Below are 115,343 nucleotides of genomic sequence, written 5' to 3' on the forward strand. Positions count from 1 at the left end.
ATCGACGCTAGCGAGGACACAATCGCCGCCACCAAGGCTGCGAAGATAATACCTTTAAGGCCAACAGGCATTAGCGTCATTAGACTTGGGTATGCTTGGTCCGGTTTAGCTAGGTCTGGCACAATTAGCACTGCTGCAATCCCTGGCAATACCACAATTAGCGGCATTAGCAGTTTTAGGAAAGCCGCAAACGCAATACCTTTTTGCGCTTCTTGAACGCTCTTTGCCGCCAACGTGCGCTGAATGATGTACTGGTTAAAGCCCCAATACGACAGGTTCATGATCCACATACCGCCAATCAATACAGAAATGCCTGGCAAGTCCATATAGTGTGGGTTGTCTTCTGACAAAATCATGTCGAATTTCTCAGGGAGCTTGTTAGTAAGGTCAACAAAACCTTGGATGGCCCCATTGCCGTCGCTGATTAGGTTTAACGCCGTATACGACAGGAACAAGCCACCAATAACCAACAGCACGACTTGAATAATGTCGGTGAGTGCTACCGCTTTCAAACCGCCGTAAAGTGAATAGGTTAACGAGAAAAGGCCTAAGAACATCATGCCGTAAACCATATCAACACCCGCGATGGTATTGATGGCCAATGCACCTAACCACAGCACAGCAGTTAGGTTCACAAAAACATAAACACCTAGCCAGAATATTGCCATTACCTTGCGCACGCGATGATCATATCGCTGCTCAAGAAATTGAGGCATGGTGTAAATTTTATGCTTAAGAAAGATAGGTAAGAAGAACTTGCCGACGATAAGCAGCGTAATGGCGGCCATCCACTCATAAGACGCAATGGCAAGCCCTAACTGGTAACCTGACCCCGACATGCCGATGATTTGTTCGGCAGAGATATTGGCAGCGATGAGTGATGCGCCAATTGCCCACCATGGCAAGCTTGAGCCCGCTAGAAAGTAATCATTTGTGTCTTTTTGATGACCCTGCTTTTCGCGAGAAACCCACCACGCAATTGTGACAAGCGCGACGACGTATACCACGAACAACGTGATATCTATTGATGCTAATTTCATAGTTTTTCCCAAAGTTCTTATTTTGGGTGCGGCGATTGTTATGCAGGGTACACAGGTGAAAAATTGTTTTTATTATTATATTGGTTGTTGCCACACCAGTGTCACGTTATTAAAACGCGTTTCGCTAAGCACAATAAGTCATAAATGGGTGAAAAACTCACCGTTAAACTTATCGCGTTATTGCGGGTAGTATTAGTATCACACTTTGTTTACTTTTTTTAACTAGAAATGTGCACTTTTTGTAAAAAAAAAGCCGCAACCAATGGATGCGGCTTAAGGGACACAAACAATTCTAAAGAATAGGATTGTTTAGAAAGGGGAGAGGTTTGTGCATAAAGGCTGTATTTAAATCGATAATTAGGCAAACGCGCCTTGTGTAGCCGTACACACATAAATATCAGCACTGTACCCTGTTTCATCAGCGTACTTGTCGGCCACGACTTGCTTCACCGCTTCAACTTTGTCGGTAGGTACAAGAGCCACTACGCAGCCGCCGAATCCACCGCCAGTCATGCGAACACCACCCGATTTACCCAGCACTTCACCAATGATCTCAACCAAGTAATCGATTGGGCGAACGGTAATTTCAAAGTCGTCACGCATGGAGATGTGAGATTGCGCCATGGCTTCACTAACCGTTTCGATGTCGCCAGCTTTTAATGCTTGGCTTGCTGCCAGTGTTCTAGCGTTTTCGGTAACAATATGCTTCGCGCGGCGATAAACCACCTCTGGCATATGTGCTTTAGCGCCTTCTAGCATTGCCATAGTTGCTTCGCGTAACGATGACACACCCAATAACGACGCGCCTTGTTCACACTGCTGACGACGCAAGTTGTATTCACTGTCAACCAAACCACGTTTAACATTCGAATTGATGATAACGATTTGATGCGAGTCTGGTAGTGGTGAATGCTCAATGGCTAGCGACTGGCAATCAAGCAGCATTGCCATGCCTTCATTACCCATAGCAGAGATTAACTGATCCATAATTCCGCATGAGCAGCCTACGAACGTATTCTCGGCTTTCTGCCCTAACAGTGCAGCCTGTACGCCATCGAGGGGCAACTCATACAGCGCGCTTAACGCTCTTAATATAGCCACTTCAAAAGATGCCGAAGAGCTTAACCCAGCGCCTTGTGGCACATTGCCCGTAACCAATAAGTTAGCGCCGCCAAAATCTGGCATGGCCTCTTTAAGTACTTTCACTACGCCGCGAACATAGTTTGCCCACCCTTGTTCTTCGTCATAGTTAATGTCTGACAACGAAAACTGGTTTTGCTGATTTTCGTAATCCATCGCGGTAACCACGATGTCATTATCTGCGCGCTTTGTTGCCGCAACCCACGTTCCAAAGTTGATTGCAGCCGGAAATACGAACCCTTCGTTATAATCGGTGTGCTCACCAATAATGTTCACTCGACCCGGCGCATGTGCGATTAACGCTGGCGCCTCGCCGTAGTGCGTTTCAAAATTAGAAGAAAGTACTTGATTATCCATTCGCATTCTCACGTTTCTTATAGTGCACTGTGGATAGTGCTTTTAATCTGTCTGCCGCTTGTTCAGGGGTCAAATCTCGCTGTGCCTCTGCCATCATTTCGTACCCGACCATAAACTTGCGTACACTTGCTGAGCGCAGAAGTGGTGGGAAGAAATGCGCATGTAGCGTCCATTCAGGGTGCGCTTCACTATCAAATGGGGCACTGTGCCATCCCATAGAGTATGGGAAAGACGTTTCAAATAAGTTGTCGTACTTCGCTGTAATTTCGCCAATGATCTTAGCAAGAGATAGCGACTGAGAATCCGAGAGCATGTGCATAGATTGCACGTCAAATCTCGGTAACAGTAGCGTCTCAAAAGGCCAAGCGGCCCAGTATGGTACAACTACAACCCAATCATCATTTTGACACACGACTCGCTCTTGCTTCGCGACCTCTTGCTCGGCATAGTCCAACAACATAGACGTGCCGTTTTCACCAAAGTATTGCTGTAGCTGCACGACTTTTTTCGCTGGGTCGGTAGGCACATGCTGCTGCGCCCATACTTGACCATGAGGGTGAGGATTTGAACACCCCATCATCGAGCCTTTGTTTTCAAAAACTTGTACCCAGCGATAGGTTTCACCAAGTTCAGCGGTTTGTGCTTTCCACGTGTTGACTACGTCTACGCGTTCTTCATCGGAAAGCTCAGGTAATGTTTTGCTGTGATCAGGGGAAAAACAAATAACACGACTGCAGCCTTGCTCAGTTTCGAACTGAAACAGCCCCTTTTTCTCACTGGCTTGCTCTGTATCTTGCTTAAGGGCGGCAAAATCGTTTTGAAAAACAAACGTACCTTTGTAGTCAGGGTTAACTTCACCATTCACGCGGGTGTTTGTTGGACATAAATAACACGTAGAGTCGTAAGATGGCTTTTGTTCGTTGTTTGGCTCTTCTGAGGCTCCCTGCCAAGGGCGCTTCGCTCTGTGAGGCGACACTAACACCCACTCACCCAACAAAGGGTTGTAACGGCGATGTGGATCGTTGGTAGGGTCGAAAGGGGTTCCCATAATCACTCTCTCTGAATTAGCCTGCTACGCTCTAATGCGCAACATCAAATAGGGTTAAACGTTTACCCTGATAATGATATAGCAAGCTTCTACGTTTATCAATTGCGTAACAAAGAAAATTAATTGTTAAATTGATAACAAATAATTTTCTTTTGTCACTACATAACGATTTCTATGCGCTGAACTTGTATCGCATACTTGCTTTGAAGGTATCCCCGGGTTTTACGAAACAGTTTGGAAACTCGGGCTTATTGGGTGCATCCGGGAAATGCTGTGGTTCTAAGCACAAGGCACCAAGCTGATCGTCGGTTTTCAACCCGCCAGTATAAAACTGCAAACCCGGCAAGTTAGTAAATAACGACATAGCAATACCAGTATCAAGTGCCTGTACGGTTGCTTGTGGGGTATGCTCAGGCGTATCACGGAGTACATAGTTGTGGTCGTAGCCTCCCACCCTATCAAATAATGGATGGGAATCAGATTGCTCTGCCCTTTCTTTTATTGCTGTAGGTTTCGTGAAATCAAAGGGAGTATTGGCAACTTCGACCAGTTTTCCAGTTGGCAGCAAGGTGCTATCTGCGTCCGTGACTTTGTCAGCATCTATATGTAGCAATGTATTGCCCACTTGAGGGTCGTTGCTCAACGTGAAGTAAGCATGCTGCGTGAAACTAAGCGGGGTTTCTTTATCTGTATTTGCGGTGACCACAAGAGATAACTCGTTGTTTTGATCAAGGGAATAGCATGCCTCTACATTAACAGTACCGGGAAAGCCGCCTTCCCCATCGGGACTAGTTAAGGTAAATGTTACAGCCACACTGTCCGCCGTCTCTTGGATGCTTGCCGCCCAAACCTTCTTATGAAACCCGGCTAGACCGCCGTGTAGATTATGTTCACCGCCATTTTTATCTAAGGTGTACTCTGTTCCATTTAACGCAAACGAGCCATGTCCAATTCGGTTTGCGTAACGTCCTACGATCGCACCGCGATAGCTCGGGTCATCTATATAGTCTTGTAGAGTCTCGAAAGTTTGGACACAACTTACCGATTCACCTTCTGCATTCGGGAAGTGAATTTCTTTAATAATTCCACCGTAGTTAAGCAAGGTAACTGACATGCCGTTGTCGTTAGTTAACGTAAAGGCGTTTATAACTTCGCCTTCAACTTCACCAAATGCAGATACATTTATTTTCATAACAAAATTTTTACCTTAAGACGTGCTTAGTAAACTGACGCGTTCCAACCTACCACACATTTTTTATACATTAATGAATAATGCAATCTTTCAGAATGCCTAGGAGGTTATACGTTTTCCATTCTTTTTTACAGCGGTTTGATTAACAATCATAGAAGGTAAAACCACTTAGGTAATCTAACGCTCTTCATCTCTCTAATGCATCTCAGCCCCGTGAAAGACACCTTAAGCTAAGCATTAGAATTTTATCTTTTTTTGTAAATATAATGTACGCTATGGCAATCAGGTCAATCGACACTCCACGCAATAAAACGAAGTTTGAAAGAAAATGGCAACAATAAAAGATATCGCCCAAGCCGCTGGCGTTTCATTAGCGACCGTATCAAGAGTTATTAATAATGGTCCTAAAGTGGGCAATGATACTCGCAAGCGTGTCAAAAAAATCATGGAAGAAATGGGTTATCGTCCCAACGCTAATGCGCGGGCACTTGTAACCAAACGTAGCGCATCTTTAGGCGTTGTCATTGCTGAGCTCCACGACCCATTTTTCGCTATGTTAGCCCACGGTGTGGAGTCCATTACCCGCAAAAATAACGTTCAAATTTTATTAAGTGCCGGCTCTATTGAAAAAGAGACTGAACTTCGCGCTATTGAAACACTGCTAGAGCATCGAGTAGAAGCCATGGTAGTGCACAGCAAAGCACTTGATGACGAGACCCTGATCGGTTTTGCAAACCAAGTTCCAGGCTTTGTATTAATTAACCGCTATATACCAGAGATAGCAAATCGTTGTGTATGGCTTGATAACGTAACCGGTGGTCGCCTTATGGCGGAATATGCCATCAACCAAGGCCATGAACATGTCGCGGTGATAAGCAGTCAGTATCGCATAGACGATCCTAATCATCGCCTCGAAGGGATTAGAAACGCAGTTAACAATGCGAATTTAAGCTTGCCTGAAAGCATGATTGAGTATGCTACGCCCGATCAGGAAGGTGGTGAACTGGCAATGCAAAACTTGCTTGCTACTGGTGCAAAATTCACTGCTGTTTTGGCTTATAACGATGCTATGGCATCTGGTGCTATGACCATGCTGCAGGATCATGGTATTTCAGTTCCAGAACAAGTTTCTGTGATGGGGTACGATGATGTGCTGTTAGCAAAGTACTGTCGTCCTAAATTAACGACTCTGCGTTATCCGGTAGAAATGATGGCAGCAAAAGCGGCGGAACTTGCATTGAAGTATGCATCGGGAAGCAAACCAGAAGATGGGCTTACCTTTAAATATACTCCTACAGTAGTAAAACGAGATTCAATGGTTAGGGTTTAGCTGTTCGTTTTCCCTTCAGAAATTAATAGACCAAAAAAATACCCGCCTATGGCGGGTATTTTATTTAATCACTTACAAGCCAGTTTGATGGATGATTAATCGTAATTCGATGTATAGTTGAGCAACTGTGTTCTAAAAATTTCATGACACGAAACTATTGACAAAAATACCCGCTTGATCGTTTTGCCTCGAACTTTTATCCCCAAAGAGCAAAATTGCCTGATCCTGCACAGCTTTACGATCAAAAAAGATTAAGATCGAGCACAGTTGCTCTACAGCGCTTGATTTAACTGACGTTTCGTGATCCGACCAGAAAGTAATGAAAAGATCGTGATCTGTTGTTCTATATGGCTATTAACAGACTTACCAACAAGGTTTTCCACTACTTATCCACAACGAGTAAGGTTTCTATTACTTAGTGAATCTTGCTAAAAACTGTTTGTACTCTTGTATGGCATAGTCACTTTTTAGCGTTGCGTTGTGCGTCGCACCAGGAATGACCGAAATATACTTTTCGCTACTTGATGCATCTTCTAATAGCTGCTGACTTATCGGGTAAGGCGTTATTTTGTCTTCCTCACCCACCACTAGCCATAGCGGTCCTTCATAGTGACGCAAGATTGGGGCTATTTGCATACTATGAACTTCATCGTGAAGCTTCATGTTTGTGAATGAATTAGAGAAGCCTGGCACCATGTTGGCAATTAAATCAGAGATGTTATTGAAAGCGCCGTCTAATACTAAAGCGTCTATCTTTCTATTTGCAGCAACATAGCTTGCGAAATAGCTGCCTATACCTCGGCCGTGAACGATAGTGGGAATTGAGGCGTCAAACGCACTTGCTACATAGTCAAACTGGGTTAACGCATCTTGTTTAATAGCGTTAATACTTAAGTCCTTCGCTTTATCACTGGCTCCTACTCCCTGATAATCGAGCCACAATATATTAGCGGGCAACTTACCCAGTCTATGAATAACGCTGTTGTTTTCGCTTACAGGCATACGATTGTCTGCAAAGAAAACAATGTTAACAATAGGGTCAGGGTAAGAAACAGCAACGCCTCTCAAAGTTAACCCAGCTTCATTTTTAACTTCAACACGGGTTATGCCCGCTGAGGTTTTGTCTTTTTGAATTGCCGCGTGTAGCTTCGTAGTATCAAGGGGCTTTTGCTGAGTATCTTGATAAAAGAAGGCCGAAGGGGACACGTTAATTGCGCACCCAATAAGTGACACACTTGCAACTACACTGATTACCGCGTTTTTTAAGCTCATCATTAAAGAACTGTCCGTGTTGAATGGTTATGGCGAAATTTTTATTCAGGTTACATAGGTGTAATGGTTGTGTCGCTGATCAAAAACTCGCTCAGCAAAATCAACAGTCCCACACCTATGCTAAACAAGCTGTAACAGTTTGCAACAGTTGTTCTGTTTCTTAGCGATACAAACTTTCTTATACTAAAGACAATATTACTTGCATAATTTATCTGCATAAAACAAAAATAATTTAATGAAAAGTAGAACATTTTCCATGTCTTACGCTACATCACCAGCTCGGCTTATTGTTGCCTGCTGTGCCCTACCCTTGCTTATTGCCTGCGAGTCTACGCCACCCGAGCTTGACTCATCATTAATTCCTGCGTCGCAGAGAAAAGACTATCAGCTAACCATGTCTAAAGCGAAAGCTTGTCCAATTAACTTGGCAGAACTAATCGACATACGGTCGAGTAAAGACTTGCTCGTTGGAAGCAGTAATGTAACAGAAGACACGCTCTATTCACTGTTACAGCAAAGTTTAGAAGCGATGAATGTCAGCCCAGATATTGAAGCAGCCAACAGCGTGAAAGTAGTACTAAACCGCGCGTTTATAAAAACCTTAGGAAGTAATATGGTTGCCACCGTGGTGCTTAATGTTAAGTACAAACCTGACTATGCCGATGAGTATTCACCCGCCACCACCTTCAGAGGGCAAAGTATGAATGTGAACGCCAGTGTCAGTGAAAAAGAGAGCAATCAGATTGCTATCGATGCAATGAAAACCGCCATTGATGATGCCACCAAACGTATAAAGTCTTCACTGTTACACAACTGCGGAAATGCGCTAAGCGAACTAGAGGCGGTATAAGCCTAAGAAACTATATAGTGAACGCGATTGAGTGAGCGTAAGCCCTAAGCTCGAATTTTCAATCAGGGTAAGATTCAGTAGATAAGCCGCGTATTGTCGACCATAAAGCACGCCATGCCACCGTCAACCGCCGCTTTTCGTCCCATGTCGGTATCTTCAAACACCACACAATGCTGTGGTGCTACACCCATTAATTCTGCCGCACGCACAAAGGTTTCAGGGTGAGGTTTACCTTGAGTGACGTCATCGGCTGTAACCAGCGCAGATAATTGGGCTAGCAGGCCGTGTTCATTTAACACCATTTGCGCGTGCTGCCTATCTGAACCTGTCCCCACTGCAATGGGCATGCTTCCCTTATAATGGTTAAACACGTCCAGGGTATCTTGGATAAGCCTTGGCACATGGTCTAGCCCTTCAAACGCCTGTTTTTTATATAAAGCAACCTCTGCTGGATCATGGCTTTTGCCATACTTTGCATTCATAAGATGTACAGTTTCAAAGGTAGGAACACCACCTAAACTGTATTGGTAGTCTCGGTCGAAGGGATAACCAAACGCATCGCACGTAAGCTGCCACGCATCAATATGCGCGCCCATTGAATCGACCAAGGTGCCATCCATATCAAAAATAATGGCTTTATAGCAGCTTAGGTCAATCATAGTGTTCGCTTCCTTTTTAAAATGGTGTAGTGCTAGCCCTTCATGGTTACAATGCGATGAGCAATTATGCTGACAACACGTCTCGCGCTTTAATTGCATCGAAATCACGATCTACTTTCAGGTATACCGCGTTATTTTGACTGTTTAGTGTCACTTCTAGTACACCAGGTACTAACATCAATTCAGCTTCGATAGTGGAAACATTTGAACTATCAAAATCTCCATTCATCATCACACGCTTAACCCGGCTCACTTCTTTAACACCAAGAATAATAAAAAGCCAAAGAAGAGTGCTAGCAGCACCAATGCCATAAGCGAACTCTTGCGACCAAATATCGGTGACAAAACCTGAAATTACACCGCCCAAAAACGCACCGAAAAATTGAAAACTGGCGTAGAGGCCCATGGCCGTTCCTTTTTGTCCCGCAGGCGCAATGCTCGACACCAATGCAGGGAAATTCGCTTCCAAATAATTAAAGCCAGTAAAGAAAAGCACCACGGCAGCACAAACCCACCACCAGCTATGGTCCTCTAAACTCAGCGCCAAAAACGCGCCACCCATTAATACAACGCCGGTTACAAGGAGCGATTTAGGCGTACGCCCTCTTGCTGCTCCCATCATTACAATTAGACCTACTATTGACGCGCCTAAAATGGGTAAGTAAACCGTCCAGTGACTGTCTAGCGTCATATCAAAGTTCAGTAGCGTTACGGGCAGTTGAACAAACAACAGCGTTATCATCATATGTAGAATCATCACGCTGATATTTAAACGCCATAACTGAGAAGAGAAGATTAAGCGCTTTAGCTGGTCTTTTTGTGGCAGTGTATCGCCGCTGCTAAGCTGCACACCGTTTGGCACTACCCATTTAACCAGCGGCATGCAAAGAATGGCCAGAATACCAGTAATACCAAACACACCGGCAAGCCCGTAGCTGTTAGCAATAAGTGGCCCTAAAATAACCGCTAAATAGAACGAAAAGCCAATGGCTATGCCTATGATAGCTAACACTTTGGCACGCTGACTTTCCCGGCTTACATCGGTAGCTAGCGCCATTATCGCACCTGCAATAGCCCCAGCGCCTTGAAGAATACGCCCAACAATCATCATGGCCATACTGTCGGCGTTTGCTGCTACAAAGCTTCCTAATGCAAATACAGCAAGCCCTAGCAAAATAACGGGTTTACGCCCCCATTTGTCAGACATCATACCCATAGGAATTTGCAGCGCAGCTTGGGTTAGGCCATATCCACCCACGGCAAGCCCTACCAACAGCGGCGAGTAATCTGGGTAGTCCATTGCGGCTACAGCCAACACGGGCATAACCATGAACAGCCCCATCATGCGTAATACGTAAACGGAGGCGAGTGCAAGCGCAGCGCGTAATTCCAAAGCGTTCAAAGCGTCTGTTTCCCTCAATAAATAAAATCAAAAAAACATAAAAGCGCGCAGAGAACACCTGTTTCTGCTGCATTAAGAATAAGGTCGCGAAGTGTAGCATAATACAATTGGTATTTTCTTCTGCTCGCGAGGTAGATTTAGCCCTCTCGCGCTACCCTTTTTCTTACTAGGGGTTTAAAAGTGGGGATAAAATCACCACTTTGCAATGACGTTAAGCGAGAACTAATCGTAAGCTTATGTTCGCGAGGTGATCTGCTTACTCCGCTTACAGTATAACTTGAATGTCATATCACTTTACTTGACACCTATGGCATACTGATTCTTTTTCTCTCATTTAGGCTTCAATGGATAAAATCGAAATTCGCGGTGCTCGCACCCACAACTTGAAAAACATCGATTTAACACTGCCACGAGACAAACTGGTGGTGATAACCGGCCTTTCTGGCTCGGGTAAATCGTCTCTTGCATTCGACACGCTTTATGCAGAAGGTCAGCGTCGTTACGTTGAATCTTTGTCTGCCTATGCTCGTCAGTTTCTATCTATGATGGAAAAACCAGATGTTGATCATATTGAGGGTTTATCACCAGCAATATCCATTGAGCAGAAATCAACATCGCATAACCCCCGTTCAACGGTGGGTACCATCACTGAAATATACGACTATCTGCGTTTAATGTTCGCGCGAGTGGGTACACCACGCTGTCCTGACCACGATGTGCCGCTAGATGCACAAACGGTCAGCCAAATGGTCGATAAAGTATTAGCGATGCCCGAGGGCAGCAAGCTAATGCTGCTAGCACCTATTGTTAAAGAGCGTAAAGGCGAGCACGTTAAGACACTGCAAAACCTATCTGCTCAAGGCTTTATTCGCGCGCGTATCGACGGCGAAGTGTGTGACCTATCTGATCCGCCGCCTCTCGATTTGCACAAGAAGCACACCATTGAAGTTGTGGTTGACCGCTTTAAAGTGCGCGACGATATGGCACTGCGTTTGGCTGAATCATTCGAGACGGCGCTTAGCCTTGCTGGCGGCAACGCGGTTGTGGCTGATATGGACGATAAAGACGCAGAAGAAATTGTGTTTTCTGCTAATTTCGCCTGCCCACACTGTGGTTACAGCATCAGTGAATTAGAGCCGCGCCTGTTTTCATTTAACAACCCAGCGGGCGCATGCCCTACCTGTGACGGCTTAGGCACAAGACAATTCTTTGACCCCGCACGCGTAGTCGGCAATACCGAATTGAGTCTGTCTGGCGGCGCTATTCGCGGATGGGACAAGCGCAGCTATTACTATTTTCAAATGCTACAGGCAGTAGCAGACCATTATCAATTTAGCCTTACCGCGCCATTTGAAGAGCTCGATAAAAAGCACCAAGACATTGTGCTTTACGGGTCTAAAGGCAAGTCGCTCTCGTTTAAGTACATAAACGAGCGTGGCGACGTGATGGAGCGTAAGCATCCATTTGAGGGCATTATCCCTAATATGGAGCGTCGATATCGCGAGACCGAGTCAAACTCGGTGCGAGAAGAGCTAGCAAAATATTTAAGCCAGCAGCACTGCAGTAGCTGTAACGGCACCCGTCTGCGTGTTGAAGCACGTAATGTATTTATACAAGACACCAACCTGCCAGCCATTGCTGACATGTCGATTGCTGACGCGTACGGCTTTTTCGAGACACTCAACCTTGAAGGCCAACGTGCTCAGATAGCTGAAAAGATTTTGAAAGAAATCATGGACCGCTTGCGCTTCTTGGTAAACGTAGGTCTTAACTATCTTTCTATGTCGCGCAGCGCCGATACCCTATCGGGCGGTGAAGCTCAGCGCATTCGACTGGCAAGTCAAATTGGCGCAGGCTTAGTGGGCGTTATGTACGTGCTGGATGAGCCCTCTATCGGTCTTCATCAACGGGATAACGAACGCTTACTTGGTACGCTTACGCATTTGCGCGACCTGGGTAACACAGTTTTAGTTGTAGAGCACGACGAAGATGCCATTCGCGAAGCCGATTACATTGTAGATATCGGCCCAGGGGCGGGTGTGCATGGTGGTGAGATTATCGCCGAAGGTTCGCTTGAAGATATCAAAAACAGTGAACACTCACTTACTGGAAAATACTTATCCGGTAGAGAGAAGATAGATATCCCCGCAACACGCACGCCGGTAAAAGACGACAAGTGGCTAGAGCTTTTAGGCGCTACCGGCAACAACTTGAAGTCTGTTGATTTGCGTATACCTACCGGTGTAATGACCTGTGTGACGGGTGTATCGGGCTCGGGCAAATCAACGCTGATTAATGACACTTTCTACAAAATTGCGCAGCGCGAGCTGAACAAGGCGACCACGTCTGAACCGGCACCACATAAGTCGATGACAGGATTAGACCAGCTCGACAAAGTAGTCGATATTGATCAAAGCCCTATCGGCAGAACACCGCGCTCTAATCCGGCGACTTACGCTGGTATTTTCACACCAATTCGCGAAATGTTCGCCGGCACTCAAGAGTCTCGCTCACGGGGTTACAAGCCTGGCCGCTTTAGCTTTAACGTAAAAGGCGGTCGCTGTGAGGCGTGTCAGGGTGACGGCGTAATTAAAGTGGAAATGCACTTTTTGCCAGACGTGTATGTGCCTTGTGACGTGTGTCAGGGCAAACGCTATAACCGTGAAACCCTTGAGATAAAGTACAAAGATAAGAACATTCACGAAGTGTTGGAAATGACGGTGGAAGATGCCCGTGAGTTCTTTGATGCTATCCCGGCTATTTCACGTAAATTGCAGACCCTCATGGACGTAGGCTTGTCATACATTCGACTAGGCCAAGCAGCCACTACGTTATCAGGTGGTGAAGCACAGCGCGTGAAATTGGCGAAAGAGTTGTCAAAAAGAGACACTGGGCAAACACTCTATATCTTGGATGAGCCAACCACCGGGTTGCATTTCCACGATATTAAACAGTTATTAGCCGTCCTTCACAGGCTGCGCGATCACGGTAATACCGTTGTGGTTATTGAGCATAACCTAGATGTGATTAAAACCGCAGACTGGATTGTTGACCTTGGACCCGAAGGTGGATCCGGAGGTGGCCAGATTATTGCAGAGGGAACACCTGAGCATGTGGCACAACAAGAAGTTTCACATACAGGTCGATTCCTGAAACCCATGCTCACACAAGCTTGAGCCGGTAACGAGGTAAATCCGTTAGCGTAAAGCGCACTCGTTTTCTATTTTGCTGTTGTGTAATTTACACAGCAGCTTGTAAGAAGTGCGCGTTGACGTTTATTTACACGTTTTTCCATGCTGGTCAGAGCTTGTTTTGGCAAATCATACGTTACGATGATTTTTGTGTATTTTTGCAGTAAGAATTGCTGGAGCGACAACTAATGAACCAAACGCCGCCATTAGCCTTAGTGAAAACATGGTATCACCTACTGTCATCATCAGAAGACAATGATGTGAAAGCACGCGCACAAGAAATGCTGTTAAAAGCCTTCGAGTCGCCTGAGGCCATTGCGATTTATCTAAAAGAACACAATATCCTTAAGCACTGATCAAAAAAGCCTTAGCGTAGTAAAGGCTACTACGCTAAGGCTTAGTGTTTTTCATACCGGAAAAAGAATAGAAAAGGTTAAGCGTGTTTCGCCGCCTGAATAGCTAATCCTTCGCACACCGAGTTGAAGGCGTCATTCTCTAATCGAGGTAAACCGGTAAGCAGGTTTTCATACAGCGCATCAACCACGATTGGCGATAAACTCATACCACCTGTGATCATCACCACTTCTGGCTTTTCACTGCTGTTTCCCAAGCATTCCACCACTAGCGCTTTCACTTTATCAAGCCAAGGTTTTAATGCCTTTTTGAGCGAGTCTTGCGAAATCTCCACGTCAAAATCATCTTCGATATAGTGCAGCGGCAAGGTAATGTTCTGCTTACTCGACAGTAGTTCCTTGGCTAATCGAGCCGAGTTCACCACACGGGCAGACAACTTGTTCTCCTGAACAATAAGCAAGCGTTCTAGTTGGGCTGGCTCTTTAATCACAGACATGGTTTGAGAAATATCTAACCCGTAATCGTCAGTAAAAAAGCGGGTGAGTGCAGGAATGTTATCAACCGCGCACATATCAGAGAAGTACGTAGGAGGAACAGGAAGCCCGTTAATCATCTTAAGGCCCATTCCCATTTCTGGGGCAATAGCCTTAAGCACCAAGCTTTTATCGCAATCCATACCGCCTAAACGTCTGCCTGTTACCGACAGAACATCCTCTTTGCGATCAAGCTGATTTGAACGCTCTGGGGAAAGCTTAATACAGCAAATATCCGTGGTTCCCCCACCAATATCGACAATCAGCGTAGTGGTATCCCTTGGTAGGGTTTGCTCAATTTTATACGCCGCTGCGATAGGTTCATCTAGGAAATTAACCCCTGTAAACCCGGCTTTCGTCGCCGCTTCAGTCATAATTTGAATGGCTTGCGCGTTCCCCTCTTCACCGCGGGTGCCGTGAAACTTAACAGGACGGCCAATAACTGCATTATTAACAGCCTTGCCTAGCTGTTGCTCTGCACACTGTTTAAAATAGGCCAGCTGCTTAGCAATAATACCAATGAACGCTTGTTTTTGGTCACCGTCTAGCGAGGCGCCTAGAAAGTTCTTAGGTGAATAAATTAGACGGCCTTTGTCCGGCATTTTAAGAAAGCGCCTAAACCCTTCTTCACCAAACGCAAACTTGCCGTGCTCTACTAAGCGCAGCAAAGGAATTTCGTCTAGCGACATGGCATGCATCAATTGCGCAATAGCTTTACGCTGTAATGCAGGCTTGTTGTGCAAATCACCGCGCAGCGAGTCGATACGGTCGCTATACATCGCCTGTTCTTTTGGATCTTTTGCCGAATAATAGCCGTCCTTCGCCTTATCTATTTGCTCACTGATAACGCGCTGTAACTGCGCCACTTTCGCTTCAACCATGGCATCAGGAGGCGGCGGCAGTTCATCTTCAAAATAGATGAACACCGAAGAACGGATTTTATTGCCCTTCTTATCTAACGGGTCGAGTTTGATGTGCTGATGGGCCGTTCCATCAAAATACACAACCTCAGAATTTGAAGTACCGTAGTCAATCCCAATCGCAGTCATAGTATGTTCGCTCAAAAAGTTAGAAGCGGATTGTAAGTAAATACGAAAGTGCTTTCTAGCTTTGTATGTAATTGAGCTATATTGCTTTTAACAGAGCTATTGCAGCATTTAATTCTGAGTCACTGGCTGTATGCCCGTCCCAAGATACCGCTTGGGGCACAAAGTCCTCTCGATATGAGCCGTTCACGTGGTAAAGACGTTCAAAACCCAGCTCTAAAGTTATGGTTGAATCAGGTAGTTGAAATTGATTTATCCCGCCAAGTAAATCAGCCATGGGTGTGCCGATTACCGCCTTTGCACCAATGGCATCAAAGCCAATAGCCATTCCTTCTCCCATACTGCCGGTCCAATGACCAACGAGTACCACTACTGGCTTACTGTAATAAGGTAATGAAGGGGTAACATGGGCCAAGTGTAGCTCTGCTTCTTGGTAGGGTTTACCCGCATTTTGAATTTTGTAACCTTGATATGCGGTTTTGGCATTTACAAAGTGCCCCAAAATAGGCTCAGCCACGCCAGTGTTTCCCCCGCTCGGCGTATTACGCAGGTCAATCACTAACCCTTGTGTTGATTCAAGTGACTCAAGAGCTTCTTTGAACGCACTAACGGTGCCAGAATTACCTAGATTGTTATTAAAGCGGATGTACCCTATTCCCTCTTTCTGCTTAACTATCAGAGGGGCTTTTGTTCGAAGTAGATTAATAGCGTCGTAGCTAGCTGCTAATAGCACGCGTTTGGCATCATCAAAATCAGACGCCACTTCAATATATCTTTCTTGATTGCGACGCCCACCTAAAGCCACATTAACCGCCCACGTTTTATGTGCGTCAGTAAGCGGTAGCGATGTGTTACCAAAAACGCGATGTATTGCGGCTTCTGTAGACTCGCCGTCAATACCTACAATCATATCACCTAAGGCTAACTGGCTTTTGGCAGCAGCACTGCCCGCTTTAATACGTGTTATAACAAAGTCATCGCCTTGCTTTTCCACCCAAATATCAGACCCCGTTGGCGTGACGCTGTAGTCCGCTTCGTTTAGCGGTGATACGTTAAAATGCGGGTCGATAAAAAACTGCTTCACCACCTGCAATACGTCGACAAACTCCTCTTGCGTTGTCGCGTTTATTGCAAGGGGTTGGTAATACGCTTTTAAAGCTTCCCAGTCGGTAGGTGCCGTATCTAAGTAGGCGTAGTTATCTTCAACAGTTTGAACAAAGGCTTGCCAGCTTTCTTTCGTATTGAAACCCTGGCTTTGTGCGCAGCTGCTTAGTGGAAGAAGTAGTGACAACAATAAAATAATTCGATAAATCATAATGTTCCCTATTGTGAATAGGAGTGATAAGGAAATTGTTCATTTAAGCGCGTAAGAAGCGATTGTTTTTTTAGCGCCTGCTCCATGCTTTTGAGAGAGGCTTCAAGATTTACCTCTATCTCTTCCCAAAGGGCATCATATACGTCTTCAAATTCTTGCATTATCGTCACTATCTGCTCTGCCTCGGCCTTTGCTTTAGGCGCAATATCGTACACACGCTTTCGCGAGTCTCGTTCATCTGGCACAGAAACAAAAAAGCCATCTGCAACACTTTGCTTCAACCGACTTTCAATAAGTTGACGTGAAAGGCCAATGTGACTTGCTAGCTCAGTTGACGAAAGAGGCCCTTGAGTATGAATCGCCAGTACTAGAGAAATACGATTTGCAGGCAGACTAATTTTAAGCGCTTCAAATACCTCTTGGCCTTGAGTTGCAATAAGCTCGCTAGCACGCAAAAGTATTGCGCCAAACTGAGGACTTCTGATCATAAATAGGCACCTTGTGATTTTTCTTCAAACTCATTTATGCAAATATTTGCGCAAAATTTTGCACAAATCAACTTATTTTTGAATGTGTATGTTTTGGTTTGGTGTTAAAAATGTTTTCCAACCGGATCAATTACTGTTTGATAAATGACTGAAATAGCTGCGGCATAATGCTAGAGTGAAAGCTAAATAAACAACGAACCCTACTAAAAAATATGAGCCATTCAGTACCATTAGTTACGTCATTCGACGTACGTTTTTGTGAAACAGATGCCTTACAGCATGTAAGTAACACAGCATTAGTCGCTTGGTTTGAAGCAGCCAGAGAGCCTATTTTCAGAATGTTTACCCCTGAACTAGACTTACAAAATTGGCCGCTAATTTTAGCCAGCTACAAAGTCGATTTTTTAGCTCAAATTTTTTATGGCAAACCTGTGACGGTTAAAACCTACGTTAGCCGGCTAGGCAACAGTGCGTTCGACGTGTTTCAAGAGTTATGGCAAGACGATAAGCTGTGCTCAACAGGCATCACCACCATGGTACATTTTGACTATAAAACACAGCGCTCTGCGCCTATCCCAGATAAAGTGAAATCAGAACTACAGTCTCACTTTAAAGAAGTACCAACTCAGTAATAAAGCGCAGTACGAGGTATCCATGAGCGATTTAATTGAAGTTATTGATGATGTGTTACCACCAGAGCTGTGCAAACAACTCATGGAACGCTTTGAAAGCAGCCCTAATTTGTCTCAAGGCCGCACCGGTGGTGGCGTCGACTTAGATAAAAAGCGCAGCATGGATGTATCGATAAGCCGCAACCCGGAATTTAAAGACTTATTTCAACAAGTGATGCAGCACACCGGGCAGCAGCTGGTCTCCTACATTGAAAAGTACTACTTTGCGCTTGTTGGGCCTATTGGCTTGACCGTACGCCATCCCAAAACTGGTGAACCGGTAAAAGTAACAGGTGAAAATTTTGATGAAGTGGGCAAACCCAATTTGGCGAATTTGGTGAATTACCTGTTTCGGGTCGGCGATGTAAATGCACAGCGCTACACCGCGGGCAATGGTGGCTACCCGTACTGGCATTCAGAGGTCTATCCACAGCTTCAACATAACGACGCACTGCACCGCGTATTGCTGTTTATGTACTACTTAAACGATGTGGAAGAAGGCGGCGAGACGGAGTTTTATTATCAAAACCGTGCGGTGAAGCCTAAAGCAGGCAGAATGGTGATTGCGCCTGCCTATTTTACTCACACGCATCGCGGCCAAATTCCAAAAAGTAACGACAAGTACATTTTAACGTCTTGGCTTCTGTTTAACCGCGCTGAACAGATTTATACGCAGGGCTAGCTTGACGATAACTTCGTGATGATGTGCTCTAGCTCGCTGTACTCTTCTTTGTCGATAGGTAAGAAGGGTGCAGGTAAGCTAGGCGTTTCACAATAGCCCAAAATTTCTGCCGCGGCTGCAACCACACGCAAGCCGCCGCCATTGCGCGCAAACATGCTCCATATTCCGCTTAACGCTTGTGACTGAGCCTGTGCATCAACAGCATTACCAGACTGAGCGGCGTCGATTATGCGCATTACGGTTCGCGGGAATATCCCCCCTATAACAGAGAGCCAAAGGTCACAACCTTCACTCATTCCTGCCGCGCCAAAACTATCACCACTCACGCCTATAGCAATGTGTGCAGGCACTATCTCTCGCAATGATGCTAATCGACGGGCGCCTTCGCTATTGCTTGCTCCAGAGGGTGAGATACCCTTGCTAGAGCTTTTGGCAAATGGAGTTCCGGGTATTTTAATCGCCCCGATATTCGGTAATTTTCCAATACGGCGGTATAAATCATCGCTGAAGGTAAAATTAGTCACGCGAGGATTTTCGTAAACGCAGATAGGCACAGATACCTCGTGACTCACTGCCTCATAGAGGCCATACACTTCTTCTTCGTTAAGCACTTGATAGGAAACGGGTGCTAACAGCACAGCATTAACACCTGCTTGCTGCACAGCTTCAACGTTTTTTAGCACGTCATAGGTGCGCAGCGCCCCAACACCTGCCATAACAGGGATGCCTTTTGCGTGGTCGACGGCGAGCTTTGCTACCTCGTACTTTTCCTCTCGCGTTAGATAAGGATACAGCCCAGTAGAGCCTATCGCGCAAATTGAATCTACATTCGCCGAAGCCAAATTATCAACAAGCCCTTTAAACGCTTTATAATCAATAGCTTCTTGTTTGAATGGAGTAATGGGAAACGCTGATAATCCTGTAAACACCTGATGTCCTTTTTAAACGTTTAATGCTTAAAACCCTTCTACGGCTTCGCCTTTCAAACGGTAACCTACAGACGCAATGTCGCCTTTCCAACCGTCAGTCGACAGTTCGCCGGTTACCCAAATTGCATCGTAAATATTATCTATGCGCACACCTTCTTCAAATTTTACGTAAACAATTTGATTAGACGGCGGCGGTGGTACGTGAATACAGGCTCCGAAATATGGAACAAGTAAGAACTCAGTGGTTAGCTCTGCCGTACCTTCTAGCGGCACAACAAAACCCGGGATTTTCACCCGTTTACCATCAAAGGTATCGACAACGGGTGCATCTGGCTGAAGCTGACTCATCTCGCCATTGTGTTGAACTGAAGGTGGCGCGAGCTCATTAAAGCCCTCAGGCACTAGGTCTTCCCAATATACTTCTACAGGAGCTTTGGCAGGTGCTTCATCTGCCTGTGCGTTGAAAGTTACAACCATCATTATTACAGCAAACAATGAAGTCATGGATAATTTATGGTGGATCATACTGCTCTCTATCGTTGAGTATTTTGTTCGCTTTTTTGTATCGGCTTTTGCTTGTCGTTTTCAATCTTCACTTTTTAGCCACATACAAAAAGGGCTGGTATTACACCAGCCCTTTGTATCATCAATTTAAAGCAGCGTGAATTATTCTGCTTCGAAACGCGCGATGCTTGCGGTAATTTCTTCTTTTGCAGCGGCAGCGTCTGCCCAACCGTCAATCTTCACCCATTTGCCTTCTTCAAGATCTTTATAGTGCTCGAAGAAGTGCTCAATTTGCTTAAGAAGAAGCGGAGGTACGTCTGCAATTTCTTTAACGTCACGATAGATAGTAGAAAGCTTGTCTACTGGTACCGCTAGTACTTTTGCGTCTTTACCAGACTCGTCAGTCATGTTTAGTACGCCAACTGGACGACACTTAATGACAGAACCTGCAAGTAGTGGGAACGGAGTCATTACTAGAACGTCAACTGGATCGCCATCTTCAGACAACGTGTTGTTCACGTAACCGTAGTTAGTTGGGTAGTGCATGCAAGTTGCCATGAAACGGTCAACAAATAGTGCACCTGTGTCTTTGTCTACTTCGTACTTCACCGGGTCAGCGTGTGCTGGAATTTCGATGATCACATTTACTTCGTCTGGTACGTTTTTACCAGCAGAAATAGCACTTAAGCTCATTCTTTGGTCCTTTCAATGATGTATAAGAAATTTTGGGTTAAGTATACGGTGACAGCAGCAAAATAAAAACGCTTTACGACCCATGTCGTACTAATCTCTTTATTTTTCGTTAAATTTTGCTGCTTTTTCGCTATTTCGCGTTGTCGTTGTAGCTCAAGCACATCTCAACTTCTTCTTTAGAGCCGATAATGCACGGTACACGTTGATGAATTTCTTCAGGCATAACTTCCAGAATTCGACCAGTGCCAGTTTCTGCTTTTCCACCTGCTTGCTCCATTAAGAACGCCATCGGGTTGGCTTCGTAAAGTAAGCGTAATTTACCTGGCTTAGACGGGTCTCTGTTATCGAATGGATACATAAAGATGCCACCGCGACAAAGCAAACGATGGATATCACCCACCATTGCCGCTACCCAGCGCATATTAAAGTTTTTGCCTCTAGGGCCATCTTTACCTGCTAGAAGGTCGGCAATGTATGCCTGCATTGCAGGTTCCCAATGACGCTGGTTCGACGCATTAATCGAAAACTCTGACGTTTGCTCAGGTACTTGAATATTAGGGTGAGTAAGCAGGAAACCACCGTGGGTTTTATCAAGCGTATAAATGTGCGTGCCGCGACCCGTCGTCAACGCCAGCATAGTAGACGGACCGTACAGCACATAGCCTGCAGCTACCATCTGTGTTCCAGGCTGTAAGAAAGCAGACGGATCATCTGGTTTCATCCACTGAGGCGCATGGGTAATAGAGAAAATAGTACCAATTAGGCTGTTAATTTCAGTGTTTGACGACCCATCTAGCGGATCGAAGCTTACTAAGTAATTACCGTCTGGATTACACGGCACAACGTCATCTTCTTCTTCAGACGAAATGGCTTTTACGTAGCCAGATTCCCTTAGCGTGTCTTTTAAAATGTGGTTAGAGATAACGTCGAGCTTTTTCTGTGTTTCGCCCTGTACGTTTTCTGAAAGGGTTGAACCGAGCACGCCAGCAAGTGCGCCTTGACTCACGCGGAAAGAAATTTCTTTACAGCCCGCTAGCAGTGTACGAATGAGTAAAATTAACTCAAGCGGTGCACCGTCTTGTTGCAATTGGGAATTTAAACGTTTCATTGAATGTAAGCCTTTTTTTCGTGTGTAGGGTGTTGTGCTACCAGTCGCTCAGCTTTCCTTACCGGCGTTTGTCTGAAGCACACACAGGTTTTAAACCTGTGATTAGATTGTAACCGTGTTCTTGGGTAAGTGGAACACGCCCGTAAAATGTCATACACACACCATACCAGTTTGCACATCATAGATTCGTAGGTGTTTAGCGTATTACAACGGCTTAAGGCATTTACTGAATGATTAAAATTGAATTATCTATAGGCCACGGGGTTCTGATACAGTACCCCAATAACATGATAATTCATTGAGAATGCGCTATGCATGTACATATTTTAGGCATTTGTGGAAGTTTTATGGGCGGCATCGCCGCTATTGCTAAATCACTCGGCCACAAAGTAACAGGGTCTGATAAAAACGTTTATCCGCCCATGAGCACCCAGCTTGAAGCATTAGGCATTGAGTTGACCGAAGGTTATTGCGAACGCCAGTTTGATCCAGCGCCAGATATGGTAGTGATTGGTAACGCGATGTCGCGCGGTAACCCCGCCGTTGAATACGTGTTAAACCGAAACCTGCCTTACACTAGCGGCCCACAATGGCTGCTTGATAACTTACTAAAAGATCGTTGGGTCATTGGGTTATCAGGTACCCACGGTAAAACGACTACTAGCAGTATGGTCGCGTGGATTTTAGAACACGCTGGTCTTAATCCCGGTTATTTGATTGGCGGCGTACCAGAGAATTTTGGCGTATCGGCTCGCGTGGGTGAAAGCCCCTTTTTTGTCATTGAAGCTGACGAATACGACAGCGCATTTTTCGATAAGCGTTCTAAGTTCGTACACTATCGTCCAAAAACCTTAGTAATTAACAACCTTGAGTTTGACCATGCAGATATTTTTGCTGACCTTGGGGCTATTCAAACCCAGTTCCACCATTTGGTTCGCATGGTGCCAGAAAACGGGCTTATTCTTACACCTAACAATACGCCCGCAATTGAGGATATGCTTAAGAAAGGTTGCTGGTCTTCTCGCCAATCGTTGGGCAAAGAGTGGCATGCAGAACTGTTAAAGAAAGACGGCAGTGAATTCAATGTATTACATAACGGCGTTATAGCTGGAACGGTAACCTGGGCTTTGGTTGGTCAACACAATGTGGACAATGCTTTAATGGCCATCGCTGCCGCCCACCATGCAGGTGTTACCTTACCTGATGCCATAGACGCCTTATCATTTTTTAAGAATGTTAAGCGTCGCATGGAAGTAAAGGGTGAAGTAAACAACATCACCCTTTATGACGACTTTGCACACCACCCTACTGCAATTGCGACTACACTTGATGGACTGCGCAAGAAAGTGGGTAATGCCCGTATTCTGGCTGTGCTAGAGCCGCGCTCTAACACGATGAAAATGGGTGTGCACAAAGATACGCTGGCAAACTCATGGCAGAAAGCCGATGAGGTTTACCTTTTTGAACCTGAAGGCATGGACTGGTCGTTAGTCGATTCGGTAGCGCACAGCAACGCGCCTACGCACTGCTTCAGAGATGTTGAGAAGATCGTTCAAGGCGTTTGCAACGTAGCACAACCGGGCGATCATATTCTTGTAATGAGTAACGGCGGTTTTGAAGGCATTCATGGCCGGTTACTCGACGCCCTAAAAATGAAGTCCAAATTGTAAATAGACAGAATAAAACGAAGTGTTACCCGATAGACAAGCGCGTTATGCTTGTCATCTACAGAGGCTATACAATGAAACATGACAAGCAAGTCACGCTTGCTATCACAGGCGCATCTGGCGCGCCTTATGCGCTTACACTATTGAAATCGCTAGTTAACGCCGATTACCAGGTGTATGTATTAATCTCTTCCGCTGCCAAAGTGGTGTTTGCCACCGAAGAGAACGTCAAGATACCCGGGCGACCCGAAGACGCTGCCGCGTTTTTTACCGAGCATTGCAATGCAAAGCCAGACCAAATCAAGGTTTTTGGCAAAGAAGAGTGGTTTTCACCAGTAGCTTCAGGCTCAGCGGCCCCCGCAAAAATGGTGGTTTGCCCGTGTTCAACAGGCACCCTGTCGGCCATTAGCATTGGCGCTAGCGACAACCTGATTGAGCGCGCAGCTGATGTCGTTCTAAAAGAGCGTGGACAACTTATTTTGGTGCCTCGTGAAATGCCACTTTCTTCTATTCATCTAGAAAATATGCTCAAGCTTTCGCAAATGGGTGCTACTATTATGCCTGCAGCGCCTGGCTTTTATCACAATCCTAAAACTATCGATGACTTGGTAGATTTTGTGGTGGCGCGCATACTAGACCACCTAGGTATTGAGCAGTCTCTTGTCGCAAGATGGGGCTACCAGTCTTCCAAACATTCTGAGGATTAACCATGTTCGCGTTTGCAAACAGGATTTGCGCAGTTGCGCTGAGCACGCTATTTACATTGTGTATTTCATCACCCGCTTTCGGATGGGGGCAAACCGGTCACCGAGTGACTGGCGCTATTGCCGAGCAATATCTTAGCCCTCTTTCACAAGCTGCACTAATGGAGTTATTACCACACGGTTCGTTGGCTGAAGCCTCAACTCACGCTGACGAAATGCGTTCTGACCCCAGCGAATTTTGGCAGAAAACCGCTAGCCCTTGGCACTATGTATCTGTACCTGAAGGAAAGACCTACGAAGAAGCTGGCGCACCAAAGCAAGGTGATGCGGTTACCGCGTTAAAGCAGTTTACTGAAACGTTAAAAAGCGACACCGCCACCGTTGAAGAAAAGCGTCTGGCCCTTCAGTTCATTGTGCATATTATTGGCGACCTTCATCAGCCGCTTCATGCCGGAAACGGAACTGATCGTGGCGGTAACGATGTAAAAGTGCGCTTCTTCTGGCAAGACTCTAACTTACATCGCGTGTGGGACTCGCAAATGCTAGATCAGCGTGACCTGTCGTACTCAGAGTGGACGTCTTGGTTAACAAAAGCTATTACGGCTAAGGATATTCGCAGTTGGGCCACCACCGACCCTATGGTGTGGATTGAAGAAAGCACCGCTATTCGCGATACCATTTATCCTGATGACGCAAACAATATGAGCTATGACTACTTATACAACCACCTGCCTACTGCTAAAAAGCGTTTGCAGATGGCGGGAATTCGCATTGCCATGTATTTGAATAGCGTGTTCGAAGAAGCGAATAAATAGTCTCGCTTCAACCTAGCTGGCGCAGTAAAAGATAAAAAACGGAGGTTTTTGGCCTCCGTTTTCTTTTTAGTTAATCATTTATTTCGCTACCAGTAGCGTTTGGCTAACCAAAAAGGTTTAGTCTAAATCTAGCGGCTCAGGAGAGAGAATAACGCCCGTGCTATCAGCATACAAATGATCTTCTGGTAAAAACGTAACGCCACCAAAATTAACGGGCACGTCTACCTCACCAATACTTTCACACTCAGCGTTTACTGGAATGGCGGCTACTGCCAAAACACCGATATCTAATTCGGCAAGGCTATCAACTTCTCGCACGCTGCCGTATATCACAACCCCTTCCCAATCGTTGTCGATTGCAACTTGAGCAGAGGATGCATCGAACAGTGCACGACGGCTAGAACCACCGCCGTCAATAAGCAGTACTTTTCCAGCGCCGGGCTGAGCAAGTACTCGGTCGATAAGGCCTCTGTCTTCAAAGCATTTAATTGTGGTAATTTCACCACCGAAAGAATACCGGCCACCAAAGCTCGCGAAAATTGGATCTACCACGTCTACGCTATCAGCAAACAAATCGCATAATTCAGATGTGTTGTATTCCATCGTTCTGCCTTACTAAAATTGAGAAGACTAAAATTAAGTGAAAACAAAGCGCTGCTTACGCTTCTAAAACTAGCATAGCATTAAATGTGGCAATGCAAACGTTTGATTTCACGCCTTTCGTCGAATTTTCTACTTTTTTTAAAACTCATCAAAACTTGCTCCCCTCTCCCCCAAATGAGCACATATTTTGCTTAGCTTTTGTCTTTTACAGCCATTCCCAATATCTGTTCGCCAGGACAAAAGTAAAAGCGAAGCTCGCTGTCAAAAAAGTTTCTTTTTTTCGTCACCCACTGGTCACAGATGAACTTTAGCCTGTGCAGTAATTAACCGATAGGGGACAAGGCGATGTTGATTAAATCCTTGACCAAATACGATACTGACTTGTTTTATCGCCTGTACAAACTGACGCAAAAAAGAGACTGCAGAAGTATTATTTGGCTGTCGAAAACCGGCGATGGTTACCTGTACCTTGTTATCGGTGCGCTGCTTTGGGCATTTGAGCCTGAACATGGTGAGCTTTTCCTCTACACAGCGCTGATGGCTTATGCGCTGGAATTACCCATATATGTGCTGCTTAAGAAAATGTTCAAGCGCCCTCGCCCTTGCGATTTTCTAATGAATTTAACAGCACATGTCACGCCTTCTGATAAATTTTCTCTTCCTTCAGGCCACACGGCAGCAGCCACATTGATGGCGAGCATAGTGGCTCATTATTATCCGTCGTTTGCGGTATTGGCTTACAGCTGGGCCGCGTTAATTGGTCTTTCACGTGTGTTACTGGGTGTTCATTACCCGTCAGACGTGATCGCAGGGACGCTTCTAGGCGTTACAATAGCAACGTTGAGCATTTCTATTCTGGGGTAGCATGAGATTATTGTATGGTGTGCAAGGCACCGGTAACGGACACATCGCCCGTGCGCGAATAATGGCTGCAGCTCTGGCACAGCGCGATGACATTAACGTTGACTTTGTGTTTACTGGTCGTCGCCCTGAGAAGTATTTCGACATGGAAATATTCGGAGAATACCGAACCTTTACTGGCCTGAGCTTTATCACCAAAGGAGGCCGGGTTGATAAATGGGCGACCATTAAAGATGCAAATGTAAGCCAGTTTATAAAAGACGTGAAAGCCTTTGATACCAGCAACTACGATTTGCTGGTCAATGACTTTGAGCCCGTTACGGCGTGGGCAGCTAAACAGCAAGGTCTACCTTCTATTTCGATTAGCCATCAGGCTGCATTTGCCTACGATGTCCCTAAAAGTGGCAACACGATTTTCGATTCCTTACTAATGAAAGTGTTTGCACCAACAGAGATTCAACTAGGTGTACACTGGTATCACTTCAACCAACCAATTATTCCGCCATTCGTTGCAGAAAAGCCGATTGTGTCTTCGGGAAATGGTCACGTTCTGGTTTACTTACCTTTTGAAGATATTGAAGATGTTCAACAAATGTTGGAACCGCTAAGCGATCAGGTTTTCGAATGCTTCCACCCGAACATCGATGAAGCGAAAGAAGTGGGACATATTCATTGGCACCCAACGTCTAAGAAGCACTTTCAAAAAGCCCTACAGCACGCCAGCGGCGTAATTGCCAATGGGGGGTTTGAGCTATCGAGTGAGGCACTTCAACTGGGCAAGAAGCTGCTTATAAAACCTTTACACGGCCAATTTGAGCAACTATCGAATGTGCTTACGTTAAATAAATTGGATTTATGCCAAACCCTGTTTCAACTTGATACCGACATTGTTGAAGAATGGCTAGAAGCTCCTGACAACGAAGCAATTGCCTTTCCAGACAACCCCAACATTCTTATCGATTGGCTTAAAAACAAAGACTTTTCTGATACGCAAAGCCTGTGCGATGCGCTTTGGAAAAACGTTCGATATGGGGATAAAACACAAGAACGATTATTGGCTCTTGCAATTTAACGCCGCAATGCGATGATAGCGGCATTTGTCGTATTCTTCGCGGGATTTTTCGTGCTTAAAAAGTCAGTTGTTTTCTTGCTAACGCTCACAGCATTATGTGGCTGTGGTTACAAAGGGGCGCTCTACATTCCTGAGGCGCCTGCACAAAACACGTCTGCTGAACCAGCGTCCTCTGAAAATGCAGAAACCGGCGCCGACTCTGACACCAATAACACTTCACCCGCAACTACTTCTGGAGAGCTGAACTAGTGGATTATTTCGCCTACAGCCAAGGTCAGCTTCATGCTGAACAAGTGGCTGTTTCTGATATTGCAGCCCAGCATGGAACGCCGGTTTACATCTATTCACGTGCAACGTTAGAGCGTCACTGGCACGCATTTAATGATGCCATTGGTGAGCATCCTCACCTTGTGTGTTACGCGGTAAAAGCGAATTCGAACATCGGTGTATTAAGCGCTCTAGCCAAATTAGGTTCAGGCTTTGATATCGTTTCAGCCGGCGAATTAGCTCGCGTAATCGAAGCCGGTGGCGATACAAGTAAGGTTGTATTTTCAGGCGTAGGTAAAAAACACGACGAAATCCGTTTCGCCTTAGAACAAGGCATTATGTGTTTCAATGTAGAATCGGAGCCTGAACTTCACCGCATTAACCAGGTTGCGGGCGAAATGGGCGTAAAAGCCCCTATTTCACTTCGCATAAACCCGGATGTAGATGCAAAAACTCACCCTTATATTTCTACGGGTTTGAAGGCGAACAAATTCGGTATTGCCCGTGAACGTGCACTGGCCACCTATGAATTGGCCGCATCGCTACCTCATTTAAATGTAGTTGGTATGGACTGCCATATCGGCTCACAGCTCACAGAAATTGGCCCATTTGTAGATGCGCTTGAGCGCCTGCTTCTGCTTATTGATGAATTAGCCGAGCGCAACATTATCATTGAGCATTTAGATGTGGGCGGTGGTCTTGGCGTTACTTATAACAACGAGCAACCACCTCATCCTAAAGCCTATGCACAAGCCATGGCTGAAAAAATGGTAGGCCGTGAAAACCTAAAGCTTATTCTTGAGCCAGGCCGCGCTATTGCAGCAAACGCCGGTATTTTAGTTACTGAAGTTGAATTCATTAAAGAAGGTGAAGAAAAAAGCTTCGCCATTGTCGACGCTGCAATGAACGATTTATTACGCCCTGCACTTTACTCAGCTTGGCAAAAAATTATTCCTGTAAAAGAAGAAACTACGGCAACACCACGTATTTACGATGTAGTAGGCCCAGTGTGTGAAACTGGTGACTTTATAGGAAAAGATCGTGAATTAGCCATTGAACCAACAGACTTACTTGCAGTTCGCAGCGCCGGTGCCTATGGTTTTGTTATGGCGTCAAACTACAACAGTCGCTGTCGTCCAGCCGAGATTATGGTAGACGGTGACAAAGCAATTGTGGTTCGCGAAAGAGAAAAACAAAAAGATCTCTGGCAAGGTGAGTACAAACTTCCGTAAACTAGAGACAAACTAACAAGATAGATGCGCGTTTAATGCAGGTTCAATTTTCTAAAATGCACGGTTTGGGTAACGATTTCATGGTTATTGATAACGTTACTCAGAACGTCTTTTTCTCTAAAGAAAAAATTCAGCAACTGGCTAACCGAAACTTCGGCATTGGCTTCGACCAGCTGTTGATGGTGGAACCGCCTTACGATCCTGAGCAAGACTTCCACTATCGTATCTTCAATGCAGATGGTTCGGAAGTAGAACAGTGTGGCAATGGCGCGCGCTGCTTCGCACGTTTTGTTAAGCAAAAAGGTCTCATTAATCGCAACAAAATTGTCGTAAGCACCAAAGCTGGAAAAATGGTGCTGTATCTTGAGAAAGACGGTCAGGTTACTGTGAACATGGGTAAACCTGAATTCGAACCTGCGAATATTCCACTTAAAGCCAATAAGCAAGAAAACACCTACATATTGCGAGTCGGTGAAAGCACGCTATTCATTGGATCGGCATCGATGGGTAACCCACATTGCGTAATGGAAGTCGACGACGTTGATACTGCTAATGTGGCCGAGATTGGTCCGCTTGTTGAAAAGCACGAACGCTTCCCTGAAGGCGTAAACGTTGGCTTTATGCAAATAATCAATGAGTCACACATTAAACTTCGCGTATTTGAACGAGGTTCAGGTGAGACCTTGGCCTGTGGTAGCGGCGCTTGTGCAGCGGTTGCAATTGGCCAGATTCAGGGTAAATTAGGAAAAGATGTGCGGGTAGACTTACCCGGAGGCAGTTTACGTATACGCTGGCCTGGCCCAGATAACGTGTTAAAAATGACAGGGCCTGCTGAGCACGTGTACGACGGACATATAAATCTATGAGCGAATTATCAGGGCAGTCTAACGCTACGCAATTGATTGAGCCATTTAACGACACAACGGAATTGTCGAGTGCCGATGTGCGCGCGTTCTTGTTGCAAAACCCTGAGTTCTTTGCCGAGCACCCCGACCTTCTTGAAAAAATTAAGCTTCCCCACGAGCAGAAAGGCAGTGTTTCACTGGTAGAAATTCAAAGCGATCAGCTTCGAAAGAAAGTTAGGCAGCTTAATTTTAAACTCAATCAGCTGGTGAGCATCGCTAAACAAAACGAAAAAATATATCGCGTTTACACCGATTTAAACGTGCAGCTTCTGCGCTGTGAAAGTGTTGCCGAAGTTCAGTTTACTTTGGAAGATGTGCTTCAAGAGCGTTTACAATTGTCGTCGGCGGTCATTAAGAGCTTTAAAGGTCCGCACGCGATCCCCGAACTACAGCAACGTTTATTTACTGAAAAACGCTTTAAAAATACCAACTTTTTCTTTGGTCGATTATCTCAGCACGAACGCCAGCTTCTTTTCGGAGAAAGCCCTGCGGAGTCTGTAGCGCTAATGCTGCTTGGTGACAACCGTGAACTCGGTATTTTAGGTATAAGCAGCAGTGACGCCAGCCATTTTACCCCAGATATGGACACCTTGTTACTTCAGCAGCTTCAGCAAGTGCTTAATATCATCTTGCCTGAAATGATGGGATATTAGGTGTAGTGTCTACGGACGCATTAATAAGCGAGCCTTGCCAGCAATGGCTAGATAAGTTTCTGCTACATCTACAGGTAGAACGCGGCTTATCAATTCACACTATTAAAAATTATCAGCGCCAGCTCACAGAAGTTGCAAAGCTACTTGGGCTTTACGAGTGGTCGGGGCTGACGCCGAGCGACATAAAGCGGGTAATGGCTGATGCAAAGATGTCAGGGCACAGCCCACGCAGTATAGCATTGCGCCTATCGGCACTTAGAACCTTCTGCCAATATCTTATCGATCATCAGCAACTATTCAGCAACCCTGTAGAAGGTATTCAAGCTCCGAAACAAGGGAAGCCATTGCCTAAGCAACTAAGCGTAGATGAAATGCAGCAGCTTCTTAATGCCTCCCCCAAAAGCAGTGACGACGATGAGGGTATGCAATTACGTGATGTGGCTATGTTTGAGCTACTTTATGGCTGTGGACTGCGCTTGAGCGAACTGACTGGTCTTAATTTGGCCGACTGTTTAAAGGACGGTACGGTGAAGGTCATGGGTAAAGGAAGTAAACAGCGAATACTTCCGTTAGGCCGACACGCACAAAAAGCACTTAACGCGTGGTTAAAGGTACGCTCTGCCTACGCATCACCTTACGAAAGTGCGGTCTTTGTGAGTAAGCGCAAAACCCGCATATCCAATCGACAAGTCGCTAATCGCCTCGATAAAATGGCAAGCGAACAGTCGTTGTCACAAAAAGTAAGCCCTCACAAACTGCGCCATTCCTTTGCTACCCACGTATTAGAATCCAGCGGAGATTTGCGTGCGGTTCAAGAGCTATTAGGTCATGCTAACTTGTCAACGACACAAGTTTATACCCATCTGGATTTTCAGCATCTCGCTAAGGTTTATGACGCGGCTCACCCTCGCGCACACAAGAAATAACGCTACTAGAAGGTTTCCCCATGCAGTTTTTCAGGTCTATCAATAACGTCGAGGCTATGACCTTCGACCTTGATGACACCCTTTACAATAATGAACCTATTATTCGACGCGCAGAGCAAGCCCTTCAAGCGCATATTGCTGAACATCACCACCAGGCAGCTAAGCTAACATCACTTGATTGGCTACAGCTTAAACGTGCGGCTATCGCCAAAGACGCGCGGTTGGCTTCTGATATGGGGCAGCTTCGTCGCGTTGTTTTAAGCGCTGCACTATCTGGCACGCCAGCAAACCAGTTATCAATAGTCCCTACAGAAAATACTGCATTACGTGCTGCTGTAGACAGCTGCTTTAATTGTTTTTATGACGCAAGAAGCGATTTTGCATTAGCCAGTAATGTGCACCAGACCCTCGATAAACTTAGCCAGCATTTACCGCTCGTTGGTATTACTAACGGCAATGTAAACGCGCAAAAAGTAGGATTAGACCGTTACTTCACGGCGATCTTACACGCCAGTGTGAAACGGCCTATGAAGCCTGCTAAAGACATGTTTGATGAAGCGGCCTCACTGATAAAGGTAACGCCGTCGCACATTTTACATGTGGGCGATAATATTATTAAAGACGTGTTCGGTGCCATTAATGCCGGCTATCAGTCGGCTTGGTTTGCATGTAATCGTCCAATGCAGTTGAAATTTGAACCCATTTCAGTGCTTCCACACGTTCAGCTTGATTCATTAGAAGAGCTTATTCAATTTGTCTAGGCGCTATTTATCTCGAAAATACAGACCTTTACTACGCTTTCGTTTTGCGGGATGTGAACCTTTGAGTAAGCCGCATTCTTAAAGGTCTAGAGAGCCGCACTTAGGGCGTATAGATTTTAACGCTCACTCGTTATACACTGAAAACTGAAGTCGTAGTTTTTGTGTCCTCATGGAAAAACCTGCTATCTCGAAGTCAAGGTCGCAACAAGCGTCCAAGGTAGATAAGCCAACCTCGAATGTTCATGAACATGCCGAGACAGGTCGTTCTTTTTGGCCGTTTAAGCCACTGTCTGGCTTGTATCAAGATGTATTTATTATCTTGTCTTGGATTGCCATATGGCAAATTGGACGCATTGTTGAATACACTGAACACGCCAGTGTTTGGTTTCCTGCGGCAGGCTACACCCTCGCATGCTTCTTAGTTTTAGGTTGGCGCGCGGTAGTGTCTATTATGGTGGCCGCCATTGCGATTACCGTCTGGAATGGTCATAACTACTCGCTGCCATTAAGTAACGTAGAAATGATGTGGGGCGGCGTGTTATTCGGCGTTGCACATATGCTCCCTTACTATGCAGGAGCCAGTGTTCTCGGCCATCTATTGAGAAAACCTGACGTCACCATCCCCCAATTAATCGTCTCGTTCTTAATCATCGGCTGTATTTCGTCGTTAGTTGCTACGCAACTAGTCATTGGTTCACTTGTTCTCACTAATCAGATGTCAGCGGCGGATATTAAAGAGGCAATGCTGCCCTTTTGGATAGGGGATATGGCTGGTGTTGTAGTGCTTGCACCTCTTTTTGCTGGCTTGTTAGTAAAGATATGTGCGGCTTCTAAAATAGACCTCTTAGCATTTTCGAACTGCGCTTCATCCGATTTACACAGCTACTTTAAAAAAGTGGCAATCAATTTGGCCCTCATACTATTCGTCATGTTATTGGCAAAACTTACCCAGTCTCGTGACAGTGCATTTGCTATCTTTTTTCTCGCCATTACCCACATGTGGATAGCGTGTACTGAAAGTACAAAGCGCAATGTTATAAGCCTTGCAATAAGCAGCCTATGTATTGTTTTGCTAGTGCATATATTCGCCTTAATGGATTACGTCAAGGTGTATCAGTTTGCACTCAACGTTATTGCAGCCAACGCTTTATTTGGTATAGCCATTCCTCAGTTACAAGCAGACAATGCTCTGCTCAAAGACCGTGTTTTTGTGGATACCTTAACCCAAGCTTATACGCGGGAGTATTTGGCCCAGCGCAGCGCACTTGAAATGGCTCAGAGCCGTGAATCTGGAAGCTCGCTTTATTTCGTTATGTTTGATTTAGATAAGTTTAAACGTATTAATGACGAATTAGGCCATGTAGACGGCGACAACGCATTGCGCCGACTAAGTCAGGTGACGAAGGATATTGTGCGTAAAGCGGATGTTTTTGCCCGTTTCGGCGGCGACGAATTTGTACTGCTTCTGCCTAATATCAGCGAGCAAAACGCCATGAATTTGGTGGAAAAAGTACGTGAAGGAATAAACGCAATCGTTATTTCAGAAGTGTCATTATCATCGAGCTTCGGCGTCACTCTTATGCAGCAAAGCGATACACTCGAGACACTTATTCAGCGCGCCGATCGCGCGCTCTACGCATCAAAAGAAAAAGGCGGCAACACAATAACCCTCAAATAATGGGGTCAGAGTACATTTAATCGCTCAAAAACCCCTGAAGACGAAAATGTACTCTGACCCCATTATTACGAAAGCAGAAATGTACTCTGACCCCAATTTTATACGTGGGAGTTATCTTCTAGTACGTTTTGGCGCATGGATTCACATGGGCTTTGACAAACCGGTCTCCCAACCACTTTAGCTGGAACACCCACCACAGTAACGTGAGCTGGAACACTATTAAGTACAACGCTACCTGCGCCTACTTTTGAGCCTTCACCTATCTCAATATTTCCAAGGATCTTGGCGCCAGCGCCAATTAACACGCCTTGGCGAATTTTAGGGTGACGGTCGCCCGACTCATTACCGGTACCACCTAATGTAACGCTCTGCAAAATAGATACGTTGTCTTCAACCACTGCAGTTTCGCCTACTACAATGCCAGTTGCGTGGTCAAACATGACGCCTTTACCAATACGCGCGGCAGGGTGGATATCTACACCAAAGCTTGCCGAGTTGCGGCTTTGTAAGAATAAAGCAAGCTGATGACGCCCATGAACCCAAAGGTAATGCGCCATGCGGTGTACTTGCACAGCATGAAAACCTTTAAAGTGAAGTAAGGGAGTGAGGTAATCGTTGACCGCCGCATCCCGCGCCTTAATCGCTAGAATGTCAGCAATAGCCGCTTCGCTGATGCCAGGTTCAAGTAAGTAAGCTTCATCGAAAACTTCACGAATGGCGAGCGCAGGCATTACGTCGTCTGCCATTTTGTTCGACAGAATAAAGCTTAGCGACGATTCAAAGTTGTGATGTGCAAGAACACTGGCATGCACATAGCTAGACAGCAAAGGCTCTTTTTCAGCAACAACTTGCGCTTCTTGTTTCAGCGTAGACCAAAAATCGATGGGCGTAGTAAGTGCGGTCATGAGCATGTCCCGTTATATAAAAATGCTGTGTTCTATTAGAAAATTGGGTAAGCAATCTAAACTTGTTCCTTGCTGTGCATATCTATGCTGACAAAAGGGAACGCGTAAAAGTTTACCTGAGTTTGATGTGATGCAATACCGATGTGATACCGACCAAGCGCATAATTCGATCAATTTATCGAATTAATTCGTTATAGCTAATAACCGTATCGTACATGTATACATCGTTAAAGCACTCTGCTCTCTCGCTGCATCTAACTGAGTGCTTCCATTAATTTAATAGAACGTTCAGAGCGCTCGTATCTTTCATTAAATAATACTTAAAATCATGATTGCACACGAACGTATAATGCCGTTGAAGTTTATCTTCACTGGGAAAAACTGGACTGTATAAATTAACAGGCAGGTGGCATAATAGCGCGCTGCTGAATGTATAACACTATCAACTAACAGGTACCACACTATGGATGTATCTCGACTGCTAGACGAGCTAAACGACAAACAGCGTGAAGCAGTAGCAGCCCCACTATCTAACGCCCTAGTTTTGGCTGGCGCGGGCAGTGGTAAAACCCGCGTATTAGTGCATCGCATTGCGTGGTTAATGGAAGTCGAAAACATCGCCCCTTTTTCTATTCTGGCAGTGACCTTTACCAATAAAGCTGCCAAAGAAATGCGCGGCCGAATAGAGTCGTTGATGGGTCGCAGTCTGCACAATATGTGGATTGGTACCTTCCACGGGCTTGCACACCGCCTGTTGCGCGCGCACCATGCAGAAGCCAACTTGCCTGAGAATTTTCAGATAATTGATTCGGATGATCAGTATCGACTTATTCGCCGCATTCTGAAGGCCATGAACCTAGACGAAAAGCATTGGGCACCTCGTCAAATTCAGTGGTACATAAATGGCAACAAAGACGAAGGCTTGCGCCCTCAGCACATTGAAACCCACGGCGATCATATTCAAAAGACCATGCGCGAAGTCTATGCGGCATATCAAGACGCTTGCGACCGTTCAGGCTTGGTAGATTTTGCTGAACTGTTGCTACGCGCACATGAATTATGGGCTAAAAACCCAGAAGTATTAGCCCACTATCAACGTCGTTTCCGTGCAGTGTTGGTTGACGAATTCCAAGATACCAACAATATCCAATATGCATGGCTTCGTATGCTGTGTAGTGGTGGTAATAATAACATTATGATTGTTGGCGACGACGATCAGTCTATTTACGGCTGGCGCGGCGCGAACGTAGATAATATTCAGCACTTTCTGAAAGACTTCAACGAGCCTACTACTATTCGCCTTGAGCAGAATTACCGCTCTACAGGAAACATTCTTAAAGCGGCGAACACGGTTATCGACAACAATACGGGCCGTTTAGGGAAAGAGCTTTGGACGGAAGACGCGCAAGGCGAGCTGATTTCTGTATATGCGGGTTTCAACGAGCTAGATGAAGCGCGCTTTATTGTTTCGAAAATCAAAGATTGGCTTAATCAAGGCAACGCCCTTACTGATACCGCCATTCTTTATCGAAACAACGCCCAGTCTCGAGTACTGGAAGAAGCCTTGCTCCACGAAGGGCTGGCGTATCGCATATACGGCGGTCTGCGCTTCTTCGAACGCCAAGAAATTAAAGACGCCCTTGGCTATATGCGTATGGTGAGCCACCCGCACGACGATGCGGCTTTCGAGCGTGTAGTAAACACCCCAAGTCGCGGTATTGGTGAGAAAACCTTATCGCAAGTGCGCGACACCGCGCGAATGCACAACTGTTCAATGTGGCAGGCGTGTCAGTTGCTCATTAATGAAGGTGGCTTTAAAGGCCGCGCGCTAAACGCTATGCAAAGCTTTGTGTTGCTAATTACTGAGCTAGAGCAATCCACGTTAGATGAGCCCCTTGACCAACAAGCCGATAAAGCTATTCGCCAGTCTGGTCTGTACGCCATGTACCAAGCAGAGCGCGGAGAAAAGGCCCAAGCACGTCTAGAAAACTTAGAAGAATTGGTTACTGCATGTAAAACCTTTATCGTGCCTGAAGAAGCCGAAGAAATGTCGCCTCTGGCAGCCTTTCTAGCTCATGCGTCGCTGGAAGCAGGTGAAACCCAGGCGGATAAAGACCAGGATGCCGTGCAGATGATGACCATTCACACCGCTAAAGGCCTTGAATTTCCACTGGTATTCTTAGCAGGTGTAGAAGAAGGCATGTTCCCTAGCCAAATGACTAACGACGAGCCAGGTCGAATGGAAGAGGAACGCAGACTTTGCTATGTTGGTATGACCAGAGCAATGCAAAAGTTGTATATTACTTATGCAGAAAGTCGTCGACTCTATGGCCAAGATAAGTATCATACTGCTTCTCGATTTATTCGCGAAATGCCAGCAGACTGCGTTGAAGAGGTTAGGCTGAAATCGACTATTTCGCGGCCCGTGCACAACCGCTTTAGCCAAGCGACGTCGCACGCCAGTTTTGAAGAAACGGGCTTTAGTTTAGGTGAGCGAGTTGTACACCGTAAATTTGGCGAAGGGATCGTACTTAACTACGAAGGGAGTGGTGAGCACGGTCGAGTTCAAGTAAACTTCGACGAATTTGGCAGCAAATGGCTGGTACTTGCTTACGCAAAGCTGGAGAAAGCGTAACATTATTAATAGGCAAGGTAGCCTAAACCTAAGTTGAAATGTATGCAGCAACACGTGCTGATCATCGAAAATGGTGAAGGCAACCTTGAACTTATAGCGAAATTAGTACGCCGGGCAGGTCTTACCCCCGTTGGCGCAACGTCGCTGACAGAAGGCAAAGCACGGTTTTCGCAAAATATGCCGGAAACCTTTCTGTGTGCTATTGTTGCATACTCGCTTCCCGATGCACCAAAAGGCGAAGCCATCGACTTTACGGTTGAGTCTTTCATTCCCACCATTGCTACAACAGAGAGTTTAGATAGCGCTATTCGCGATAAAGTCCTAGAACGTGACGTTGTCGATTACATTCCCAAAGAAAATTCGCAGAACTACGACTACCTCAATCGTCTTATTAGCCGATTAGAAAAAAACAAGTCTACTGGTGTCGTCGTGGTAAGCACTAATCGGGTGCTGCGCTCAAAAACCGTTTCATTACTTCAGCGCCATAATTTTATTGCGTTTGAATGTCTAACGGCTACAGACGCTATGCAATGCTTGTCTGAACACAAAAACGTACGTCTTGTTATCACTGACAACACGTTGCCTGATATGACAGGCACGCACTTTGTCGCCAGTTTAAGAAAAGCCTTCTCGAAAGAGCAGCTGGCAATTATGGGCGTTGCTGGAGGCAAAGGCATGTTAATGTCTGCGCACTTTATTAAAAGTGGTGCAAATGACTTCTTGCGAGTGCCCTACTGTCATGAAGAATTCTTGTGTCGCGTGATGCAGAACGTGGAATATATTGAGAGCGTTGAAGAAATTCGCCGTGTAGCCAACACCGACTATTTAACAGGTTTGCCTAACAGGCGCCACTTCTTCTACATGGTTACTGTGCAACATCAAAACCTGTCTGAGGATCACGCTCTCGCCCTTATTGACCTAGACTTTTTCAAATCGATAAACGATACCCATGGCCATGACGCCGGTGACATTGTGCTAAAAGCCATGGCGGCCCTTATTGAGTTTTATTTTCCAGACGAAATTATCTCCCGCTTTGGTGGCGAAGAGTTTTGTATATACATGCCGTCAACACCACTGAAAGAAGCCTGTGAGCGTTTAGACGACTTCAGAAAAGTGGTGGAAGCGGAAATTATTCAGCTGCCTAAAAGCGACATTAAAGTGACCTGCAGTATTGGGGTAAGTGGCGCCCACACTCAGCGCGTAGATAAGCTACTAAGCCTTGCCGACAAGCAGCTTTACGCCGCTAAAAATAGTGGGCGTAACCAAGTGAAGTGCGAACCACCAGATGTTCCCCAGCAAGAGCAAGCTTCACTGCTTTAGCTTTTCACTCAATCAACCGCCGCTTAGCTGTCCGACGTTTAAATAAAGACTTGTGCGCAAAAGCCCCTACTCCACCGCTAGCTTTCGCGCTTTACGCTGACTGCGGTAATTAACTAGCGAGTCGGCACTAAACAAGATAAGCGCAAACCACACAAAGCCGAAGGTCACCAAGCGCGACTCTTCAAGCGGTTCGCCGTACAGGTAAACCGCCAGAATGAACATAAGCGTTGGGCCAATGTACTGAAAAAAGCCCAGCGTTGAATACATAATGCGCCTTGCTGCAGCGGTAAAACAAAGTAGTGGCGCGGTAGTTACAATGCCAGCCGCTAAAATAAGGGTATTTAGCGTGGCATCGTTATTAAATAAGTTACTGTACTCAGAGCCAAAGAAGACCCAGTAAATAATAGCGAATGGCGAGAGCATTAAGGTTTCAATGAATAGGCCGGGTAGCGAGTCTACCGCCACTTGCTTGCGCAATAAGCCATACACGCTAAGACTTCCCGCAAGTACCAGGGCAATCCACGGCACGTGGCCGTAAGAGAAAATAAGAATAGCCACGCCTATAACGGCAAGCCCAACGGCTACACGCTGTAAGTTACGCAACCTTTCACCTAAGAAAAGTCGCCCTAAAAATACGTTGATAAGAGGGTTGATGTAATAGCCAAGGCTTGCATCAAGAATATGGTCGTTATTAATTGCCCAAATAAACAAGAGCCAATTCGCCCCGAGTAACAAGCCAGCAACGAATAAAATCTGCATGACGCGCTTATTGCGAAGGGCGGCGCCCACTTTGGGCCACTGCTTTAGCGCGGCAATAAGCCCAACCAAAAGCACCACAGACCAAATTACCCTGTGCATCAGGATTTCAGCAGCCGGCAAAACCATCAACTGTTTGAAATAAACAGGTGCAACACCCCACATACTATATGCGGCAATTGCACAAATAACGCCGACTTGAGCGGCACTGGCTTGCTTAGACAAGACTGACTCCAACGAAATTCGGGGGAAGAAGGCGCGTATTGTTTATCAGGTTAGGTGAATACACAACCCTTAACGCGTTCCAATGCGGCAAAGGACGTGTAACAAGCGGCATAATTAATGAAACGTAATTAACAAAAAAAAAAGCCCCACTAAATGTGCTCATTCAATGGGGCTTAAGATGCGTTCGTCATGCAAAAACAGGACAAGGTTTATCGCGGGAATGGTGCTACAGCAGAAACAGTGTGCCCAAACCTAAGAATGCTACAAAGCCTACTATGTCGGTTACGGTAGTCAAAATGACCGACCCCGACAGTGCAGGGTCTATTTTCAGCTTGTCTAATATTACAGGCACAAACACGCCTGCGAGTGCGGCGGCTACAATGTTGAACAGTATGGCCAAACAAATAACCAACCCTAACATGGCATCGGTAAACCAGAAATAAGCAACAACGCCAATTACCAAGGCCCAAATCACGCCATTAACGCCGCCTACTTTAAGCTCTTTCACCATCAGCGCCCGTAAGTTGGCAGGCGTGACCTGCCCCAACGCCAAGCCGCGTACAATCAGGGTTAGCGTTTGACTACCTGCAATACCTCCCATACTTGCCACTACCGGCATCAATACCGCAAGGGCAACCACTTGTTGAAGGGTGCCTTCGAACAATCCAATAAACCACGAGGCTAAAAATGCGGTAAGCAAGTTAATGCCAAGCCAAAGGGCACGATTTTTCGCACTTTTCGCCACAGGCGAGAATAAATCTTCATCCTCATCCATACCGGCCGAAGCCATCACTTGGCGTTCGTAAAACTCGTTGACCAACTCACTTGCAGAGGTCACATCTAATCGGCCGAGAAGCTTGTTGTTTTCGTCAACTACTGGCAGCGACGCAAGCCCAGAACGTTGAACAAGTAGCGACGCATTCATAGTGTCGTCAGCCCCTTGAATGGTCGTCACACTTTCTTCCGACAAGTCGAATAGCGACACGTGATCTTGCGCATTGAAGAGGTGGCTAATTTTAACCAGCGCGGAAAATTGACCTGAGCGGTTCACCAAAAAAATGCTGTCACAATGCTGAGGTATGTCACGTCTTAGCAAGCGCAATCCTTCTCGCACTTTCGCGTTCGAAGGTAGCACTAACTGCTCGTGGTTAACCCAGTGCCCTATTTGGTTATCGGGGAATTGTGTCGCTTCTCTGAAGTACTTACGCTCTTTAGAATCAAGTGATTCATAGGCCATATCGACAAGCCGTTTTGGCAATGAATCGAGTAGCTCCAGTAAGTCTTCTGCGTCAATATCAGCAAAAATAGACGCCCATTCATCGTGCGGCGTATTGTCGATAAGAATTTCACGGGGGTCGCTACGCATCTCAACCAATACGTCGAGCTTACGGTCGCGAGGAATGCCTTCCCATACCGCCAAACGTTTTTCTACGGGCAACGATTCTAACAGTGATGCGATGTATACCTCGTCTTGCCCCGCAAGGGTTGCTAACAAGGTCGCCGGATCGTCACCCATACTTTCGGTAACAATCTCTTCAATTAAATCTGGTAATGGCTCTGCCACGCTACACCTCCCGTTAATACCGCTCACTTCCTTTACACAACTTAACAACAGGCATTGTGGGATGATGCAAACCTATTAAGACACTGCTATCCCAGCATATATGTACCCGTGCCAAAGGCTATATGATCGCCTTTTTCATTGTGCAATTCCATTCTACAAACCACTAATTTACTGCCCTTGCGTATAATCATGGCTGTCGCAACAAAGCGCTCGCCTCTTCCCGGCCTTAAGTAGTCAACGCGCATATCGACCGTGCCCATGGTGGGCAATCTAACTTGAAGGTCCGCAAGGTGTTCACGTGCGGTTTGTTTGATGGTTTCTACAATTGAAACTAAACCACCGATGGTGTCTAGCATAGTCGCTGTTACACCGCCGTGTAGGATTTTTTGCATTGGATTGCCGGTTAGCGCTGGTTGCCAATCAAGGTGCAGGGAGATCTGTGTATCCAGCCCCTCTCCTTCGGTAACAAATTCCAAGCCCAGCAACTGGTTAAACGGCATAGTATCACGAAAAAGCGCAATTACATGTTTAATCATTAGTTCATGGTTTAGTGTTTCGCTGCCCTTAGCTTCGTCTTTATTAGTCGTTTTATTATCCACTCGCTTTCCTTGATGAATTGATATTTGTAATGTGCTTATAAGCAACATTACTACCGAACGTAAGTTTGACGGAAATTCATCCAACCAATGATGTTGAATCAAAATAAATTATAAGAGCTGCTGCCCCTCTGATCAGGACTATCGCTGAATTTTAGTCTAGTTTTTTAAATTGCCCCGTGAAGACGTCGCCAAAAACGCGTAAAATCCAGCGCCATGACAACTGCAATAGCTCCATCAGAATTAGCGCCAGAAACGCAACGTGTAAAAACACCAGAAACCGTCTTAAAAGATGTATTTGGTTACGATGCTTTTCGCGACGGTCAAGGCGAAGTCATTCACCAAGTATGTGAAGGTAAAGACGCACTTGTTTTGCTTCCAACAGGTGGTGGCAAGTCGCTGTGCTATCAAATTCCTGCGTTAGTGCGCCAAGGCACCGCTATTGTTGTGTCCCCGCTTATATCGCTTATGCAGGATCAAGTAGAACAGCTTAAAGCGCTGGGCGTAAAAGCTGCCTATCTTAATTCAACGCTAGAAGCAGACGAACAAGCACGCATAAATGACGCACTTCAAGCAGGAAAGCTCGACTTGCTCTATGTCTCGCCTGAGCGTTTAATGCAGTACTATTTTCAGCAGTCGCTTGCGCACGCCGACATTGCCTTATTTGCCATTGATGAAGCGCACTGCGTTTCCCATTGGGGGCACGATTTCAGGCAGGATTATCGCGCTCTGGGGCAAATAAAATCTCGCTTCCCCTCTATTCCTGTTATTGGACTCACAGCGACTGCAGATTCGGCCACCCAAGCAGACATACTGACGCAGCTAAACCTTAACGACCCGCTGGTTTATAAAGGCAGCTTCGACAGACCCAATATTCGCTACCGCGTAATGAGCAAGTACAAAGCCTTTGATCAAGTTGTTGCTTACGTAAAACAGCAAGAAGGTAGCGGCATTATTTACTGTAACAGTCGCGCGAAAGTCGACGACCTGCACGCTAAATTATTCAGACAAGGCTTTCGCTGTGCGGCCTATCACGCGGGTATGGATAACGACGAGCGAGAGCTGGTACAGCGCCAGTTTCTTAACGACAAAATTGATATTGTGGTGGCCACCGTTGCCTTTGGCATGGGTATCAACAAATCGAACGTGCGTTATGTGGTTCACCACGACGTTCCGCGCAGTGTTGAAAGCTATTATCAAGAGACCGGCCGAGCGGGGCGAGACGGCTTGGAGTCAGAAGCTTTATTGTTGTTTGATGAAAAAGATGCAGCCCGCGTAAAACAGTGGATAGAGCAAGGGGAAATAGCCGAGCGCAACCAAATAGAGTTACAAAAATTTGCGGCTATGGAAGCTTTTTCAGAAGCGCAAACCTGTCGTAGACAAGTACTCCTGAACTACTTTTCGCAGTTCAGTGACAGCGCCTGTGGTAACTGCGACATTTGCTTAGACCCACCTAAGATGATAGACGGTTTGGTGATTGCACAGAAAGTACTGTCGTGTGTACTTCGGCTCTCACAGCAAGCCTCTAGCCAGTATGTCATTGATGTTTTGCGAGGCAAGCAGCTTAGGCGCCTTCAGGAAGCAGGTCACCACCAGCTTTCCACGTACGGCATAGGTAAAGATAAGTCGGATAGCTACTGGCACAACATTATCAACCAGCTTGTTCATAAAGGCCTTATACGCGTTGATATTACCGCTCATGCCGCGTTGCGCTTAACCGAGGCCGCTCGGCCTGTGCTAAAAGGTGAAGTAGCGGTTCAGCTTGCCGTTCCGCGACTTGAATTTAAGCCCGACAAGAAAAAAGCAAAACAAGCGCCGGTCAATTACGATAGAACGTTGTTCACCCGTCTTAAGCACTTACGCAAAGTGTTGGCCGAAGAAAATGAAGTGCCGCCGTATGTGGTATTTAGCGACGCCACTTTGGTGGATATGGCGTGTAAGCTCCCTACTACGCGCAACACTCTATTAGATGTAAGTGGAGTGGGCCAAACCAAACTCGAACGCTATGGTGAGGCTTTTATCCAGCTTATTGATGATTACATAAATCGAGAGCACTGAGGGCTTGCAGGCCAACTAGATTCTGTTTTCCAGCTGGCCGCAGGGTTTGCACAAAGTAAAGGTGTACGCCTTGCAGACGGACACACTAGGCGTAAGCGTATTCTCCCCCTTTCTCAAGCGCAGCTTTGTAGGCTTCTCTGGCATGAACCCGTTTTACGTAACCTTGTATGGCAGTAAAGTCTTTCGCACGCCCGCTGGCTACCAACGACTCTAACGGAAATATCATTTGAACATCAGCGCCACTAGGCGCGTCACCCGCAAACCAAGTATTTTTCGATAAGTAAGATTCCACATAGCGTAAGCTCTGCGCTAAATTAGGGCCATAATAGGCATTTAAAATACCGTCTATCAGTTTGTTAGTAATTGGCTTAATAAAGAAAGGCTTCGAACCTTTTTGACGTGCTTTCTCCAGCACTAAGTTTGCCACTAGTGGTGGCATTAGCGAACCTTCAGCGAAATGCAGCCAAAACCAATACTGTTGAAGTGCCTCTGGGTCTTGAGGTACAGAAAATGCGTCTGTGGCGTGGTGGCGAACAAGGTATTCCACAATAGCACCAGACTCGGCAATAGCACCGTGCGGCGTAGTAAGCACCGGAGAGCGTCCCAGTGGATGAACAGCGCGCAATGAATCCGGCGCTAGGTTTGTTTTACTGTCTCGTTGATAGAATTCTATTTTGTACTCTACGCCTAGCTCTTCAAGAAGCCACAAAATTCGCTGCGAGCGAGAGTTATTTAAATGGTGAAGTGTTAGCATACCCCGTCCTTAATACGCTTAGATTAACGCTATTGTTTTTGTGTTGTACTATATACACTTTATAAAGCAAGCAGGTTTACAATAACCAGCGAATTGGTAAGTTCTATGCAAAATCTCACCAAAGAAGACATTCAACAGCACGCCGTGTTTAACGAACAAAGCGTAGAAATCCGCGTTGCATTACCTTTAACGCCTCTTAAAACTCAGCAGTGGGCAGAGCAGTTTTGTGAAATTTTTCACTTTTCACTTTCCGACGCAGATTGGGGAGCCGATCGCTTTCAGGCGCTTGTTACCACTCAATCCAGCAATACAAATTTTCAATGCATACTTTGCATTGAGTGGCTTTGCGAGGCGATTTGGCTGGAACCGGTAGGCACTCAACAATCACCGAATGCGATCTACCAGTATCTTCAAAACACGTAAGTATTACCACACCTTTTTCTTTCTGTTTGGCTTTTAGGACAGACTAGTATTATTCTATAGAAAACACATAATTAGCGCTTCAAGGATCATGCTAGTGCCAATCTCCCAGCTAACAAAGTACGTTGCAGCTTTGCTCATTAGTTGGGTGGTTCTAAGTATAAACGCCTTTGCCAGCCCGCGGCTTGTTATCGATGAGTCTTTCGAAAGGGAAATCATCAACCATTATGCACGGGTATCAATTGCACCTAATAGCGCAACCTATTTTGATGTATTGACGGGAAGTTCCACAAAAACACCTACAGCAACGGCTTCTTCAACAGAACGTGTGTGGTATTCAACAGAGCTTGTCCACTCTGGCTATAGTGCCATTCCCTTAGTGCTTAATATCGACCGTCTAAACGTTGATGATTTGCAGATTTATCTTCTAGACAGCAGCCAGCGAATTATAAAATCGTACCGTTATCAAGCCGGTAAAGGTGACTATTCGTTAAGACAACCGCTTCCAAATATCAGGCTTGCTTTCACCCTTCAACCATACCAAGACGCTCGGTTACTAATCGCAGTGAAAGACGAAGGGCTAAAGTACTTTCCAATGTCACTATGGGAGCGAGACCTGCTTGCTCAACACGACACTAATATGCTGACTTTGCTTGGTGCTGTGTCGGGTGTGATGGCACTCATTGCTTTCTATTTTCTTTTTTCCTACTTATATCAGCGCATTCCTACCCGCTTCTGGCTAACCATGTCGTCATTGGTGCTTATTGCGTTGCTGTTCATTACAGAGGGTGGCCTCGCGTTTTGGCCTAGCCTGACCAACGCCAGCGAGCATTTTTACGCCGTATGCTTCGGCGTATTACTACTGTGTATTGGAAAAGTGACTCATCACCTGTTCTCTCGTGTGCCTTTCGTTTTAAGACTGCTTAATTATGTCCTACCTATTGCTGCTACCATTTACTGTTTTACCGTAAATGCTTATATGGTCACAATCACGCTGCTTATACTCACAGCGGCTATGGGTTTGTATCACGTTACCCTTGCTCTTATCTTTAAAGACAAAGGCAGTAGTGTTGTCAGCACCACTTATATTCTGGCCTGGCTATCTTTCTTTGCGTTTTACGCTTTGGTGACCCAAAACCTTTTCAGCGACCTTATTTATACTGTCGATGTCGCGATGGGAATGCTGTTTTTCTTAACCTTGGGTTTCCTGTGTTTTGGATTTGCGGTCATCACAAAAGAGCAGGTACTCAATCAACATAAGCTCTCCTCTCAAGCTGAAATAATTTCTAGCCTAAATCACTTTTATGACTTGTTCCGAAACTCCGCTGAAGGACACTACACATCAACCTGGGACGGTAAGCTAATTTCAGTTAACCCTGCAATGTGCACGGTGTTTGGGTATGAGAATGAGGAAGAAATGCTTAGCGAGGGGGCAAGCACAAAAGCCTTTTACGCATCACCAGAAGACAGACATGTATTGTTAGGTGAGATATCACAGCAAGGCCACGTCACCAGAAAAGAGATACGGGGAAAACGTCGGGACGGCACAGAGTTCTGGTTTTCATTGTCTTGCCAGATCCGCGAGAACGATGAAGGAACTTACCTGTACGGCTCAATTATTGATATCACGGAAAAAAAGCAATCCGATTTAAGCCTTCAGTATTTGGCCACTCACGACTCACTAACCGGCGTATACAACAGGCGGCAATTTGAATCTGTCTTCAAGGAAAAAGTACATAACCACAGCGCGTTACCTGTGTGCCTACTCTTTTTAGATTTAGACCGATTTAAAGTTGTTAACGACACCTGCGGTCACAAAGCGGGAGATGTACTCATAAAAGACGTCGCCCGCCTGATTGAAAATACGCTGCTACCCAACGCGCAGCTAGCAAGACTCGGGGGTGATGAGTTTGGCGTTATCTATTCAGATTTAGATGCTGATGCGGTTTATCTCAATGCAGTGAAAATACTCAATGCAGTACAGGCCTATCGGTTCATGTGGGATAACCGCATATTCAATCTGGGCGTAAGTATTGGCATGGTCGTATGCGATGATAGTAACGTTAGCTCAGGGCAGTATTTAAGTATGGCTGACGCCGCCTGTTATTTTGCCAAAGAGCAAGGCAGAAATCAGGTGCATAAATATAATAAAGATGATGAGAGCATGCAGCGCTATCAGCGTGAGTTGGACTGGGTCTCTTCTATAAACAACGCCTTGGAAGAAGGGCGCTTTGAACTTTATTACCAGTCTTTAAGACCTTTGAGCAAAGCCAGCGATGGTCACTATTATGAAGTGCTATTGCGCCTAAGAGAAAAAGACGGAAAAATTGTTGAGCCCGCTAATTTTTTACCCACGGCCGAGCGCTTTGAAATGAATGTAAATGTCGACAAATGGGTAGTCACAAATACGTTCAAATGGCTGTCTGAAAACCCTGAACATCTCGCTGAGTTAAGGCGATGCAGTATAAACCTCAACTGCCATTCATTAGCAGACAGAGATTTTACGTTATTCATTTTAAACGCTTTCGAAACCTTTAATATTCCTTACAACAAGATCTGTTTCGAGGTGATCGAGTCGGTAGCGATTATAAAAATGGAGGACACCCTTGCCTTTATGCGTACCTTTAATCGCCTTGGGTGCTCATTTGCTCTAGACGACTTCGGTAGCGGCTTCTCTTCGTACAGTTATCTTAAAAGCTTGCCGGTTAATCAGGTAAAGATTGACGGTATGTTTATCAAGGATATGCTGAACGACAGTGTAGACACGGCTATGGTTGCGTCAATCAATGATGTAGCGAAAGCCATGGGTATGCAAACCGTCGGGGAATTCGTTGAAAATGAAGGCACCATGGCACAACTTGGCAAAATGGGCGTTGATTTTGCCCAAGGCTATAGCGTTGCAAAGCCTGCCCCGCTGCGAGAGTTTACCCCACTTTAATAACTGCACTTAATATACGTCTTACGAAAAAAGTGATAGCACTAGCGTCAACTCGCGTATAATAAAATGGTAGACTTGCAAAAAAAGAAGTCATCCCCACTTATTGCCTACTGTCCAAAGTGTAGAAGTAACATGAGTAGCAAACAGCCTAAATACGAATATGTCAGTACCGCAAAATTACCCACTCGCATGGGTGATTTTAAAATACACGGCTTTGTTGAAGCCAGCGGCCAAGAGCACGTTGCCCTTTCTTATGGAGAGTGGAAAGAAGACGACGTAGTGCCAATTCGTATCCATTCAGAATGCTTAACAGGCGATTCTTTATTTAGCACTCGCTGTGACTGTGGCTTTCAATTAGAAAAAGCCATGCAAAATATCGTCGATAATGGTCACGGTGTGCTTTTATACCTTCGCCAAGAAGGTCGCGGTATTGGTCTTTTAAATAAAATTCGCGCCTACAACCTTCAAGATAGTGGCATGGACACGGTAGAAGCTAACGAACATCTTGGATTTGACGCCGATTTAAGAAGTTACGATATCTGCAAGCTGATGCTAGATACGCTGAATGTGAAGCATGTTGAGCTTATGACAAACAACCCGAAAAAGTTGGCAGCACTAAAAGCGCTTGGTATAGACGTGGTTGCACGTAAGCCTATTGACCACGGTATCACCAAAGACAACAAGCATTACTTAAAGACGAAAACAGAAAAGCTTGGGCACGCTTTCGACCCCCACGTTTTCAAATAGACGAGTTATTTAAAAACGCCCACACCAATGTGGGCGTTTTCTATTCAGCTTGGGTTAATCATAGACTGGTTATAACGTATACAGACTTACCATTTAGCGCGCGAAAAGCCGTTGCTCATGCGCTAAGGAGAATGTATGAAAAACATAACCTTATCTGTGATTGTCGCACTGTCTAGTGTTTCAGCGCTACCTGCCATCGCCCAGTCGAACGCCAACCTTGCACATGTTTCTGCGTCAACGCAGCAATATTCTGACGCTGAATTAGACAGTGTACTTGCGCCCATTGCGCTTTATCCTGATACCCTACTTACTCACATACTGATTGCGGCTACCTACCCGCTTGATGTAGTTGCAGCCGACCGCTGGCGCCAAAGCAACAAGCATTTAACCCCGGAACAGGTCGAAAATGTGCTGGCGAGTGTTAACTGGGATCCCAGCGTAAAAGCACTTGCTCCGTTCACCGACTTACTCAGCACCATGGCGAATGATCTTCAGTGGTTACAGCAACTTGGTGATAACGTATTAATTGATCAAAGCCGTGTGCTAGACCGCGTGCAGGTGCTTCGACAACACGCCCTCAACACTGGCAATCTGGTGACCAATGACTACATTGAAGTTGAACGGGAACGTGAGCCTACTCGCGAAATAATTTACATTGAACCCCGTCAGCGGGAAGTGGTGTATGTGCCTTATTACGACCCTCATGTCGTGTACGGTCACTGGTGGCACACAACTTCACCAGTTCGCTGGCGTCATCACGTAAGCTATCATCATCATAGCAATGTCTATTGGTCTCCAAGCATCCATCTTTCTACGTTCTTTTTCTTTGGTAGCGTGCACTGGCATAACCGCCATGTGGTTATTCACCGCGAGCCTGTACGCCGGTATTATCACGGTAGCCCAAGAAAACGCGTGATAAGCCGAGACTATCGTCGTTGGGAACACAACACGGTGCATCGTCGTGCGCGTTACTCTACTCGAGTAGTTCACAATGCGCCTTCGCGATATGAACATGCGGGTGTGACGCGGGCAAAGCACTTGTCTAATAAACACGTTAGCACGGTAAACACATCGAAACGCCACAATGACAAAAATACCGTAAGACCCATTGCGCGCACGGAAAATACCAAGGCAGTAAGACGCACTATTGAGCCAAAACAGGTAACGCCACTTAGAGAAAGTCGTTTTCAGAACAAACAAGACTCGGTAAGCCGCAAACAATCCATTGAGCACGCGCTAAAACGCAATCAAGCGGCGAGCAGAAGCGAGAAGCCGACTAGGGACCGGACGCTAAGCCAGTTAAAGCGGGACAAACCCGCTCGGATATCAACGCCGTCAGAGTCGAAGCGATATGCTAATAGAGAAAACACGCTAAAGCGCCCAGCTAAACAAAACATAAATCGAGAGCGATTTGAAAGAACGAGTCCGCAAAACAAGCCGGTGGCTCGAGAGAGCAGTAAGCCAAGACGAATTGAGCGGGCGAGTACTTCTTCAGTAAGCCGTGCTCAAGTTAAGAATTATGAATCAAGCAGAAACAGGACGATAAAGCAGGGACGAACTGAGAAGACGCTGCGTTAGCACTAAATTAAAAAGTTAGTTTCCTATCAGTAAGCCAGCAAACCTATAATTTGCTGGCTTCACTTTTCATTTATTCAACGCTTAGGCCCTATTCAAATGAAAGCTTATCAATGCGTCGACAAAGCGCAGGGGAGACTGTTCATCTAAATTGAAGTAAAGAGAGGGCTCAATAAGTTCAAGTTCCATTATCGCCCAGCCACTGCCCTGCCTGACTAAATCAACCCGTGCATAAAGTGCTTCGCAAGGCATTGCTGACAATGCTTTCTGGGCAATATCTAGTTGTTCTTCATCTACGGCAACGGGATGTAAGCTCCCCCCGTGTTCTTCTTGTACGCGAAAATCGCCTTTCTGCGGCACCTTTTTAATGGCATGGCTGTACTTCCCGCCAAAATAGAAAAGCGAGTACTCCCCTTCTTCAACCACGCTATTTAAGAAAGGTTGAATCATGAAATCACGTTGATTAAACGTATCAGAAAGCGCCTGTTGCTGTTCATGCCAATTTGAGACCGAGAGCTTAAACGTATCATCAGCATTAGCGCTAAGCGTAGGTTTAATCACCACAGTGTCGCAATTGAAATGGGAAAAGGCCTCATCAATAACACTGTTATTAAATGCATTACTCCACCGTGTACTTACAATAGGCACGCCCTTGTCCTGTAGGTCTTTTAAGTAGTGCTTTTCAATATTCCACTGCATAAGAGGCAATGGATTGAGCAAGGTTGCTCTCGACGCATCAATTTGAGTCAAACAAGCCAGAAAGGCCTCTGGATGCTGCTGATAATCCCATGTACTGCGCACAATCACGTAGTCAAACCTATCCCAGTTTTCTGACTGACTATGCCAAGATATGGTTTCTACAGACCAACCGTTATCATTGAAAAACGGGATCAAAAGCTCGTCGTACACAAAGAAGTCTTCAAGGTGGTCAGTAGAAAGAAAGGCGATGGCAGGCATGATTGTGTCCTTTAGCTTATTTAGGCATTCGAAGATTAAACTTTTTTAATAACAGTAACTTCTATACAAAAGTTAAATGGCGTAAAAACCGTGACTTACGTAAACTGTAGCGAAGTTAGCACACCCCTCATTTTTAACCTACACTTAATCCCAAATACTTGTCGGAGATTGGCATGCAGTACCCTTGGCTCCTAGAAGGTCACAAGATTTTTCGCGTTGTAATTGTTATTCAACTGCTAATTGCGATTGGCATCGGTTTTTATACTGGCGAGATTCTTCCTGCTTTTGTTCTTGGTATTCCAATTGCTGCCGTACCACTTGTCCTTAGTTTGCAAAACCCCTATTCAGCGATAAGTCGCCATGCGATGGCTATCGGTGTTCAACTGCTAACAGCCCTCCACATCCACCAGTCATTCGGGTTAATTGAAGTCCACTTTGAAATCTTTGTTCTTCTGGCATTTCTTTCCTACTTTAGAGACTGGAAAGTGGTTGCAACAGGCACCGCAGTCGTTGCTGTCCATCATATTTCGTTCTTCTTTTTACAAGCGGGCGGCGCGCCGTTATTTATTTTTGAAGAAGGTCACGTAACCTTTCCTATCTTGCTGATGCATGCCGTGTTCGCGCTTTCTGAGGGCGGTGTTTTGATGTACATGGCTAAACAAAGTCATCAAGAAGGTGCCGGTGCGGCTGAACTGCGCCTAGCTATTGAGACCATGCAAAAGGGTGACGGTAGACTCGATTTATCTATTGAGCTTAACCGAGGCCACAAGATCGTGAGACCTTTCGCAGAGCTCATCGACCAAGTAAAAGCATTAATTGAGCTTGCTTCAAATTTAACAGACGAAGTTGTTAGAGGCTGTGACAAGATGGAGCTGGCGGCAAACAACATGTTTGAAATCAGCAGAAACACTGACCAAGAGATTGCCATGGTATCGGCATCGTCAGAAGAAATCGCACAAACGATGCAGCTGTCTACCGAACAAACAACCCTTGCCAGCGACAAAGCCTCTGCGGCACAAAGTTCTTCGCAGACTACGCGCGACTCTATTTCCAACACAAGCCGCACCATAGATTCGCTGCGCAACACATTAAATGCGGCAGCGCAGACAAACTCGGCGCTTAACGAGCAGTGCGCGCATATTTCTGACGCAATGCGCTCTATCACTGCCGTTGCCGAGCAAACTAACTTGCTTGCGTTGAACGCAGCAATCGAGTCAGCCCGCGCAGGGGAACACGGCAGAGGTTTTGCCGTTGTTGCCGATGAAGTACGTACTTTGGCTATTCGCTCAAAAGAAAGTGCAGACCAAATCACAAGTATTACTGAGCAGCTAGTTGCCCAAACCGCCAGTTCAGTCGAACAAATGCAAACCTGCATTCAGCTGGTTGATGAAGCCGTTGTATCGAGCGATAACGCCACTTCAGCCATGACCCAGATCATGCAGCAAATTCGCGAAGCGAGCGAAAGCATGACCGAAATAGCGACATCAGCGGTGGAGCAAGAAACCGCATCGTCTTCTATAGCGCAAAGTACGGCGCGATTAAGCGAATTCACTTCTGAGGAACTGGCTACCGCTGAATCGCTAGCAGGCGAAGTTGAGGTGTTGTCACAAATCTCTCAACGCATGCGCAGTGCTATCGAGCGATTTAAGCTTTAACCAAAGCGCTAGAAGCACGCTGTTGGCATTTGGGTTATGCATAAAAAAACAAGCTGGATACTTTTGTTGTTATGGGCGGTGAGTTTACTCACCGCCTTGTTGGTTTACGGTCAGCGCCAGCTTTCTTCCTTCGACCCAAATGGTGATTTACTTCACCGCACAACAGCGCCTAATTTTGACGCTTCACTTGTCGAACTACTAAACGAACAAAACATTGCCCCTGGTTCTGTTATTCATGTGGGAACGCAGTCTCATTGCTACTGTGAAACGTTAACTACACCTCACCAAACTCAGCTATTAACAAAGCTAGGAAATGACTTTCATCAAGTCAGAGTGAATATAGAAGACGTACCAGAACTCGCCGCTATGCTTGATGCAGTGCCCGCGCTTATAGTTTTAGACATGCAAAATCAGCTTCGCTATTTAGGTCCATACGCAACGGGCTACGGATGCTTTACCGGAAAGAACCTTGTCGAACAGGTTGTAAGCTATACTACACAACTCCCCTACAACGGTGCGGTAATTAACACTGATGCAACTGGATGCTTCTGTTAAACCCTTGGCATGGATTATGTAACTTATCTTTGTATATCGTGATATCACTATAAACATGGCAGAAGGCGCGCATATTTTGCGCACTAGGTGCCGTTTCGTGAAAGGTTTACAAGGAGTCCACAATGTCAAAGCGCGCCGTTCTTTATCGCATGGTTACCCCTGATCACATTTGTCCCTTCGGACTTAAGTCGAAAGATTTGCTAGAAAGAAAGGGCTACGATGTTGAAGACCATCACTTGTCCAACCGAAGTGAAACTGACGCTTTTAAAGAGAAGCATAATGTGAAAACCACGCCGCAAACGTTTATCGATGATAAGCGAATTGGTGGCTATGATGACTTACGAGATTATTTCAATTTGAAGCAAGAAAGTGAGTTCGGTTCGCGCTACACACCTATCATTGTGATTTTTTCTTTAGCCGCCCTTGTGGTATTTGCGCTCATGCTAAAAGGTGGACTCCCGACAGGTATTGAACCTTTCATAATGAATTTCATTGGCGTCACCATGGTGATCCTCGCATTACAAAAACTACAGGACATTGTAGCGTTCTCAAATCAATTCATTACTTATGACTTACTGGCAATGAAGCACGTAAGGTACGCGTATGTGTACCCTTTCGCAGAAGCGTTTGCTGGGCTTGGTATGCTAGCGGGGCTTCCCGCACTATTAGTTTCACCTGTTTCTATTTTTATCGGCGCAATAGGTGCAGTTTCAGTTATTAAAGCGGTATATATCGATAAACGTGAACTTAAGTGCGCCTGTGTGGGCGGTAATTCAGACCTTCCTCTTGGGTTTATCTCGCTTACCGAAAACCTTGCCATGTTAGGTGCTGGCCTTTACATGCTTACACGATGGATAGCCTAAGTTAAATGAAGGCTGATGCACCGGTGTTGAGCTGGTATCTATTACCGTGTTTACCCGTTGAATTAACAACACGATAATTCACTTGCTATGAGACCCTATTGAGTTTCTTCAATAGGGCGGCTCATACCTTTAAGGTGCGACACCACACTGCGGCCTAGTGCACTTAAATCGTAGCCACCTTCTAACATGCTGACTATGCGACCATGGCAACACTCGTCAGCCACTGCGCGAAGTTGTTGGCTTATCCAGAAATAATCGTCTTCCACCAGTCGCAAATGCGCCATAGGATCTTCTGCGTGGGCATCAAAACCCGCTGAGATAAAAATCAGCTCAGGTTGAAAGTTGCGCAATGCGTTAAACCAGTGCTGCACTTTTTCTCTAAATACTTCACCTGTAGAGCCTGCTTCTAGCGGCACAGAAAGAATATTACTTGCCGACACCGGTGAACCACTGTGTGGATAAAAAGGATGCTGGAAACTGCTGCAAAGCATGATGCGTTGATCGCCAGCAACAATTTGCTCGGTACCGTTTCCGTGGTGAACATCAAAATCGATTATGGCAACGCGCTTTAGTTCATAGTTTTGAAGGGCATAGCGCGCAGCTATAACAATGTTATTAAAAATACAGAAGCCCATGGCGCTGTCGTATGTAGCGTGGTGACCTGGCGGCCTTGTCGCGCAGAACGCCTGCCTGTCACTGCCTTCCATAACCCAATCCACCGCATTACATCCCGCACCAGCCGACTCAAGTGCTGCATTTAAGCTGTGTCGCATCAAGCCGGTATCTTCGTCTAACCATGCCACGTTATCCTTGCGTTCGGAATAGAGCGTTTTTTCGTGGTCGCTAAATATGGACTGAGCCGCATGCTCAAACACACTTTTCACATAGTAAGGGTCGTGGGCTAGCTTAAGATAAGCTTCAGCAATAGGCGTAGCATCAGCGTGCTCACACACCATATCGAGTCCAGAAGACAGTAATTGGTCGTCTATGGCGAACAGGCGATCCGGTGACTCGGGATGATCTTTCCCTAAGTCGTGTTTAGTGCCGTGTTTGCCGCGAAAAATTTTAATTGTCATGCGAGTGATGCCACATCTAGTACTAACTCTATGTCACTGGGGTCGCCAGTGAACTTCCGTTTAAATTGCGCTTGCTCGAAAATGGCAATCATCGGGCTGTTGTCGCCACGCACGTAGGCCATCATCTTTGCAATGCCTCGTTTTTTCGCAACGTTGATCAATTCGTTTAGCAGCCTGCTTGCCATCCCCTTCCCTTGCTGGGTTTCACGGGTAACAAACGCTGCTTCACAGGTATTGTCATTTGGATTGAAGTAAAAACGCCCTACTGCGTGAATGGTAATACGGGAGCCTTCTTGCCTTACAATACATAACGCCGCATCTGAGCTTTGATCCACCGACACCAAATTACACGACTTTTCGCGCGACATTTGCTTCGGGTCGTAGTTGTAACGCAGCCTTAGTGTTTCTTTCGTATGGGAGTAAAAGAATTCCTGCAAACGCCTTTCATCGGCGGGGTTCAGCGGGCGCATGTAATAGGTTTCCCCCTGAATATTCAGTTTTTTAAGCTGAATAGCACCCAGTTCAGGAATATCGGTTGGGTACTTTTCCTGATAATGAGGTACCCAATAATGCTGTCTTACTTCTTCTAAGAGCGCTGCACGGAATTTGGGGTGTGCCACACGAATAAGTTCCAATGCACGCTCTCGAATGCTTTTGCCTTTAAGCGATGCTATGCCGTATTCGGTCACCACGTACTGAACATTGCCCCGCGAAGTAACAACACCCGCCCCTTCACTTATACGGGGTGTGATACGGGAAATGGTTTCATTTTTGGCAGTAGAAGGCAGCGCTATAATCGCTTTCCCACCTTTACTGATAGACGCGCCCGTTACGAAATCAACTTGCCCGCCTATGCCACTGTAAAAGTCGTAGCCCAATGAATCGGCGACGACCTGACCGGTTAAATCCACTTCAAGCGCACTGTTAATGGCAACCATATTATCGTTCTTGGCAATATTGGTGGGTTTGTTTACGTAGCTACTTGGATAAAATTCAATGTGAGGGTTGCTGTCGATTAAATCGTAAAGCTGGCGAGTACCAATAGCAAAGCTAGTAACAATTTTACCGGGGTGGAAAGTCTTCTTCTTGTTGGTGATAGCGCCCGACTCCAACAGTTCAATAATACTGTCGGTGAGCATTTCGCTGTGAATGCCTAAGTCTTTATGGTTACACAGATATTTAAGGGTAGCACTCGGTATTTTCCCAATACCAAATTGCAGCGTTGCGCCATCATCCACCAGCATTGAAACATACTGACCAATTCGCTCTGCCACCGAATCGATAGGCGGCGGCGTTACTTCAACAAGTGGCTCTTCGGCTTCAATGCAGGCCGTTATTTCGCTGATATGAATATAAGAGTGCCCGGCGGTTCTTGGCACCTGAGGATTAATTTGAGCAATGACCTTTTTGCTTTGTCTGATTGCTGACATAGCAATATCCACTGCAGGACCCAGTGAGCAATAGCCGAATTCATCGGGTGGGCTTACGTTAACCAGCGCAGCATCCAGTGCCAGCGTACCGTCGCTGAATAAGCTTGATATTTCAGACAGGAAAACGGGGGTATAGTCAGCGCGGCCCTCATCGACCGCCTTACGCATGGCTTCGCCACCAATGAAGAATGTATTCGCTTTAAAGAGGTTTTTATACTCTTCTTTCACCCATCGGGTGTCGCCTAAAGCCAGCATATGAACCAGCTCGATGTCGCTAAACCCTTCGCTGTTATCAATGAGATGCTGCACTAGTGCATGCGGCACCGAGGCATTTCCGCCAACAAAGACACGGCAACCAGACTTTATCAGCGACGACCATTGTGGCGCTTGAGGTAAACTAAATGTCATTTCCATCTGCCCTGTTTTAAGCAATAACTCATCATGCCATAAAAACAGGCGCTTTCCCGCATTTGCGTAAGCGTGAACTATAAGCGATTGGTCGTAGGCTTACCGATTCATCATTAGTATCGAAATTTTTCCAACCAATTTCTGAAAAACGGAGAAATAACAGATTTGCTGTTCGCGAGGCGATGGCCGTCATTAAGTAATAAGAGCTGAGCTTTTTGATGGCGCGCGTACTTTAAGCTATTTTCGATAGGCACGATATCGTCATTCCAGCCGTGCACTAGGCTCACGTAGCCGTCGTAGGGGAACCGTTGAATTTCGTAGTTTGGCAAATACAGTGCAGGAGCCATAAGGAATACGCCTCGTGCCGAGATTTGGCTTGCTGCGGCAAGTGATACATAGCCGCCCATGCTTGAGCCAACCAGAACAACATCATTGCACTTTTCAGCAATAAACTCTTTAAGTCGCGCTAGGCGAGCTTCCGGGCAGTCGAGATCTTGATAATCAATACTCTCGACGCCAAAACCCATATCGCTCGCTACATTTGAAAGCGTTGTTATTTTACTGCCCCATGGACCGCTTTCTTTGCCGTGAGAAAAAACAACGGTGGTCATTACCGATATCCCTATTCAAAAATGAAAAGTTTTTCCCACTCTAGCGCACTTGCTTGTTACTTGTCTTCCCTGTGAAAGAGTTTTTCTACCAGCACATAGAACATGGGCACGAAGAAAATCGCCAAGAAGGTAGCGGCGAACATACCACCCATAACCGCAATACCTATTGCATTTTGGCTGGCTGCGCCTGCTCCGCTAGCTAGTGCTAACGGCGTTACTCCCAAAATAAACGCCATTGACGTCATTAGAATTGGGCGGAAACGCTGAGAGGCTGCATTTGAAACCGCAGTCATTAAATCTTCGCCGTTTTCGTACTGCTCTTTTGCAAATTCGACAATAAGAATAGCGTTTTTCGCCGCCAAACCTACGGTAGTCAAAAACGCTACTTGCAGGTACACATCGTTCGGCAAGTTGAAAATAAACGCAGCGGTTACAGAGCCGAGAATCCCCAAAGGTACCACTAACATAACGGCGAATGGCACAGACCAGCTTTCGTACAGGGCTGCTAAGCACAAGAAAACAATCAAGATTGATAGTGCGTAAAGCATAGGTGCTTGCGAGCCTGCTTCCTGCTCTTCATAAGATAGGCCTGACCATTCAATTGCGAAGCCTGGCGGTAACTGCTCAACCAATTTCTGCATTTCAGCCATTGCTTCACCCGAAGAGATACCTTCAGCAGCACTACCTTGAATATTGACAGACGACACGCCGTTAAAACGCTCTAACTTAGGTGAGCCATAAACCCATTCAGTGGTCGAGAACGTGTTAAACGCCACCATCTCGCCGTCGCTGTTGCGAACAAACCACTTATCCAAGTCTTCAGGGGTCATGCGATGAGGCAAATCTGCCTGCATGTAAACACGCTTAATTCGACCTTTATCAATGAAGTCATTTACGTAGCTGGACCCCCACGCTATTTGAAGCGCGTTATTGATCTCACTTAAATTCAATCCAAGTGCCGACGCTTTCTCGCTATCAATATTGATTTTAAATTGAGGTACATCGCTTAAACCATTGGGGCGAACACCCGCCAGCTTTGGATTCTGCGCTGCCATGCCCAACAGCTGATTACGCGCATTCATCAGCGCTTCGTGACCATTTCCACCACGGTCGACAAGCTGCATATCAAAGCCCGTTGCATTACCTAGTTCCATGATAGGCGGAGGCACTATAGGAAAGGCTGAGGCATCTTGAATTTGGCTAAACGCGCCAAAAGCTCGGTTCATCACTGCAAACGCAGAATTATTTTCGTCTCTTACGCTCCAGTCGTTGAAGTTTAAGAAAGCCATACCTGCGTTTTGCGCCTGACCCGCAAAGCTAAAGCCCACAACCGCGAACATGCCGTTAACCGCGTCTTGTTCTTGTTCAAGAATATAGTCTTCCACTTGCTTGATAGACTCGAGCGTACGGCCAGCCGTTGCACCAGGCGGTGTGCTTACCAACACCATCATACGCCCTTGGTCTTCATCTGGAAGAAACGCACCAGGAAGCTGGCTGAAAATAAATGCCATACCACCTACCAGCAAACCATAAACAACGAAATAGCGCTTAAAGCGTTGCGCCATATGAGTTGTAGTCTTTTGATAGCGATCGCGGCCTTTGTTAAACGTGCGGTTAAACCAGCCAAAGAAGCCTTTGTTCTTGTCATGGTTTTCCGGATGCTTTTTCAATAACGTGGCGCACAAAGACGGTGAAAGGACGATAGCGACCAATACCGAAAATGCCATAGCCGACACGATAGTAACCGAGAACTGACGATAAATAGCGCCTGCTGAGCCGCTGAAGAACGCCATTGGGATAAATACCGTTGAAAGCACGGCAGCAATACCAACAAGTGCACCTGTGATTTGAGTCATCGACTTTTTGGTGGCTTCGGCAGGTGAGAGACCTTCCTCTTCCATAATACGTTCAACGTTTTCCACCACCACGATGGCATCATCTACGAGCAGACCGATAGCAAGTACCATAGCAAACATGGTTAGCACGTTAATACTAAAGCCAAATGCCAGTAGCACAGCAAAGGTGCCGAGCAATACCACAGGTACCGCAATGGTAGGGATCAACGTTGCACGCCAATTTTGAAGGAACAGTAGCATCACCAAGAATACCAGTACTACCGCTTCAATAAGCGTATGTACTACCGACTCGATAGACAGCTCGATAAAAGGAGAACTATCAACCGGGTAAACCACTTTAACTGTATCTGGCAAATTCGAGCGCAGTTCTTCAACTCGGGCTTTTACTGCCTTAATGGTATCTAGTGCGTTTGCGCCAGAGGCAAGGCTTATCGCCATACCTGATGCAGGCTTGCGATCGTATCGAACAATAACGTCGTAGCTTTGCGCACCCAGTTCAACACGCGCAACGTCACGCACGCGAACCTGAGAACCATCGGTATTTACGCGAAGTACGATGTTTTCGAAATCTTCAACGGTTTGAAGGCGACTTTGCGCTTGAATAGTCGCGTTAATTTGCTGATTTTCTATTGCAGGCATGCCACCTAATTGACCAGCAGACACATCTGTATTTTGTACCTGAACGGCGCCTTGAACGTCAGTAGGTGTAAGATTGTAGCTGTACAGTTTATCTGGATCTAACCATATACGCATTGAACGCTGCGCACCGAATACCCGTACATTTCCCACCCCATTAACACGGGAAATCGGGTCGCGAAATTGAGAAACTAACAGGTCGCTCAGGTCATATTGCGTCATTGAGTCGTCTTCAGAATAGAAGCCAACTGCCAATGCAAATGCGCTATTTGCTTTAGTTACGGTTACCCCTTGTTGCTGTACTTGAGTAGGCAACAGTGGCAGTGCACCCTGCACCTTATTCTGAGTTTGTACTTGCGCAATATCAGGATCAGCACCAGGCTCAAAAGTGAGCGTAATAGACATGCTGCTGTTCGAACTGCTTGCCGAGAAATAACGTAGGTTATCAATTCCCGTCAGGCTTTGTTCTATTACCTGAGTAACCGAGTTCTCTACGGTTTCTGCAGATGCTCCAGGATACGTTGCTGAGATAGTCACCGAGGGCGGTGCCACCTTGGGATATTGTTCAATGGGGAGTGAGGTAATTGCCAACACACCCGCCATCATTGTGATAATTGCCAGCACCCATGCAAACACGGGCCTGTCTATAAAGAAACGAGCCATATTACTTAAATCCCTTGTTTGCTATCGTGAGCCACGTGATGATGGTTGCCACTCTGACGGATTAACTTTCGCGCCAGGCTTCACCTTCTGATATCCAGTTACAATTACCTTTTCGCCTTCGCTCACACCGCTTAGGGCAACATATTGGTCTCGATAGATTTTGCCTATTTCCAAAGTACGGCCTTCAACTTCGTTGTTTTGGTTAACAACATAAACTGAAAGCGAACCGTCTGGTTGGCGTGTCGTTGCGCGTTGAGGAACAAGCAGCGCATTTTCGCGTCCAGTAATGACGTGGCCTTTCACAAACAAGCCAGGCAGCAATACACCATCTGGATTTGGCATTTCAGCACGAAGGGTTACCGACCCAGTGGTCTCATCAACCGTTACCTCAGAAAATTTAACGCTACCTGTTTGGTCGTAACGCTTGCCTGTTACTTCATCTACCGTTAATTCAACATCCATCGAACCTTGGTTTCTCATTGACTGACGAAGCGTAATAATTGACGCACCTGACTCCTGCATATCAATGAAAACTGGGTCAAGCTGTGTAATGGTTGCAAGTTGCTGAGATTGGTTCGTAGTAACAAGGGTACCTTCAGTAACAAAAGAGCGGCTAATACGTCCGCTAATTGGGGCGTACACTTTGGTGTAACCCATGTTAACCTTCGCTACGTCAACAGCTGCCTCAGCTACGCTAATTGCCGCTTGCGCTTGATCTTTCTGAGCAATTACGTCGTCATATTCTTGTTTGCTTACCGCGTTTTGCGCAACAAGGTCGTCATAGCGTCGCGCCTTTGCTTCCAACGTTTTAAGGTTCGCTTGAACGCTTTTCAAATCGGCCTTTGCGCTATTTAACTGTGCTAGATAACGGGCTTCGTCAATTTGATAAAGCTGTTGTCCTTTTTCTACATGTGCGCCTTCTTCAAACAAGCGTTCCGTAATAACACCATCTACCTGAGGACGCACCTGAGATTGACGAGACGGGCTTACTCGGCCCGGTAACACCATTTCATGTACTACAGGTTCTTGTTTCAGTGTAACTACCGATACTGAGGGTGCAGGCATACCTTGCTGAGCACCTTGCTGTGCTTGCTCGCCTTCGTTCGAACACCCAATAACGCCGACAAGGGTTATTAATGCTGCAGTAACATAAAAAATGCGACTCATAAATTTTCTATTTCCCAATAACTTTTTGTACAGAACACGGCCTTTGCTCTGCATATCCAATTTTAAAATTAAAGCTTATTGCTTCCGGTGCACCGAATTATCTAGCGCATTTCAAAGCCTGAAACTGCGATAATTGGTTTTGAAGTGGCATAGTTAAGCGATCATTGATACGGATCTACGCTCTTATAGGTCATATTGTGCGCATTTACAGATGATAATAAAAGTCAATGAAGTTGAAATTACTGAAGTTGTCGGTCAAATACCTGAGCGTGTATACGTTATACGAATAAAGCGAAATCACAGCGCACTTAACGTTCTATTTTAACGAATAATACCCCAGCAATAACTGGTAGGCGTGAATGACGTCTTGGGCTTCCTGTTGCGTTCCTCCCTTATCAGGGTGAACCAACTGCAGGGCTTTTTTATATACTCGTTTTAGTACCGACAAAGAAACATGTTCATCTTGGGGTAGGCCCAGAAGCGCGTGGGCATCAACAATACCTTCCTGCTCAAAGGTGTGCGCGTTTCCTGAGGCCATGCGCTGCCAAAACGCATTAAGCAGTGCATCTACACTTTTTCTGTCGGCCTTCTCAAAATTGCCCCAGTCTAAGTAGTATTCAGCTAAGGCATCAGCTTCGGTTATTGCTCCAACCTTATCTTGGCTTTTTTTATCATTGTCGCTGCGAGCACTTTCTTGGTTTAGCTTAATATTAAGAGTATGAATGTCTAGCACGCCTTCGCCCTGTTCTATCCAACTATGTTTAAGTTGGTAAAGGGCGTGAAACACAATGAAATGGGTTTTAAAGAGCATTAAAGGCTCTCGTAACGAAGCGTCATCAAAAAAGTGATATGGCGCTTTTTTCAAAATCTCAATGAGCTCATACTCGCTCACACCACGTTGAAAAAGCGGCTTTTGTGTCGATAACGTATCAACAAGTAGTTCGGCTTGAAGCACGTAAGCTTCGCTGGCATCAGGCTGATTTTGCAAAACTAATTACCTTGCTTTAAATAGGGTTCATCCAGGGCCTGCTGGTCTTTAATGTACGTTAAAGACCAACAGCCCTAGTGTACAAACATGTTAAATATTGGCCTAGTACCGATTTTATTGCTAGAAAGTAATCCAAAACACAACGTTCACTGTTAAAGTAGCTTAGTAAAAATAAAATAATAACTTTGGAGTTCACTTGAAAGCACTCATTGCCCTTACCAGTATTGTCGGTTTCCTTATGGTGGTATTACCCGGCCCACTTTATCAGTATGCCGGTGTGAGTTTAGGCACCGCATTTACTTCACTGCGATTTGGCGTGTATGTGGGCGGCGCAGCGTTGATACTCATTATTTTGCAGGTTTTGATTAACCGTAAAAACGTTAGCTGGGGAAGCACCTTTATCTGTGCCATTCTTGCCCTGGTTGCTGTGGGAATGCCGGTGAGCATGATGAGCAAAGCCAGCGCAGTTCCTCCGATCCATGACATTACTACCGATGTCACTAATCCGCCGGAGTTCGTTGCAATTGCTCCGCTACGCGAAGGTGCGCCTAACTCCATCGCTTACGAAGGCGGTGAAGTCACTAAGCAGCAACTAGAAGCTTACCCTGAAATTAAAACTCAATTGCTGCCGCAACCTGCAAATGAGGTCTTCATCGCTGCAGAAAAAGCCATAGAGGCGCTTGGATGGGAACGCGTTAATGAAGGCGCATTGCCGAACACCTTAGAAGCCACCGACACCACAGCGTGGTTTGGTTTTAAAGACGACGTAGTTATTCGTCTAACCGCTAAAAGCGACGACACACTGGTTGATATCCGCAGCAAATCACGAGTAGGGAAAAGTGATTTAGGCAAGAATGCTGAACGTATCGAAACCTTTATGGCAGAGCTTAGAAACCAACTTGGATATCACTAAAACCTGACCACCCGCTTAAAAAACAAAGCCCGTTCGCACTAAGCTAACGGGCTTTTTTGTAATTGGACCTAACTTTAGTGGGCCAACTTTAAGACAACGACTCCTGCAACAATAAGCGCTACGCCGAAATATCGTGCCAATGACGAGGGGTCGCCATAAAACATAACACCCACTAAAAATGTGCCCGCGGCGCCAATTCCTGTCCACACAGCGTACGCCGTACCAATTGGAATTTGTTTTTGCGCCATCCATAAACAAAAACCACTGGCAGCCATAAACCCAACCGCAAGTAAAATACCCATTACGCGGGTTTCCGCCTCTTGTGACATTTTTAGTCCAACAGGCCAACCAATTTCCAGAAGGCCCGCCACAATCAAATAAATCCAGCTCACCAGTCTACCCCTCTCTTCGCGCTCATCGTCAACTATCACAGATGCGTAGCGTACCGTCTTAAATCATAAAGCGTACTCGACGCGTCGTAATATTTTGCTATTTAGCGCTTTTGCCTTACAAACTCGCCAACTGAATACTTACCATACCTAATACCGCAGCATTAAGACGGTTAAACCAACGCCAGAAATTAGGGCGCTGCATATGGTGTGCAAAACGTGCGGTTAAGGTACTCAAACCTACGAACCAAACCACCGATGCACCAATAGCTCCACCCACAAACCACCATTTATTTTCTTGCCACTGACTCGCTAAGTTTCCCATCAATAATAAAGTGTCTAGGTAAAAGTGGGGGTTTAACCAAGTTACTGCCAACGCAATGAGCAATGCTTTTTTGAACGACAGTTGCTTTTTCGCCATTTCTAAAACAAGCGCGTCGTTGGCCAAAGATGATTTTATTTTGTTAAAAGCAATCCACAGTAAGAACGCAACACCAGCCCACTTGGTGATAGACACCAGCATTGGGTATTCCTGCAATAGCAAGCCAAAGCCCATCGCTCCTAAGCTTATTGAGATAGCATCGCTTAGGATAAACAGCAGGACAAATAAGGTTGTCCACTGTCGCTTCATCGATTGCTCAATCAAAAAACTGTTTTGTGCGCCTACTGCAATAATTAGGGTACCGCCCATCACGAAACCACTTGTTGCTGCCGCCAACATGATAAATGCCTCTTAGTGTAAATAAGTTCAAACGCCGTAGCTGTAACGCGGTTTAAGGTTACATGCTGAATAATTGGCTTGATTTTATACACCTTGAAAGACTAAATTAAATTAATGATATTTGTTTTGAATAAGCAAAATTAATACTTATAACCTTCTTTTCACAGGTAGTCATTAATGTTGGATTACGACGCGCTTCGATGCTTTCATGAAGTGTTACGCTACGGCGGATTTGAAAAAGGTGCACAGGCCCTAAACCTCACACAGTCGGCGGTATCGCAAAAAATAAAACGGCTAGAGCAGAGTGTCGGCGGCCCAGTGATGGTTCGCACCAAGCCGCTTCGCGCTACGCCACTGGGAAAAGAGCTGCTGGCGCATATTCAAAAAGTAAGCGTATTAGAAGAAGCGCTGAATATACAAAGTGGATTAGAAGCGTCGGCTGCACCTATAAGCGTTGCCGTGAATAACGATGTGCTTGCTACCTGGTTCTCGCAAGTAATGGCCGCGTTTAGTGATAAGCGTGCCAACCCGATTCATATTGTTAATGCGGATCAAACTCAAACTCGAGACATATTACAGCAAGGTCGTGTAATGGCTTGCATTAGCCAAACAGGTACACCCGTTACCGGTGGGCAATCTTTAAGACTGGGAACCATGCGCTATCAACTTTATGCATCGCCTCGCTTCATTGAGCGATACCTGCATAAAGAAATATCCCCCCAGAGCGTGATGAGTACACCGGGTTTGCTGTACGACGAATACGATGTGACTTTGCTGACTGATTATCAACGAGAGTGTTTAAACATAGCCCCCTCTTTTACAACTTGTCATTGGTATCCATCGTCTCATGGCTTTGTCAAAATGGCGCTAGATGGCGTGGTGTGGGCTTTGCTACCCACGCTTCAAGTTGAACAAGAGGTTAACGAAGGCGATCTCGTTCCGTTATTTCCTCAAAAAGAGCTTGGTGTACCGTTATTTTGGCATTGGACAACCCTTGAATCGGCAGCGCTTGCCGACTTGACCAAAGCCGTAAAGAATATAGCGAAAGCGCAGCTTAAATGACCCTAATACACTGCGTGTGTGATACGTTGCTGGAAGGTTAATTAAGAAGACGCCAATTGAGCCGTCTTATGCTTCTCCTTAACACTGTACATCAGTTTATCTGCTTTATTTAACAGAGTGGTAAGATCTTTGCAGCGTTCATTTGTGATGTATGTGCCTACGCTTGCCGTAACAGAAATAACAACGTTATCGGTTCTAATATCCCTTTCCAGCAGACTGGCTTCTATGCGCGCAGCCAAGCGCTCAGATTGTCCTTCACTGTAACAGTGGCTTAGCACCACAAATTCATCGCCGCCAAGGCGCCCTACTGCATCTTGGTCTCGGCATCGGCTCAGCAGAATTTTAGCAATAACCTGCAGCACTTTATCGCCGCAATGGTGCCCGTAATGATCATTAATCTCTTTGAAGTTATCAACGTCGATAAATAGCAAGGTCAAATATCCTCCTTCCTTGTTGAAGTTAGTAAGCAGACTTTGTGCTATTCCTTCCCATCCACTGCGGTTTAGCACTTTACACAGGGAATCTGTAGACGCACGTTTGAATGCACTAAGCCTGTCGTCATCGAGCTTTTTTACTTTTCTCGACGTGGCAATAGCAAAAATAAACGCTTCAATAGTTATTCCCACAATAAGTCCGTAGCGGTACATAAACGCTGACACGTCTGAAAAAACCAATCGAAACATCATGGAAAACACCATGACAGCAATACCCATTAATACTAAGTTTGAACAATGTACTTTGCGGTAGGCGGCATAAACACAGCTTGATAGCGTACAGGTCATTGTTATCAGCGTGATAAGACTTAGCGTACTATTTACTCTCATCGCATCAGAAGTGGACAGAATGATCTGCACAAATGAAAGTGCCAGTGCCGAACACGCCATTCCCAGAATAAACTGGCGCTGCCATACTTTTAGCAGTGCTTTGAAATCGAGTAGTTGATCAAGAAACCTTACCGCAGCAAATACCGTGATCCCTGCGAATAACAGATGCAGTTTAAAGTTCGAGAAAAAGGCGACATGGGGAAACGCAATGTTCAGTAACCCTTCTTGAAGCAAAAAGAAAATTGCAGCACTGAGCACATAGAAACTGTAGGAGTAAAAGCCGTAGTTGCGCATACTCGTTCCCAGCATTCCTACGTACAAGGTTAACGCTAGGCAAAAGCCAATGAACAAGCTTAATGTGAAGGTATGTATTGACGCCAATGTCTGAAAATCATTTAACGTAGCGATATTTAGCCTAACAGGTCGCTGTACCTGAGAGTTAATATCCAAAAATAGACGCTTATGGGTATTATCTATTGCATAGGACTCAAATGCGCCGGTTAACTTGGGGACTTTTTGCATCTCGCTGTCATACAGCTGATTATAAGAAAGGTAGTTTCTTGGGAAATAGAGAACGTGAGTCGCGTTGACATCGCAGCTTAACGAAAGACGCTGTGCACCTTCTTTAAGTACGATAGACAGAGCACTATCGGTATCAGTATCAGAAGTACCATTTTCAGCATTAATGACGCACGCTGCATTGGCAAACGTGCCGAACGTCAGCAAAATCAACCCAAACAACAAGCGAACAAAATTACGAGACACTCCACATGCCATAGATTTGCTTCCTACTGGTACCGCAGCTAAATCCGTGTAGCAAAAATATCCCTGTACGGCTATTACACAAAGATGAGTTATGAGTATTTATATTCTGGTATAAAAACTCACACCCATTAAGCTTAGTTTAAAAATGTGAGAACGCTGAAAAATATCCTGCGGAATGACAAGAAATGTATACATTGCTTCTGAGCTAACGATTGGTCCCAATTAACGTCTTTCTATGGCTGGAATCTCAATATATGCATCGGGATCAGATTCTTTTAGGGCATTAAGTTTACGTTTTCTTGTCGCTCGCTCATCAATAGTTTCACCAAAAACCTGTACATGTAAGTCGGCAATCAGCGCCTTGCCCTGTTCATTCGTAATTATCCCTAGAAGCTCGCCAGCGTGCATAAATCCTTGTACCCGATATTTCTCAGCATCGACCTTTTTACCGTTTTTGCTGGCTGTATAAAGCGCGATAAGCTGTTCGGTACAAGCATCTAAAAAACGTACCTTCTGTTTCTCATCAATCATTATTTTATTCTTTCCTTCGGTGGCTTGTATTCAGACACCTTAGCGAGATTTTGATGTTATGGGTAGATGTAAGCTTAACTATGCGCCTAACGCCGACTAAGTTAGGCCTATCGATTACTTCAACTAAAGTTCATTGGTGAAATAGCCGTTTGATGCCTACGCTCTCATTAGTGCTAGAAAGAAACTTTCTAGGTAGTCACCGTTAAATTTATGTGAGCATCACTATGCGAGTTCAAATAGCGTTAGGCTTGGTTGCGGCCTTAGTATTTGCCCCCGTTGTTGTTGCAAAGGGAAATGCTCATCATTGGGAAACGTCACCCCATCATTTATCTGCATTGGTAGGTACCACTTACACAAAAGAGTGCGGAAACGCTTTTACACTAGGTATCGATTACGAATACCGTGTGAGCGACTTTTTAGGCGTAGGCTTTGTGGCTGAATACGCGTTTGAAGACTTAGACGCTTACACCTACCTGCTTGTTGCTGACCTGCACATTACCAATAATTTTATTGCACAAATAGGCCCCGGCGTTGAGTTCCACGGCAGCCATAAAATGGAGGTGGCCCGGTTAGGCTTTTTGTATGAGTTTGAAGTATCGGGGGTTACCATATCGCCGCAGCTTCATTACGACTATCATCGAAATCATAAAAGTGCAGTGGTTGCAGGTCTGGCAATTGGTATGTCGTTTTGATTACAGCGCAATACTGCGCGGTTTTTATCTTTTTATATAACGAAGGCTTTTAATCTAACGTTAATCTTCTAGAAAGTTCTTTTTAAGTAAGTCTGTTTAGTCTTATCTGTGTTCAATTATCAGACTGAGAGACTACGATGAAAAACTTAGCTTTAGCACTAACCGCCCTTCCCTTTATAGCTTCAGCATCCAGTGCAGTTGCATTTGAAAAAGGCGACATTCTCGTCCGAGGTGGCTTTGCCACGGTTGCACCTGATGAATCGTCTTCAAACATTAACGTGGGTGATGACTTGGGTTTTGGCCTGACCATTGATAACAACACGCAGTTGGGCCTCACCGCGGCCTATTTCATCACGGATAGGGTTAACGTAGAAGTATTAGCCGCAACGCCGTTTACACATGACGTTAATTTCGCTGTCGATAACCCATTAGGAACAGGTAACCAGCTAGGCGAAGTAACCCACCTTCCGCCCACAGTGACGGTTAACTATTACTTTAACGATCCATCAAGTGCTTTTCAGCCCTATGTGGGTGCGGGCCTAAACTATACGTTTATTTATGACGAGCAATTTACGGGAGCTAATGAAGAGGCAGGGCTTAGTGACTTATCTCTAGATAACTCGTTTGGCTTAGCCGCACAAGTGGGAATAGACTATCAGTTAAGCGAAAGATGGTTTTTGAATGCCGCAGTTCGTTGGATAGATATAGACACAGAAGCAAGCTTCAACCTAGGTGATACCCGGGGCTCTGTGAGCGCTATTGAAATAGACCCCTTTGTCTATGCTATTTCGCTAGGTTACCGGTTTTAGGTAACCGTTTAATGCGTAGGCAGTTATGAGTGGAAACCCAGTCTTGAGCTGAGAAGCCTAAAATAAACAAGAGCTAATCTACGACTTAAGTTTTTATTCATTGAGTTTATGGATAATGTACAAGACTCTGCTAACGCTAATTGTGACTTTTCAATAGTTATCGGCGTCTTGAGTGTTATGAATAACAAACTTGAGGCGTCTATGCATAATTTAGAGCCTATTTTTTTACTTGTTTTAATTGGCTTTTTTTCTATCGCGAGTCAGCTAATAGCCTATCGATTGCGCCTACCTGCGATTTTGTTCTTACTGCTTTCAGGCCTGTTTATGGGGCCAGTAAGCGGCATTTTTAACCCCGATGCGGTATTCGGCGATTTGCTGTTTCCGATTGTTTCTTTATCTGTTGCCATAATTTTATTTGAAGGTGCGTTAACCTTAAATCTTCAGGAACTTGGCAACCATAAGAAAACCGTTATGCGGTTATGCTCATCAGGAGCCATCCTTTCTTGGTTGATTGTAGCGCCTGCTGCATATTATCTAATGGGTTTAACGTGGGAATTAGCCTTTCTATTCAGTGCTATCGTGACGGTAACGGGCCCTACTGTGGTAATGCCCATGATACGCGCCGTTAGACCATCTAAGAATGTTGCTCAAATCTTAAAATGGGAAGGCATTGTTATCGACCCAATCGGTGCTATTTTGGCTGTACTGGTATTTGAATATATTGTGTCTCAGCAAAATGCGTTGAGCCACACGCTGCTTGTTTTCTTTAAAACTGTGGCGGTTGGTATTTTCTTCGGCTTGGCAAGTGGATATGTATTGTCCAAAGCAATCAAGCGAGGATACATTCCTGAATATTTGATCAATACATCTGTGTTGATTTCCGTGCTCATTAGTTTTGAAGCATCAAACTTGCTTGCGCACGAGAGTGGATTACTTGCTGTTACCGTAATGGGTATGTTTTTAGCCAACAAACGTGACATAAAAGTAGACGATATTGTAGAGTTCAAAGAGACCCTTTCCGTACTGCTTATTTCTGGGTTATTTGTCATCCTTGCCGCGCGAATCAAGCTAGAGGAATTATATGCGATTGCTCTTCCAGCAACGCTTTTACTTCTAGTGATGATTTTTATAGCAAGACCGCTCAACGTGTACTTTTCTACAAAGCGCTCGTCGTTAATATGGCAAGAGAAATGGCTGATATCTTGGATGGCACCGCGAGGCATTGTGGCTGCCGCAGTATCTGCGTTATTCGCTATTAAGCTCGACATGATTGGCTACGCAAACGCCGACATTCTTATTACTCTGGTCTTCTTTGTTATTGTGTTTACCGTTACGTTACAAAGCTTAACCTCTACGCACATAGCCAAAGCACTAGATCAAAGAGAAGAAGCTGCTAAGGGTTACCTTATCTTTGGCGGCGGTCACTTCGCGAGAATGCTGGGCAAAGAATTGATGTCGTTGGGCTACACAGTAAAGATTGCTGATACGAACTGGGAATCCATTTGCGCTGCAAGAATGGAGGGAATACCTACTTATTTTGGAAACCCAAGCTCTGCACACGCAATGAGGACAATGGATTTAACCGGCATTGGCAACGTACTGGTCATGTCTAGTTATAAACATTTAAACCCCATTGTTACTCAGCACTTCCAGTATATTTACGGTGATGAACACGTGATGGGCATTAGTCACAACGATCAAAAGGGATTTGAAGGCCATTCTTTGAGCGAACATTACCTGCAATCTTTGGGATTATTTGGAGACACAACTTACTCCAAACTGGCTAGCCAGACTTCCAAAGGCGCGGTGATAAAACGCACTGCATTAACGGCCTGCTTTACGTTTGATGACTACAAAGCCAAGTATATGAGTCAGTTTACCGCGCTTTTCTTTGTGGACTCAAAAGGCAAGCTTACTGCATTTAAGAGTAAAGAGAGTACACCTCCCGGTGAAGGTTGCCAGATTATTAGCCTAATTAGCCAGATGGGTTAAAAGAAGAGCAAAAAAAGAGGGGGAATTGCTTCCCCCTACTTCATTTCATCGTAATGAATGGTTTCCTCAGGCATGAGGTTTTCCACCAGTTGGTCGAGGTTGTCGACCACATCCTCAGGCTCTTCAAACAACGCAACGTGGAACATTGCATCACCTTCTTGTACCAAAGGTATGTTTTGTTTACCAATGATGATACCTGAGCGCGGCGCGATGACATCGTGAACGTAAGTGCCTGTAGGACTACAGACCTGCGCTAAGACATCGCCTTTTTTTACGTGATCGCCCAGTTGCTTCACATCACGCACTATCCCGCTTTCAGGTGCACGTATCCAAGAACTTTTATTCGCAATAAAAGGTTCAATTAACGGCTTTTTACGGCGTCGCTTCGCTACCATGCCAAGGCTTGCAAGCACGTTGTAAATACCCTTTATTCCTGCCCTTATTGATAGCTCGTCGAATCTTAATGCCTCACCTGCCTCGTAAAGCAAAATACGAGTACCAGACTCCGAGGCCGCCTGTCTCAATGAACCATCGCGCAAATTGGCGTTGAGTAACACCGGAACGCCAAATGCTTTGGCTAAGCTTAAGGTGTCTTCGTCAGCCAAATTCGCACGAACTTGTGGCAAATTGCTTCGGTGAATTGCGCCGGTATGCAGGTCAATACCGTAATCGCATTTGCTAACAATTTCAGTCAAAAACAAGTTAGCTAAACGCCCCGTTAATGAGCCTTTGCTAGACCCAGGAAAACTCCTGTTGAGGTCACGGCGATCTGGCATATAACGGCTTTGCGTTAACATGCCATACACATTCACCATAGGCACCGCTATCAAGGTTCCTCGAGTTAGCTTAAAGGTGTCCGACGCTAATAAACGCCGAACTATTTCAATACCGTTAAGCTCATCTCCGTGAATGGCCGCACTTATGAATATTGTCGGCCCCTGACGCTTTGCTCTTATGACTTCAACGGGAATAGACATTTCCGTGTCAGTGTAGAGCTTGGCAGAAGTAAGTGAAAGCTTAACCCTACTTCCCGCCTTTATCTCTGTATCGCCGATAAACAGTGATGGAATACGAGACATGTATTAGCCCTGCCCACGGGTTTTAGTGTTGTGCGGCTTAGCTTTAGTATTTTCGATAAATTCGATGATCATGTTTGCCACGTCTTTATTGGTAGCATTTTCGATACCTTCAAGACCTGGAGATGAGTTCACTTCCATTACCACTGGGCCATGACTTGAGCGCAATAAATCAACACCACAAACGTTAAGCCCCATTGCTTTAGCCGCTGCTACTGCAGTTGTACGCTCTACCGATGTAAGTCGAATTAGCGTTGCACTTCCGCCGCGATGAAGGTTAGAACGGAATTCACCTGGAGCGCCTTGACGCTTCATTGCCGCGACCACTTTCCCACCGACTACGAAACAGCGAATATCTGCTCCACCTGCTTCTTTAATAAATTCTTGAACCAGAATGTTCGCCTTAATACCCATAAATGCTTCAACAATACTCTCAGCAGCTTTGTTGGTATCGGCTAACACCACACCTATGCCCTGCGTACCTTCTAGAAGCTTGATTACAACAGGCGCTCCACCTACGTTCGCGATTAAGTCTTTAACGCTATCTGGGCTATGCGCGAATCCGGTTCTAGGTAGACCAATACCTTTGCGCGATAATAACTGCATTGAGCGCAATTTATCTCTAGAGCGACTAATCGCTACTGACTCGTTAACACTAAACGCCCCCATCATTTCAAACTGACGAACAACGGCCGTACCATAGAAGGTAATAGATGCGCCTATACGTGGAATAATGGCGTCGTATTTGGGTAGAGGCTGGCCTTTGAATCGAACCGAAGGCTTGTTACTGGTAATGTCCATGTAGCAATGCAATGTGTCGATAATATCAACTTCATGGCCACGCGCTTCAGCCGCTTCTTTAAGACGTTTGGTAGAGTAAAGACGTTTGTTTCTCGATAAGATAGCGATTTTCATAAATGCTCCTTTGTTTTTTTTGTAGACGATTACGCAAAAACAAAAGTCACAAACTTTTATAAAAAAAGGCGACATCTGAAATGAGTCCAACTTAATGGGGTCACTTCAGATGTCGCCTTTTCTTTATTTACTCTGAAATAGAAGGAGCTGTTTCCTTTTTCTCCGTTTGCGCGCTTACCACATTAGAGAGTAATGCCTCTGGCATGGCTGAGCTTATTCCCTTAAGCAACCTACCTAAGATATCGGCGCCCGTGATAATGCGGGGCTTTTCTCCCCACACAAGCACTACATCCACATCAATGGTGCCATCGTGATGGGCATCTAACGATTCCTGCGCTTTTAGATGCCAAATTACATCTCCCAGCGTTAAGTTCTCGTCGCGAACAATTAACGGCCTGTGACAATAATCGTAAATATCAAATGGCTTGTCGGTATCGAACAATGCTGCGCGAAGTGCACCATCCGCGTCTAAAATAAGGTGCGGCTGGTTGTTTTCATCCGCCAATACAACCCAGTTGTGTCCGCTACGGTTAATTCTACGAAGTAATTCGTCAGAACTCTCACGCACAAAATCAGGCACTATTGGGAAGTCCACTTTTGTAGGTAATGAAATAATGGAATCAGGGTCTAGTAACTCACCTTCTTGAGACACGCGAATATCATCGATTGCCAGAAAGTTCAGTGCTCCAATACCTTCAACGTGATCAACCTCCGCTTCTTCGGCTTCAACGTGCTGTTTTAACACGCGGCGAAGATCACGGTCTCGCATGTACTCCACACCCTCTTTGCCTAACCAGCCATCGAGAATAAGTGCAGAAGGCTTGGCTACAGGATATAAAACCAGCTGATAAAACCGCAGCGCAGGCGACAAGATTGACGCCATTTTCATCGCGTTTCTTGAAAAATAGGCCTGCGGCAAGATTTCACCAAAAATCGTGATAAAGCCGGTAGAGAAAATAAACGCACTGGCGCCAACAAGTACCGAGTCAGAAAGCAGCGTTAATAATACGTTTATCCCAACATTACCCCACAGTATGGTAGTAAGCAGAAAGTTCGAATCCTGTCTTAACTTAAGGATTTTCTGCGCTGATTTATGCCCATGAGACACTTCCATCTCTAGCTGCAATCTGTTGAGCGAGAAAAAGGCCAGGTTCAACCCGGAAAACATCGCTGATTGTGAAATACAAAACAATATGCCCAACCAAATGTAGAGCTCTTGTTGAGTAAGAGAAAACTCCATAAAAACGTCCTAAACTTGTAGCGTTAAGTTAACTACATTAATAACAAAGTACCGAGACCTAGAAAGGCAACAAAGCCCACAATATCCGTCACGGTGGTGAGTATGACCGACCCCGATAACGCAGGGTCAATATTGAATTTTTCAAGTAATACAGGAACAAAAATACCTGCAATTGCGGCGGCAATGATATTAAAAAGGATCGCAAGCCCAATAACTAACCCTAGCCAAGTATTGCCAAACCAAAGCATAGCAACGGCACCAATAACAAACGCCCAAATAACGCCATTTAACCCACCTACTTTTAGCTCTTTAACAAGAAGTGCGCTTACGTTTGCTGAGTTCACCTGCTTCAGCGCTAACCCTCGGATGATTAACGTCAATGTTTGACTACCTGCAATACCTCCCATACTAGCGACAACAGGCATCAATACCGCCAAGGCAACCACTTCTTGCAAAGTAGCCTCAAATAAGCCGATAAATGCACTTGCCAGAAAAGCGGTGAGCAAGTTTATCCCCAACCATAACGCACGCCCCTGGGCACTTTTTCTAACCGATGAGAACAAATCTTCATCCTCATCCATACCCGCACCTGCCATCAGCTGGCGTTCATGCTCTTCAAACGAGAGTTCGGCTGCGGTAGTGACATCCAGCCTACCTATCAGCTTTTGATTTTCATCTACCACCGGCAGTGCACCGAATCCAGAAAGCTGCACGGTTTTCGCTGCCATTGCGCAGTCTTCGGTGTCCCTTATAGTGGTCACATCTTCCAACGCTACATCGACCAAAGGTAAATGCTCTGGCAGTCCGTGTATCTGCGATATCTCTACTGCCAAAGAAAATTGACCAGAGCGGTTCGTCAAAAACAAGAGGTCGCAGTGTTTAGGGGTTTCCCTTCTAATCAACCGAAGCGCGTCTCTTACTTTCGCGTTACTTGGCAACGATAAAAATGAGTGCGATGCCCAGTGACCAATTTCCTCTTCACTATATTCGTTAGCTTGGGTGAAATACGCTTTTTGAACTTTATCCATCGCCAAAAATGCTTGTTCCACAAGCGCTTTGGGTAAAGAGTCGGCCAACTCCAATAAGTCATCAGCCTCAATGTCAAAAAACAACGTCTGCCATAACGATGGGTCTGTTGAATTAATCAAAACCTCTCGTGGGTCGCTGCGCATTTCTATCAGTACATCTAGCTTTTTCGCGTCGGCAATGGTGTCCCATAATGACAAACGCTCATCAATGGGAAGGGATTCCAGTAAAAGCGCCAACTCTTTTTCATCAGCTTGTGCTATCACTGTGGCGCTACCAAGAAGTTCTTCATTTGCGGGCGAGTGTTGAATCACTTCTTCAACCAATGTAGGCAATATTTCAGACATGCCGCATTCCTTAATTCCAAAAACTACGGCTACTGACGAGCATTGATTCAATAAAGTCACATTTTTTTATTTTTTTGTGACTTTTCTTCATGTGCCCTCGTCTTTTTAACCAATAGTTAAACTAAAGGCTATCTAGTAGGAGACATCGCAGTCTGTACATAATGTAGTGTCACGACAGACGCATCATCCTAACGGCATATGGGGTTGAAACGTGGACTTAGATGAAGAAAAGCTCAGGCACTTATTAAATGAAGATGTAGACGGGGTTAATGAGAACCAGTCTCTGGAAAAAGTATTATCCGATGGCAAAAAGGTTGTTGCGGTTAAAGATGTGGTGAGCTTATTTGTTGGATGGGTTTGGGTAGTATTTCTAGGGTTTGGCGCCTCTCTCTACTCGGCAAAAAGGCAATACGAAAAGCACGTATCAGCCAAGAAAAAACCGTTAAGAATAAAAAGTGAAACAAATTTAGATAAGGAATATTAGCATGGATCTCAATATATGGGCGCAGTCCTTCAGTAATGCATTTAACCGGTTTTGGACCGAAGTAGCCGGCTTTTTACCTAATTTAATTGCAACCGTAATCGTTGTGCTTTTTGGCCTGTTCGTGTCGAAGGTATTGACTAAATGGGTAGCAAAGCTTCTTGAAAAATTAGGGTTTGACTCGCTCTGCGAAAAGCTGGGTATTCACCGATTAATAAATTCCATGGGATTTAAAACTCGCGGTTCTGAGTTAATTGGCAAATTGCTTCACCTGTTTTTCATTCTGATCATTTTAGTAGCAGCTGCAGAAACCTTAGGGCTCGAACGCTTCTCGGCAATCCTTGACGAATTCATTCTTTATCTGCCTAAGCTATTTGGCGCACTGCTAATTGCCTTAATCGGACTTTTCATTGCTAAGACTGGTAAGAGTCAACTTGAGACGTCTTTAGAGAACGTTGGTGTTGAATACGGCGCCGCGGCAGGACGAGTGTTGCAACTTCTTGTTCTGTTCATAACCTTCTCTCTCGTTATTGGTCAGCTAGAGTTAGAAACAGAATTGTTGAATACAATTTTTACTGTGTTAATTGCGAGTTTAGGCATTGCGCTGGCCTTGGCACTGGGACTTGGTACGCAAACAGTGGCAAATAGTATTGTGTCTGGCATATACGCCCGTGAGCAATTACTGCCAGGCGATGAAGTAGAGTTTGAAGGTTTCGTTGGCAACGTAGTGTCGGTAAGCACAGTAAACACGTTATTGGAAAGCAAAGAGGGTAAACGTCTGAGCATTCCGAACCAAGACTTACTTTCAAGCAAGTTTGTAGTCACCAAGCTTGGAGCTACAAAGCGTACAGATAATAAAACGTGAGATAAGACATGAACGATCTAGAGAACGAAGTGATTCGTCTCTCTGATCGGCTGTCGCAACTCAGTGATGACGAATTAGTGCGTATTGCAAAATTGCAGCTTCCTTATGTGACTACAGCGTATGAAACTATATTTCACCGCTATCATAAAAAGTTACTGCAGATATGCTTCCGTTATTTGAAATCAGCCGAAGAAGCAGAAGAGACGGTAAATGATACGCTTCTGATTGTATTTAATAAAATCAACCAGTTCGAAGAGCGAGCAAAATTTCGAACTTGGTTGTACAAAATTGCACACAATCAAGCATTGACTCGCTTAAGAAAAAAACAAGCAGAACATGTTGAGCTTAATGAAGCGTTACCAGAAATAGAAAAACACGAGGAGCAATCTCAGCAAGACCATACTAATGAGCAACAACAACTGAACAAACTCCTGGACTTACTCAGTCTTGAAGAGCGTTCTATTGTTGTTTTTCGCATGACGGGAAATCTAGAGTTCTCCGAAATATCACAAATACTTGATGTAAAACTCAGTGCAGTGAAAATGCGGTATAAACGAGCCCTAGAAAAAATGGCAGTGTCTGCCAAGAAAAGTCACGTTAGCGAATAAAGTTTTCGGAGTATCAGGTTTATCTTTGCTGCCCTTCCAGCAAGATACAATCCCTTTATAGGGATGATCTGATACTCCCTTTTGGAGACAGACAATGACAAAACTTACTATAAATAAGTCTTGGGCTTTCATGGCGGTACTTTTGGTTGTAACTGCATTGGCGTTACATGCCTATCTGACCGAACGCAGCTCAACAGGGCTTCCCAATATTAACCCTGCTCCCGAAGTGACCTTGCGGTCGATGCCAAATTTTACTTCTATTCAAGATGTTAAAGAGAAAAAAGAACGTTTTTTTAATACGTTATATCCGCTTATTGAAGAGGAAAATCGCCATTTATTAAAAAAGCGTGCCGCGATAATAAAACTGCGCGAACAAGAGGTGTTAACCTCCCATCAATCGAAATGGCTTAATAAAATAATGTCACATTATGCCATTGACGAAACCCTGCCATTAGAGAATAAGTACGAGATTCTATTGCGCCGAGTAGACTATATTCCCCCTTCGCTTGTGTTAACCCAAGCGGCGATTGAGTCGGGCTGGGGAAGCTCTCGTTTTACACGCAAAGCGAATAACCTATTTGGACAGTGGTGTTTTGAAAAAGGATGTGGTGTGGTGCCGTCATCGCGAGATAAGGGCAAACAACACGAGTTGGCTAGCTTCAAATCTGTTAATGGTTCGATACGCGCTTACCTAAAGAACCTCAACACTCACTTTGCCTACATAGAGCTAAGAGAAACCCGGGCATATCTGAGAGAAGCTGATATTCCCCTAACGGGGCTCGCGCTCGCTAAAACCTTAACCCGTTACTCAGAGGAAGGCGATGCGTACGTTGACAAGGTATCAGCCTTCATAAAATTCAATAAACTATCCCGTTTTAATACCAGTTTTGAACAAAGTCTTGTAGCCTCAAACAATGAATAATTTTATTCCGCTGAGCTTGGTACAAAACTATAACGTTGAGGAGACTCGATGAACGATTTCATTGCTTTTGTAAACCGACCTGTCTTCGAGTTTATGTCTCGTGAATTCACGGTTGGCATGCTGATCCTAATCCCGTTAATGCTAATCGTGGCGGTATGGCTACTTAAATTCATTTCTAAAATTATTCCACGCTTGCTTATCAAAAATGGAGTAACACCCGACGCGGTGCACTTAATTAATCGCGTTGTGCAGATATTGGTGCTGGTCATGTTAGTGATAACCACCCTCGATATCTTGAATGTCCCGTTAACTGCTTTCGCCTTTGTATCAGGTGCAGTAGCGATTGGTGTTGGTTTTGGTGCGCAAAATATAATAAACAACTTTATAAGTGGCTGGATCTTGATGTGGGAGCGGCCAATTCGCATTGGAGACACATTAGAAGTAGATGATACCCGAGGCCGAGTAGAAGCCATTAATACCCGCTCAACGCGTATTCGCCGAGTAGATGGGGTGCATATGCTAGTCCCTAACAGCAAGCTGCTGGAAAATACAGTCATTAACTGGAATCTGGTGAATACTGAAACGCGAACCTCGGTAAAGGTAGGGGTTGCGTACGGCTCTTCAGTAAGAGAAGTGGAACAACTCATCTACAGTGCCGTAGGCAAGCTTGACGGTGTTCTAAAAACCCCGGCGCCCGCGGTAATGTTTGACGACTTTGGCGACAATGCCCTTAATTTTGAGGTGTACTATTGGCTAAATGCGAGCTCAGAGATGGAGCGGCGTAAGTCTCGTAGTGACCTTCGCTTTCTTATCTGTGAAGCCTTCGAAAAAGCGGGAATTGTGGTCGCCTTTCCGCAACGAGATGTTCATATTGATGGGGAGCTAGTACTGACTAAAACAGAACAGAATTGGCGTCCTTAATGCTGACACAAGATTTCTGCTAGCTGAACAGCTGCGACGCATCAGTGCATGCATCGCAGCCACGCCTTCGTTTTATTCGATTTCACCGATGATTGGTGCGTTTAATTTTATTCTCTGGCTGTTGCGGATAAACTTACTTCCCTGTTCAATCAATTGCTGGCCTTCCTTAATACGCTCAAATGCTTCCACTTGACGATCTTTGGATTTTTCAATCAACGAATTACCCTTTCTAACTTCATTGATGGCATCTTCCCACCGCTCTCCTATTGAAGAGAGTGTGGTCGCTTCAAACGCAACTTCTTTTGGACTAGTGGAAGCGCCTAGCTGTAGTACAGCCAACTGGTAAGCTTGCTTTGCCGCGATGATTTTCTCAGTTCCGGATTGAATAGATCCTTCACCCTCTCTAAGCATGGCACGCGCCTTCTCTAAATCTTTTTCACCTCTTGTTAATAATTTTTCCCCTCTCTCAGAAAGCTTTTTACCTTCTTCCCACATTCTATCTGGGTCATTTGTATAGTTTTCCATGCTAGGTGTTGAAGTACACCCCAATAGGATTACTACACTTGCAAAAACTAAAACCAAATATTTCATTTAATTCTCCTTACTACTAATCGATGCTAACTTAATTGATCTATTAGCTTTCGCTTTTAAACACGTTGTACTTAGAGTTGGACATCAAGATACCCACCGTCATTCCTATTGCAAATGCAGCACAAATCACAGCCGCAACCGGAACAGACAAACTGTTAAAACTTGACGCTATATAAGTATCTTGTTTACTTAAAAGAACACTTGCCGCAAACAAAAAAAGCAGTAAAAGCGATACCGTAGTTGCAATTACTCTCATTCTTTACCTCGTTTTTCTGGGTCTTGTCGTAATAGATGCGCCCCCGCGATCAAAAGTCACAAAACACGAAAAAATAAAATTAAAATTTTTTATCAAAAGTTGTGACTTCGACGTAGTAAAAATCGTCAGTAAGGGAAAGAAGAGGAGATTATATGAAAACTAAAGTCGCAATTTATTTGTCATTAGTTGCTTTACTAGGCGCTATACTTTTTCAAAATATTGATACAATCAGTCTTCAAATTTTGCTTTTTGAGTTTCAGATTCCGCTGGTTTTGTTAATGGTCGTTATGTTCGCGCTAGGAGCGTTAACCTACGGTTTGCTAGATTATTTTAGCGTTAAAAAGAAGAGATAATGCGTCACTGACGCATTACCAATTCATGCTAATAACGAGTTGCGGGGTCTGAACTAAACCACCTGCCCTGCTGCCCAACCACTGCTCCACGCCCACTGGAAGTTAAAGCCACCGAGCCAACCAGTAACGTCAACCACTTCGCCAATGAAGTACAGGCCTTCGACATTTTTCGCCATCATGGTTTTTGATGATAGGTCATTGGTATCTACACCGCCTATAGTAACCTCGGCGGTGCGATATCCTTCTGTGCCGTTTGGCTTTATTTGCCAATTCTCTAGGGTGTCAGCAATGGCGTCGCACTCGCCGTGAGTCAGCTGTTTCACCGGCACGTTGCGCCAACTATGATACTCAATAAGGCTCTGTACCATACGCTTTGGAAATACTTTATTTAAACAGGTAGCAAGCAATGCGTCTGGCGTCTCTGTGCGTGCAGTTTGTAGAAGCGCCGTAGCATCGTCGTTAGGTAGCATGTTGATACTTAAGCTGTCACCCGCTTCCCAATAGCTGGAAATTTGGAGCATGGCAGGGCCGCTTAACCCTCGGTGGGTAAACAACATTGCCTCTTTAAACGTAGTGTCGTTGCAGCTGGCATATACATCAACTGCGATACCGCTAAGCTCTGCCAGTGTGTCTTTATCTTTATCGTGCAAGGTAAAAGGAACAAGTGCTGCACGAGTAGGTAAAACGTTAAGACCAAATTGCTGCGCTATTTTATAGCCAAATGGCGTGGCTCCTAGCTTGGGCATGCTTAAACCGCCGGTAGCAATTACAAGGGATTCACATTCATACTCACCATTCGAGGTTGTAAGTGAGTACCCACTTTCAGTCTTTTCTACACTTAGAATGTCGCAACGAGTGGTAATCGTCACATCCGCTTTGTTGCACTCATTTAGCAGTAAATCGACGATCTCTTTGGCGCTATCATCACAAAACAGTTGGCCCAAGGTTTTTTCATGGTAGGCAATGCCATACTCGGCAACCAAGCCAATAAAGTCCCATTGGGTATAGCGACTTAGTGCCGACTTACAAAAGTGAGGGTTTTGCGAAAGAAAGTTTTCAGGGCCTGCATACATGTTAGTGAAGTTACAGCGGCCACCGCCGGACATCAGGATTTTTCGGCCCACTTTTTTGGCGTGATCAAGCACTTCTACGCTGCGTCCACGCGCGCCGGCCTGCGCCGCACAAAAAAGCCCTGCAGCTCCTGCACCAATAACAATTACATCGCGCTTGATCACAATTAACCTCTAGGAAAAACGGCCAATGGATGTGTGGTTATTAGCTGTACGAAGGCGCGAGTACCGGGCTTTATAGCATTTTCGTGGCTTACTCGTACTTTAAGCTCGTCGCCGCAATCTAAGACAACCGCGTAAAGCCGACTTTCGCCTTCGTAGCGTACCCATTCAACCGTACAGTTAGTTTCACTTAGTGTAGCATCTAAGCTTAAATCGTCAGGGCGTACCAACAAGTCTACGTTGCCGCTTGCACCTTGAAGCGGTGTGCCCGGCACATTACCAATATCGGTAACCACTGTGTTGTCTGTATTTGCTGCGCTGCTATCGAACGTCGCACTTAAGAAGCTCGCCTCGCCCATAAAACGCGCCACAAAACGGCTGGCAGGAGAAGAGTAACAGGCTTCAGGTGTGTCTAATTGCTCAAGCACACCTTTATTAAGTATACCCACTCTATCGCCAACGCTTAGCGCCTCTTCCTGATCGTGCGTTACCCAAATAGCAGGTACGCCTGCTTTTTTTAAGGCATCGCGAATTTCCCAGCGCAAGCTGTCTTTTAGCGCAGCATCAAGGTTTGAAAGGGGTTCGTCTAGCAATACAAAGGAAGGTTCGTGAGCTAGCGTTCTTGCTAGCGCAACGCGCTGCTTCTGACCGCCAGAAAGACGTGCAGGTTTTGCATCGCGGAAGTTATCTAGGCCTAATAATTGAAGCCAATGATCGGCCAGCTTAGTGTCTTTTAAACGAAAGCAAACGTTCTGCTGAACGGTAAGATGAGGAAACAACGCAAAGTCTTGAAACACCATACCCACGTTACGCTTTTCAGGCGGAACATGTTTGTTTGCTGTACTCTCCCATTCACCTAGGCTCATAGCACCTTCTGAAATAGGAATAAGCCCAGCCAACGCTTGCAAAATGGTGGTTTTACCGCAGCCGGTTGGCCCCACCAGCATCAGGATTTCGTCTTGTCCAAGCTCAAGATTTAACTTGTCGACAACGCGGGTAGACCCATAATTCACAGACAAATTATTTACACTAAGCATTACGAACGATCATCCTCGGTAACGGTAAACTGGGCTTTTCTTTCGCCCGACAGCATGAGAATTAATCCCACACCTGATAATAAAACAAGTAAAAGCCCCGGCACGGCTGCGCGGCCAAAGTAACCCGCTTCGTAAACACGCCACATATAGGTAGCTAAGGTTTCAAACCCTGTAGGTCCTAACATAAGCGTTGCAGGTAGTTCGCGCATGGCTTCTAAGAACACAAGCGCTGCACCCGCTATCATACCACGAAGGGTTAATGGCAGCGTAATTCGCATAAATGCCTCACGCGGGCTAGCGCCTAGCACACGAGCGGCTTTTACCAGACCTGAATCAATATTCTCAGCCGTACTTCTTACACTTCCCACAGCAAGTGGGATAAAGCGCAGTACATAAGCCATCACAAGCAGACTTAACGTTTGATAGAGCGCTGGCAACTGAAGGCCAACATAAACCAGGGCCGTCCCCATTACGATACCCGGAACCCCAAAGCCAAAATAAGTAATGCGCTCCATAAAACGTCCAGCTTTTCCGGCAATAGCGGCGTGAGCCACCGGAATGGCTAGTAATACAGCAACAATCGCTGCAATAAATGACGCATGAGCTGAGTTCCACGCATAGCTAAATTCAAAACCGCCGGCGCCTTCTCGCACTAACCACAGCGTAAAAATAGCAAGGGGAAGCACAATAGCCATAAATACCACCGGCATAGTAGCCAGCAACATTAGGTTTCGCTGCCAGCGAGCAGGAAACAACGATAAATGCTTACCTGGGCGCTCTTGAGCGCCACTAATACGGCTTTCTATAAATAGAATAAGCCCAACAATAACCATTAGCTGAAGGCTCAGCATGGCGGCTTGACTAAGACCGAAGGCGTTATACTCAACAAAAATAACACGGGTGAAAGTGTCAAAGCCCATTATTGCAGGCGTACCAAAATCGGATAACGCATAAAGTGCAGCAAGGAGTGCCCCTGCGGCAACGCTATTCACAACACGCGGTAAAACCACTCGCCATAAGCTTGCGCCTAAGGTTAACCCTAACGTACGCGCCGCGTTAACTAAGCTTGCATCTAAACTCAGTAAGCTTGAACGGGTTGTCATCATGACAAATGGATAAGTATAAAGGCTCATGACCAGCGCAGAGCCCCAAAGGCCGCTGATAGGTGGCGTGCTAATTCCCAGTACGTTTTCAATTTCGCCACCTGTGCCAAATGAAAAGTACATCGCAAATGCGCCAATGTAGCTTGGTAGTGCTAATGGCGCGGCAAGTAAAATGAGCCAAAACCGCTTAAATGGCATCTGCACATAAGCGGTTAAAAAGGCAAGCGGCACTCCGATAAGTACAGAGCCAATAATGGTAAGCACCACCAATGACACCGTGTTCGCTAGTACCCTTAAGTTATGAGTATCAAAAAGTTGCGCACTATCTTGAGCTAGAGAAAACAAAACGCCGACGGGCAATAAAGCCATCAGCGCGATAAGAAGTGCCAGTGGATACGACTTTGGCCAATTTGTCACAGTACGCCAACTTCCCTCATAAGATTAAGTGTAGGGCGTAAGTCAGCCAGTTTACGAAGGTCCATTTCAGGCGGTGACAGCGTGCTTAGGTCAGCTAAGCCTTGCGGCTGTTCAACCCCCTGAACCAGAGGAATTTCATAGGCTTCGCGAGCAAGATAAGACTGAACTTCGTGCGAAAGTAGGTAACGAATAAAGTTAACCGGCAAGTCACCGTCGCTTAATGCCACAATACCAGACGCATTTACTAGGCAACCTGCGTCGCTTTTACTGTACGCAAGCGCTACGTTTGCATTTGGCTTACCTGATTTAAGGCGAAGGGTATAGTAGTGATTCGCAAAGCCAATATCGACTTCACCACGTTCAACGCCCATCACTACACCAAGTTCACCTGCGTACTTTTTCGAGTGCTTATTAATGCCTTTAAGCCATGATTTAGTGGCTTTATCGCCCTCTAAAATGCGCATTGCCGTGACAAAAGACTGAAACGATGAGTAGGCTGGCGCCCAGCCAATTTTTAAATCGCTGTCGGCTAACGCCATCACGCTTTCAGGGATTTGCTCCGGTTTAACACGCTCAGTGTTATAAGGCAGTGTACGCACACGACCTGTTACCGGTGACCAGCTCGGGTACTGAAAATCTTCACGCAGCTGCGCAGTAAGGTCGTCTGGCAACGACTTAGCCGCGCCAGCATCAGTAACCATGCCAATTGAGCCCGTGTCTACAGCCCAGAAAAGGTCGGCACGTTTAACGCCTGCCTTAGTCTCAGCGACGATGGTGTTGGCCAATGCCGCAGAGCCGCCGCGTCTTATTTTAAGATTAAGCTTTGGATTGCGCTTTTCGATGGCCTTTAGAACATTCTCGTACAAGCCACCTTCACCACGACCTAAGTAAAGTGTGAGATCACCTTCCAATTTAGGCAGTGACTCAACTGACACACTGCCTGTTTGTGTCATAGCGTGAGCAAAACTAAACGGCAAACCAGATAATGCACCGGCCGCTGCTAAGCCTTGTAAGAATGTTCTACGTTGCATACACCTTCCTTAAAATACGTCTTTACGACTTTGTTCTACTTCAACCAAAAGTGCGCGAGCGCGGTCAAGTTTGGCCTGCATAGACTCTACGACTTTACGAACTGAATCAACGCCAGTGTCTTTTGAGATAGCTTGTGGAAGCGTTACGTTAAAGTCTTTCTCCAAGTCTTCAACCAAAGCTGCGTTTTTCGCAATCAAATCACCTTCCACACCTTCAAATCGTTGAAGGTAAGTATCGTGAACGAGTGTAGTTGCTACTTCGTGAAGCTGTTCCGCGTACTTAGCAACAACACGATCAAGACGTGTTTTAATATCGTCGATAACTTCAGGGCCTGTGGTAGGTTCTTTTTCGGTGGTTTGAACCTTGTTCACTAAGCCTTTCTTTTGATACTGGGACGCAAGTTTAACTGCGCCTAACGCCTGCCACAAGGCATGATTTAGCTTCTCTTGCTCTACGCGCACGTCTGCAACAGGCTTGCCTTCATCAATGGCGACTTTCACACCATAAATACCTTGCCAAATAGAGGCGTAAATAGGCACATACTGGGTTTCAATAGCAGAGTGAAAATCCACCTCTTCCCAATACTCAATCAGTGCATCGGTCTTAAGCGATTTATCTTTTGCTTCATACGCATCAACAACACTGCCAAACTTGCTCTCTAACCAATGTACCTCTTCCGTATATTCGCCGATGTGCGCGTGAAGATTGTTCACGTGATCGCCAATGGCACCGTTAGCAAGCGCCTGAGAAGATAGCATCGAGAAAGTGACCGCAGAAGCCAGTACCAAAGCACTCATTTTTTTCAGTGTTGTTGACATAATTATTCCTAAAACGTTTGTCTTTTCACGCAAATGATACTTATTATCATTAAGCAAGTAAAGGTAACTGAACGAGCCCACATGCTAAGTAACGTAGTGTGTTAGCCCTTATTTTTTCTGCACTTTCGACACAGAATACTACATGTTAGTTCATTAACCTTCACTGAACGTACTGATATTCAACGCTATTTACAGAGCGCCAGATCATACATAGGTTACATTTTAATGAAAATGGCGACCAAGTATACGCTTAAGTCAATTAACCTATTCGCAAACATCTAAACGAAAAAAGCCCGCAACCTTAGTTGCGGGCTCTTGAGATTATTAACGCCGTATTTTCGGTGTTACAGACTATCTAACATGGTTTGCGCATCGCTAACGTCGAAACGACCTGGGTCTTCAACGTTTAGCTTTTTCACTTCGCCATCTTCCACAAGCATGGAATAACGTAACGAACGCAAGCCGCCGAAATTGCCCGTGCTCATGTCTAAGCCAATTTGCTTGGTAAAGAAACCATTGCCGTCTGCCAGCATTATGATCTCTTCAGCGTTGCTCGCTTTGCCCCATGCATCCATAACAAATGCATCGTTCACGCTTAAGCAAATAATACTATCAATACCTTTGGCTTTAAGCTTATCAGCAAGCGCTACATAGCCCGGTAAGTGGGCTTGAGAACAGGTCGGTGTAAATGCACCGGGTACCGCAAACAATACAACGCGTTTATCCGAAAACAGTTCGTTCGTTCCTGGGTTGGTTATTTCGCCGTTTTCTAAAAGGCTAAAATCTACTTCAGGCAAAGTGCCCCCAACTTGTATCATGCTACTCTCCTAGATTTTTTTGACACAAATACACATCAAATCTGTGTTTTTTGCTTTCAATAGCCATTGATGCTTTTATTCCTGCCAGCACGTCTGCACTATTTGGGCGTTTCACCACTACCCGGTGCGTGGCTAGCTCTAGTGCTGGCGGTAACAGCGCATCTGCGTCTGGGTCATGACCAAGCAGTTGCTGAAACAGCCGCATTTCCTTTTTCACCAAGGCTGACTTCTTTTTGTGTGGGAACATGGGGTCTAAGTAAATAGCGTTCACATTCTCACCAGTGAAGTATTGCATTACCTCAGCACTATTTCCATGTTGAAGCGACATTTTAGCTGCAAGTTCCGGAAAACTAAGCGCTAATCTGCGAATACCATCTTCAAGCAAGGCGGCAACCACGGGCGATCGCTCTATCATAGTGACCTTGCAGCCAACGCTTACCAATACAAAGGCATCACGACCTAGCCCAGGCGTTGCATCCACTACGTGCCATGCTTCATTGCCTTTGAGACCAATTGCCTTAACAATGGGCTCTTTGCGCCCTCCGCCGTGCTGCTTGCGATACAAACTTGCCGGCGAAGCAAAATCAACCTCTACCGGATTCACTTTTTTCTCACCTGCGTCGGCAAGCCCTAGCACGCCGTTTTGAACCTGCAAATACAGGCCTTCGCTAGGCTTTTCACTGCTGCTAACAACAGGAAAACCCCACTTTTCGCTGATTGCACTAATTAATGCAGCGTCATCCCTATTGGCGTCATCACAAGTAATTAAAGGCACATGATTAAGCATGACCGTACTGCTCCTTATGCCCTATCCATCTATTAATGATGGCTTGAGCGTGAGAGGGGTATTTGTCCCAAAGGGTATAGGCAATTTCCTGAACCTTAGGGATAAGAGCTGCGTCGCGTACTAGGTCTGCTATTTTAAGCTCGGCCATTCCCGTTTGCTTAGTACCCATAAATTCACCCGGGCCACGAATTTCCAAATCGCGCTGGGCAATATAAAAACCGTCGTTAGATTCGCGCAATACGCCAAGGCGCTGAGTAGCGGTTTTCGATAGTGGGCTCTGGTACATAAGTACACACTGACTTTCTACCGCACCACGCCCCACTCGGCCTCTAAGCTGGTGAAGCTGCGCTAAACCCAATCGTTCAGGGTTTTCAATGATCATGATGCTGGCATTAGGTACGTCTACGCCTACTTCAATAACGGTAGTCGCTACCAATAAATCCAGCTTTCCGTCTTTAAAGTCGGCCATAACCTGCGCTTTTTCTGCAGGCTTTAAACGCCCGTGTACCAAACCAACGTGTAAGTCTGGCAGCGCAGTACGAAGGGTAACCGCAGCGTCTTCTGCTGCCTGACACTCCAACACTTCCGACTCATCAATTAGCGTACACACCCAGTAGGCTTGGCGGCCGTTTTCTTTACAAGCCTGACGTACGCGCTCTATCACATCGGCGCGGCGTGTATCGGGTAATACCACGGTTTGCACTGGCGTTCTGCCTGGGGGTAGTTCATCAATTATTGAGGTGTCTAAATCGGCATAGGCCGTCATTGCCAACGTTCTTGGAATAGGCGTTGCCGTCATAATCAGCTGGTGAGGATAGCGGCCTTGTTGCTCACCTTTATCACGAAGGGCCAAACGTTGATGCACACCAAAGCGGTGTTGTTCATCTACAATAACCAGCGCTAGCTGCTGGTAATTTACGCTTTCCTGGAAGATGGCGTGAGTACCCACCAACATTTGAATATCGCCAGCTTCTAAGCGGGCTAATACTTCATTGCGGGCTTTGCCTTTCAGCTTTCCGGCAAGCCAACCTACTTCAATACCTAAAGGTTCTAGCCAGCCACGAAAGTTATTGGCATGCTGTTCAGCCAACAGCTCAGTAGGTGCCATTAACGCTACCTGATGCCCTGCACCAATGGCTGATAGCGCGGCCAGTGCCGCAACTAAGGTTTTGCCCGACCCTACATCGCCTTGTACAAGGCGCATCATAGGCCGCGCGTGCTGCATATCTTTTTGAATATCTTCCACTACCCGAGCCTGCGCCCCCGTTGGTGAGAATGGCAGTTGAGCGAGCATTTTATCGATAAGCGGCTGATTCACCTTAATAGGGATACCGGGCTGGGCGTCAGATAGCTTGCGTACTTTCAACACACTTAGGTGGTGTGACAATAACTCTTCCAGAATTAACCGATACTGAGCAGGGTGCAGCCCCTCTTCCATTTCGTGTACGTCTACATCTGGTGGCGGGCGATGCACCAAATGAAGCGCCTCATTAAGGCTAATTTGGTCATCGTAAATACCGTCGGGCAGTAGGTCGGCCAGCGCGCCTTTATCTAGTAGTTTTAAGGCCTGATCAGTTAAATTGCGAAGGGTTAACTGCTTAACACCGTCTGTGGTGGGGTAAACTGGCGTTAGTGATTCTTCTGATGGTGGCGCGTCTTCATCCACTAATTTAAATTCGGGATGCATCATTTCAATGCCCCACTTTCCAGTACGCACTTCTCCGAAACACCGCACCGTGTTTCCCGGCGTCATAATAGACCGCTGCACTGCACCAAAGTGGAAAAAGCGTAAGGTTATGGTACCCGTACCGTCGCTAAGCTTAACCACTAACATGCGCTTCTTTCCGTACTGAATATCGGCGCTCATTACCTCGCCCTGCACGCTTACATGGGTAAACGGGCGGCACTCTGCCACGCTATAAATACGGGTTCTGTCTTCGTAGCGGTGAGGGAGATGAAACAGAATATCTTGAAGGGTAAACAAACCTATTTTGTTAAGCTTTTCTGCCACCTTTGCGCCTACGCCTTTAAGCGCAGTAATGGGTGTAGTGGCCAGTGCTTGCATCAAGCGATATCCTTCTTTTGGAACATTAACTATTTAACCTTTGAATTGGCACAAGCTGGTGTTATTCAACGTGTTATAGGAAAAGAAGTGTAAAGGATTGTTGAGAGGTTGGCGAGTACGCTTTAGGCCAGTTTTTTACGCTGGCCCTTATACAAGTAAGAGCAAAACTAAAAGTGCAACCAATAGGTTAGGCCCTAGTCGGCCTCTAGCGCGTTTGCTTCTGCTTTTGTGATCTGCATTTCTTTCCACCAGCTATCGTCGGCATCCACTTCACCAATGGCGTTAATAGCAGGCAAAGGCAAACCTTTGCGTTGGCAAAGTTTATACAAACGCGGGTAACCATTTTGAAAGGCCAATGCTTGGCACTCTTCTTCTGGTAACTGCTGGGTGTTATACATACCTGCAATTGTACGTTGGCGCTGGGCTTCGTAAAGTACCAACGCTGCAGCTACCGATACGTTCAACGACTGCACCATGCCCATCATAGGAATAACAATGTCATGGTCGGCAACGGCTTTCGCCTCATCAGAGGCACCGTATTTCTCTTGACCAAACAAAATAGCCGTTGGCTTGGTGTAATCAATATCACGAAAATCGACAGCGGTATCAGATAAGTGGGTTACCAGCACCTGCATGCCTTGACCTTTTAGTTCAGCCATCGCGTCGTTGATATTATCGTGATTGGTTTGACGCACCCATTGTTGGCTGCCCATAGCGGTGCCGCGACGAAACTGGTATTTCTTTTCCCACACGGTGTGAACGCGATGAATACCCACTGCATCACAGGTTCTCACTACTGCAGATACGTTGTGCGGCTTGTGTACATTTTCAAGGCAAACCGTAAGATCAGTTTGCCTTCTTTCCAGCACTTGTCTTATGCGCTGGTAACGCTCAGGTGACATGGCTTACTCCGGCAGTTCCATTACACCATCAATTTCAATTTGTGCACCTTTAGGCAATGCAGACACCTGAACGGCTGCGCGTGCTGGGTAAGGCTTGGTGAAGTAACGGCTCATAATTTCATTAACCGTTGCAAAGTGACCTAGGTCGATAAGGAAGATGTTCACCTTCACTAAGTCATTTGTAGTGCCGCCCGCAGCGTCACACACCGCTTTAATGTTCTCAAAAACTTGTACAGCTTGCGCTTCAAAGTCGTCAGAAACCATTTCCATGGTTTCAGCAACAAGAGGAATTTGACCTGAAAGATATACGGTAGTACCTGCTTTAACCGCTTGGCTATAAGTACCAATAGCAGCAGGTGCCTTATCGGTCTGAATAATAGACTTAGACATAGTAGTTCCTAAATAGTGTAGTAATTAGTGTCGTGATTGACTATGACGAGACACTCTTTGAACTTCCGGCATGGTACGTATTTTTTTCATTACGCGAGCCAAGTGCACACGGTTGTGCGTGGTTAGTTCAAGGTCAATAAAGTAGATATTACTCTCTTTCTCTTCAGTTTGCAGACCAATGATATTGGAATCGCACCCTGAAATGGTGTTCGTTAATGTTGCCAGTGTGCCCTGATGGTTAAACAACTCTATACGCAGTGAGGCTTTAAATTCACCTTGCGGGTTGTCGTCCCACTGCATGGGCAGTACGCGCTGAGGTTCTTCTCGCGTAAGCTTGCGAATATTGTTACACCCAATTTGGTGAATAGTCATACCGCGGCCGGGGCTCAATACCGCTACAATTTCATCGTCTGGAATAGGATGGCAACAACGAGAATAGTGAACAAGCAGGCCTTCTGTGCCGCGAATAGCCACATTACCTTTCTTGTCTGATAAGTCTGTTGTGCTTTCACCCAATAAACGACGCGCTACAATTGCGCTTAGCTCGTTACCAAGGCCGATATCTACTAGCAAATCGTCAAAATTAGCATGCTTAGTTTCGGCCACCACACGTTCGATATCTTCGTTTGGAATATCGTCTAGTTTAACGCTGCCTAACGCATGACGAAGTAGACGGTTACCCATGTTCACCGCTTCTTGAGAATGCTGTTTACGCAGATACTGACGAATACGCGTTCGCGCGCGAGCGCTCACCACAAAGTTTAGCCAATTTGCATTAGGCTTCGCTTTCGGCGAGGTAATAATTTCCACGGTTTGACCGTTTTCGAGCGGCTTACTTAAGCTAAAGTTTCTGCGCTCTACGCGCACACCTACGCAGGTATTCCCCACATCAGAATGCACGGCATAAGCGAAGTCAACGGCGGTTGCGCCCATTGGCAACTCGATAATACGTCCGTCTGGTGTAAATACGTAAATTTCATCAGGGAACAGATCGGTTTTTACCGATTCGATGAATTCAAAGGATGAGCTGGCCGACTGCTGAAGCTCAAGTAGGCTTTGCATCCACTTGCGCGCTCTAAGCTGTGCAGTGGTGCCATTATCGCCAGGTTCTTTGTAAAGCCAGTGCGCCGCCACCCCTTTGTCTGCCATTTGGTCCATTTCCTGGGTTCGAATTTGAATTTCCACAGGAATGCCGTGCGGGCCAATTAATGACGTATGCAACGACTGATAGCCGTTGGTTCGAGGGATAGCGATATAATCTTTAAAACGGTTTTCAATAGGCTTGTACAGCCCATGCATAGCACCAAGGGCGCGATAACAGTTATCTACCGATTGAACAACGATACGAAACGCATAAATATCCATTACCTCATTGAACATCAGTTCTTTGTTTTTCATTTTGCGGTAAATGGAATACAGGTGTTTTTCGCGACCCAGTACATTCGACTCAATTTGATAGGCGTCTAAACGAGTGTTCAGCTCTTCGCGAATGTTTTCGATAATCTCTTTACGATTACCGCGGGCCTGGCGCACAGCAGATTTTAGTGCGCGATGACGCATAGGGTACATCGCCTGAAAACCTAAATCTTCAAGCTCATTTTTAATGTCGTGAATACCCAAGCGGTGGGCGATTGGCGCGTAGATTTCTAGCGTTTCTAGCGCAATGCGGCGGCGCTTGTCTGGTCGTAATGACCCGAGCGTGCGCATGTTGTGCGTGCGATCAGCAAGCTTAATAAGAATAACCCTGATGTCTTGCACCATGGCCATCATCATTTTACGGAAGTTCTCCGCCTGCGCTTCCTGCTTAGTGCTAAAGGCGAGTTTATCTAGCTTACTAACACCTTCTACCAGTTCAGCAACGGTATCGCCAAAAGCTTCGGCTAAGTCTTCTTTGCTGTAATGGGTATCTTCAATAACGTCGTGAAGGAGTGCCGCCATGATCGTTTCGTGATCAAGGTGCATGTCAGCCAAAATACCGGCGACTGCAACTGGGTGAGTAATGTACGGATCGCCGCTTGAACGCATTTGTCCATCGTGCGCTTCTTGCGCAAGCACAAAAGATTCTTGTACCAACTGAACGCGGTCGGCTGGTAAGTACTCTAAAACTTTCTGCTTTAAACCTTCAAACAAATACACAGTGAAGCGTGACCCTTATCTAACGTTACAACCCTAAGAATACGTTTAATTGTGCGAGAAGCCAATACGCCAAAAGCAAAGCGCCAGTGCTTTTTTCAAGGCACTGGCGCTAAAATACCGATAAAACCGTTAAAAAGAGGTTTTATTGATCAGATAGGATGTTTGCTACTGATGCAAATTCAGCATGTTCTTGCTGCTCTTGAGCTTGAAGTTCTGCTTGTTCAAGCGTAGCAGCTGTTACCAAACCTTCTTCAATTTCACGAAGTGCTGTAACAGTTGGCTTATCGTTTTGAACGTCAACCATAGGATCTTTGCCTTCAGTGGCAATTTGACGTGCACGGCGTGCAGCAACAAGCACTAGGTCAAAGCGGTTACCAATTTTATCTACGGCATCTTCTACAGTTACGCGAGCCATGTATTTCTCCGAAAATTAGGTTGAGCAAGTTATTCAAAAAACGGCCGCGTAGTATACACAGATACGTGGCGCGATCCTAGCGTTTTGTTTGAATTTGAAGCAGTCAGATCATGCAATTTATGCAGCGATCGTTCGATGCTAAAACAAAACACGTATTGTTAAGTTAAGCTTACGCGCTACCGAGCAGTTCGTCCAATAGCACTTGATGGCGCATTTGTTGTTTTCCCGTGCGAAGTCGCTGTGCTGTAACGATGGCTTCCAAATCGTTTAACGCAGTCGCAAAGTCGTCGTTAATAATTACGCTATCGAACTCATTGAAATGAGACATTTCAGCTACGGCTTGTGCCATACGCCCTGCAATGACTTCTTCACTGTCTTGACCGCGATTATTTAAACGCTGCTCTAGCACGTCGAGTGAAGGCGGAAGAATGAAAATACCGCATGTGTCTGGCATAAGCTTTTTGACTTGGCGCGCGCCCTGCCAATCGATATCTAAAAATACGTCAATACCACGGTGCAAAGTTTGTTCAATTGTCACGCGGGATGTGCCGTAATAATTGCCAAATACTTCTGCGTATTCAAAAAACACACCCTGTTCAATCAGCGCTTCAAACTGCTCTCGGCTCACGAAATGGTAGTGCACGCCGTCGACTTCACCCGGACGAGGTTGACGTGTTGTATGAGATACAGACACCTGCATTGGCGTAGCTGTATTGCTTTCATACTTTTCCATTAGCGCCTTTATAAGGCTTGATTTTCCTGCTCCAGAAGGAGCCGCAAGAATGAATAAGTTGCCGAGTAGTGAAGCCATAGGGTATTAAAATTCTTTCAAAATGTGGTGATTTCAAGTGGCAATGATAGCATATTAAGCGGTTGTGCCGTACCTTTCATTGCATAGTGAATACTTGGTTCACTCTATCAAGCTTATGCCGATGGGTTACCACAGCAAAAATTAATGGGGTCAGAGTACTTTTTCTGGCCCTAAATGTACTCTGACCCCAAAACTAGGAAATAAAGCATGACTCAGCAACTTCTGCCGTGCGTAGAGATAAACCCATCCACTACGCCTGATGCCTGCGTTATCTGGCTTCACGGTCTTGGCGATTCAGGCCATGGTTTTGCGCCTATTGTGCCCGAGCTAAAACTACCCGAATCAATGGCGGTTAAATTTCTCTTTCCTCACGCTCCAGAACGCCCTGTAACTATCAATGGCGGCATGAGAATGCGCGCGTGGTACGATATTAAATCGTTAGATTTTGAAAGCCGTGCGGACTTAGAAGGTGTAAAAGAGTCGGCTGCTCAGGTAGAAGCGCTTATCGAAGCACAAATTGAAAGTGGTATTCCTAGCGAACGTATTGTACTTGCAGGATTTTCTCAGGGCGGTGTTATTGCTCTGCACTTGGCACCTAGATATGCCAATAAATTTGCAGGTGTTATCGCTCTATCTACCTACATGTGCGAGCCATCACTTCTTGCAAGCGAAGCAAAAGACACAAACCGCGAAACGCCAATTATGATGGCGCATGGGGAGCAAGACGAAGTAGTGCCGGTATTTATGGGCAATGCTGCGTTTAAAACGCTGAGCGAAAGTGGCTTTAATGCCACGTGGCAGACTTACACTATGCAGCACAATGTTTGTATGCAAGAGCTTAACGACATTAGTGCGTGGCTTCAAAAAGTTCTAGGGTAATGCCTTAAGAGCCTGTTGGTTCCTGCTGCAAATTACGTTCATATAATAAAGATCAACAGGCCCTAGTATTTGAACAAAAGAGAAAGCTGGTGAAGCAAAAAAAGCCAGCTTTATTCTTAGCGTAAGTGGGTACACGTCTATCGATTGCAAAGTCGCGCCTTCCGTCTCTTCTTTATTTCACGTTTATTCCAAAACTATTCGACGACTCTGTTGCGCCCCGCATTTTTAGCTTTGTAAAGGTTGTCATCGGCCTGCTTCAAACAAGCGTGCAAGTTTGTATCAGTAAGCGCTGTGGCTACACCAAAGCTTGCGGTTATCGAGTGATTAACATCACCCTCTACAAACGGATTAGCTTCAACCACCTTCCTCATTTTTTCCGCTAATTTTACCGCTTGGCTCAACGTCGCATGAGGGAATAGAACCAAAAACTCTTCACCACCGGTTCTTGCCACCACGTCAGTAGTTCTTACTGCTTCTTTCATTAAACGAGTGATGTGTATAAGCACTTCGTCACCAATATCGTGGCCATAGGTATCGTTGATTGTTTTGAAATGGTCAATATCTACCACCACCGCACTTAAAGGGAAATGAGCACCGGGATCTTGCATTGCGCGTTCAAAAAAAACAGCTTCAAGAAACCGCCGGTTGGGAAGTTTTGTAAGTGGATCGGTATTAGCCTGACGCATGCGCTCTAGATTTTCACGCAGCATTTCTTTTCTGCTTTGATGCCAGAAATTTTCACCTATAAAGGCGACGCAAATGAAACAGAACGTAGCGATTAAGAAGCGGGAAACATGTTCTGCTGGGTACTCAGCCACTATTTTTTCTTGATTGTAGAGCATAAAAATAGCGATACCCATGGTTACTGCTACGTAAATCATTGCGGGCTTGAAACGCACAACAACTATCTGAATAAAAAGCAGGGGAAAAATAAAATAAAGCCCAGTGTTATTGAGCCCGCCGGTATAAACCAAGCCGTTTATGGTAAATGCTACCACTAAGCCTGCTAAATAATAGAAGACATCAACGCGAGGGAACATATGGGATAACGCCACATTGGCGTACACAAAAGCGGCTGACCCCGCCAGCGTTCCAACGAGCAATGGGTTGTTTGTACCCATGTTGATCCACGCCATAAACGCCATAATGGTGCCACCAACATAAGATATGAAATATAGCGTTAAGCGCCTTCGTTTTGCTTCCGCTTCATCTTGCTGAGCACTTCTAAGTAATTGACGCAACGACGAACTGTCCATAAAAAGACTTATCTCCGCATTTAAAACTAGTTAACCATTATTCCTTTCAGCATAGACTGAATGTCTAATAATAACCAAGGAGAAAACTGTGCCTAATTTCAAACATTAATACAGAAAATGCGTATACTACGGGGTATATCGTATGACGTTATGTGATACATCGTTTTAGTTTCTTTTTATATAGTTTGGAATAGCCATGAGTCACCTCAACACTACCCGCACCGTTCGAATTGCTACTAGAAAAAGTGCTTTAGCGCTTTGGCAAGCAGAGTATGTGAAGGCAAAATTGTTGGAGCATTATCCGTCAATGACCGTTGAGCTTGTACCTATGAGCACGCAGGGCGACAAAATTTTAGATACACCTCTGGCGAAAATTGGTGGTAAAGGGCTTTTCATAAAAGAGCTTGAAATTGCCATGCTTGAAGGCCGTGCCGATATTGCCGTGCACTCTATGAAAGACGTACCGGTTGAATTTCCTGAAGGTTTTGGCCTTCACGCTATTTGTGAGCGAGAAAACCCGTTCGACGCTTTTGTTTCAAATAACCACGACAGTTTAGATGCCCTGCCCCAGGGCGCAGTAGTAGGTACGTCTAGCCTTCGCAGACAGTGCCAAATTCGCAAGTATCGCCCTGACCTTATCATCAAGGACCTGCGCGGAAACGTGAATACCCGCCTAGCCAAGCTAGACGCAGGTGAGTACGACGCCATTATCTTAGCTTCTGCTGGCCTTATTCGCCTTGAAATGGAATCTCGTATTCGCATGCCGTTACCTGCTGATATTTCACTACCCGCCGTTGGGCAGGGTGCCGTAGGTATTGAGTGCCGTAACGACGATGAAGAGCTAATTAAGTTGCTACAGGCGTTGAACCATACAGACACCAATACACGTGTTACCGCAGAACGCGCCATGAACGAGAGATTGGAAGGCGGTTGCCAAGTACCTATTGGTAGCTTTGCCACACTTGATGGCGATGTGCTGACATTAACCGGTATGGTTGGTAAGCCAGATGGTTCAGAGCTGCTCTTTGCTTCTGCTACAGCGTCGCGAGAAAAAGCCGCAGATATTGGTGTTGAAGTAGCGGAATCCCTTCTTGAGCAAGGTGCCGGTGAAATTTTAAAGGCGCTTTATAACTAAGTTATAGTTTGTCGAATGCGTGCAGGTTTACGCAGTAAAATAAAAGGATGAAAATTCGATAGTATGTTGCTGTTTACACGCCCACTGCCAAAGTTAAAAGCAAGCGCCGCTGCCTTCGAAAAAGCCGGAATTGACGCGGTAGGCATTGCTACGTCTAACATCATTGATATTTCGTCTGAAAGAAAAGCTGCTGCAGAATTTTTAGCGTCAAATGCAGTAAACGCAATTGTTGTTACCAGCGTATATGCTGTAGACACCGTTATTGAAGGCTTACGCGAAACGGCTAACGAATTACCATTGATCATAGCTGTGGGCGATGCCACTGCACGAAAATTACAAGCGGGACTTCAGGCGTTTTCATCGGCGCAGGTTGCTATTCCCGAAGCCCATACATCCGAAGGTATACTGGCAATGCACCAACTTAATGAGGCAAACTGTCAGCATGTCGTTATCATTAAGGGTGAAGGTGGGCGCGACGCCATAGCCACTGGATTAGACGAAAAAGGTATTTTAGTGAATAGCTTTTGCGTTTATAAAAGAGAGCAACTTACAAGCCCAATTTACACAAAACGGTGGAAAATGGGCGAAGTTAGCGGCATTATCGCTACAAGCGAAGCAATGGCACTGCAACTAATTGCGCAATTTGGCCAAGCACTTAAATCTATTAAATGGTTAACAGTGAGCGACCGAATTGCCAAAACCCTTACTAGCCAAGGCATTAAAGAGGTAGCGGTTTGTCAGCGAGCCACCGATCAGGCACTCATCGCCTGGGTAAAGGATAACTGGGAGTATTGAATGGCCAACAACAATGAAAGTAGCCCACAAAAAGAGGAACTCGTGAAAGTGGAAGCTGAAAAAGACGTTATCGAATCTTCTGCCACGCACAGTGAATCAACACCGTCGGGTGCTGCTAAAAAGAAATCTTCGGGAAATGGTCTACTGTGGTTTGTTGTAATCATCCTTTTTCTTATCGTGCTTGGTATGGCTGGCGCAGGTTACTGGTATTACATGCAGCAACAGTCGGCAAGCAAGGACTCTGAGTCTGCACTTCAAACGACGACCTCTCAGCTAAACACTATTGAGCGTGAGCGCGCTGGTCTTGTTGCCTCTATTGACAAAGTAGCTCGCACCAACCAGACGTTAGAAAGCACGGTAGCCGAGTTAAAAGCGCAAAACGAAAAGCTGACGCTGCAAGCTGAATCGACTCTTGAACAACTAAATAATATGGAAGGTCGCCGCCCGGCAGACTGGCTCATTGCTGAAGCTGATTACTTAGTTCGCATGGCAGGCAGAAAGCTTTGGTTAGAAAACGACGTACGCACAGCAATTTTGCTGCTAGTTAACGCAGATAAACGCTTAAAGTCATTGGCCGACCCATCGGTACTTCCGGTTCGCGCAAACCTTGCAGAAGATATTCAAACCTTACAACAGCTCAACCCTGTATCACAAAGTTCCGTCGCTCTCGCGCTTACGGGTATGATTGCTCAAATTGACAAATTGCCACTTGATACCTTCGAAAAACCAGAAGACGCCAATGCAGAAGACACAACCTTATCGGAGTCAGCTGACGACTGGCAGGAGAACCTTGCAAAGGTGTGGCGTTCACTGGTGAACGATTTTCTTACCATAAAAACCATTGAAGGCCCGGTTGAACCAGTGCTTTCACTAGAAGCCCAGTTCCTGGCAAAAGAGCAGCTTCGTCTGCAGCTTATGCACGCGCAAACCGCCGCGCTTAAGGGCGATGCAGGGCTTTACAACCAGTCGCTTCAATACGCTCAAACGCTAATTATTGAAAAGTTCGACACAGAAAAAAGCCAGGTAACGGGCTTTGTAGATGCACTACAAAACCTCATTGCTACCGATGTATCGCGCCCAATACCTACAGAGCTAGCGTCACAAAAACCGCTAGAGCGTTTATTGGATAGCCGCGTTAAGCAAGTGTTCGGACAAGGAGCAAGTGCACTATGAAATGGTTAGCTATTGCCCTTGCGGTATTAGCCGCATTCGTTGTTGCACTAATTGTTGGCCCAATGTTGTTAGGTGATAAGGGCTACGTACTAATATCACTGGGTAACACCGCTGTTGAAATGACGGTGATTAGCTTTTGTATTTTAGTGATAGGTGCCGTCATTGCCTGGTACGTACTATCTCGACTTGTATTGTGGGCGTTAAGCCTGATCACAGGTTCACATAAATGGTTCGGCACCTTAGGTGAGCGCAAACGTAAGCGTGCGTTTTACGACGGCTTACACGCAATGGCTGCAGGTGATTTTGATACGGCTCAAAAGGCGCTAAGCAAAACCACCAACGGCGATTTCGAAGGCGTTAACTATTTGGCGTCAGCGCAAATTGCTTTTGCCAATAACGATTTAGCCAAAGCCCGTTATTTCCTTGTTCAGGCAACTGACTTTCCAAAAGCGAAAGTAGCCGCAACGGTCATGCACGCGCGTATTGATATGGCTGAAGAAAAATACGATGCGGCACTAGAGAAACTTAACGAACTTGACGAGCAAGAGCGCGATAACAAGCAGGTTGTGCAGTTAAAAGCGCAAATTCTTGCCAAGCTAGGTAAATGGCAAGTACTTCAAGAGAATTTGTCAGGCTGGCGTAAAGCATTGCCCAAAGCAGACTACACTACATGGAGCCAGCGCATCGCCAAAGGTAAGTTTGCCGAAATTGCCAGCAAACAAGGCGCTGTCGAGCTTAAATCGTATTGGGAAACCCTTCCTCGTAAGCTTCGTCACGACGATGCTTACCGCGCGGCCTACATTCAACAGTTGCTTGACCAAGGTATGCATGCCGACGCACAGAATTTGCTAGTTGAATGGCAAAAACGTGGCCCGAATAGCGCCCTGTTTCCGCTGTTCACGCAGCTTAATATTCCTGATGCATCGCCATCACTACGACTGCTTGAAAGCTGGATAAAGCAAGACGAAGAAAACGTGTCGCTATACTCCACGCTAGGCCAAGTTGCATTCAATTCCGGCGATGATGTGTTGGCGGAAAAAGCCCTGCTTAAAGCCACTAAAATGAAGTCGCGCAAAGAAGACTTATTGCTGTTGTCTGCAATTAGCGAACGCAAGCACGACACAGCCACTGCACTTCAGCTTTACAAGGAAGGTCAGCAGCTAGCAAGCTAGATGAATATTCATTTAGCTTTCTGGTAGTACTTGTATTACCCGTAAAATTGAAGATATAGTAAAAAGGAATTCTCAATTCGGGTTGTTTCAACCACAACCCGAATTGACTTAAACAACTTGTCGGAGTGCTTCACTGTTAATCCAGTAAGCTGAGACCGCGAAAGTGGGATCCGTAGAACCTGATCAGGCTAATACCTGCGAAGGGAACAAGAAAATACAATGTGCACAATGTTAAACCGTGGTTTAGCGTTGTGAGGCGAAGTTGTTTTGCTGTTGATGATACAGACACACCCATTACGGTGCTGCTCGTCACTCAAGGTAAACTGTTCAAGTTTATCCCCAAGTCAACATCAACGGAGTAAAGGGTTGTAATCACCAAAACCTTTACCAACAATCTCGCTAAAAAAGTAACGGGATTATTCCCCTCTACACTTACACTTTGTATTCTCCTTCACTCCTGACAAGCATTTTTAGAACCTAAATTTACAAGGTAAAATGCTATGTCGAACAGACGCGAACAGCGCCAACAAGCACAACAATTCATTAATGAACTTGCGGGCGAAGCTTACCCAAATTCAACACGCCACTACGAGTGTGGCAGCCGTGACGATATTCGTGTGGCCATGCGCCTTATTCACCAACACGACAGTTTAGTGGGTGGAACCGAAGACAACCCTATTTTAGAGCCAAATCCGCCAATTCCTGTTTACGACACTTCAGGCCCCTACGGCGACCCACAAGAAAACATAGATGTGCACAAAGGCCTAGCTCCGCTTCGCCAAACGTGGATTGAAGAACGTAGCGATACCCTTGAATTAGAGGGCGTTTCGTCAAGCTTTGCAAAAGAGCGTGAAAACGACATTTTTACCGAAGATTTCCGCTTTATTCGCAGCCGCAAACCACTAAAAGCGAAAGCGGGCAGAAACGTTACCCAGCTTCACTACGCAAGACAAGGCATTGTTACCCCTGAAATGGAATACATTGCCATTCGCGAAAACATGGGCCGCCAAGCCATTAAAGATGCAGAGCTAACGCAACAGCACAAAGGCGAGCACTTCGGCGCGAATTTGCCCGACACCATCACGCCTGAGTTTGTTCGTCAAGAAGTGGCCGCAGGCCGCGCCATCATTCCATGTAACATTAATCACCCCGAACTAGAGCCGATGATTATTGGTCGCAACTTCTTGGTGAAAATTAACGCGAATATTGGTAATTCAGCAGTAACCTCGTCTATTGAAGAAGAGGTAGAAAAGCTGGTGTGGTCAACGCGCTGGGGCGCAGATACCATCATGGACCTTTCTACCGGCAGAAATATTCACGAAACCCGCGAATGGCTGCTGCGAAATAGCCCAGTTCCTCTTGGCACTGTACCTATTTACCAAGCATTAGAAAAAGTAAATGGTGTAGCTGAAGACTTAACCTGGGAAATGTTTAAAGACACCCTAATTGAGCAGGCCGAGCAAGGGGTAGACTACTTCACCATTCACGCTGGCGTGCTGCTTGAATATGTTCACCTTACCGCAAAGCGAGTTACAGGTATTGTATCGCGCGGTGGCTCAATCATGGCGAAGTGGTGTCTAAGTCACCACCAGCAAAGCTTTTTGTATGAACACTTCCACGATATTTGCGAAATTTGCGCTAAGTACGATGTGGCGCTGTCGCTAGGTGATGGCCTGCGCCCTGGTAGCGTAGCTGACGCTAACGACGACGCGCAATTCTCTGAATTACGTACCCTTGGAGAGCTGACGAAAATTGCATGGGAGTACGATGTTCAGGTAATGATTGAAGGCCCGGGGCATGTGCCAATGCATATGATTAAAGCGAACATGGAAGAGCAGCTTAAGCACTGCCACGAAGCGCCGTTTTATACCCTTGGCCCCCTCACCACAGATATTGCGCCAGGCTACGATCACTTCACCTCAGGTATTGGCGCCGCCATGATTGGTTGGTACGGCTGCGCGATGCTTTGTTACGTAACACCTAAAGAACATTTAGGCCTGCCTAACAAAGAAGACGTTAAACAGGGGCTGATCACTTACAAAATTGCAGCCCACGCAGCCGACTTGGCAAAAGGCCACCCAGGAGCACAAATTCGCGACAACGCCATGTCGAAAGCACGCTTTGAATTCAGATGGGAAGACCAGTTTAACCTTGCATTAGACCCCCACACTGCGCGCGCCTATCACGATGAAACCTTGCCGCAGGCGTCTGGCAAAGTCGCGCACTTTTGCTCTATGTGCGGCCCTAAATTTTGCAGCATGAAAATTTCTCAGGAAGTGCGCGATGTGGCTAAACAAACGCAGCAGCAAGAGTTTGAGAAAGAAAAAGGCATGAAAGACATGGCCGATGCGTTTAATCAATCGGGCGCTGAACTCTATCACACCGCTGATAGCAAGGTAGAGTTGCCATGACAAACAGCCACCTAACCACACCCGTACTTGAGCCGCCTAGCATTAGGCTGCCGGTGATATGGTGCATAGGGGGCGTTGACTCAAGCGGCGGAGCGGGAATAACCCGCGACGCCATTACGCTTGCCAATTTAAATGTTCATGCCTGTGTGCTAACCACACAACTTACTGTGCAATCAAACCAGCATCTGCTTAGCAAAGAAAGTATGAGTGCATCTGCATTGAACCAGCAGTGGCAAGTGCTTTACGAAGATACGCCACCACGCGCTATTAAAATTGGCGCTATCGCAAACGATGAACAAGCACTGTTGCTTTGCGCCCGTATGCAGTCGTTAGTGAGCCCTCGCCCCTTTGTAATATGGGACCCTGTGTTGTGCTCTTCATCTGGAGGTGTACTGAGCGACTTAAGTGAAAGCGTGATCAACGAACTGTTAACCACGGTAGATTTGGTAACGCCAAACATTGATGAACTCGCGAAACTCACCCACCTCTCTGTTAACGATGATAAAAGCCTGCAAACTGCAATAAATCGACTTGTTGGAAAAGGCGCAAAAAGCGTTTACGTGAAAGGCGGTCATGCACAATGGCAAAAAACGGTATGCGACACCTATTTTTGCTCATCACACTCGCTTTATTTTAGACAACCAAAAAACAGCAAAGGTGATCTTCGTGGTACAGGATGTATGTTAGCGAGTGCCATTGCGGCATTTGTTGTTCACGACTATTGCATTGAAGACGCGCTAACCTTGGCGAACGCTTATGTGAGTGAAGTAAGACATAACACGCTCGGCGTATCTGATAACAACCTCCCCATCACGACTACTTCGAGTCGACATAAAGCGGCTAGCCCGCCTGCTTACTTCGCAAGGGCTAATGGTTTTCCCGCACAGGCGGCTAGTTTTCCACAGGTTAGTTTTCATTGCCGTAACACTGTTTCTAAAAGAAATGCTGCGGGTGTTGATAAAACTCCACACAACAAAAAAAGAGTAGAAACGACACTGGCAGGCAATGCTTTCTTCCCCGCACTCACCAACACTAAGTTGGGTATTTATCCCGTGGTAGATAGCGTTGAGTGGATTGCGCGGCTTTGGCCGACGGGCGTAAAAATCATCCAACTGCGAGTGAAAGAAGGCTCTCAATATGCTATTCGCCAACAGATAAAAGAAGCAATGGAGTTAGTAGAACACACTGACTGCCAATTATTTATTAACGACCACTGGGAGTTAGCCATAGAGCTTGGTGCTTACGGCGTGCATTTAGGCCAAGAAGATCTGCACACTGCAGATTTAAACGCCATTCGAAGCGCCGGGCTAAGGCTGGGCATTTCAACTCATGGGTTCGCTGAAATTCAGTGTGTTCGCGCTTTAAACCCGTCTTACATTGCCCTTGGTCATATATTTCCAACCAATACCAAAGACATGCCGTCTAAGCCCCAGGGTGTAGAGCGCTTGGCAAAATATGTGAAGCTGTGTGAAGGCGTACCCACCGTCGCCATTGGCGGTATTAACTTATCGCGTATAAGTGACGTGGCTAAAACCGGCGTAAATGGTATTGCAGTTGTGAGCGCTATTACACATGCAGAGCATCCGCTGCAAGCATACAAAACGCTGGCTCAGGAGGCGGGTTTTGCATAGTCAATCAACACATAGTACCGCGACTGACTCAGTCAATAACGCCAGAGGTCCAGTTAATCCCGCTAATGGCTTCGCTAACCGCCAGCTTGAACATCAAGATATACAGCGTTACAGCAGGCAGCTCTTGCTCGACTGTGTCGACCACGCCGGCCAGCTTAATTTGGCAAACGCACACGCTCTGGTTGTGGGGCTAGGCGGCCTAGGCAGCTTAACCGCCCGCTATCTAGCTGGCGCAGGTGTTGGCAATATTACATTGATAGATGGCGATACTGTCGATATCAGTAATTTGCAGCGCCAGGTTAGCTACAATGAAATGCACTTAGGCGAGCTTAAAGCCAAGTCGCTTTATAACGAACTTCGCAAAGTTAACTCTCACTTAAACATCCAATTTAAAAGCCTTTTTGCCGATAGTAACAACTTACCAACTTTAATTTCGTCAGCGACTTGCGTACTGGATTGCACCGACAACATGACGGTAAGGCGCCAGATTAATGCAGCGACTTACCGTGCATCTATTCCGCTTTTTATTGCGGCTGCTAGCGGGCTTACATGGCAAGCACTGAACTTGCCGCAAAACTCAAACTCCTGTGGTTGTTACGAGTGCCTAGTGAACAGGATTTCCGTGCGTGAAGACTGCATGAGCAAAGGCGTACTTGGCCCCGTTGTTGGTATGGCTGCTTGTCATCAGGCAACGCAAGCTTTGTTGTTTTTAGCAAAAGGATTCGACGCAGACATTAAATGGGGACACTGCCTAACTGGGAATGCAGGCCTTGGGTCGCTACAAAGCTTTGCGCTACCCCCCTCTTCTACTTGCGAGGTTTGCAATGACGCAAATTAAAGTGAACGTAAACAATCAACCTATGAACGTGATCTCGCCTATTTCACTTAGCGAGTTAATCGCCCTTAAAAAATTGAATGACGACGGTACCGCCATTGCTAGAAATGCCGCCATAGTGAGTAAAACAGAATGGTCGACCACTTATCTTAAAGATAATGACACCGTTGATATCTTCACCCTAGTTGCAGGAGGCTAATATGCTAACGCTTGCAAACCACACTTTTTCATCACGCCTTTTAACCGGCACAGGGAAGTTCAGCAACGCCGTCACTATGAAAGACGCAGTGGCCGCTGCACAAAGTAACATTGTTACCCTAGCAATGAAGCGCGTGGCGATGAATAGCGCGCAAGACGAAACGCTAACGGCCCTTCGAGAATTAGGAGTTACCCTGCTGCCCAACACATCGGGGGCTAAAAATGCCCAAGAAGCCATATTTGCAGCAGAGCTTTCTTATGAAGCGCTAGGTAGCCCATGGATAAAACTTGAAATTCACCCTGATCAGCGCTATTTGCTGCCCGACCCTATAGAAACGCTTCATGCCGCCGAGACCTTGGTAAAAAAAGGCTTTCACGTACTACCCTACTGCGGGGCAGACCCTGTTTTGTGTAAACGCTTAGAAGAAGTAGGCTGCGCCGCTGTTATGCCGTTAGGTGCTCCCATAGGCAGTAATCAGGGCTTACAAACTAAGCCTTTTTTGCAGATTATTGTGGAGCAATCGACTATTCCAGTCATTGTCGATGCGGGTATCGGCAAACCCAGTGAAGCCATGGCGGCAATGGAAATGGGCGTAGATGCGGTGTTGGTGAATACAGCTATTGCCACTGCCCAAAACCCTGTTGCCATGGCAGCGGCCTTTGCAAATGCTGTGGAAACAGGCCGAAAAGCGTTTGAAGCAGGGCTTGGTGCTACCAGCAACTTTGCGCAGGCCTCTAGTCCGCTTACTGCCTTTTTGGAGCCAACGGTATGAAGGTAGCACAGGCACTAATGCAGCAAGACTTAACTCATCTAGCTATGTCAATTAACAGTAAAACCGCGAGTGATGTTGAGCACGCATTAGGTAAAGAATCACTTTCACTTGATGACTTTATGGCGCTTATCTCGCCAGCCGGCTCACATTACTTAGAAGCCATGGCAAGTCGCGCGCAGGCACTAACCCGCCACCGGTTTGGCAATACCATGCAGCTATTTGTGCCTTTGTACCTGTCGAACCTGTGTGCCAATGAATGTACTTATTGCGGCTTTACCATGAGTAATAAAATAAAGCGCAAGACCCTATCTATAAGTGAAGCGCTCACTGAAATTGAAGCTATTAAAGGTATGGGCTTTTCTCAGGTGTTGCTGGTAACTGGCGAACACGAGACTAAAGTGGGCATGGATTATTTCGAACAAACCCTTAGCGCCATTCGCGACAAGATAAGCTACCTTATGATGGAGGTGCAGCCGCTAAAAAGGGAACAGTACCAAACGTTAAAACATCTAGGGTTAGATGCCGTACTGGTATACCAAGAAACCTATTCGCCCCAACAGTACGCCAGCTACCATACCCGGGGTAAGAAACAGGATTTTTTATGGCGATTAGAAGCCAGCGACCGCATAGGGCAAGCGGGTATCGATAAAATAGGTATTGGTGCGCTACTAGGTTTAGGTGACTGGCGGGTTGATAGTGCGATGACCGCCCTTCACGGCAAACTAATCCAGCAGTACTATTGGCAAAGCCGTGTATCTATTGCCTTTCCGCGTCTTAGAAGCTGTGAAGGTAATAGCACTGGCGGCAACGTTCTTACCAATAACAAACTACCTAACGAGCGAGATCTGCTGCAGCTGATATGTGCTCACCGCTTGTTTAATCCGCAAGCAGAATTATCCCTGTCCACCCGCGAGTCGGCAGTATTTAGGGACGGCGTGATGCCGCTGGGTATCACATCGATGAGTGCTGCGTCGCAAACTCAACCTGGCGGATACAGCAAACCCTCACAGGCATTAAATCAGTTTGATATTGATGATAATCGCTCTGTACCAGAAGTGATAAACGCGATGGCAAGGCAAGGATTAGAACCTGTTTGGAAGGATTGGATGCAATTTAGGCTCTAGCCGACAAAACATCCGAACCAGGATAGCAATATTTATCCTGTGCTACGCCGTATTTATCTCGCATACTTTCGCTTTAAATCGACAATAGTCTTGCGCTCATTGGTTTTCTTTAACTCTAAACCTTCGTAACTAAGACTTACTTCGTAGTTTTGAATATTAGGAGAAAACCTCTCTTTCCGGTGGTTACTATTTTTTGAAACAGTATGTGCCATATACACCTCCTATAACTAACAACTCTACCTCGTTACAGTATAAATAGCTATATTGGGTTTGATTCCAAGCCTTTAGTTTGAGAAAGAACATTAGTTTTTTTAAGGCAAAATAAATAAAAAATTTGTTTTGCTTTCGCGTAAAACCCTCCGTAGAATCCGCCCAAATTTTAGCCAGACACTTTATCTATGCGTCTGGCTTTTTTGTCTTATTTATCTCATATTAAAGTTATCAAAACTTAAGGGCAGTGCGTTGGATACCGTTGAATTTATTCAAATTCGTAGATTTATAGTGAAGCTTGGCAAAATGCTGCACAAGTATGGTACCCCTGCGTTTCGTCTGGAAGCTTACCTAGGTGAAGTCGCCAAGTATTTAGGTGTACACGCGTCATTTATTTCTACGCCTACGTCGCTAACTTTCGTTATTTGGAGCGATCGTCACGAAGACGAGTACAACCACGCAGCCCGTTTACTTCCTGGCGAACTAGACATGAATGCGCTGTCGCTCACTGACGAACTTGCCAGCGAGCTTTTGTCTGGCAATTTAACACTGAGCGAAGCAGACAAGCGTTTAAACGAAATAGATGCCATGGGCAGCCCTTATGGCAAAGGAATAACCGGCGTCGCCTTTGCCATGGCAACCGGCGCATTTGCCATGCTAATGGGTGCAAGCTGGAGCGAAATTGGCTGGTCAGCCGCTTTAGGAATTGTGGCTTATTTGTGGACACTATGGGCGCAGCAGTCCAAGCGCGTAAACTTAATGCTAGAGCCTGTTACCGCGTTTGTTGGTGGTATTCTTGCCTGCGCCATTGGCCAGTACGTTGACCCTGGCATTAATATCCCTTTGGTTGTGCTTTCGTCGGTCATTGTCTTTGTGCCTGGGCTTGCGCTGACTATGGGCCTTGCTGAGCTTTCATCTCGCAATATGGTGTCGGGCACGGCCCGAACAATGGACGCTATAATGCAGCTTTTCAAACTGTATTTCGGTGCGTTTTTGGGCGTATCTATAGGTTTTAGCGCGTTTGGTGAGAACGTATATACGCCAGCAGAATCATTACCGTATTGGGCAACCTGGCTAGCGGTGTTCCTACTGTGCATTGCCCTAGTAGCCATTTTTAGAACCCGTGTTAAACATATTCCTTGGGCATTGGCTGCGGCGTTTATTGCCTACAGCGCAACTGCATGGAGCTCAGACTACATGAGCCCAGGGCTTGGCGCATTCGTGGGAGCCTTTGCATTAGGTATTTTTGCTAACGCGTTTACGCGCATTGCCAATCAGCCAGCGACTATTGTGGCAATGCACGGTCTTATTGTGCTGGTGCCGGGGTCTAAAACCTATATTGGCTTGAACTCGTTTATGACCGGCCAAGACTTTGTAAAAGCCGATCATTTGGGCCAAGAAGTGTTTCTTATTTTCATGTCGCTAGTGGCGGGGTTAATCTTTGCTAACGTAGTCGTGCCCACTAAGAAAGCGTTGTAACAGCATAATCATCGGGCAGCCTGAAAGGGCCAAGCCTGTTACGCAAATCTATGACGCAAAATGATAACGCTGCCTTGTAAGTGCCAGATCCCTTTAAATAAGGGTAGGCAAAAGCAGCGCAACCAGAGACGGTGTAAACAAAATCAGTGTAGTGAAAAGCGTAGCTAAAAGCGCTATTTAAGTAGTTTAATTAACGCTCTTCCTAAACGGGCGTTGAGCGCACCGGCAGCAATGGCTTCAGCCGAGTTTTCCATAAACTTGGCCGACAAGCTGCCGCCAATTTGATTGGCCACTTCATCGGTGGCCAAGTCGAACACGCCCTGCGCCGCTATGTTTTGTGCCAGTACCTTTAGTAGCTTCCAATTGCCCGCTGTGCTTGGTCGTAACCCATACACACGGGCCATACGGCGAATAGTGCGAAAGCTAATCCAAACCACGGCAAAGGTTTGAATAAGGTTGTTGGGGCTGATAAACGCCAGGCTTCCTGCGGTTACCGACTCTTTATTGAGCACCTTGTGTGCTTTTTCCTGAACAGGCTTTAATACTGTATCTTCGTAAAGACCAAGTCGTTCTGGCCCTGTCATGTCGTCTTGAAGCTGCTGCTTATAACGGTCAAAACAATGGGCCGCGTAAGAACCGCGAGAAAAACGTTTTCCGTGCTGACTTAACACACTGTCTATTTTTTGTGGCGATGTTTCACTTCCTCTATTAGCCAACAAACCACGGATTACACCGGCATCTTCCATCGCCGTATTAACTTGTTTATAGCCGCGCCATTCTTTAAAGCTTAAAAAGCTGAAACAGCTTACAAACCCCACCAGTAGCGCACCCAAAACTCCTGTACCAATGGGGTGCTCAGAAACGTTCGCAGCAAGGGTGGTATAAGCTTCAAAAACGAAAAAGCCAATTAACGACACTACACCAAAGCCCAAGGTGGCGGCACCTAACGAAATACCATCTTTTTGCGCATCTACTTCCCACACGTCTTCACTGACTTGCTGTGGAAGTTTGGTTTCAGGCTGCGCAATATCTAATGTTTGCGTTTTCACTTTGGTTTTATACTGCGGTTTGTTTACCGCACTATTATTTTGCTCGCCCTGTGACGCTGTTTGAGGTTGCGTATCTGCATTACCTTGCCGATCGCTATTCGCGCCATAAAGCGCATCGCTTCTTATATTAGATGAACTGCTCATATTGGACGAACTGATGGAGTCGGGCGAGCTAGACGGCTCTGGGCTTTCATCAAATATATAAGGTTTATCGCTCATTCTCGCTCTCCTTTGCCCAGTAAAAACTGAAGCAATCTATCTACACCCTTGCCTGCTAAAATACGTGCTTTGAAATCGCTAGGCACACTCACATCTGGTACCGGGAAGTGACTGCCCTCTTCCATTTCTTTTAGCGTGCTAGGTATGGGTTCAAACGTAGATTCAACGTAACGACCATCCGTGTCTTTGTAGCGAATAGCATCTTCATTACTGCCCTCGTCGGTGACTTGCATGCTAGACACTAAAAAATGTTCAAACTGAATCGGTTTACCGTCGAACCGCGCTCGTGCCCCTTCGGTAATTTGGGTAAGCAAGTTAAGTAAATTACCGCGCTGACTTACCGGCACCAAGTCAGACTTGGTGGCCACAAACGCCACCTTGCCAATCTGCTCTTTTTTCAGCATATTGCGCGAAAACCACGTACTTTGCCCGTACACAAAGGTATCGGCCAAGTGGCTTAGGGTTTCCTTTAACTGATACAAATGCTGCCTGCTGTGGTTAAGCCCTTCAAACAGGTCTACAAGAATAATTTGCTTATCGGTTTCTTTAAAAATGGACTGTTTTAATGGCGTTAACCACCCGCTTTGAAACTTCGAAAAATGCTTATCAAATATTTTAAACCATGGGTGCGACACGTCGCTGGTAATGCTTGAGGGCAGCGGCGTAAAGCCAAAGGCCTGCCAATCAAAGTCGCTCGACTCCAATAAAAAGCTACCCGGCTGAAGCAAAGATATACCGTTAGCTTTAGCTTCAACCAAATAATCGCGGTAGGCATTAACAAGCAACTGAATGCGCTGTTCTGTGGGCTCTTGTTCAAAGTCGAATTGATTAACAAAGGCTTTCCATTGGCTTGCAAAATATTGCTGTGGCCCGCTACTAAGTTGCGCCCATGCAGAGTCTGACCAATGCGCATAGGTTTTACTTAACATGGGAATGTCCGTCACCCATTCCCCTGGGTAATCAATAAATTCAAACACCACTTCGCTATGGGGCAAAACATGGCGCTTCAGCGATGCGGTTTCTTTCAAACGTACTACTAACTTAAAGCCAAACGCTTCTTCGGTAGCTTTTGGCCACTGGCCGTTTTCAAGATCAGCTATATTCTGCAAATGTGGAAAGGGTTTATAGCCCTCAATAGGCGCTATGTGCATATCTAGCACTAGAGAAGGTGGTAAGTATCGCAATAACGGCAAACACGCATAGCCTTCTTCACTTCGACTTTTCAGCATGGTGATAAGGCTGGTGAACAGCATGGACTTGCCACTTCGACTAAGCCCAGTAATGGTGAAGCGGTGCGTTTCTTTATTAAACGCACTACTTAGCTTGTCGCCAGTTAGCGACGCTAATTCCCGAGTTTTGTCAAAAAGCGTAGCGATATTCTTTTGCATTATTTTTGTTTGCTGCCTTTGCTGTTCCTATAGCCTTGAACCTATTACCTTGGCCTACTGCCTTAAAGATAAGGTGCCGCGAGGGGTGCTTTCGCTTCGTTGCCCTCACTTCATTATAGATATGACTTAAAGAGTAATGTGGTTACTGAGGGATAAAAGCAAGGGCGGTGCCAGCTAAGTTATCACTGTGAAATAAAAAACGCGTTGGCTATTTAATGCTCGCGGGTCTGGTTAAAGAGCTTTTTCTTTATGCGGTTTTTGCTGGAATGCCAGTGATTCTTGGGCTTGCGCGGTGCATTTTCGATTACGTGTTCAAAATCGATATCTGACTTTTTCGTCGGTGGTACATGGGCGCAAAAGAATGTATCAATTTGTGACTGAGCCAGCCTTTTTAAGCTTTCACGGTATTGGTTTGGGTGACATAAAGGGTATGGCGGCACTAACTCTCCTTTAACCTGTACCAATACATCGGCTATGTAAGCCTGCTGCGTGGGAATATGCGCAAGGGTTAGGTCATGATCGGTATGGCCTGGCGTGTACATTACCTGCCAATCAGAAAAGCCCGGTAGGGTTTGATTGTCTTTAAGCGTGATGTCTGGCGCTAATATCGGGTTGTACCAAATGGGCATTCTTGGTTTGCCAATACGATTTGCCACCCACCAGGTTAATAGCAAGTCGATACCGTGAGCGGTACGCCCCGCGAAACCCGAATACCAGTTAGCCGCCTTAGGATGAGACGCCACCTGCGCACCTGTACGCTTGCGCAACGCAACAGCGCCACCGGCGTGGTCAGGATGCATGTGGGTAACCACAATAAGCTTCAAGTGGGTTAACGGGCGCCCTAGGGTTTGGGTAATGTAATTGCACACATTGTCTACATCGGCACGACTACAACCATCAAGCAACAGCAGGCCACTTTTATCTTCAACAAGATAAATATGCTGTATGTAGCCCGCTAATGTGTGAATTTTCATTATTACTTCCTTTCACCCGAACCTGCGTCGATAGCATTAAATCCTATCAGAACCTATCTGGTAAGACCAGATTCAGCGAACAAGTGTAGCATTAAATCGCGAAGCCACATCAGCCCGGGTTCGCCTTCTTGCTGGCTATGCCAGTAAAGGTGCGTTTCCAGTGCAGGTATTTGATAAGGCAGTTTAGTGCTTAGCAGGTTATCGTCGCTTACTGCATCGGCCACAGAACCCGGCAGGGTTAACAAAGCCTCGGTATTAGCCACCACATCTGCTGCCGCCCGGTAATTTTGGCAACGCCATAGAGAGGGCCGACTTACGCCTAATTGTTGCAGCGCAATTTCTTCTACCGACGCGCCTTTAGCGCGGTTAGATACCGTAATATGACGTGCAGCCACGTACTTTTTCTTATCTAAATTCTGCGCCAAGGGATTTTGCTTATTCATAAGCACTTTGTAGGTATCGCGACGTAAAAGCGAATGGAAAATAGGTGCAGCAACGGCGCGGCCAATATCAATGACCAAATGAAGGTTTCGGTTGGTTAAATCAGCTAGTATGGTGTCACGATGTAAGCGAGTGCTTACTATCTCAATATTAGGAGCTTGTTTTTCTAAGGTAGAAAGCAGTACGGGCAAAACCCCTAACTCTAATGACTCTTGCATAGCAATAACAAAGCGCTGATGGCTGTGTAACGGGTTGAAGTTAGCAAACTCCCCTAGCGCTTTTCGAATATCGCTCAAGGCTTTCAATATAGCGGGGGCTAACCGTTCACAGGCTGCGGTGGGCAGCATACTTTGCTTTTCTTTTACAAAAAGCGGGTCGCCTAAAATATCCCGAAACCGGCGCATGGCATGGCTAACTGCCGATGGCGTAATGTGCAGCGCTTCAGCCACCCGGGTCATGTTTCTATGCTGCCAAAGAGCTTCAAACACCTTCAGCAAATTCAAATCGAGCTTTTCAAATTGTCTGTCTTCAAGCATTCGCCAAACCATGAATAAAATTCACACCATTTAAGGATTATATTTCATTTCATTCACTGAGCAAGTTTCTCTAGTATGAGCCTAACGAAGTACATTC

Annotated in this window: 106 protein-coding genes and 1 riboswitch (1 of these 107 cut by a window edge); of the genes, 51 read left to right on the forward strand and 55 right to left on the reverse strand. The window is 45.8% G+C overall.

Features of this window, described 5'->3' with window-relative positions; genetic code table 11:
• The 4 genes from F0261_RS00475 to F0261_RS00490 all read right to left on the reverse strand — a co-directional run.
• Positions 1 to 1,040: the 5' portion of a sodium/sugar symporter gene (locus F0261_RS00475; RefSeq protein WP_014977986.1), read on the reverse strand. It extends 523 nt beyond the left edge of the window; only the first 1,040 of its 1,563 coding nucleotides appear in the window; its start codon is at positions 1,038 to 1,040; its stop codon lies beyond the left edge, outside the window.
• A 357-nt stretch (positions 1,041 to 1,397) separates the two neighbouring features.
• The gene (gene galK, locus F0261_RS00480; protein ID WP_014977985.1) at positions 1,398 to 2,537 is read right to left on the reverse strand and encodes a galactokinase; all 1,140 of its coding nucleotides are present in this window, start codon (positions 2,535 to 2,537) and stop codon (positions 1,398 to 1,400) included.
• Positions 2,530 to 3,585 (reverse strand): UDP-glucose--hexose-1-phosphate uridylyltransferase, encoded by a 1,056-nt coding sequence (locus F0261_RS00485; protein WP_014977984.1) that lies wholly within the window; start codon positions 3,583 to 3,585, stop codon positions 2,530 to 2,532. The genes galK and F0261_RS00485 overlap by 8 nt, the downstream gene beginning before the upstream one ends.
• 172 nt (positions 3,586 to 3,757) lie before the next feature.
• Entirely contained in the window at positions 3,758 to 4,777 is a 1,020-nt protein-coding gene (locus tag F0261_RS00490) for an aldose epimerase family protein (protein WP_171336939.1), read from the reverse strand.
• Positions 4,778 to 5,105: 328 nt separating this feature from the next.
• On the opposite strand from F0261_RS00490, the gene F0261_RS00495 reads away from it, so the two are divergent.
• Positions 5,106 to 6,107 (forward strand): LacI family DNA-binding transcriptional regulator, encoded by a 1,002-nt coding sequence (locus tag F0261_RS00495; protein ID WP_014947876.1) that lies wholly within the window; start codon positions 5,106 to 5,108, stop codon positions 6,105 to 6,107.
• 411 nt (positions 6,108 to 6,518) lie between these two features.
• On the opposite strand, the gene F0261_RS00500 is transcribed toward F0261_RS00495, so the two are convergent.
• On the reverse strand, positions 6,519 to 7,382 hold the full coding sequence (locus F0261_RS00500; RefSeq protein WP_131137530.1) for an alpha/beta hydrolase: 864 nt from the start codon (positions 7,380 to 7,382) through the stop codon (positions 6,519 to 6,521).
• 253 nt (positions 7,383 to 7,635) lie between these two features.
• Here F0261_RS00500 and F0261_RS00505 point away from each other — a divergent pair, with 253 nt between their 5' ends.
• Positions 7,636 to 8,229, forward strand: a complete 594-nt coding sequence (locus F0261_RS00505; RefSeq protein ID WP_014975368.1) for a hypothetical protein — start codon at positions 7,636 to 7,638, stop codon at positions 8,227 to 8,229.
• Between the two features lie 74 nt (positions 8,230 to 8,303).
• Here F0261_RS00505 and F0261_RS00510 read toward each other — a convergent pair whose 3' ends face one another.
• Entirely contained in the window at positions 8,304 to 8,888 is a 585-nt protein-coding gene (locus tag F0261_RS00510; protein WP_171336940.1) for an HAD family phosphatase, read from the reverse strand.
• 64 nt (positions 8,889 to 8,952) lie between these two features.
• Positions 8,953 to 10,290: an MFS transporter gene (locus F0261_RS00515; protein ID WP_171336941.1), complete on the reverse strand. Its 1,338-nt coding sequence runs from the start codon at positions 10,288 to 10,290 to the stop codon at positions 8,953 to 8,955.
• A gap of 344 nt (positions 10,291 to 10,634) precedes the next feature.
• On the opposite strand from F0261_RS00515, the gene uvrA reads away from it, so the two are divergent.
• The gene (gene uvrA / locus F0261_RS00520; protein WP_171336942.1) at positions 10,635 to 13,466 is read left to right on the forward strand and encodes an excinuclease ABC subunit UvrA; all 2,832 of its coding nucleotides are present in this window, start codon (positions 10,635 to 10,637) and stop codon (positions 13,464 to 13,466) included.
• A gap of 203 nt (positions 13,467 to 13,669) precedes the next feature.
• The gene (locus F0261_RS00525) at positions 13,670 to 13,837 is read left to right on the forward strand and encodes a hypothetical protein (protein WP_012516741.1); all 168 of its coding nucleotides are present in this window, start codon (positions 13,670 to 13,672) and stop codon (positions 13,835 to 13,837) included.
• A 77-nt stretch (positions 13,838 to 13,914) separates the two neighbouring features.
• Here F0261_RS00525 and F0261_RS00530 read toward each other — a convergent pair whose 3' ends face one another.
• The 3 genes from F0261_RS00530 to F0261_RS00540 form a co-directional block, all read right to left on the reverse strand.
• Positions 13,915 to 15,417 carry an Hsp70 family protein gene (locus tag F0261_RS00530; RefSeq protein ID WP_171336943.1) on the reverse strand — a complete coding sequence of 501 codons (1,503 nt, stop codon included), beginning with the start codon at positions 15,415 to 15,417 and terminating at the stop codon, positions 13,915 to 13,917.
• A gap of 76 nt (positions 15,418 to 15,493) precedes the next feature.
• A complete protein-coding gene (locus F0261_RS00535) occupies positions 15,494 to 16,729 on the reverse strand; it encodes a S41 family peptidase (protein WP_014977977.1) in 1,236 nt (411 codons plus the stop codon).
• An 8-nt stretch (positions 16,730 to 16,737) separates the two neighbouring features.
• Positions 16,738 to 17,217, reverse strand: coding sequence for a MarR family winged helix-turn-helix transcriptional regulator (locus tag F0261_RS00540; protein ID WP_171336944.1), 480 nt, complete (start codon positions 17,215 to 17,217; stop codon positions 16,738 to 16,740).
• A gap of 212 nt (positions 17,218 to 17,429) precedes the next feature.
• On the opposite strand from F0261_RS00540, the gene F0261_RS00545 reads away from it, so the two are divergent.
• Positions 17,430 to 17,849: a thioesterase family protein gene (locus tag F0261_RS00545; RefSeq protein WP_014947865.1), complete on the forward strand. Its 420-nt coding sequence runs from the start codon at positions 17,430 to 17,432 to the stop codon at positions 17,847 to 17,849.
• A gap of 22 nt (positions 17,850 to 17,871) precedes the next feature.
• Positions 17,872 to 18,570, forward strand: a complete 699-nt coding sequence (locus F0261_RS00550) for a 2OG-Fe(II) oxygenase (protein WP_014975360.1) — start codon at positions 17,872 to 17,874, stop codon at positions 18,568 to 18,570.
• Here the strand turns inward: F0261_RS00550 and F0261_RS00555 are convergent.
• From F0261_RS00555 to F0261_RS00570, 4 genes are all read right to left on the reverse strand, one after another.
• Positions 18,567 to 19,499: a dihydrodipicolinate synthase family protein gene (locus tag F0261_RS00555; RefSeq protein WP_171336945.1), complete on the reverse strand. Its 933-nt coding sequence runs from the start codon at positions 19,497 to 19,499 to the stop codon at positions 18,567 to 18,569. The genes F0261_RS00550 and F0261_RS00555 overlap by 4 nt on opposite strands.
• A gap of 27 nt (positions 19,500 to 19,526) precedes the next feature.
• On the reverse strand, positions 19,527 to 20,024 hold the full coding sequence (locus F0261_RS00560) for a DUF3299 domain-containing protein (protein ID WP_081099423.1): 498 nt from the start codon (positions 20,022 to 20,024) through the stop codon (positions 19,527 to 19,529).
• A gap of 141 nt (positions 20,025 to 20,165) precedes the next feature.
• Complete coding sequence (ppa, locus tag F0261_RS00565; protein ID WP_014947861.1) at positions 20,166 to 20,696, reverse strand: inorganic diphosphatase; 531 nt, start codon at positions 20,694 to 20,696, stop codon at positions 20,166 to 20,168.
• A gap of 130 nt (positions 20,697 to 20,826) precedes the next feature.
• Positions 20,827 to 21,804: a class 1 fructose-bisphosphatase gene (locus F0261_RS00570; protein ID WP_014947860.1), complete on the reverse strand. Its 978-nt coding sequence runs from the start codon at positions 21,802 to 21,804 to the stop codon at positions 20,827 to 20,829.
• A gap of 311 nt (positions 21,805 to 22,115) precedes the next feature.
• Between F0261_RS00570 and mpl the strand changes: the two genes are divergently transcribed.
• The 3 genes from mpl to F0261_RS00585 all read left to right on the forward strand — a co-directional run bounded on the left by mpl (position 22,116) and on the right by F0261_RS00585 (position 24,990).
• A complete protein-coding gene (gene mpl, locus F0261_RS00575; protein WP_171336946.1) occupies positions 22,116 to 23,474 on the forward strand; it encodes a UDP-N-acetylmuramate:L-alanyl-gamma-D-glutamyl-meso-diaminopimelate ligase in 1,359 nt (452 codons plus the stop codon).
• Between the two features lie 71 nt (positions 23,475 to 23,545).
• Positions 23,546 to 24,178, forward strand: a complete 633-nt coding sequence (locus F0261_RS00580; RefSeq protein WP_014975357.1) for a flavin prenyltransferase UbiX — start codon at positions 23,546 to 23,548, stop codon at positions 24,176 to 24,178.
• Between the two features lie 2 nt (positions 24,179 to 24,180).
• Positions 24,181 to 24,990: a S1/P1 nuclease gene (locus F0261_RS00585; RefSeq protein ID WP_171336947.1), complete on the forward strand. Its 810-nt coding sequence runs from the start codon at positions 24,181 to 24,183 to the stop codon at positions 24,988 to 24,990.
• A gap of 117 nt (positions 24,991 to 25,107) precedes the next feature.
• Here the strand turns inward: F0261_RS00585 and rraA are convergent, their stop codons facing one another.
• On the reverse strand, positions 25,108 to 25,593 hold the full coding sequence (gene rraA / locus F0261_RS00590; RefSeq protein WP_014947855.1) for a ribonuclease E activity regulator RraA: 486 nt from the start codon (positions 25,591 to 25,593) through the stop codon (positions 25,108 to 25,110).
• A gap of 345 nt (positions 25,594 to 25,938) precedes the next feature.
• Here rraA and F0261_RS00595 point away from each other — a divergent pair, with 345 nt between their 5' ends.
• The 9 genes from F0261_RS00595 to F0261_RS00635 all read left to right on the forward strand — a co-directional run bounded on the left by F0261_RS00595 (position 25,939) and on the right by F0261_RS00635 (position 33,948).
• The gene (locus tag F0261_RS00595; protein ID WP_014947854.1) at positions 25,939 to 26,457 is read left to right on the forward strand and encodes a phosphatase PAP2 family protein; all 519 of its coding nucleotides are present in this window, start codon (positions 25,939 to 25,941) and stop codon (positions 26,455 to 26,457) included.
• Position 26,458: 1 nt separating this feature from the next.
• Positions 26,459 to 27,526 carry an MJ1255/VC2487 family glycosyltransferase gene (locus F0261_RS00600; protein ID WP_171336948.1) on the forward strand — a complete coding sequence of 356 codons (1,068 nt, stop codon included), beginning with the start codon at positions 26,459 to 26,461 and terminating at the stop codon, positions 27,524 to 27,526.
• A gap of 12 nt (positions 27,527 to 27,538) precedes the next feature.
• Positions 27,539 to 27,775 carry a lipoprotein gene (locus tag F0261_RS00605; protein ID WP_014975353.1) on the forward strand — a complete coding sequence of 79 codons (237 nt, stop codon included), beginning with the start codon at positions 27,539 to 27,541 and terminating at the stop codon, positions 27,773 to 27,775.
• Positions 27,775 to 29,025 (forward strand): diaminopimelate decarboxylase, encoded by a 1,251-nt coding sequence (lysA, locus tag F0261_RS00610; RefSeq protein WP_014977968.1) that lies wholly within the window; start codon positions 27,775 to 27,777, stop codon positions 29,023 to 29,025. The genes F0261_RS00605 and lysA overlap by 1 nt, the downstream gene beginning before the upstream one ends.
• Before the next feature lie 35 nt (positions 29,026 to 29,060).
• The gene (dapF, locus tag F0261_RS00615) at positions 29,061 to 29,891 is read left to right on the forward strand and encodes a diaminopimelate epimerase (protein WP_014947850.1); all 831 of its coding nucleotides are present in this window, start codon (positions 29,061 to 29,063) and stop codon (positions 29,889 to 29,891) included.
• Positions 29,888 to 30,583, forward strand: coding sequence for a DUF484 family protein (locus tag F0261_RS00620; protein WP_014947849.1), 696 nt, complete (start codon positions 29,888 to 29,890; stop codon positions 30,581 to 30,583). Before dapF ends, F0261_RS00620 begins: the two co-directional genes overlap by 4 nt.
• Before the next feature lie 5 nt (positions 30,584 to 30,588).
• Positions 30,589 to 31,509 (forward strand): tyrosine recombinase XerC, encoded by a 921-nt coding sequence (gene xerC / locus F0261_RS00625; RefSeq protein WP_061439024.1) that lies wholly within the window; start codon positions 30,589 to 30,591, stop codon positions 31,507 to 31,509.
• Between the two features lie 20 nt (positions 31,510 to 31,529).
• The gene (locus F0261_RS00630) at positions 31,530 to 32,270 is read left to right on the forward strand and encodes an HAD-IA family hydrolase (RefSeq protein ID WP_171336949.1); all 741 of its coding nucleotides are present in this window, start codon (positions 31,530 to 31,532) and stop codon (positions 32,268 to 32,270) included.
• A 169-nt stretch (positions 32,271 to 32,439) separates the two neighbouring features.
• Positions 32,440 to 33,948: a diguanylate cyclase gene (locus tag F0261_RS00635; RefSeq protein ID WP_014977965.1), complete on the forward strand. Its 1,509-nt coding sequence runs from the start codon at positions 32,440 to 32,442 to the stop codon at positions 33,946 to 33,948.
• A gap of 98 nt (positions 33,949 to 34,046) precedes the next feature.
• On the opposite strand, the gene cysE is transcribed toward F0261_RS00635, so the two are convergent.
• Positions 34,047 to 34,853 carry a serine O-acetyltransferase gene (gene cysE / locus F0261_RS00640; RefSeq protein ID WP_014947845.1) on the reverse strand — a complete coding sequence of 269 codons (807 nt, stop codon included), beginning with the start codon at positions 34,851 to 34,853 and terminating at the stop codon, positions 34,047 to 34,049.
• Positions 34,854 to 35,316: 463 nt separating this feature from the next.
• On the opposite strand from cysE, the gene uvrD reads away from it, so the two are divergent.
• Together uvrD and F0261_RS00650 are read left to right on the forward strand one after the other, a co-directional pair.
• Entirely contained in the window at positions 35,317 to 37,488 is a 2,172-nt protein-coding gene (uvrD, locus tag F0261_RS00645; protein WP_014977964.1) for a DNA helicase II, read from the forward strand.
• A gap of 42 nt (positions 37,489 to 37,530) precedes the next feature.
• Complete coding sequence (locus F0261_RS00650) at positions 37,531 to 38,808, forward strand: diguanylate cyclase (RefSeq protein WP_014977963.1); 1,278 nt, start codon at positions 37,531 to 37,533, stop codon at positions 38,806 to 38,808.
• 66 nt (positions 38,809 to 38,874) lie between these two features.
• Here the strand turns inward: F0261_RS00650 and rarD are convergent, their stop codons facing one another.
• The 3 genes from rarD to F0261_RS00665 all read right to left on the reverse strand — a co-directional run bounded on the left by rarD (position 38,875) and on the right by F0261_RS00665 (position 41,952).
• On the reverse strand, positions 38,875 to 39,789 hold the full coding sequence (rarD, locus tag F0261_RS00655; protein WP_171336950.1) for an EamA family transporter RarD: 915 nt from the start codon (positions 39,787 to 39,789) through the stop codon (positions 38,875 to 38,877).
• A 226-nt stretch (positions 39,790 to 40,015) separates the two neighbouring features.
• Positions 40,016 to 41,353 carry a magnesium transporter gene (locus F0261_RS00660; protein WP_014977961.1) on the reverse strand — a complete coding sequence of 446 codons (1,338 nt, stop codon included), beginning with the start codon at positions 41,351 to 41,353 and terminating at the stop codon, positions 40,016 to 40,018.
• Positions 41,354 to 41,439: 86 nt separating this feature from the next.
• Positions 41,440 to 41,952 carry a thioesterase family protein gene (locus tag F0261_RS00665; protein ID WP_014977960.1) on the reverse strand — a complete coding sequence of 171 codons (513 nt, stop codon included), beginning with the start codon at positions 41,950 to 41,952 and terminating at the stop codon, positions 41,440 to 41,442.
• 213 nt (positions 41,953 to 42,165) lie between these two features.
• Between F0261_RS00665 and recQ the strand changes: the two genes are divergently transcribed.
• Complete coding sequence (recQ, locus tag F0261_RS00670) at positions 42,166 to 44,007, forward strand: DNA helicase RecQ (RefSeq protein ID WP_061439015.1); 1,842 nt, start codon at positions 42,166 to 42,168, stop codon at positions 44,005 to 44,007.
• 85 nt (positions 44,008 to 44,092) lie between these two features.
• On the opposite strand, the gene F0261_RS00675 is transcribed toward recQ, so the two are convergent.
• A complete protein-coding gene (locus F0261_RS00675) occupies positions 44,093 to 44,761 on the reverse strand; it encodes a glutathione S-transferase (protein WP_014975342.1) in 669 nt (222 codons plus the stop codon).
• A 105-nt stretch (positions 44,762 to 44,866) separates the two neighbouring features.
• Here F0261_RS00675 and F0261_RS00680 point away from each other — a divergent pair, with 105 nt between their 5' ends.
• The 4 genes from F0261_RS00680 to F0261_RS00695 all read left to right on the forward strand — a co-directional run bounded on the left by F0261_RS00680 (position 44,867) and on the right by F0261_RS00695 (position 50,444).
• A complete protein-coding gene (locus F0261_RS00680) occupies positions 44,867 to 45,184 on the forward strand; it encodes a hypothetical protein (RefSeq protein ID WP_061439013.1) in 318 nt (105 codons plus the stop codon).
• A gap of 88 nt (positions 45,185 to 45,272) precedes the next feature.
• The gene (locus tag F0261_RS00685) at positions 45,273 to 48,119 is read left to right on the forward strand and encodes an EAL domain-containing protein (protein ID WP_216600658.1); all 2,847 of its coding nucleotides are present in this window, start codon (positions 45,273 to 45,275) and stop codon (positions 48,117 to 48,119) included.
• A 132-nt stretch (positions 48,120 to 48,251) separates the two neighbouring features.
• Complete coding sequence (gene ribA, locus F0261_RS00690) at positions 48,252 to 48,866, forward strand: GTP cyclohydrolase II (RefSeq protein WP_014947836.1); 615 nt, start codon at positions 48,252 to 48,254, stop codon at positions 48,864 to 48,866.
• A gap of 135 nt (positions 48,867 to 49,001) precedes the next feature.
• On the forward strand, positions 49,002 to 50,444 hold the full coding sequence (locus F0261_RS00695; RefSeq protein ID WP_171336951.1) for a DUF3300 domain-containing protein: 1,443 nt from the start codon (positions 49,002 to 49,004) through the stop codon (positions 50,442 to 50,444).
• Positions 50,445 to 50,525: 81 nt separating this feature from the next.
• Here F0261_RS00695 and F0261_RS00700 read toward each other — a convergent pair whose 3' ends face one another.
• Positions 50,526 to 51,398 (reverse strand): RimK family alpha-L-glutamate ligase, encoded by an 873-nt coding sequence (locus F0261_RS00700; protein WP_171336952.1) that lies wholly within the window; start codon positions 51,396 to 51,398, stop codon positions 50,526 to 50,528.
• A gap of 173 nt (positions 51,399 to 51,571) precedes the next feature.
• Between F0261_RS00700 and F0261_RS00705 the strand changes: the two genes are divergently transcribed.
• The 3 genes from F0261_RS00705 to F0261_RS00715 all read left to right on the forward strand — a co-directional run bounded on the left by F0261_RS00705 (position 51,572) and on the right by F0261_RS00715 (position 54,471).
• Positions 51,572 to 53,053: a methyl-accepting chemotaxis protein gene (locus F0261_RS00705; RefSeq protein WP_014977954.1), complete on the forward strand. Its 1,482-nt coding sequence runs from the start codon at positions 51,572 to 51,574 to the stop codon at positions 53,051 to 53,053.
• Between the two features lie 36 nt (positions 53,054 to 53,089).
• On the forward strand, positions 53,090 to 53,608 hold the full coding sequence (locus F0261_RS00710) for a DUF6436 domain-containing protein (protein ID WP_171336953.1): 519 nt from the start codon (positions 53,090 to 53,092) through the stop codon (positions 53,606 to 53,608).
• Positions 53,609 to 53,730: 122 nt separating this feature from the next.
• Positions 53,731 to 54,471 carry a MauE/DoxX family redox-associated membrane protein gene (locus F0261_RS00715; protein ID WP_069943519.1) on the forward strand — a complete coding sequence of 247 codons (741 nt, stop codon included), beginning with the start codon at positions 53,731 to 53,733 and terminating at the stop codon, positions 54,469 to 54,471.
• A gap of 95 nt (positions 54,472 to 54,566) precedes the next feature.
• On the opposite strand, the gene F0261_RS00720 is transcribed toward F0261_RS00715, so the two are convergent.
• The 6 genes from F0261_RS00720 to F0261_RS00745 form a co-directional block, all read right to left on the reverse strand.
• On the reverse strand, positions 54,567 to 55,547 hold the full coding sequence (locus F0261_RS00720; RefSeq protein ID WP_014947830.1) for a histone deacetylase family protein: 981 nt from the start codon (positions 55,545 to 55,547) through the stop codon (positions 54,567 to 54,569).
• Positions 55,544 to 57,385 (reverse strand): bifunctional acetyl-CoA hydrolase/transferase family protein/GNAT family N-acetyltransferase, encoded by a 1,842-nt coding sequence (locus tag F0261_RS00725; protein ID WP_014947829.1) that lies wholly within the window; start codon positions 57,383 to 57,385, stop codon positions 55,544 to 55,546. The genes F0261_RS00720 and F0261_RS00725 overlap by 4 nt, the downstream gene beginning before the upstream one ends.
• 113 nt (positions 57,386 to 57,498) lie before the next feature.
• Entirely contained in the window at positions 57,499 to 57,996 is a 498-nt protein-coding gene (locus F0261_RS00730) for an alpha/beta hydrolase (RefSeq protein WP_014947828.1), read from the reverse strand.
• Positions 57,997 to 58,052: 56 nt separating this feature from the next.
• Positions 58,053 to 61,151, reverse strand: a complete 3,099-nt coding sequence (locus F0261_RS00735) for an efflux RND transporter permease subunit (protein ID WP_014947827.1) — start codon at positions 61,149 to 61,151, stop codon at positions 58,053 to 58,055.
• Between the two features lie 21 nt (positions 61,152 to 61,172).
• Positions 61,173 to 62,318, reverse strand: coding sequence for an efflux RND transporter periplasmic adaptor subunit (locus tag F0261_RS00740; RefSeq protein WP_014947826.1), 1,146 nt, complete (start codon positions 62,316 to 62,318; stop codon positions 61,173 to 61,175).
• A 316-nt stretch (positions 62,319 to 62,634) separates the two neighbouring features.
• Positions 62,635 to 63,306 carry a DNA-J related domain-containing protein gene (locus tag F0261_RS00745; protein WP_061438997.1) on the reverse strand — a complete coding sequence of 224 codons (672 nt, stop codon included), beginning with the start codon at positions 63,304 to 63,306 and terminating at the stop codon, positions 62,635 to 62,637.
• 196 nt (positions 63,307 to 63,502) lie between these two features.
• On the opposite strand from F0261_RS00745, the gene F0261_RS00750 reads away from it, so the two are divergent.
• A complete protein-coding gene (locus tag F0261_RS00750) occupies positions 63,503 to 64,219 on the forward strand; it encodes a DUF1499 domain-containing protein (RefSeq protein WP_014975331.1) in 717 nt (238 codons plus the stop codon).
• A 74-nt stretch (positions 64,220 to 64,293) separates the two neighbouring features.
• Here the strand turns inward: F0261_RS00750 and F0261_RS00755 are convergent, their stop codons facing one another.
• Both F0261_RS00755 and F0261_RS00760 read right to left on the reverse strand, forming a co-directional pair.
• Complete coding sequence (locus F0261_RS00755; RefSeq protein WP_014947823.1) at positions 64,294 to 64,611, reverse strand: multidrug efflux SMR transporter; 318 nt, start codon at positions 64,609 to 64,611, stop codon at positions 64,294 to 64,296.
• 115 nt (positions 64,612 to 64,726) lie between these two features.
• Positions 64,727 to 65,329: a LysE/ArgO family amino acid transporter gene (locus F0261_RS00760; protein ID WP_014975330.1), complete on the reverse strand. Its 603-nt coding sequence runs from the start codon at positions 65,327 to 65,329 to the stop codon at positions 64,727 to 64,729.
• Between the two features lie 177 nt (positions 65,330 to 65,506).
• On the opposite strand from F0261_RS00760, the gene F0261_RS00765 reads away from it, so the two are divergent.
• Positions 65,507 to 66,391: an ArgP/LysG family DNA-binding transcriptional regulator gene (locus tag F0261_RS00765; protein ID WP_171336954.1), complete on the forward strand. Its 885-nt coding sequence runs from the start codon at positions 65,507 to 65,509 to the stop codon at positions 66,389 to 66,391.
• A gap of 41 nt (positions 66,392 to 66,432) precedes the next feature.
• Here F0261_RS00765 and F0261_RS00770 read toward each other — a convergent pair whose 3' ends face one another.
• Positions 66,433 to 67,980 carry a diguanylate cyclase gene (locus F0261_RS00770; RefSeq protein ID WP_239244780.1) on the reverse strand — a complete coding sequence of 516 codons (1,548 nt, stop codon included), beginning with the start codon at positions 67,978 to 67,980 and terminating at the stop codon, positions 66,433 to 66,435.
• A 222-nt stretch (positions 67,981 to 68,202) separates the two neighbouring features.
• A complete protein-coding gene (locus F0261_RS00775; RefSeq protein ID WP_014975326.1) occupies positions 68,203 to 68,511 on the reverse strand; it encodes a hypothetical protein in 309 nt (102 codons plus the stop codon).
• 224 nt (positions 68,512 to 68,735) lie between these two features.
• On the opposite strand from F0261_RS00775, the gene F0261_RS00780 reads away from it, so the two are divergent.
• From F0261_RS00780 to F0261_RS00790, 3 genes are all read left to right on the forward strand, one after another.
• Positions 68,736 to 69,203 carry a hypothetical protein gene (locus F0261_RS00780; RefSeq protein WP_014947817.1) on the forward strand — a complete coding sequence of 156 codons (468 nt, stop codon included), beginning with the start codon at positions 68,736 to 68,738 and terminating at the stop codon, positions 69,201 to 69,203.
• 137 nt (positions 69,204 to 69,340) lie between these two features.
• Positions 69,341 to 70,012 carry an OmpW family protein gene (locus F0261_RS00785; RefSeq protein ID WP_061438989.1) on the forward strand — a complete coding sequence of 224 codons (672 nt, stop codon included), beginning with the start codon at positions 69,341 to 69,343 and terminating at the stop codon, positions 70,010 to 70,012.
• A 177-nt stretch (positions 70,013 to 70,189) separates the two neighbouring features.
• A complete protein-coding gene (locus F0261_RS00790) occupies positions 70,190 to 72,004 on the forward strand; it encodes a sodium:proton antiporter (RefSeq protein WP_239244778.1) in 1,815 nt (604 codons plus the stop codon).
• A gap of 35 nt (positions 72,005 to 72,039) precedes the next feature.
• Here F0261_RS00790 and F0261_RS00795 read toward each other — a convergent pair whose 3' ends face one another.
• The 4 genes from F0261_RS00795 to F0261_RS00810 form a co-directional block, all read right to left on the reverse strand.
• Entirely contained in the window at positions 72,040 to 73,083 is a 1,044-nt protein-coding gene (locus tag F0261_RS00795) for a succinylglutamate desuccinylase/aspartoacylase family protein (RefSeq protein WP_061438987.1), read from the reverse strand.
• 3 nt (positions 73,084 to 73,086) lie between these two features.
• Positions 73,087 to 73,995, reverse strand: a complete 909-nt coding sequence (gene rimK, locus F0261_RS00800) for a 30S ribosomal protein S6--L-glutamate ligase (protein ID WP_061438984.1) — start codon at positions 73,993 to 73,995, stop codon at positions 73,087 to 73,089.
• A gap of 127 nt (positions 73,996 to 74,122) precedes the next feature.
• Complete coding sequence (locus tag F0261_RS00805) at positions 74,123 to 75,235, reverse strand: DUF21 domain-containing protein (protein ID WP_061438982.1); 1,113 nt, start codon at positions 75,233 to 75,235, stop codon at positions 74,123 to 74,125.
• 32 nt (positions 75,236 to 75,267) lie between these two features.
• Entirely contained in the window at positions 75,268 to 76,608 is a 1,341-nt protein-coding gene (locus F0261_RS00810; RefSeq protein WP_061438980.1) for a magnesium transporter, read from the reverse strand.
• Between the two features lie 211 nt (positions 76,609 to 76,819).
• On the opposite strand from F0261_RS00810, the gene F0261_RS00815 reads away from it, so the two are divergent.
• From F0261_RS00815 to F0261_RS00835, 5 genes are all read left to right on the forward strand, one after another.
• A complete protein-coding gene (locus F0261_RS00815; RefSeq protein WP_216600659.1) occupies positions 76,820 to 77,092 on the forward strand; it encodes a hypothetical protein in 273 nt (90 codons plus the stop codon).
• A 1-nt stretch (position 77,093) separates the two neighbouring features.
• Entirely contained in the window at positions 77,094 to 77,954 is an 861-nt protein-coding gene (locus F0261_RS00820) for a mechanosensitive ion channel domain-containing protein (RefSeq protein ID WP_061438978.1), read from the forward strand.
• Between the two features lie 8 nt (positions 77,955 to 77,962).
• A complete protein-coding gene (locus tag F0261_RS00825) occupies positions 77,963 to 78,562 on the forward strand; it encodes a sigma-70 family RNA polymerase sigma factor (protein WP_171336956.1) in 600 nt (199 codons plus the stop codon).
• A gap of 94 nt (positions 78,563 to 78,656) precedes the next feature.
• Positions 78,657 to 79,484, forward strand: coding sequence for a glucosaminidase domain-containing protein (locus tag F0261_RS00830; RefSeq protein ID WP_171336957.1), 828 nt, complete (start codon positions 78,657 to 78,659; stop codon positions 79,482 to 79,484).
• Positions 79,485 to 79,532: 48 nt separating this feature from the next.
• Positions 79,533 to 80,405 (forward strand): mechanosensitive ion channel family protein, encoded by an 873-nt coding sequence (locus tag F0261_RS00835; protein WP_171336958.1) that lies wholly within the window; start codon positions 79,533 to 79,535, stop codon positions 80,403 to 80,405.
• A gap of 72 nt (positions 80,406 to 80,477) precedes the next feature.
• On the opposite strand, the gene F0261_RS00840 is transcribed toward F0261_RS00835, so the two are convergent.
• Together F0261_RS00840 and F0261_RS00845 are read right to left on the reverse strand one after the other, a co-directional pair.
• On the reverse strand, positions 80,478 to 80,996 hold the full coding sequence (locus tag F0261_RS00840; RefSeq protein ID WP_061438967.1) for a hypothetical protein: 519 nt from the start codon (positions 80,994 to 80,996) through the stop codon (positions 80,478 to 80,480).
• A gap of 43 nt (positions 80,997 to 81,039) precedes the next feature.
• Positions 81,040 to 81,252 carry a hypothetical protein gene (locus tag F0261_RS00845; RefSeq protein ID WP_171336959.1) on the reverse strand — a complete coding sequence of 71 codons (213 nt, stop codon included), beginning with the start codon at positions 81,250 to 81,252 and terminating at the stop codon, positions 81,040 to 81,042.
• A 152-nt stretch (positions 81,253 to 81,404) separates the two neighbouring features.
• Between F0261_RS00845 and F0261_RS00850 the strand changes: the two genes are divergently transcribed.
• Complete coding sequence (locus tag F0261_RS00850; RefSeq protein ID WP_171336960.1) at positions 81,405 to 81,605, forward strand: LapA family protein; 201 nt, start codon at positions 81,405 to 81,407, stop codon at positions 81,603 to 81,605.
• Between the two features lie 53 nt (positions 81,606 to 81,658).
• Here F0261_RS00850 and F0261_RS00855 read toward each other — a convergent pair whose 3' ends face one another.
• The 13 genes from F0261_RS00855 to gmk form a co-directional block, all read right to left on the reverse strand.
• The gene (locus F0261_RS00855; protein ID WP_171336961.1) at positions 81,659 to 82,840 is read right to left on the reverse strand and encodes an aminoacetone oxidase family FAD-binding enzyme; all 1,182 of its coding nucleotides are present in this window, start codon (positions 82,838 to 82,840) and stop codon (positions 81,659 to 81,661) included.
• 2 nt (positions 82,841 to 82,842) lie between these two features.
• Positions 82,843 to 83,874, reverse strand: a complete 1,032-nt coding sequence (locus F0261_RS00860) for an ABC transporter ATP-binding protein (protein WP_171336962.1) — start codon at positions 83,872 to 83,874, stop codon at positions 82,843 to 82,845.
• A complete protein-coding gene (locus tag F0261_RS00865) occupies positions 83,874 to 85,394 on the reverse strand; it encodes an iron ABC transporter permease (protein ID WP_014975321.1) in 1,521 nt (506 codons plus the stop codon). The genes F0261_RS00860 and F0261_RS00865 overlap by 1 nt, the downstream gene beginning before the upstream one ends.
• On the reverse strand, positions 85,391 to 86,425 hold the full coding sequence (locus F0261_RS00870; protein ID WP_171336963.1) for an extracellular solute-binding protein: 1,035 nt from the start codon (positions 86,423 to 86,425) through the stop codon (positions 85,391 to 85,393). Before F0261_RS00870 ends, F0261_RS00865 begins: the two co-directional genes overlap by 4 nt.
• A 9-nt stretch (positions 86,426 to 86,434) precedes the next feature.
• Entirely contained in the window at positions 86,435 to 87,244 is an 810-nt protein-coding gene (locus F0261_RS00875) for a hypothetical protein (protein ID WP_171336964.1), read from the reverse strand.
• 344 nt (positions 87,245 to 87,588) lie between these two features.
• Complete coding sequence (locus F0261_RS00880) at positions 87,589 to 88,062, reverse strand: peroxiredoxin (RefSeq protein WP_014947810.1); 474 nt, start codon at positions 88,060 to 88,062, stop codon at positions 87,589 to 87,591.
• 1 nt (position 88,063) lies between these two features.
• On the reverse strand, positions 88,064 to 88,849 hold the full coding sequence (locus tag F0261_RS00885) for a class I SAM-dependent methyltransferase (protein ID WP_039226914.1): 786 nt from the start codon (positions 88,847 to 88,849) through the stop codon (positions 88,064 to 88,066).
• Positions 88,842 to 90,914 carry an ATP-dependent DNA helicase RecG gene (gene recG, locus F0261_RS00890; RefSeq protein WP_171337026.1) on the reverse strand — a complete coding sequence of 691 codons (2,073 nt, stop codon included), beginning with the start codon at positions 90,912 to 90,914 and terminating at the stop codon, positions 88,842 to 88,844. Before recG ends, F0261_RS00885 begins: the two co-directional genes overlap by 8 nt.
• A gap of 194 nt (positions 90,915 to 91,108) precedes the next feature.
• The gene (trmH, locus tag F0261_RS00895) at positions 91,109 to 91,816 is read right to left on the reverse strand and encodes a tRNA (guanosine(18)-2'-O)-methyltransferase TrmH (protein ID WP_014975317.1); all 708 of its coding nucleotides are present in this window, start codon (positions 91,814 to 91,816) and stop codon (positions 91,109 to 91,111) included.
• Positions 91,817 to 91,819: 3 nt separating this feature from the next.
• Entirely contained in the window at positions 91,820 to 92,206 is a 387-nt protein-coding gene (locus F0261_RS00900; protein ID WP_014975316.1) for a RidA family protein, read from the reverse strand.
• Between the two features lie 24 nt (positions 92,207 to 92,230).
• Positions 92,231 to 94,342, reverse strand: coding sequence for a bifunctional GTP diphosphokinase/guanosine-3',5'-bis pyrophosphate 3'-pyrophosphohydrolase (spoT, locus tag F0261_RS00905; RefSeq protein WP_039226917.1), 2,112 nt, complete (start codon positions 94,340 to 94,342; stop codon positions 92,231 to 92,233).
• Between the two features lie 142 nt (positions 94,343 to 94,484).
• The gene (rpoZ, locus tag F0261_RS00910) at positions 94,485 to 94,757 is read right to left on the reverse strand and encodes a DNA-directed RNA polymerase subunit omega (protein ID WP_014947805.1); all 273 of its coding nucleotides are present in this window, start codon (positions 94,755 to 94,757) and stop codon (positions 94,485 to 94,487) included.
• A gap of 169 nt (positions 94,758 to 94,926) precedes the next feature.
• On the reverse strand, positions 94,927 to 95,568 hold the full coding sequence (gene gmk / locus F0261_RS00915; protein ID WP_014947804.1) for a guanylate kinase: 642 nt from the start codon (positions 95,566 to 95,568) through the stop codon (positions 94,927 to 94,929).
• 207 nt (positions 95,569 to 95,775) lie between these two features.
• Between gmk and F0261_RS00920 the strand changes: the two genes are divergently transcribed.
• Positions 95,776 to 96,447: an alpha/beta hydrolase gene (locus tag F0261_RS00920; RefSeq protein WP_171336965.1), complete on the forward strand. Its 672-nt coding sequence runs from the start codon at positions 95,776 to 95,778 to the stop codon at positions 96,445 to 96,447.
• Positions 96,448 to 96,641: 194 nt separating this feature from the next.
• On the opposite strand, the gene F0261_RS00925 is transcribed toward F0261_RS00920, so the two are convergent.
• Positions 96,642 to 97,703 carry a GGDEF domain-containing protein gene (locus F0261_RS00925; RefSeq protein ID WP_171336966.1) on the reverse strand — a complete coding sequence of 354 codons (1,062 nt, stop codon included), beginning with the start codon at positions 97,701 to 97,703 and terminating at the stop codon, positions 96,642 to 96,644.
• A 196-nt stretch (positions 97,704 to 97,899) separates the two neighbouring features.
• Here F0261_RS00925 and hemC point away from each other — a divergent pair, with 196 nt between their 5' ends.
• The 11 genes from hemC to F0261_RS00980 all read left to right on the forward strand — a co-directional run bounded on the left by hemC (position 97,900) and on the right by F0261_RS00980 (position 110,639).
• Positions 97,900 to 98,838 (forward strand): hydroxymethylbilane synthase, encoded by a 939-nt coding sequence (gene hemC, locus F0261_RS00930; protein WP_014947801.1) that lies wholly within the window; start codon positions 97,900 to 97,902, stop codon positions 98,836 to 98,838.
• A gap of 63 nt (positions 98,839 to 98,901) precedes the next feature.
• The gene (locus tag F0261_RS00935; protein ID WP_171336967.1) at positions 98,902 to 99,633 is read left to right on the forward strand and encodes a uroporphyrinogen-III synthase; all 732 of its coding nucleotides are present in this window, start codon (positions 98,902 to 98,904) and stop codon (positions 99,631 to 99,633) included.
• The gene (locus F0261_RS00940; protein ID WP_171336968.1) at positions 99,634 to 100,806 is read left to right on the forward strand and encodes a uroporphyrinogen-III C-methyltransferase; all 1,173 of its coding nucleotides are present in this window, start codon (positions 99,634 to 99,636) and stop codon (positions 100,804 to 100,806) included.
• Positions 100,803 to 101,978: a heme biosynthesis HemY N-terminal domain-containing protein gene (locus tag F0261_RS00945; RefSeq protein ID WP_171336969.1), complete on the forward strand. Its 1,176-nt coding sequence runs from the start codon at positions 100,803 to 100,805 to the stop codon at positions 101,976 to 101,978. Before F0261_RS00940 ends, F0261_RS00945 begins: the two co-directional genes overlap by 4 nt.
• 111 nt (positions 101,979 to 102,089) lie before the next feature.
• A riboswitch (TPP riboswitch) is annotated at positions 102,090 to 102,201 on the forward strand.
• Positions 102,202 to 102,478: 277 nt separating this feature from the next.
• Positions 102,479 to 104,389, forward strand: coding sequence for a phosphomethylpyrimidine synthase ThiC (gene thiC / locus F0261_RS00950; protein WP_216600660.1), 1,911 nt, complete (start codon positions 102,479 to 102,481; stop codon positions 104,387 to 104,389).
• On the forward strand, positions 104,386 to 106,020 hold the full coding sequence (thiE, locus tag F0261_RS00955) for a thiamine phosphate synthase (protein WP_171336970.1): 1,635 nt from the start codon (positions 104,386 to 104,388) through the stop codon (positions 106,018 to 106,020). Before thiC ends, thiE begins: the two co-directional genes overlap by 4 nt.
• 100 nt (positions 106,021 to 106,120) lie before the next feature.
• The gene (locus F0261_RS00960) at positions 106,121 to 106,858 is read left to right on the forward strand and encodes a ThiF family adenylyltransferase (RefSeq protein WP_367613845.1); all 738 of its coding nucleotides are present in this window, start codon (positions 106,121 to 106,123) and stop codon (positions 106,856 to 106,858) included.
• Entirely contained in the window at positions 106,845 to 107,054 is a 210-nt protein-coding gene (gene thiS, locus F0261_RS00965) for a sulfur carrier protein ThiS (protein WP_039221097.1), read from the forward strand. The genes F0261_RS00960 and thiS overlap by 14 nt, the downstream gene beginning before the upstream one ends.
• Before the next feature lies 1 nt (position 107,055).
• Positions 107,056 to 107,826, forward strand: a complete 771-nt coding sequence (locus F0261_RS00970) for a thiazole synthase (RefSeq protein WP_171336972.1) — start codon at positions 107,056 to 107,058, stop codon at positions 107,824 to 107,826.
• Positions 107,823 to 108,950, forward strand: coding sequence for a 2-iminoacetate synthase ThiH (gene thiH, locus F0261_RS00975; RefSeq protein ID WP_171336973.1), 1,128 nt, complete (start codon positions 107,823 to 107,825; stop codon positions 108,948 to 108,950). The genes F0261_RS00970 and thiH overlap by 4 nt, the downstream gene beginning before the upstream one ends.
• A gap of 462 nt (positions 108,951 to 109,412) precedes the next feature.
• Complete coding sequence (locus tag F0261_RS00980) at positions 109,413 to 110,639, forward strand: threonine/serine exporter ThrE family protein (RefSeq protein WP_039221102.1); 1,227 nt, start codon at positions 109,413 to 109,415, stop codon at positions 110,637 to 110,639.
• Between the two features lie 173 nt (positions 110,640 to 110,812).
• Here the strand turns inward: F0261_RS00980 and F0261_RS00985 are convergent, their stop codons facing one another.
• From F0261_RS00985 to F0261_RS01000, 4 genes are all read right to left on the reverse strand, one after another.
• Positions 110,813 to 111,907 carry a YcjF family protein gene (locus F0261_RS00985; RefSeq protein WP_171336974.1) on the reverse strand — a complete coding sequence of 365 codons (1,095 nt, stop codon included), beginning with the start codon at positions 111,905 to 111,907 and terminating at the stop codon, positions 110,813 to 110,815.
• A complete protein-coding gene (locus tag F0261_RS00990) occupies positions 111,904 to 113,295 on the reverse strand; it encodes a YcjX family protein (protein WP_171336975.1) in 1,392 nt (463 codons plus the stop codon). Before F0261_RS00990 ends, F0261_RS00985 begins: the two co-directional genes overlap by 4 nt.
• A 212-nt stretch (positions 113,296 to 113,507) precedes the next feature.
• Positions 113,508 to 114,269, reverse strand: a complete 762-nt coding sequence (locus F0261_RS00995; protein WP_039221108.1) for an MBL fold metallo-hydrolase — start codon at positions 114,267 to 114,269, stop codon at positions 113,508 to 113,510.
• Between the two features lie 53 nt (positions 114,270 to 114,322).
• A complete protein-coding gene (locus F0261_RS01000; protein ID WP_253819149.1) occupies positions 114,323 to 115,258 on the reverse strand; it encodes a LysR family transcriptional regulator in 936 nt (311 codons plus the stop codon).
• Between the last annotated feature and the right edge of the window lie 85 nt (positions 115,259 to 115,343).

The sequence above is a fragment of the Alteromonas sp. 07-89-2 genome (genome assembly GCF_013113925.1).
Classification (GTDB): domain Bacteria; phylum Pseudomonadota; class Gammaproteobacteria; order Enterobacterales; family Alteromonadaceae; genus Alteromonas; species Alteromonas macleodii.

Bases quoted from the DNA above. Each gene is read 5' to 3' on its own strand.
- galK (WP_014977985.1), bottom strand. From the start codon at position 2,537: ATGGATAATCAAGTACTTTCTTCTAATTTTGAAACGCACTACGGCGAG.
- F0261_RS00485 (WP_014977984.1), bottom strand. From the start codon at position 3,585: ATGGGAACCCCTTTCGACCCTACCAACGATCCACATCGCCGTTACAAC.
- F0261_RS00490 (WP_171336939.1), bottom strand. From the start codon at position 4,777: ATGAAAATAAATGTATCTGCATTTGGTGAAGTTGAAGGCGAAGTTATA.
- F0261_RS00495 (WP_014947876.1), top strand. From the start codon at position 5,106: ATGGCAACAATAAAAGATATCGCCCAAGCCGCTGGCGTTTCATTAGCG.
- F0261_RS00500 (WP_131137530.1), bottom strand. From the start codon at position 7,382: ATGATGAGCTTAAAAAACGCGGTAATCAGTGTAGTTGCAAGTGTGTCA.
- F0261_RS00505 (WP_014975368.1), top strand. From the start codon at position 7,636: ATGTCTTACGCTACATCACCAGCTCGGCTTATTGTTGCCTGCTGTGCC.
- F0261_RS00510 (WP_171336940.1), bottom strand. From the start codon at position 8,888: ATGATTGACCTAAGCTGCTATAAAGCCATTATTTTTGATATGGATGGC.
- uvrA (WP_171336942.1), top strand. From the start codon at position 10,635: ATGGATAAAATCGAAATTCGCGGTGCTCGCACCCACAACTTGAAAAAC.
- F0261_RS00525 (WP_012516741.1), top strand. From the start codon at position 13,670: ATGAACCAAACGCCGCCATTAGCCTTAGTGAAAACATGGTATCACCTA.
- F0261_RS00530 (WP_171336943.1), bottom strand. From the start codon at position 15,417: ATGACTGCGATTGGGATTGACTACGGTACTTCAAATTCTGAGGTTGTG.
- F0261_RS00535 (WP_014977977.1), bottom strand. From the start codon at position 16,729: ATGATTTATCGAATTATTTTATTGTTGTCACTACTTCTTCCACTAAGC.
- F0261_RS00540 (WP_171336944.1), bottom strand. From the start codon at position 17,217: ATGATCAGAAGTCCTCAGTTTGGCGCAATACTTTTGCGTGCTAGCGAG.
- F0261_RS00545 (WP_014947865.1), top strand. From the start codon at position 17,430: ATGAGCCATTCAGTACCATTAGTTACGTCATTCGACGTACGTTTTTGT.
- F0261_RS00550 (WP_014975360.1), top strand. From the start codon at position 17,872: ATGAGCGATTTAATTGAAGTTATTGATGATGTGTTACCACCAGAGCTG.
- F0261_RS00560 (WP_081099423.1), bottom strand. From the start codon at position 20,024: ATGATCCACCATAAATTATCCATGACTTCATTGTTTGCTGTAATAATG.
- ppa (WP_014947861.1), bottom strand. From the start codon at position 20,696: ATGAGCTTAAGTGCTATTTCTGCTGGTAAAAACGTACCAGACGAAGTA.
- F0261_RS00570 (WP_014947860.1), bottom strand. From the start codon at position 21,804: ATGAAACGTTTAAATTCCCAATTGCAACAAGACGGTGCACCGCTTGAG.
- mpl (WP_171336946.1), top strand. From the start codon at position 22,116: ATGCATGTACATATTTTAGGCATTTGTGGAAGTTTTATGGGCGGCATC.
- F0261_RS00580 (WP_014975357.1), top strand. From the start codon at position 23,546: ATGAAACATGACAAGCAAGTCACGCTTGCTATCACAGGCGCATCTGGC.
- F0261_RS00585 (WP_171336947.1), top strand. From the start codon at position 24,181: ATGTTCGCGTTTGCAAACAGGATTTGCGCAGTTGCGCTGAGCACGCTA.
- rraA (WP_014947855.1), bottom strand. From the start codon at position 25,593: ATGGAATACAACACATCTGAATTATGCGATTTGTTTGCTGATAGCGTA.
- F0261_RS00595 (WP_014947854.1), top strand. From the start codon at position 25,939: ATGTTGATTAAATCCTTGACCAAATACGATACTGACTTGTTTTATCGC.
- F0261_RS00600 (WP_171336948.1), top strand. From the start codon at position 26,459: ATGAGATTATTGTATGGTGTGCAAGGCACCGGTAACGGACACATCGCC.
- F0261_RS00605 (WP_014975353.1), top strand. From the start codon at position 27,539: ATGATAGCGGCATTTGTCGTATTCTTCGCGGGATTTTTCGTGCTTAAA.
- dapF (WP_014947850.1), top strand. From the start codon at position 29,061: ATGCAGGTTCAATTTTCTAAAATGCACGGTTTGGGTAACGATTTCATG.
- F0261_RS00620 (WP_014947849.1), top strand. From the start codon at position 29,888: ATGAGCGAATTATCAGGGCAGTCTAACGCTACGCAATTGATTGAGCCA.
- F0261_RS00630 (WP_171336949.1), top strand. From the start codon at position 31,530: ATGCAGTTTTTCAGGTCTATCAATAACGTCGAGGCTATGACCTTCGAC.
- F0261_RS00635 (WP_014977965.1), top strand. From the start codon at position 32,440: ATGGAAAAACCTGCTATCTCGAAGTCAAGGTCGCAACAAGCGTCCAAG.
- cysE (WP_014947845.1), bottom strand. From the start codon at position 34,853: ATGACCGCACTTACTACGCCCATCGATTTTTGGTCTACGCTGAAACAA.
- uvrD (WP_014977964.1), top strand. From the start codon at position 35,317: ATGGATGTATCTCGACTGCTAGACGAGCTAAACGACAAACAGCGTGAA.
- F0261_RS00650 (WP_014977963.1), top strand. From the start codon at position 37,531: ATGCAGCAACACGTGCTGATCATCGAAAATGGTGAAGGCAACCTTGAA.
- recQ (WP_061439015.1), top strand. From the start codon at position 42,166: ATGACAACTGCAATAGCTCCATCAGAATTAGCGCCAGAAACGCAACGT.
- F0261_RS00675 (WP_014975342.1), bottom strand. From the start codon at position 44,761: ATGCTAACACTTCACCATTTAAATAACTCTCGCTCGCAGCGAATTTTG.
- F0261_RS00680 (WP_061439013.1), top strand. From the start codon at position 44,867: ATGCAAAATCTCACCAAAGAAGACATTCAACAGCACGCCGTGTTTAAC.
- F0261_RS00685 (WP_216600658.1), top strand. From the start codon at position 45,273: ATGCTAGTGCCAATCTCCCAGCTAACAAAGTACGTTGCAGCTTTGCTC.
- ribA (WP_014947836.1), top strand. From the start codon at position 48,252: ATGAGTAGCAAACAGCCTAAATACGAATATGTCAGTACCGCAAAATTA.
- F0261_RS00695 (WP_171336951.1), top strand. From the start codon at position 49,002: ATGAAAAACATAACCTTATCTGTGATTGTCGCACTGTCTAGTGTTTCA.
- F0261_RS00700 (WP_171336952.1), bottom strand. From the start codon at position 51,398: ATGCCTGCCATCGCCTTTCTTTCTACTGACCACCTTGAAGACTTCTTT.
- F0261_RS00705 (WP_014977954.1), top strand. From the start codon at position 51,572: ATGCAGTACCCTTGGCTCCTAGAAGGTCACAAGATTTTTCGCGTTGTA.
- F0261_RS00710 (WP_171336953.1), top strand. From the start codon at position 53,090: ATGCATAAAAAAACAAGCTGGATACTTTTGTTGTTATGGGCGGTGAGT.
- F0261_RS00715 (WP_069943519.1), top strand. From the start codon at position 53,731: ATGTCAAAGCGCGCCGTTCTTTATCGCATGGTTACCCCTGATCACATT.
- F0261_RS00720 (WP_014947830.1), bottom strand. From the start codon at position 55,547: ATGACAATTAAAATTTTTCGCGGCAAACACGGCACTAAACACGACTTA.
- F0261_RS00725 (WP_014947829.1), bottom strand. From the start codon at position 57,385: ATGACATTTAGTTTACCTCAAGCGCCACAATGGTCGTCGCTGATAAAG.
- F0261_RS00730 (WP_014947828.1), bottom strand. From the start codon at position 57,996: ATGACCACCGTTGTTTTTTCTCACGGCAAAGAAAGCGGTCCATGGGGC.
- F0261_RS00735 (WP_014947827.1), bottom strand. From the start codon at position 61,151: ATGGCTCGTTTCTTTATAGACAGGCCCGTGTTTGCATGGGTGCTGGCA.
- F0261_RS00740 (WP_014947826.1), bottom strand. From the start codon at position 62,318: ATGAGTCGCATTTTTTATGTTACTGCAGCATTAATAACCCTTGTCGGC.
- F0261_RS00760 (WP_014975330.1), bottom strand. From the start codon at position 65,329: ATGTTGGCGGCAGCAACAAGTGGTTTCGTGATGGGCGGTACCCTAATT.
- F0261_RS00765 (WP_171336954.1), top strand. From the start codon at position 65,507: ATGTTGGATTACGACGCGCTTCGATGCTTTCATGAAGTGTTACGCTAC.
- F0261_RS00775 (WP_014975326.1), bottom strand. From the start codon at position 68,511: ATGATTGATGAGAAACAGAAGGTACGTTTTTTAGATGCTTGTACCGAA.
- F0261_RS00780 (WP_014947817.1), top strand. From the start codon at position 68,736: ATGCGAGTTCAAATAGCGTTAGGCTTGGTTGCGGCCTTAGTATTTGCC.
- F0261_RS00785 (WP_061438989.1), top strand. From the start codon at position 69,341: ATGAAAAACTTAGCTTTAGCACTAACCGCCCTTCCCTTTATAGCTTCA.
- F0261_RS00790 (WP_239244778.1), top strand. From the start codon at position 70,190: ATGAATAACAAACTTGAGGCGTCTATGCATAATTTAGAGCCTATTTTT.
- F0261_RS00795 (WP_061438987.1), bottom strand. From the start codon at position 73,083: ATGTCTCGTATTCCATCACTGTTTATCGGCGATACAGAGATAAAGGCG.
- rimK (WP_061438984.1), bottom strand. From the start codon at position 73,995: ATGAAAATCGCTATCTTATCGAGAAACAAACGTCTTTACTCTACCAAA.
- F0261_RS00805 (WP_061438982.1), bottom strand. From the start codon at position 75,235: ATGGAGTTTTCTCTTACTCAACAAGAGCTCTACATTTGGTTGGGCATA.
- F0261_RS00810 (WP_061438980.1), bottom strand. From the start codon at position 76,608: ATGTCTGAAATATTGCCTACATTGGTTGAAGAAGTGATTCAACACTCG.
- F0261_RS00820 (WP_061438978.1), top strand. From the start codon at position 77,094: ATGGATCTCAATATATGGGCGCAGTCCTTCAGTAATGCATTTAACCGG.
- F0261_RS00825 (WP_171336956.1), top strand. From the start codon at position 77,963: ATGAACGATCTAGAGAACGAAGTGATTCGTCTCTCTGATCGGCTGTCG.
- F0261_RS00830 (WP_171336957.1), top strand. From the start codon at position 78,657: ATGACAAAACTTACTATAAATAAGTCTTGGGCTTTCATGGCGGTACTT.
- F0261_RS00835 (WP_171336958.1), top strand. From the start codon at position 79,533: ATGAACGATTTCATTGCTTTTGTAAACCGACCTGTCTTCGAGTTTATG.
- F0261_RS00840 (WP_061438967.1), bottom strand. From the start codon at position 80,996: ATGAAATATTTGGTTTTAGTTTTTGCAAGTGTAGTAATCCTATTGGGG.
- F0261_RS00845 (WP_171336959.1), bottom strand. From the start codon at position 81,252: ATGAGAGTAATTGCAACTACGGTATCGCTTTTACTGCTTTTTTTGTTT.
- F0261_RS00850 (WP_171336960.1), top strand. From the start codon at position 81,405: ATGAAAACTAAAGTCGCAATTTATTTGTCATTAGTTGCTTTACTAGGC.
- F0261_RS00860 (WP_171336962.1), bottom strand. From the start codon at position 83,874: ATGCTTAGTGTAAATAATTTGTCTGTGAATTATGGGTCTACCCGCGTT.
- F0261_RS00870 (WP_171336963.1), bottom strand. From the start codon at position 86,425: ATGCAACGTAGAACATTCTTACAAGGCTTAGCAGCGGCCGGTGCATTA.
- F0261_RS00875 (WP_171336964.1), bottom strand. From the start codon at position 87,244: ATGTCAACAACACTGAAAAAAATGAGTGCTTTGGTACTGGCTTCTGCG.
- F0261_RS00880 (WP_014947810.1), bottom strand. From the start codon at position 88,062: ATGATACAAGTTGGGGGCACTTTGCCTGAAGTAGATTTTAGCCTTTTA.
- F0261_RS00885 (WP_039226914.1), bottom strand. From the start codon at position 88,849: ATGCTTAATCATGTGCCTTTAATTACTTGTGATGACGCCAATAGGGAT.
- recG (WP_171337026.1), bottom strand. From the start codon at position 90,914: ATGCAAGCACTGGCCACTACACCCATTACTGCGCTTAAAGGCGTAGGC.
- trmH (WP_014975317.1), bottom strand. From the start codon at position 91,816: ATGTCACCTGAGCGTTACCAGCGCATAAGACAAGTGCTGGAAAGAAGG.
- F0261_RS00900 (WP_014975316.1), bottom strand. From the start codon at position 92,206: ATGTCTAAGTCTATTATTCAGACCGATAAGGCACCTGCTGCTATTGGT.
- rpoZ (WP_014947805.1), bottom strand. From the start codon at position 94,757: ATGGCTCGCGTAACTGTAGAAGATGCCGTAGATAAAATTGGTAACCGC.
- gmk (WP_014947804.1), bottom strand. From the start codon at position 95,568: ATGGCTTCACTACTCGGCAACTTATTCATTCTTGCGGCTCCTTCTGGA.
- F0261_RS00920 (WP_171336965.1), top strand. From the start codon at position 95,776: ATGACTCAGCAACTTCTGCCGTGCGTAGAGATAAACCCATCCACTACG.
- F0261_RS00925 (WP_171336966.1), bottom strand. From the start codon at position 97,703: ATGGACAGTTCGTCGTTGCGTCAATTACTTAGAAGTGCTCAGCAAGAT.
- hemC (WP_014947801.1), top strand. From the start codon at position 97,900: ATGAGTCACCTCAACACTACCCGCACCGTTCGAATTGCTACTAGAAAA.
- F0261_RS00935 (WP_171336967.1), top strand. From the start codon at position 98,902: ATGTTGCTGTTTACACGCCCACTGCCAAAGTTAAAAGCAAGCGCCGCT.
- F0261_RS00940 (WP_171336968.1), top strand. From the start codon at position 99,634: ATGGCCAACAACAATGAAAGTAGCCCACAAAAAGAGGAACTCGTGAAA.
- F0261_RS00945 (WP_171336969.1), top strand. From the start codon at position 100,803: ATGAAATGGTTAGCTATTGCCCTTGCGGTATTAGCCGCATTCGTTGTT.
- thiC (WP_216600660.1), top strand. From the start codon at position 102,479: ATGTCGAACAGACGCGAACAGCGCCAACAAGCACAACAATTCATTAAT.
- thiE (WP_171336970.1), top strand. From the start codon at position 104,386: ATGACAAACAGCCACCTAACCACACCCGTACTTGAGCCGCCTAGCATT.
- thiS (WP_039221097.1), top strand. From the start codon at position 106,845: ATGACGCAAATTAAAGTGAACGTAAACAATCAACCTATGAACGTGATC.
- F0261_RS00970 (WP_171336972.1), top strand. From the start codon at position 107,056: ATGCTAACGCTTGCAAACCACACTTTTTCATCACGCCTTTTAACCGGC.
- thiH (WP_171336973.1), top strand. From the start codon at position 107,823: ATGAAGGTAGCACAGGCACTAATGCAGCAAGACTTAACTCATCTAGCT.
- F0261_RS00985 (WP_171336974.1), bottom strand. From the start codon at position 111,907: ATGAGCGATAAACCTTATATATTTGATGAAAGCCCAGAGCCGTCTAGC.
- F0261_RS00990 (WP_171336975.1), bottom strand. From the start codon at position 113,295: ATGCAAAAGAATATCGCTACGCTTTTTGACAAAACTCGGGAATTAGCG.
- F0261_RS00995 (WP_039221108.1), bottom strand. From the start codon at position 114,269: ATGAAAATTCACACATTAGCGGGCTACATACAGCATATTTATCTTGTT.
- F0261_RS01000 (WP_253819149.1), bottom strand. From the start codon at position 115,258: ATGGTTTGGCGAATGCTTGAAGACAGACAATTTGAAAAGCTCGATTTG.